Origin of the sequence: Phreatobacter sp. (genome assembly GCF_027532945.1) — a bacterium.
GTDB lineage: Bacteria > Pseudomonadota > Alphaproteobacteria > Rhizobiales > Phreatobacteraceae > Phreatobacter.
Window position 1 is genome coordinate 56,944 of the sequence record NZ_JAPZTZ010000003.1, and the last position, 111,205, is coordinate 168,148.

At 68.3% G+C, this 111,205-nt stretch carries 112 protein-coding genes, 1 tRNA gene and 1 other RNA gene (2 of these 114 running past the window's edge); 59 read left to right on the forward strand and 55 right to left on the reverse strand.

The window, feature by feature from the left end; genetic code table 11:
• From O9344_RS01345 to O9344_RS01380, 8 genes are all read left to right on the forward strand, one after another.
• Positions 1 to 628, forward strand: the 3' portion of a protein-coding gene (locus O9344_RS01345) for an ABC transporter ATP-binding protein (RefSeq protein ID WP_298471918.1). It extends 557 nt beyond the left edge of the window; the window shows 628 of its 1,185 coding nt (coding positions 558-1,185); its start codon lies off the left edge, out of view; it ends in the stop codon at positions 626 to 628.
• Positions 621 to 1,556, forward strand: a complete 936-nt coding sequence (locus O9344_RS01350; RefSeq protein ID WP_298471920.1) for a sugar ABC transporter permease — start codon at positions 621 to 623, stop codon at positions 1,554 to 1,556. The genes O9344_RS01345 and O9344_RS01350 overlap by 8 nt, the downstream gene beginning before the upstream one ends.
• 7 nt (positions 1,557 to 1,563) lie before the next feature.
• Positions 1,564 to 2,400 carry a carbohydrate ABC transporter permease gene (locus tag O9344_RS01355; RefSeq protein ID WP_298471922.1) on the forward strand — a complete coding sequence of 279 codons (837 nt, stop codon included), beginning with the start codon at positions 1,564 to 1,566 and terminating at the stop codon, positions 2,398 to 2,400.
• Positions 2,401 to 2,423: 23 nt separating this feature from the next.
• On the forward strand, positions 2,424 to 3,287 hold the full coding sequence (locus O9344_RS01360) for a phosphate/phosphite/phosphonate ABC transporter substrate-binding protein (RefSeq protein WP_298471924.1): 864 nt from the start codon (positions 2,424 to 2,426) through the stop codon (positions 3,285 to 3,287).
• Between the two features lie 2 nt (positions 3,288 to 3,289).
• Complete coding sequence (phnE, locus tag O9344_RS01365; protein ID WP_298471925.1) at positions 3,290 to 4,117, forward strand: phosphonate ABC transporter, permease protein PhnE; 828 nt, start codon at positions 3,290 to 3,292, stop codon at positions 4,115 to 4,117.
• Entirely contained in the window at positions 4,117 to 4,920 is an 804-nt protein-coding gene (phnC, locus tag O9344_RS01370) for a phosphonate ABC transporter ATP-binding protein (protein ID WP_298471927.1), read from the forward strand. Before phnE ends, phnC begins: the two co-directional genes overlap by 1 nt.
• Before the next feature lie 38 nt (positions 4,921 to 4,958).
• Positions 4,959 to 6,242, forward strand: coding sequence for an ABC transporter substrate-binding protein (locus O9344_RS01375; RefSeq protein WP_298471929.1), 1,284 nt, complete (start codon positions 4,959 to 4,961; stop codon positions 6,240 to 6,242).
• A 71-nt stretch (positions 6,243 to 6,313) separates the two neighbouring features.
• Complete coding sequence (locus O9344_RS01380; RefSeq protein ID WP_298471931.1) at positions 6,314 to 7,183, forward strand: metallophosphoesterase; 870 nt, start codon at positions 6,314 to 6,316, stop codon at positions 7,181 to 7,183.
• 123 nt (positions 7,184 to 7,306) lie between these two features.
• Here O9344_RS01380 and O9344_RS01385 read toward each other — a convergent pair whose 3' ends face one another.
• Positions 7,307 to 7,495, reverse strand: a complete 189-nt coding sequence (locus O9344_RS01385) for a hypothetical protein (protein WP_298472431.1) — start codon at positions 7,493 to 7,495, stop codon at positions 7,307 to 7,309.
• A gap of 87 nt (positions 7,496 to 7,582) precedes the next feature.
• Here O9344_RS01385 and O9344_RS01390 point away from each other — a divergent pair, with 87 nt between their 5' ends.
• Positions 7,583 to 7,948, forward strand: coding sequence for a hypothetical protein (locus O9344_RS01390; RefSeq protein WP_298471933.1), 366 nt, complete (start codon positions 7,583 to 7,585; stop codon positions 7,946 to 7,948).
• Between the two features lie 153 nt (positions 7,949 to 8,101).
• Here O9344_RS01390 and ugpE read toward each other — a convergent pair whose 3' ends face one another.
• The 4 genes from ugpE to O9344_RS01410 all read right to left on the reverse strand — a co-directional run bounded on the left by ugpE (position 8,102) and on the right by O9344_RS01410 (position 11,847).
• Positions 8,102 to 8,974, reverse strand: a complete 873-nt coding sequence (gene ugpE / locus O9344_RS01395) for a sn-glycerol-3-phosphate ABC transporter permease UgpE (RefSeq protein ID WP_298471935.1) — start codon at positions 8,972 to 8,974, stop codon at positions 8,102 to 8,104.
• Entirely contained in the window at positions 8,974 to 9,855 is an 882-nt protein-coding gene (gene ugpA, locus O9344_RS01400) for a sn-glycerol-3-phosphate ABC transporter permease UgpA (protein WP_298471937.1), read from the reverse strand. Before ugpA ends, ugpE begins: the two co-directional genes overlap by 1 nt.
• Before the next feature lie 103 nt (positions 9,856 to 9,958).
• Complete coding sequence (locus O9344_RS01405; protein ID WP_298471938.1) at positions 9,959 to 11,299, reverse strand: extracellular solute-binding protein; 1,341 nt, start codon at positions 11,297 to 11,299, stop codon at positions 9,959 to 9,961.
• A gap of 398 nt (positions 11,300 to 11,697) precedes the next feature.
• Positions 11,698 to 11,847 (reverse strand): hypothetical protein, encoded by a 150-nt coding sequence (locus tag O9344_RS01410; RefSeq protein WP_298471939.1) that lies wholly within the window; start codon positions 11,845 to 11,847, stop codon positions 11,698 to 11,700.
• Positions 11,848 to 11,990: 143 nt separating this feature from the next.
• On the opposite strand from O9344_RS01410, the gene O9344_RS01415 reads away from it, so the two are divergent.
• On the forward strand, positions 11,991 to 14,006 hold the full coding sequence (locus tag O9344_RS01415; RefSeq protein WP_298471940.1) for an EAL domain-containing protein: 2,016 nt from the start codon (positions 11,991 to 11,993) through the stop codon (positions 14,004 to 14,006).
• Positions 14,007 to 14,153: 147 nt separating this feature from the next.
• Positions 14,154 to 14,876: an MgtC/SapB family protein gene (locus tag O9344_RS01420; RefSeq protein ID WP_298471942.1), complete on the forward strand. Its 723-nt coding sequence runs from the start codon at positions 14,154 to 14,156 to the stop codon at positions 14,874 to 14,876.
• 7 nt (positions 14,877 to 14,883) lie between these two features.
• Here the strand turns inward: O9344_RS01420 and O9344_RS01425 are convergent, their stop codons facing one another.
• Both O9344_RS01425 and O9344_RS01430 read right to left on the reverse strand, forming a co-directional pair.
• Positions 14,884 to 15,225, reverse strand: a complete 342-nt coding sequence (locus tag O9344_RS01425; protein WP_298471943.1) for a hypothetical protein — start codon at positions 15,223 to 15,225, stop codon at positions 14,884 to 14,886.
• A 2-nt stretch (positions 15,226 to 15,227) separates the two neighbouring features.
• Positions 15,228 to 16,520: a sulfite oxidase gene (locus O9344_RS01430; RefSeq protein WP_298471945.1), complete on the reverse strand. Its 1,293-nt coding sequence runs from the start codon at positions 16,518 to 16,520 to the stop codon at positions 15,228 to 15,230.
• 215 nt (positions 16,521 to 16,735) lie between these two features.
• On the opposite strand from O9344_RS01430, the gene O9344_RS01435 reads away from it, so the two are divergent.
• From O9344_RS01435 to O9344_RS01455, 5 genes are all read left to right on the forward strand, one after another.
• Positions 16,736 to 17,134: a cupin domain-containing protein gene (locus tag O9344_RS01435; RefSeq protein ID WP_298471947.1), complete on the forward strand. Its 399-nt coding sequence runs from the start codon at positions 16,736 to 16,738 to the stop codon at positions 17,132 to 17,134.
• Between the two features lie 54 nt (positions 17,135 to 17,188).
• Positions 17,189 to 18,061 carry a glutathione-dependent disulfide-bond oxidoreductase gene (yghU, locus tag O9344_RS01440; protein ID WP_298471950.1) on the forward strand — a complete coding sequence of 291 codons (873 nt, stop codon included), beginning with the start codon at positions 17,189 to 17,191 and terminating at the stop codon, positions 18,059 to 18,061.
• 339 nt (positions 18,062 to 18,400) lie between these two features.
• The gene (locus O9344_RS01445; protein ID WP_298471951.1) at positions 18,401 to 19,750 is read left to right on the forward strand and encodes a globin-coupled sensor protein; all 1,350 of its coding nucleotides are present in this window, start codon (positions 18,401 to 18,403) and stop codon (positions 19,748 to 19,750) included.
• A 149-nt stretch (positions 19,751 to 19,899) separates the two neighbouring features.
• Positions 19,900 to 20,868, forward strand: coding sequence for a TAXI family TRAP transporter solute-binding subunit (locus O9344_RS01450; RefSeq protein ID WP_298471954.1), 969 nt, complete (start codon positions 19,900 to 19,902; stop codon positions 20,866 to 20,868).
• Positions 20,869 to 20,983: 115 nt separating this feature from the next.
• Complete coding sequence (locus O9344_RS01455) at positions 20,984 to 23,431, forward strand: TRAP transporter fused permease subunit (RefSeq protein ID WP_298471955.1); 2,448 nt, start codon at positions 20,984 to 20,986, stop codon at positions 23,429 to 23,431.
• Positions 23,432 to 23,434: 3 nt separating this feature from the next.
• Here O9344_RS01455 and O9344_RS20115 read toward each other — a convergent pair whose 3' ends face one another.
• A complete protein-coding gene (locus tag O9344_RS20115; protein ID WP_363321908.1) occupies positions 23,435 to 23,770 on the reverse strand; it encodes a YegP family protein in 336 nt (111 codons plus the stop codon).
• A 92-nt stretch (positions 23,771 to 23,862) separates the two neighbouring features.
• Positions 23,863 to 24,366: a peptide deformylase gene (locus O9344_RS01470; protein ID WP_298471957.1), complete on the reverse strand. Its 504-nt coding sequence runs from the start codon at positions 24,364 to 24,366 to the stop codon at positions 23,863 to 23,865.
• 241 nt (positions 24,367 to 24,607) lie between these two features.
• Here O9344_RS01470 and O9344_RS01475 point away from each other — a divergent pair, with 241 nt between their 5' ends.
• Positions 24,608 to 26,467, forward strand: coding sequence for an ABC transporter ATP-binding protein (locus O9344_RS01475; protein ID WP_298471958.1), 1,860 nt, complete (start codon positions 24,608 to 24,610; stop codon positions 26,465 to 26,467).
• A 141-nt stretch (positions 26,468 to 26,608) separates the two neighbouring features.
• On the opposite strand, the gene thiL is transcribed toward O9344_RS01475, so the two are convergent.
• The 15 genes from thiL to O9344_RS01550 form a co-directional block, all read right to left on the reverse strand.
• Positions 26,609 to 27,601: a thiamine-phosphate kinase gene (thiL, locus tag O9344_RS01480; RefSeq protein ID WP_298471959.1), complete on the reverse strand. Its 993-nt coding sequence runs from the start codon at positions 27,599 to 27,601 to the stop codon at positions 26,609 to 26,611.
• A gap of 39 nt (positions 27,602 to 27,640) precedes the next feature.
• The gene (gene nusB / locus O9344_RS01485; protein ID WP_298471960.1) at positions 27,641 to 28,126 is read right to left on the reverse strand and encodes a transcription antitermination factor NusB; all 486 of its coding nucleotides are present in this window, start codon (positions 28,124 to 28,126) and stop codon (positions 27,641 to 27,643) included.
• The gene (gene ribH / locus O9344_RS01490) at positions 28,126 to 28,611 is read right to left on the reverse strand and encodes a 6,7-dimethyl-8-ribityllumazine synthase (protein ID WP_298471962.1); all 486 of its coding nucleotides are present in this window, start codon (positions 28,609 to 28,611) and stop codon (positions 28,126 to 28,128) included. The genes nusB and ribH overlap by 1 nt, the downstream gene beginning before the upstream one ends.
• 26 nt (positions 28,612 to 28,637) lie before the next feature.
• Positions 28,638 to 29,252, reverse strand: coding sequence for a riboflavin synthase (locus O9344_RS01495; protein ID WP_298471964.1), 615 nt, complete (start codon positions 29,250 to 29,252; stop codon positions 28,638 to 28,640).
• A gap of 3 nt (positions 29,253 to 29,255) precedes the next feature.
• Positions 29,256 to 30,383: a bifunctional diaminohydroxyphosphoribosylaminopyrimidine deaminase/5-amino-6-(5-phosphoribosylamino)uracil reductase RibD gene (gene ribD / locus O9344_RS01500; RefSeq protein ID WP_298471966.1), complete on the reverse strand. Its 1,128-nt coding sequence runs from the start codon at positions 30,381 to 30,383 to the stop codon at positions 29,256 to 29,258.
• A gap of 4 nt (positions 30,384 to 30,387) precedes the next feature.
• Complete coding sequence (nrdR, locus tag O9344_RS01505; RefSeq protein ID WP_298471967.1) at positions 30,388 to 30,870, reverse strand: transcriptional regulator NrdR; 483 nt, start codon at positions 30,868 to 30,870, stop codon at positions 30,388 to 30,390.
• Between the two features lie 15 nt (positions 30,871 to 30,885).
• Entirely contained in the window at positions 30,886 to 32,190 is a 1,305-nt protein-coding gene (gene glyA / locus O9344_RS01510) for a serine hydroxymethyltransferase (protein WP_298471968.1), read from the reverse strand.
• 125 nt (positions 32,191 to 32,315) lie between these two features.
• Complete coding sequence (locus O9344_RS01515) at positions 32,316 to 32,516, reverse strand: serine hydroxymethyltransferase (protein WP_298471970.1); 201 nt, start codon at positions 32,514 to 32,516, stop codon at positions 32,316 to 32,318.
• Between the two features lie 114 nt (positions 32,517 to 32,630).
• Positions 32,631 to 33,896 (reverse strand): L,D-transpeptidase family protein, encoded by a 1,266-nt coding sequence (locus O9344_RS01520; RefSeq protein ID WP_298471972.1) that lies wholly within the window; start codon positions 33,894 to 33,896, stop codon positions 32,631 to 32,633.
• Between the two features lie 246 nt (positions 33,897 to 34,142).
• Positions 34,143 to 34,274, reverse strand: coding sequence for a hypothetical protein (locus O9344_RS01525; protein WP_298471973.1), 132 nt, complete (start codon positions 34,272 to 34,274; stop codon positions 34,143 to 34,145).
• A gap of 8 nt (positions 34,275 to 34,282) precedes the next feature.
• Entirely contained in the window at positions 34,283 to 34,807 is a 525-nt protein-coding gene (locus O9344_RS01530; RefSeq protein ID WP_298472411.1) for a winged helix DNA-binding protein, read from the reverse strand.
• Positions 34,808 to 35,269: 462 nt separating this feature from the next.
• Positions 35,270 to 36,157: a 3-hydroxyisobutyrate dehydrogenase gene (mmsB, locus tag O9344_RS01535; RefSeq protein ID WP_298471975.1), complete on the reverse strand. Its 888-nt coding sequence runs from the start codon at positions 36,155 to 36,157 to the stop codon at positions 35,270 to 35,272.
• A 52-nt stretch (positions 36,158 to 36,209) separates the two neighbouring features.
• Entirely contained in the window at positions 36,210 to 36,683 is a 474-nt protein-coding gene (locus tag O9344_RS01540; protein WP_298471977.1) for a DUF6163 family protein, read from the reverse strand.
• A gap of 5 nt (positions 36,684 to 36,688) precedes the next feature.
• A complete protein-coding gene (locus tag O9344_RS01545) occupies positions 36,689 to 37,777 on the reverse strand; it encodes an enoyl-CoA hydratase/isomerase family protein (protein WP_298471978.1) in 1,089 nt (362 codons plus the stop codon).
• 13 nt (positions 37,778 to 37,790) lie between these two features.
• Entirely contained in the window at positions 37,791 to 38,930 is a 1,140-nt protein-coding gene (locus tag O9344_RS01550; protein ID WP_298471980.1) for an acyl-CoA dehydrogenase family protein, read from the reverse strand.
• A 191-nt stretch (positions 38,931 to 39,121) separates the two neighbouring features.
• On the opposite strand from O9344_RS01550, the gene hemB reads away from it, so the two are divergent.
• The 5 genes from hemB (at position 39,122) to O9344_RS01575 (ending at position 43,752) form a co-directional block, all read left to right on the forward strand.
• Entirely contained in the window at positions 39,122 to 40,171 is a 1,050-nt protein-coding gene (gene hemB / locus O9344_RS01555) for a porphobilinogen synthase (RefSeq protein ID WP_298471983.1), read from the forward strand.
• Positions 40,168 to 40,599 (forward strand): hypothetical protein, encoded by a 432-nt coding sequence (locus O9344_RS01560; RefSeq protein WP_298471985.1) that lies wholly within the window; start codon positions 40,168 to 40,170, stop codon positions 40,597 to 40,599. Before hemB ends, O9344_RS01560 begins: the two co-directional genes overlap by 4 nt.
• 53 nt (positions 40,600 to 40,652) lie before the next feature.
• Positions 40,653 to 41,819 carry a threonine ammonia-lyase gene (locus O9344_RS01565; RefSeq protein ID WP_298472414.1) on the forward strand — a complete coding sequence of 389 codons (1,167 nt, stop codon included), beginning with the start codon at positions 40,653 to 40,655 and terminating at the stop codon, positions 41,817 to 41,819.
• A 127-nt stretch (positions 41,820 to 41,946) separates the two neighbouring features.
• Positions 41,947 to 42,696, forward strand: a complete 750-nt coding sequence (locus O9344_RS01570; RefSeq protein ID WP_298471988.1) for an arginyltransferase — start codon at positions 41,947 to 41,949, stop codon at positions 42,694 to 42,696.
• Positions 42,697 to 42,780: 84 nt separating this feature from the next.
• Entirely contained in the window at positions 42,781 to 43,752 is a 972-nt protein-coding gene (locus O9344_RS01575) for a tripartite tricarboxylate transporter substrate-binding protein (protein WP_298471990.1), read from the forward strand.
• A gap of 6 nt (positions 43,753 to 43,758) precedes the next feature.
• On the opposite strand, the gene parC is transcribed toward O9344_RS01575, so the two are convergent.
• The 4 genes from parC to O9344_RS01595 form a co-directional block, all read right to left on the reverse strand.
• The gene (gene parC, locus O9344_RS01580) at positions 43,759 to 46,008 is read right to left on the reverse strand and encodes a DNA topoisomerase IV subunit A (RefSeq protein ID WP_298471992.1); all 2,250 of its coding nucleotides are present in this window, start codon (positions 46,006 to 46,008) and stop codon (positions 43,759 to 43,761) included.
• Positions 46,009 to 46,109: 101 nt separating this feature from the next.
• Positions 46,110 to 46,379 carry a BrnA antitoxin family protein gene (locus O9344_RS01585; RefSeq protein ID WP_298471994.1) on the reverse strand — a complete coding sequence of 90 codons (270 nt, stop codon included), beginning with the start codon at positions 46,377 to 46,379 and terminating at the stop codon, positions 46,110 to 46,112.
• Positions 46,380 to 46,453: 74 nt separating this feature from the next.
• Positions 46,454 to 46,666 carry a BrnT family toxin gene (locus O9344_RS01590; protein WP_298471996.1) on the reverse strand — a complete coding sequence of 71 codons (213 nt, stop codon included), beginning with the start codon at positions 46,664 to 46,666 and terminating at the stop codon, positions 46,454 to 46,456.
• A gap of 67 nt (positions 46,667 to 46,733) precedes the next feature.
• Complete coding sequence (locus tag O9344_RS01595) at positions 46,734 to 47,162, reverse strand: VOC family protein (protein WP_298471998.1); 429 nt, start codon at positions 47,160 to 47,162, stop codon at positions 46,734 to 46,736.
• 138 nt (positions 47,163 to 47,300) lie between these two features.
• Here O9344_RS01595 and O9344_RS01600 point away from each other — a divergent pair, with 138 nt between their 5' ends.
• The 6 genes from O9344_RS01600 to cimA all read left to right on the forward strand — a co-directional run bounded on the left by O9344_RS01600 (position 47,301) and on the right by cimA (position 52,522).
• Positions 47,301 to 47,810 (forward strand): CreA family protein, encoded by a 510-nt coding sequence (locus tag O9344_RS01600; protein WP_298472000.1) that lies wholly within the window; start codon positions 47,301 to 47,303, stop codon positions 47,808 to 47,810.
• 107 nt (positions 47,811 to 47,917) lie between these two features.
• Entirely contained in the window at positions 47,918 to 48,370 is a 453-nt protein-coding gene (locus O9344_RS01605; protein WP_298472002.1) for a hypothetical protein, read from the forward strand.
• Between the two features lie 103 nt (positions 48,371 to 48,473).
• Positions 48,474 to 48,869, forward strand: coding sequence for a phospholipid-binding protein (locus O9344_RS01610; protein WP_298472003.1), 396 nt, complete (start codon positions 48,474 to 48,476; stop codon positions 48,867 to 48,869).
• 184 nt (positions 48,870 to 49,053) lie between these two features.
• Positions 49,054 to 50,439: a cysteine--tRNA ligase gene (gene cysS / locus O9344_RS01615; RefSeq protein WP_298472005.1), complete on the forward strand. Its 1,386-nt coding sequence runs from the start codon at positions 49,054 to 49,056 to the stop codon at positions 50,437 to 50,439.
• A complete protein-coding gene (locus tag O9344_RS01620; protein ID WP_298472008.1) occupies positions 50,436 to 50,912 on the forward strand; it encodes a GFA family protein in 477 nt (158 codons plus the stop codon). The genes cysS and O9344_RS01620 overlap by 4 nt, the downstream gene beginning before the upstream one ends.
• On the forward strand, positions 50,909 to 52,522 hold the full coding sequence (gene cimA / locus O9344_RS01625) for a citramalate synthase (protein WP_298472010.1): 1,614 nt from the start codon (positions 50,909 to 50,911) through the stop codon (positions 52,520 to 52,522). The genes O9344_RS01620 and cimA overlap by 4 nt, the downstream gene beginning before the upstream one ends.
• 4 nt (positions 52,523 to 52,526) lie before the next feature.
• On the opposite strand, the gene O9344_RS01630 is transcribed toward cimA, so the two are convergent.
• From O9344_RS01630 to O9344_RS01640, 3 genes are read right to left on the reverse strand one after another with little or no spacing between them, the layout of a single operon-like run.
• Positions 52,527 to 52,814 carry a type II toxin-antitoxin system RelE/ParE family toxin gene (locus tag O9344_RS01630; protein ID WP_298472012.1) on the reverse strand — a complete coding sequence of 96 codons (288 nt, stop codon included), beginning with the start codon at positions 52,812 to 52,814 and terminating at the stop codon, positions 52,527 to 52,529.
• On the reverse strand, positions 52,811 to 53,053 hold the full coding sequence (locus tag O9344_RS01635; protein ID WP_298472014.1) for a type II toxin-antitoxin system ParD family antitoxin: 243 nt from the start codon (positions 53,051 to 53,053) through the stop codon (positions 52,811 to 52,813). The genes O9344_RS01630 and O9344_RS01635 overlap by 4 nt, the downstream gene beginning before the upstream one ends.
• 39 nt (positions 53,054 to 53,092) lie before the next feature.
• Positions 53,093 to 53,704, reverse strand: a complete 612-nt coding sequence (locus tag O9344_RS01640) for a TIGR00730 family Rossman fold protein (protein WP_298472016.1) — start codon at positions 53,702 to 53,704, stop codon at positions 53,093 to 53,095.
• 266 nt (positions 53,705 to 53,970) lie between these two features.
• Between O9344_RS01640 and O9344_RS01645 the strand changes: the two genes are divergently transcribed.
• Both O9344_RS01645 and O9344_RS01650 read left to right on the forward strand, forming a co-directional pair.
• Complete coding sequence (locus O9344_RS01645) at positions 53,971 to 55,863, forward strand: ABC transporter ATP-binding protein/permease (protein WP_298472417.1); 1,893 nt, start codon at positions 53,971 to 53,973, stop codon at positions 55,861 to 55,863.
• Between the two features lie 8 nt (positions 55,864 to 55,871).
• Positions 55,872 to 56,606 carry a hypothetical protein gene (locus O9344_RS01650; protein ID WP_298472018.1) on the forward strand — a complete coding sequence of 245 codons (735 nt, stop codon included), beginning with the start codon at positions 55,872 to 55,874 and terminating at the stop codon, positions 56,604 to 56,606.
• Positions 56,607 to 56,620: 14 nt separating this feature from the next.
• Here O9344_RS01650 and O9344_RS01655 read toward each other — a convergent pair whose 3' ends face one another.
• The 4 genes from O9344_RS01655 to O9344_RS01670 form a co-directional block, all read right to left on the reverse strand.
• Complete coding sequence (locus O9344_RS01655) at positions 56,621 to 56,824, reverse strand: DUF2783 domain-containing protein (RefSeq protein WP_298472020.1); 204 nt, start codon at positions 56,822 to 56,824, stop codon at positions 56,621 to 56,623.
• A 147-nt stretch (positions 56,825 to 56,971) separates the two neighbouring features.
• On the reverse strand, positions 56,972 to 58,570 hold the full coding sequence (locus O9344_RS01660) for an FAD-dependent oxidoreductase (protein WP_298472420.1): 1,599 nt from the start codon (positions 58,568 to 58,570) through the stop codon (positions 56,972 to 56,974).
• Between the two features lie 79 nt (positions 58,571 to 58,649).
• On the reverse strand, positions 58,650 to 58,964 hold the full coding sequence (locus tag O9344_RS01665; RefSeq protein WP_298472023.1) for a hypothetical protein: 315 nt from the start codon (positions 58,962 to 58,964) through the stop codon (positions 58,650 to 58,652).
• Between the two features lie 23 nt (positions 58,965 to 58,987).
• A complete protein-coding gene (locus O9344_RS01670; RefSeq protein ID WP_298472025.1) occupies positions 58,988 to 60,340 on the reverse strand; it encodes a DUF2865 domain-containing protein in 1,353 nt (450 codons plus the stop codon).
• Positions 60,341 to 60,558: 218 nt separating this feature from the next.
• Here O9344_RS01670 and O9344_RS01675 point away from each other — a divergent pair, with 218 nt between their 5' ends.
• From O9344_RS01675 to O9344_RS01685, 3 genes are all read left to right on the forward strand, one after another.
• Positions 60,559 to 61,890, forward strand: a complete 1,332-nt coding sequence (locus tag O9344_RS01675; RefSeq protein WP_298472027.1) for an aspartate aminotransferase family protein — start codon at positions 60,559 to 60,561, stop codon at positions 61,888 to 61,890.
• Positions 61,891 to 62,115: 225 nt separating this feature from the next.
• Positions 62,116 to 62,190 (forward strand) — tRNA-Val (locus tag O9344_RS01680).
• Between the two features lie 277 nt (positions 62,191 to 62,467).
• Positions 62,468 to 63,220 (forward strand): GGDEF domain-containing protein, encoded by a 753-nt coding sequence (locus O9344_RS01685; RefSeq protein ID WP_298472029.1) that lies wholly within the window; start codon positions 62,468 to 62,470, stop codon positions 63,218 to 63,220.
• Positions 63,221 to 63,235: 15 nt separating this feature from the next.
• Here the strand turns inward: O9344_RS01685 and O9344_RS01690 are convergent, their stop codons facing one another.
• From O9344_RS01690 to O9344_RS01700, 3 genes are all read right to left on the reverse strand, one after another.
• The gene (locus O9344_RS01690; RefSeq protein WP_298472031.1) at positions 63,236 to 63,439 is read right to left on the reverse strand and encodes a ribbon-helix-helix domain-containing protein; all 204 of its coding nucleotides are present in this window, start codon (positions 63,437 to 63,439) and stop codon (positions 63,236 to 63,238) included.
• A 173-nt stretch (positions 63,440 to 63,612) separates the two neighbouring features.
• Positions 63,613 to 65,370 carry a methyl-accepting chemotaxis protein gene (locus O9344_RS01695; RefSeq protein WP_298472033.1) on the reverse strand — a complete coding sequence of 586 codons (1,758 nt, stop codon included), beginning with the start codon at positions 65,368 to 65,370 and terminating at the stop codon, positions 63,613 to 63,615.
• A gap of 112 nt (positions 65,371 to 65,482) precedes the next feature.
• Positions 65,483 to 66,154, reverse strand: coding sequence for an HAD-IA family hydrolase (locus O9344_RS01700; protein WP_298472035.1), 672 nt, complete (start codon positions 66,152 to 66,154; stop codon positions 65,483 to 65,485).
• A 148-nt stretch (positions 66,155 to 66,302) separates the two neighbouring features.
• On the opposite strand from O9344_RS01700, the gene O9344_RS01705 reads away from it, so the two are divergent.
• Complete coding sequence (locus O9344_RS01705) at positions 66,303 to 67,775, forward strand: NAD-dependent succinate-semialdehyde dehydrogenase (RefSeq protein ID WP_298472037.1); 1,473 nt, start codon at positions 66,303 to 66,305, stop codon at positions 67,773 to 67,775.
• Positions 67,776 to 67,849: 74 nt separating this feature from the next.
• On the opposite strand, the gene O9344_RS01710 is transcribed toward O9344_RS01705, so the two are convergent.
• Together O9344_RS01710 and O9344_RS01715 are read right to left on the reverse strand one after the other, a co-directional pair.
• A complete protein-coding gene (locus tag O9344_RS01710; protein WP_298472039.1) occupies positions 67,850 to 69,385 on the reverse strand; it encodes a glycosyltransferase family 39 protein in 1,536 nt (511 codons plus the stop codon).
• Between the two features lie 18 nt (positions 69,386 to 69,403).
• On the reverse strand, positions 69,404 to 70,036 hold the full coding sequence (locus O9344_RS01715) for a LysE family transporter (protein WP_298472041.1): 633 nt from the start codon (positions 70,034 to 70,036) through the stop codon (positions 69,404 to 69,406).
• 280 nt (positions 70,037 to 70,316) lie between these two features.
• On the opposite strand from O9344_RS01715, the gene O9344_RS01720 reads away from it, so the two are divergent.
• Positions 70,317 to 70,667, forward strand: coding sequence for an antibiotic biosynthesis monooxygenase (locus O9344_RS01720; RefSeq protein WP_298472043.1), 351 nt, complete (start codon positions 70,317 to 70,319; stop codon positions 70,665 to 70,667).
• A gap of 21 nt (positions 70,668 to 70,688) precedes the next feature.
• Here the strand turns inward: O9344_RS01720 and O9344_RS01725 are convergent, their stop codons facing one another.
• The 3 genes from O9344_RS01725 to O9344_RS01735 all read right to left on the reverse strand — a co-directional run bounded on the left by O9344_RS01725 (position 70,689) and on the right by O9344_RS01735 (position 73,171).
• Positions 70,689 to 71,681, reverse strand: coding sequence for a tripartite tricarboxylate transporter substrate binding protein (locus tag O9344_RS01725; protein ID WP_298472045.1), 993 nt, complete (start codon positions 71,679 to 71,681; stop codon positions 70,689 to 70,691).
• 130 nt (positions 71,682 to 71,811) lie between these two features.
• Positions 71,812 to 72,858 (reverse strand): hypothetical protein, encoded by a 1,047-nt coding sequence (locus O9344_RS01730; RefSeq protein WP_298472047.1) that lies wholly within the window; start codon positions 72,856 to 72,858, stop codon positions 71,812 to 71,814.
• Positions 72,767 to 73,171, reverse strand: coding sequence for a DUF971 domain-containing protein (locus tag O9344_RS01735; protein ID WP_298472048.1), 405 nt, complete (start codon positions 73,169 to 73,171; stop codon positions 72,767 to 72,769). Before O9344_RS01735 ends, O9344_RS01730 begins: the two co-directional genes overlap by 92 nt.
• 161 nt (positions 73,172 to 73,332) lie before the next feature.
• Between O9344_RS01735 and moaA the strand changes: the two genes are divergently transcribed.
• The 7 genes from moaA (at position 73,333) to O9344_RS01770 (ending at position 81,116) form a co-directional block, all read left to right on the forward strand.
• On the forward strand, positions 73,333 to 74,358 hold the full coding sequence (gene moaA / locus O9344_RS01740; RefSeq protein WP_298472050.1) for a GTP 3',8-cyclase MoaA: 1,026 nt from the start codon (positions 73,333 to 73,335) through the stop codon (positions 74,356 to 74,358).
• 226 nt (positions 74,359 to 74,584) lie between these two features.
• Positions 74,585 to 75,277, forward strand: a complete 693-nt coding sequence (locus tag O9344_RS01745) for a hypothetical protein (RefSeq protein ID WP_298472052.1) — start codon at positions 74,585 to 74,587, stop codon at positions 75,275 to 75,277.
• Positions 75,278 to 75,370: 93 nt separating this feature from the next.
• The gene (gene solA / locus O9344_RS01750) at positions 75,371 to 76,504 is read left to right on the forward strand and encodes an N-methyl-L-tryptophan oxidase (RefSeq protein WP_298472054.1); all 1,134 of its coding nucleotides are present in this window, start codon (positions 75,371 to 75,373) and stop codon (positions 76,502 to 76,504) included.
• 7 nt (positions 76,505 to 76,511) lie between these two features.
• Positions 76,512 to 77,441 carry a DMT family transporter gene (locus O9344_RS01755; protein WP_298472055.1) on the forward strand — a complete coding sequence of 310 codons (930 nt, stop codon included), beginning with the start codon at positions 76,512 to 76,514 and terminating at the stop codon, positions 77,439 to 77,441.
• A gap of 338 nt (positions 77,442 to 77,779) precedes the next feature.
• Positions 77,780 to 78,319 carry a TRAP transporter small permease subunit gene (locus O9344_RS01760; RefSeq protein ID WP_298472057.1) on the forward strand — a complete coding sequence of 180 codons (540 nt, stop codon included), beginning with the start codon at positions 77,780 to 77,782 and terminating at the stop codon, positions 78,317 to 78,319.
• 29 nt (positions 78,320 to 78,348) lie between these two features.
• The gene (locus O9344_RS01765) at positions 78,349 to 79,842 is read left to right on the forward strand and encodes a TRAP transporter large permease subunit (protein WP_298472059.1); all 1,494 of its coding nucleotides are present in this window, start codon (positions 78,349 to 78,351) and stop codon (positions 79,840 to 79,842) included.
• Positions 79,843 to 79,940: 98 nt separating this feature from the next.
• Complete coding sequence (locus O9344_RS01770) at positions 79,941 to 81,116, forward strand: patatin-like phospholipase family protein (protein ID WP_298472061.1); 1,176 nt, start codon at positions 79,941 to 79,943, stop codon at positions 81,114 to 81,116.
• A 6-nt stretch (positions 81,117 to 81,122) separates the two neighbouring features.
• On the opposite strand, the gene O9344_RS01775 is transcribed toward O9344_RS01770, so the two are convergent.
• A complete protein-coding gene (locus tag O9344_RS01775) occupies positions 81,123 to 81,965 on the reverse strand; it encodes a dienelactone hydrolase family protein (protein ID WP_298472063.1) in 843 nt (280 codons plus the stop codon).
• 124 nt (positions 81,966 to 82,089) lie between these two features.
• Complete coding sequence (locus O9344_RS01780) at positions 82,090 to 83,178, reverse strand: TRAP transporter substrate-binding protein (protein WP_298472065.1); 1,089 nt, start codon at positions 83,176 to 83,178, stop codon at positions 82,090 to 82,092.
• A 259-nt stretch (positions 83,179 to 83,437) separates the two neighbouring features.
• On the opposite strand from O9344_RS01780, the gene O9344_RS01785 reads away from it, so the two are divergent.
• Complete coding sequence (locus tag O9344_RS01785; protein ID WP_298472067.1) at positions 83,438 to 84,310, forward strand: NAD(P)-dependent oxidoreductase; 873 nt, start codon at positions 83,438 to 83,440, stop codon at positions 84,308 to 84,310.
• A 109-nt stretch (positions 84,311 to 84,419) separates the two neighbouring features.
• On the opposite strand, the gene O9344_RS01790 is transcribed toward O9344_RS01785, so the two are convergent.
• The 4 genes from O9344_RS01790 to O9344_RS01805 all read right to left on the reverse strand — a co-directional run bounded on the left by O9344_RS01790 (position 84,420) and on the right by O9344_RS01805 (position 89,702).
• A complete protein-coding gene (locus tag O9344_RS01790) occupies positions 84,420 to 86,624 on the reverse strand; it encodes a caspase family protein (protein WP_298472069.1) in 2,205 nt (734 codons plus the stop codon).
• Positions 86,625 to 86,734: 110 nt separating this feature from the next.
• Entirely contained in the window at positions 86,735 to 87,373 is a 639-nt protein-coding gene (locus tag O9344_RS01795; RefSeq protein ID WP_298472071.1) for a uracil-DNA glycosylase family protein, read from the reverse strand.
• A gap of 8 nt (positions 87,374 to 87,381) precedes the next feature.
• Positions 87,382 to 87,993 (reverse strand): glutathione S-transferase, encoded by a 612-nt coding sequence (locus O9344_RS01800; protein WP_298472073.1) that lies wholly within the window; start codon positions 87,991 to 87,993, stop codon positions 87,382 to 87,384.
• 98 nt (positions 87,994 to 88,091) lie between these two features.
• On the reverse strand, positions 88,092 to 89,702 hold the full coding sequence (locus O9344_RS01805) for an ATP-binding protein (protein ID WP_298472075.1): 1,611 nt from the start codon (positions 89,700 to 89,702) through the stop codon (positions 88,092 to 88,094).
• A gap of 175 nt (positions 89,703 to 89,877) precedes the next feature.
• Here O9344_RS01805 and O9344_RS01810 point away from each other — a divergent pair, with 175 nt between their 5' ends.
• The 3 genes from O9344_RS01810 to O9344_RS01820 all read left to right on the forward strand — a co-directional run bounded on the left by O9344_RS01810 (position 89,878) and on the right by O9344_RS01820 (position 94,319).
• Positions 89,878 to 90,435, forward strand: a complete 558-nt coding sequence (locus O9344_RS01810) for a thermonuclease family protein (RefSeq protein ID WP_298472077.1) — start codon at positions 89,878 to 89,880, stop codon at positions 90,433 to 90,435.
• A gap of 114 nt (positions 90,436 to 90,549) precedes the next feature.
• Positions 90,550 to 92,718 carry an ATP-binding protein gene (locus O9344_RS01815; RefSeq protein WP_298472079.1) on the forward strand — a complete coding sequence of 723 codons (2,169 nt, stop codon included), beginning with the start codon at positions 90,550 to 90,552 and terminating at the stop codon, positions 92,716 to 92,718.
• A gap of 83 nt (positions 92,719 to 92,801) precedes the next feature.
• The gene (locus O9344_RS01820; protein WP_298472425.1) at positions 92,802 to 94,319 is read left to right on the forward strand and encodes a malonyl-CoA synthase; all 1,518 of its coding nucleotides are present in this window, start codon (positions 92,802 to 92,804) and stop codon (positions 94,317 to 94,319) included.
• Between the two features lie 3 nt (positions 94,320 to 94,322).
• Here O9344_RS01820 and O9344_RS01825 read toward each other — a convergent pair whose 3' ends face one another.
• Positions 94,323 to 95,666 (reverse strand): 3-carboxy-cis,cis-muconate cycloisomerase, encoded by a 1,344-nt coding sequence (locus tag O9344_RS01825; RefSeq protein WP_298472081.1) that lies wholly within the window; start codon positions 95,664 to 95,666, stop codon positions 94,323 to 94,325.
• 112 nt (positions 95,667 to 95,778) lie between these two features.
• Between O9344_RS01825 and O9344_RS01830 the strand changes: the two genes are divergently transcribed.
• From O9344_RS01830 to O9344_RS01885, 12 genes are all read left to right on the forward strand, one after another.
• A complete protein-coding gene (locus tag O9344_RS01830) occupies positions 95,779 to 96,039 on the forward strand; it encodes a hypothetical protein (protein ID WP_298472083.1) in 261 nt (86 codons plus the stop codon).
• A gap of 53 nt (positions 96,040 to 96,092) precedes the next feature.
• Positions 96,093 to 96,477: RNase P RNA component class A (gene rnpB, locus O9344_RS01835), an RNA gene on the forward strand.
• Between the two features lie 155 nt (positions 96,478 to 96,632).
• Complete coding sequence (locus O9344_RS01840) at positions 96,633 to 97,022, forward strand: thioredoxin family protein (protein WP_298472085.1); 390 nt, start codon at positions 96,633 to 96,635, stop codon at positions 97,020 to 97,022.
• A 32-nt stretch (positions 97,023 to 97,054) separates the two neighbouring features.
• A complete protein-coding gene (locus O9344_RS01845; RefSeq protein WP_298472087.1) occupies positions 97,055 to 97,774 on the forward strand; it encodes a cytochrome c biogenesis protein CcdA in 720 nt (239 codons plus the stop codon).
• An 85-nt stretch (positions 97,775 to 97,859) separates the two neighbouring features.
• Complete coding sequence (locus O9344_RS01850) at positions 97,860 to 98,417, forward strand: LemA family protein (RefSeq protein ID WP_298472089.1); 558 nt, start codon at positions 97,860 to 97,862, stop codon at positions 98,415 to 98,417.
• 15 nt (positions 98,418 to 98,432) lie between these two features.
• Entirely contained in the window at positions 98,433 to 99,488 is a 1,056-nt protein-coding gene (locus O9344_RS01855; RefSeq protein WP_298472091.1) for a M48 family metallopeptidase, read from the forward strand.
• Between the two features lie 120 nt (positions 99,489 to 99,608).
• A complete protein-coding gene (locus O9344_RS01860; RefSeq protein ID WP_298472093.1) occupies positions 99,609 to 100,757 on the forward strand; it encodes a twin-arginine translocation pathway signal protein in 1,149 nt (382 codons plus the stop codon).
• Positions 100,754 to 101,212, forward strand: coding sequence for a MarR family transcriptional regulator (locus O9344_RS01865; protein WP_298472095.1), 459 nt, complete (start codon positions 100,754 to 100,756; stop codon positions 101,210 to 101,212). The genes O9344_RS01860 and O9344_RS01865 overlap by 4 nt, the downstream gene beginning before the upstream one ends.
• 329 nt (positions 101,213 to 101,541) lie before the next feature.
• Positions 101,542 to 102,408, forward strand: a complete 867-nt coding sequence (locus O9344_RS01870) for a transglycosylase SLT domain-containing protein (protein WP_298472097.1) — start codon at positions 101,542 to 101,544, stop codon at positions 102,406 to 102,408.
• Between the two features lie 55 nt (positions 102,409 to 102,463).
• On the forward strand, positions 102,464 to 103,594 hold the full coding sequence (locus O9344_RS01875; protein ID WP_298472099.1) for a M20/M25/M40 family metallo-hydrolase: 1,131 nt from the start codon (positions 102,464 to 102,466) through the stop codon (positions 103,592 to 103,594).
• 10 nt (positions 103,595 to 103,604) lie between these two features.
• Entirely contained in the window at positions 103,605 to 104,003 is a 399-nt protein-coding gene (locus O9344_RS01880; protein WP_298472101.1) for a carboxymuconolactone decarboxylase family protein, read from the forward strand.
• Positions 104,004 to 104,218: 215 nt separating this feature from the next.
• Entirely contained in the window at positions 104,219 to 105,757 is a 1,539-nt protein-coding gene (locus tag O9344_RS01885) for a Do family serine endopeptidase (protein WP_298472103.1), read from the forward strand.
• A 32-nt stretch (positions 105,758 to 105,789) separates the two neighbouring features.
• Here the strand turns inward: O9344_RS01885 and serB are convergent, their stop codons facing one another.
• Positions 105,790 to 106,686, reverse strand: coding sequence for a phosphoserine phosphatase SerB (gene serB, locus O9344_RS01890; protein WP_298472105.1), 897 nt, complete (start codon positions 106,684 to 106,686; stop codon positions 105,790 to 105,792).
• Here serB and miaA point away from each other — a divergent pair.
• Positions 106,678 to 107,619 (forward strand): tRNA (adenosine(37)-N6)-dimethylallyltransferase MiaA, encoded by a 942-nt coding sequence (miaA, locus tag O9344_RS01895; protein ID WP_298472107.1) that lies wholly within the window; start codon positions 106,678 to 106,680, stop codon positions 107,617 to 107,619. The two genes, serB and miaA, sit on opposite strands and share 9 nt — an antisense overlap.
• Here the strand turns inward: miaA and O9344_RS01900 are convergent.
• From O9344_RS01900 to O9344_RS01915, 4 genes are all read right to left on the reverse strand, one after another.
• Positions 107,602 to 109,176: a sensor domain-containing diguanylate cyclase gene (locus O9344_RS01900; RefSeq protein ID WP_298472108.1), complete on the reverse strand. Its 1,575-nt coding sequence runs from the start codon at positions 109,174 to 109,176 to the stop codon at positions 107,602 to 107,604. The two genes, miaA and O9344_RS01900, sit on opposite strands and share 18 nt — an antisense overlap.
• A gap of 44 nt (positions 109,177 to 109,220) precedes the next feature.
• Positions 109,221 to 109,769 carry a hypothetical protein gene (locus O9344_RS01905; protein WP_298472110.1) on the reverse strand — a complete coding sequence of 183 codons (549 nt, stop codon included), beginning with the start codon at positions 109,767 to 109,769 and terminating at the stop codon, positions 109,221 to 109,223.
• A 1-nt stretch (position 109,770) separates the two neighbouring features.
• Positions 109,771 to 110,568: an inositol monophosphatase family protein gene (locus O9344_RS01910; RefSeq protein WP_298472112.1), complete on the reverse strand. Its 798-nt coding sequence runs from the start codon at positions 110,566 to 110,568 to the stop codon at positions 109,771 to 109,773.
• 74 nt (positions 110,569 to 110,642) lie between these two features.
• A protein-coding gene (locus tag O9344_RS01915; RefSeq protein ID WP_298472114.1) for an SEL1-like repeat protein crosses the window boundary here: on the reverse strand, positions 110,643 to 111,205 show its 3' portion. Its footprint extends 391 nt past the window's final position; the window shows 563 of its 954 coding nt (coding positions 392-954); the start codon falls outside the window, past its right edge; it ends in the stop codon at positions 110,643 to 110,645.

Consider the following 111,205-nt stretch of genomic DNA (forward strand, 5'->3'; position numbering starts at 1 on the left):
GCGCGTCCAGGCCCGCACCGAGATTTCGGAGCTGCATCGCAGCCTCGGCACCACCTTCGTCTATGTCACCCATGACCAGGCCGAGGCCATGACCATGTCGGACCGCGTGGCGGTCATGATGGGCGGCCGACTGATGCAGGTGGCGCGCCCCCAGGCGATCTACGACGACCCGCAGGACCTCGCCGTGGCGAACTTCATCGGCACGCCCGAGATCAACACCATCCCCGGACGGGTCGAGCAGGACGGGCGCCTCGCAGTCCTTGGCGAGCCATGGCCGATCGACGTCGCCGCCCCCGCCGGCAGCCAGGTCACCGTCGCGATCCGTCCCGAAGCACTGGCGATAGCTGGCGATGCGGCCGGCTCCATCACGCTGAGCGGCACCGTCCGGCATGTTGAGATGCTGGGCGCCGAGACCCTCGTCCACCTGCGCCTGTCTGCCGTCGACAAGCCGGTTATCGCCCGGGTCGAGCCGACGGTCGGCGCCCGCTTCCGCCCCGGCGAGGAAGCCCATGTCTCGGTGGCACCGGGACGCGTGCTGGTCTTCGCCGCCGACGGCCGCCGGCTCGTCGCCGAGGCCGAGACGGCAGCGCCGCTGCAGCCACGCCCGGCGGTCGCGCTCCATGTCTGACGTTGCGCTCCCCCACGCCGCGAGTCTCGTGGCGCATCGGCGCAAAGCCGCCGGCGAGGCCGCCGAGCAACTTGCCGCCTGGGTGCTGGCTGGCCCCGCCTTCGTGCTGATCTGGGTGATGCTGCTCGGCCCCACCGTCGCCGTCGTGGTGCTCTCCTTCACCGACTGGACCTTCGGCATGCCGGAGATCGCCTGGGCGGGTCTCGACAATTACCGCGAGATGGCGGCCGACGCGGTGTTTTGGCAGACGCTGCGCAACACGCTGACCTACGTCGCCTTCGTGGTGCCGCTGTCGGTCTTCCTCGGTCTCGGCGCCGCCATCCTGATCGAGGCCGGCACCAGCCTGCGCGGCTTCTATCGAGCCGCTTTCTTCCTGCCCGTCGTTTCGACCCTGCTGGCCATGGCGCTGGTGTTCCAGTTCGCCTTCCATCCGACGGTCGGAGCCATCAACCTGGCACTTGCCTTCGTCGGACTGCCGACCACCGACTGGCTGAAGAACCCCAACACCGCTCTCTTTGCCCTTGGCGTCATCGGCGTCTGGCAGGCGATCGGCCTCTCCATGGTCCTGTTTGTCGCCGGCCTGAAGGCCATCCCGAAGGACCTCTACGAGGCCGCGGCGGTGGACGGGGCAGACGGCGCCTTCGAGCGGTTCCGGCGCGTGACCTGGCCGATGCTCGGCCCGGCGACGCTCTTCGTCGTCACCATCACCGCCATCAGGTCCTTCCAGGTCTTTGACACGGTTCAGGTGCTCACCGATGGCGGGCCGAACAAGGCCACCAACGTCCTGCTGTTCCAGATGTACCAGGAGGGCTTTTCCTTCCTGCGCTCTGCCTATGCCGCCGCCCTCACCGTCGTCTTCCTCGGCTTTGTCCTGCTGGTCACCGTCATCCAGGTGAAGCTGCAGGAGCGCCACACCCACTACGGCTGAGGCTCCCGTGCGAACCCGATCCTCCGGCCTCGGCTTCCAGCTCTTCCGCCACGGCGTCCTTGGCCTTGGCGCCATCCTCATGCTGGCGCCCTTCGTCATCATGGTCTCGGTGAGCCTGAAGCCCTCCGGCGAGATTTTTGCGCCGGAGTTCGCGCTGCTGCCGAAGCAGTGGCACGCCTGGCAGAACTATTCCGACGCCTTCACCCGCCAGCCACTCGCCCGCTACATTCTCAACGGCTTCATTGTCACCGGCGCCATCTTCACCTGCCAGCTGCTGACCGCCCTGCCCTGCGCCTATGCGCTGGCGAAGCTGCGCTGGCGCGGCCGCGAGACAATGTTCCTGCTGGTGCTGCTCGGGCTGCTGATCCCGCCGCAGGTGACCGCCATCCCCCTCTACATCCTGCTCTGGCAGCTCGGCCTGTTGAACACCTACGCAGCGATCATCCTGCCCTCGACCATCTCGGTCTTCGGCATCTTCCTGCTGAGGCAGTTCTTTCTCACCGTCCCGGACGACCTGATCAACGCCGCCCGGCTCGACGGGCTCGGCGAGTTCGCCATCGTCTGGTGCATCATGATGCCGACGGCCATGCCGGCAGTCGTCGCCTTCGGCGTGCTGTCGCTGGTGTGGAACTGGAACGAGTTCTTCTGGCCGCTGGTGGTCATCCAGTCCGAGCATCTCGCCACCCCGCCGCTGGGGGTCGTGTTCTTCGCCAGCGCCGAGGCGGGGACGAATTACGGGCCGCTCATGGCCGCCGCGACCGCCATCACCGCCCCCCTCGTCATCGCCTTCCTCGCTGCCCAGCGCTGGTTCATCGACGGCGTCACCATGACGGCCGTGAAGTGAGCATGTCCCACCGGAGACCGACCATGACCCCCATCAACCGCCGCCTTGTCCTCGCCGCCGCCGGAGCCGTGATCGCGGCTCCCGCGCTCGCCCAGACCCGTCCCACGCTGAAGATCGGCCTTGGGCCGCAGCAGCCGACCCAGGCCGACACCCGCCGCGTCTGGGAGCCGGTCTACAAGGCCGTTGCCGACAAGGTTGGCGCCAATCTGGAGCTGCAGGTCGCCAATGACTGGGCCGGCATCGCCACGGCGCTCGCCAATGAGCAGATCGACGTCGCCCAGATGGGTCCCTGGGGCTATATTCTCGCCAAGGTGCGGGGCGATGCCCGCATCATCAACACGATGCTGGTCAACGGCATCCCCACCTACAAGGCGATCATCGTCGCCCGTCCGGGCCTGACCATCACCGCCTTCCCCGAGGATGCCCGCGGCAAGTCCATGCAGATGCTCGACGTCGGCTCGACCTCGGGCTGGCTGGTGCCGACCCATTTCCTGCGCTCCAAGGGCATCGACCCCAAGACCTTCTTCGGCCGCTACGCCGAGGGCGCTTCCGCCGCTGCCGCGCAGATGGCGACCATCAACGGCCAGGTCGACCTTGCCACGGGCTGGGACACCCACCGCAACACCATGATCCGCAACGGCACGATCCAGCCGACCTCCAACACGGTCGTATGGGAATCCGACCCGCTGCCGAACGAGTGCGTCGTGGTGTCGAAGAGCTTCCCACAGGCCCGTGCCGAGGCCATCGGCGCGGCACTCGCCGGCCTGTCCGACGAGGAGAAGAAGCTGCTGCCCTGGCCCTATACCGGCTTCGTGCCGGCCACCCACCAGCCCTACGAGGGCCTGGAAAAGATGGGCCGGGACCTCGGCGCGATCCGGACCTCGTGACGATGGTCCGCGACGACGTCCCCGTGCGGCGGGCTGACGGCTCCTATGCGGAGCCGTCGGTCACCCTGCTGTCCCGCGCCACTCTGGCGCGGGTCGCGGTCATCGTGGCTGTCGTCGCCTTCATCCTCGCGTCGGTGCGCATCGCCGAGGTGGATCCTGCCAAGCTCGTGACCGGCCTGCCGCGGCTGTGGTCGTGGGCGTCCAAGGCCTGGCCGCCCTATGCCGGCGACTTCGACGCTTTCCTCTACCGGGCGCTCGAGACGGTGGCGATCGCCACGGTCGGCACGGCGGTCGCGACGCTGCTTGCCTTCCCGCTGTCGGTCTTCATTGCCCGCAATGTCACGCCCTCGCCGCTCCTGTCGGTGCCTGTCAGAGCGGTGGTCAACGCCTTCCGCGGCATCGACACGGTGGTCTTCGCCATCCTGTTCGTTGCAGCCGTTGGCCTCGGGCCCTTCGCCGGGGTGCTGGGCATGATCGTTCATTCGCTGGGCGTCATCGCCAAGCTCAATGCCGAGGCCATCGAGACCATCCCGCCCGCCCCTCTCGAGGCCGCGGCGCTGTCGGGGGCCAATCGCACCAAGGTCGTCACCTACGCCATGCTGCCGACCGTGCTGCCGAACCTTGCCTCGGTCTCGCTCTATGTCTGGGAGGCCAATGTCCGCACCTCGACCATCCTCGGCATCGTCGGGGCCGGGGGCATCGGCATCGAGATCAAGGCGGCCATCGACCTCCTCGACTTCCAGAAGCTCCTGACCCTCTCGGCCATCGTGCTGGTCATGGTCACCGCCATCGACCAGTTCTCGGCCTGGCTGCGGCGGAGGCTGGTCTGATGCCTGCCGTGCTCAGCCTCAGCGGCGTGTCCAAGACCTATGGATCGACCATCGCCCTCGCCGACGTATCCTTCACCGTCGCGCCCGGCGAGGTCGTAGCCCTGGTCGGCCCCTCCGGGGCGGGCAAATCGACGGTCTTCCGCTGCGTGACGCGGCTCGTTGCGCCCGATGCCGGCAGTGTATCCGTCCTCGGAAGCGACCTTGCAGGCCTGCGTGGCCGGCAGCTCAGGGACGCGCGCCGCGACATCGGTCTCATCTTCCAGCAGTTCAACCTGATCAGCCGCATGTCGGCCCTCGACAACGTCCTGGCGGGCCGCATGGGCCACGTGGCGACATGGCGCGTCGTCGCCCGCCGCTTCCCCGCCGCGGATCGGCAGCTGGCGCTCGCCTGCCTCGACCGGGTCGGGCTCCTCGACAAGGCCTACCAGCGCGCCGACTCCCTCTCGGGCGGCCAGCAGCAGAGGGTTGCCATCGCGCGGGTCCTCGCGCAGCGCTCGCGGGTGCTCCTCGCAGACGAGCCAGTCTCGAGCCTCGACCCAAAGGCCGCCGACAACGTGCTGACGGTGCTGCGCTCCGTCGCGCGGGAGAACGGCATCGCCGTCCTGTGTTCGCTGCACCAGGTCGATCTGGCGCGACGCTTCGCCGACCGTGTCGTCGCCTTGCGCAGCGGACGGCTGGTGCTCGACGCGCCAGCCGCGGCCCTCACTCCCGCCGCCTTCGCCGACATCTACGGCACGCCGGAACCGCCGGCTGGCGAGACCCTCCCATCCTGCGACGCGCCCCCGCGCATCGCAGCTGCATGACGCATGTCCCGATGCCACTCCCCACCCCGGAGACGACCATGACCACGACCCGCCGCACCTTCCTCGCCAGCACCGCCGCCACCCTGGCGCTGCCCTCCTACCTGCGTGCCCAGAGCAGCACGATCGAGCTCGAGGTGCAGTACTCCATCCCTGTCCTGTTCAAGGACCTGTTGGAGAAGCTCGCCGCGGATTTCCAGAAGGCCCATCCGGGCATCGCCATCAAGCTTCGTGCTCCGGAAGTTGGCTATGAGGAAATCCTCCAGCGCAACCTCCGCGACGTCGTCACCAATTCCCTCCCCGACGTCGCCTTCCACGGGCTCAACCGCCAGCGCACGCTGGAAGAGCGCCGCATCCCCGTCGACCTGAAGCCCTTCATGGACGGCGATGCGGAGACGGCATCGCTCGGCTTCTCGCCCTCGCTGCTCTCGCTCGGCCAGACCGGCACGAAGCAGACGGGCATCGGCTTCGCCATGTCGACGCCGATCATGTACTACAACGCCGACCTGCTGAAGGCGGCCGGCGGCGACCCGGACAAGCTGCCGACGACCTGGGACGAGGTGATCCGCCTCGCCGCTGCCATCTCCGCGCCGGCGCAGAACCGCACCGGCCTGTTCTACGACTGGACCATCACCGGCAACTGGGCCTGGCAGGCGCTCGTCATGTCGCATGGCGGCACCATGCTGAATGCCGAGGAGACCCGCGTCGCCTTCGCCGACGAGCCGGGCCAGAAGGCCATCCGCGTGCTGCGCAAGATGGTCGACGACGGCAAGATGCCGGACATCCGCCCGGAGACGGCCTTCCAGGACTTCTTCTCCGGCCGCCTCGGCATGTCCATGCAGTCGACCGCGCAGCTCGGCCGCTACAACCGCGAGATCGGCGGCCGGTTCAAGCTGGTCTGCGGCCGCTTCCCGCTCTCGGCGACCAATCCGCGCCTGCCGGCCGGCGGCAATGTGGCAATGATGTTCACCAAGGACCGCGCCCGCCAGGAGGCGGCCTGGAAGTTCATCAAATACGCCACCGGCCCGATCGGCGCGACGACCATGGTCAACGCCACGGGCTACATGCCCGGCACGACCATTCCGGCGGAGCGGGAGGACATGCTCGGCAAGTTCTATCGCGACAACCCGAACCACCTCGTCGCCATCCGCCAGCAGGACGTGATCGCCGGCTGGTACGCCTTCCCCGGCCAGAACGCTCTGCGCATCACCGACGTGATCAACGATCACCTGCAGTCGGTGGTGAACCGGTCGAAGGACGCCGACGAGGCGCTGAAGGCCATGGGCGCCGCTGTCCAGCCGCTGCTGCCGCGCCGCGCCAGCTGAGCCAGCCCCGGACCGATCCGGCCCGTCCCGCCCGATGCGGGGCGGGCCCTTCCGCACCTTAAGGACCTCCGATGACCCGCGCCGCCCGCCTCTGCATCGTCACCGACATTCACCATGGCAAGCCGTCCTTCTCAAAAGCCGGACCGGCGGCCCTGGGGCTGATGGCGGAGTTCCGCCGCTTCGTCGATGAGACCCGGCCGGACCTCGTCCTCGACCTCGGCGATCGCATCTCCGACGAGGCGCGCGACATTGACCTCGTGCTCGAACAAGAGGTGGCCGAGGCCTTCGCGCCCATCGCCGCGCCGCGCTTCCATCTCGATGGCAATCACGATCGCGACTACCTCGACGTGACGGACAATGATGCGATCCTCGGCCGCAAAGCCGGGCACGAGACGGTGGATGTCGGCGACTGGCGCCTCGTCGTCTGGCGCGCCGATGCAAAGCTGCACAGGCCTTCGGGCTTCGCCCTCCAGGACCCGGACCTTGCCTGGCTCGCTGCGACCGTCGCGGCTGCCGACCGGCCGCTCGCCATCGTCAGCCACGTGCCGGTCTCCGGCCATTCCCAGGTCGGCAATTTCTGGTTTCAAAACAACAGCCGCTTCTCCACCTACCCGACCGCGGACCATGTGCGCGCCGTGCTGCGGACCGCGACGGTCCCGGTGGTGTGGATCTCCGGCCACGTGCACTGGAACACGCTCACCATGGTCGATGGCATCGCCCACATCACGCTGCAATCGCTCACCGAGACCTTCACGACGGCGGGCGAGCCGGCGGGTGCCTTCGCGCTGCTGGAACTGTCGGACGAGGTGCTCTGGCGGGTCCATGGCCGCGATCCCTTCACCTGGAGCGCGCGGACGGAAGCCCTGGCAAGGCGCTGGCTGGCGCCGCTCCCCGATTTCCGCGAGGTCGTCGGCAGCAAGATGCACGCGGCCGCCGAATAGGCAGCGGCCACCTCGACAGAGATCGGTGAGGCGCCGTTGTCGCCGAAGGCAGGCCGAACGCCCGGCGGGAAGCCGGATCGCGGCACCGCTCCGACCCTTCGCCCCTGTGCCGCCGCGGCGGGCTCAGGCCTCCGACCGGATGGCGCCCACCACCCGGGCCCTGACGCGCAATGCGTTCCCCGGCAGATAGGCGATGGGCATGTCCTCGACGTCGATGGTCTCGATGGTCGCCCGGTCAGCGCCCTCGCGACCGCCCGGCCAAACGCCTGACCCGGCGGCCAGGCCCACTTGCGCCGCTGCGGCGGGACCCACCGTCCCGCCGCAGCGAGGGGCGGCTGCAGTCTCGCTTTCCGCGCGGGAGCGTGGAAGAAAGGGAGCCATCGGCAGGGGGGCATTCCCATGGTGAGCAGCAATCGCCTCGTCCTCATCGCCGTCGCCGCCATGGGGTTCTGCGGAACACCGGCAGACGCGGCGGGGCTTCCGCGGCAGTTCCACGGAACTTGGGCCGGAGACCTCGACCAATGTGCCCTCACAGGGGAACATGCCCGGCTGAAAATCGATCGCCGCTTCATCCTCGGCTATGAGCACGGCTGGACCATTCGCCGGTGGAGATCGCGCAACGGGGTCTGGACCGGCCGTGGAACCGCCGATGACGATCAGGGCTCCGAGCCGGCGACTGTCCGCCTGCGCATGGGCCGCGATGGACGATTGATCTTCAATGACGCCGCCTATCTGCGGTGCCCGGACAGGACAGGCGCCGACTGACAAGGCCATGCCGCCCTCGGCTGCGGCTCATCACGCCGGCGCGAGAGTCTTTGCCGATGATCCGGGTGACCGCAGCCCCCTCGGGCAAGGTCGCGATCCGCCCGGGAGACCGTTTCGCTAGCGATCACAGAGGTTATCGCAGGCGCCGTGCTGTCACTTCTCCGTCTCGACCAGGCCCTTCACGAACCAGCGCTGCATCAGCACGACGACGAGAACGGGGGGCAGCAGGGCGAGCATGGCGGTGGCCATGACCATGTTCCAGTCGGTCGGCCCGCCGGCGGAATCGATCATCTTGGACATGCCGATGACGATGGTCTGCATCCTGGCATCCGTGCCGATGAGCAACGGCCAGAGATACTGGTTCCAGCCATAGAGGAAGAGGATGACGAAGAGCGCCGCGATGTTGGTCACAGACAAGGGCAGCACCATGTCGCGGAAGAACTTCAACGGCCCGGCGCCGTCGATCTTGGCGGCCTCGACCAGTTCGTCGGGGATGGTCATGAAGAACTGGCGGAACAGCAGCGTGGCGGTGGCCGAGGCGATGAGCGGGATGGTGAGGCCCGCATAGGTGTTCATCAGGTTGAGGTTGGTGATGACCTGGATCGTCGGCACGATCCTCACCTCCACCGGCAGCATCAGGGTGATGAAGATCATCCAGAAGAAGGCCATGCGGAAGGGAAAGCGGAAGAACACCACGGCATAGGCGGACAGGATCGAGATGACGATCTTGCCGAGGGCGATGGTGAGGGCCATCACCGTCGAGTTCAGCATCATCTCCCAGACCGGAGGCGTCAGGATGCGGCCGGAGCGACCGCCCTGCATCAGCGCCTCGCCGTAATTGTCGATGGCCCGGTCGCCCGGCAGGAGCGGCATCGGCGCCTGGGCGATCTCGGGGTTGCTGAGCGTCGAGGCGACGAAGGCGACCCAAAGCGGGAAGGCCGTGATCGCAATGCCGATGGCAATGACGAGATGGGGGATGAGATCGCGGCGGCTGGACTTCAGCGCAGGCAAGACGGGGCTGGTCATCAGTAGTGCACCCGGCGCTCGACATAGCGGAACTGGATGACCGTCAGGCCGATGACGATGATCATCAGGATGACAGCCTGGGCCGAGGAGCGGCCGAGGTCCTGAGCGATGAGCCCGTCGTACCAGGCCTTGTAGATCAGCACCTCCGTAGACTTGCCCGGCCCGCCCTGGGTGACCGCGTGGATCACGCCGAACGTGTCGAAGAAGGCATAGGTGATGTTGATCACCAGCAGGAAGAAGGTGGTGGGCGACAGGAGCGGGAAGACGATGGTCCAGAAGCGGCGGACCTCGCTCGCCCCGTCAATGGCGGCGGCTTCGAGCAGCGATTTCGGGATCGACTGGAGGCCGGCGAGGAAGAACAGGAAATTGTAGCCGATCTGCTTCCAGGCCGAGGCGATGACGACGACGATCATCGCGTCGGTGCCGTCGATCCGCGGGTTCCAGTCGATGCCGAGGAGGCGCAGCGGATAGGCGATGGTGCCGATGGACGGCTGGAACAGGAAGAGCCACAGGGCACCGGCCACCGCTGGTGCGATGGCATAGGGCACGACGAGGACGGTGCGGTAGGCGGTGGCGCCGCGCACCACCCGATCGACCATGACGGCGAGCAGCAGCGCCGGGATCATCGCCAGGGCGGTGACGCCGAAGGAGAACAGGAAGGTCCGCTGCAGCGTGGCGACATAGGCGGTGTCCTTCAGCACCGCCTCGAAATTCTCAAGGCCGACGAACTGCACCGAGAAGCCGAGGGGGTCCTGCAGCAGCGTCGACATCCAGATGGCCTGGCCGGCCGGCCAGAAGAAGAAGACCAGCGTGATGGCGATCTGTGGCGCGAGCAGCAGATAGGGCAGCACCTTCTGCGGATAGACGACCTTGCGTTCCATGAGGACCCCGGGGCCGGCCGCGAGCGAAGCGGCCGTCACGCCAAAACGGAACCGCGGGGCGCCGGGCCTTGCGGCCGGACGCCCCGCGATGAATGCGGAGAGATCAGTTGGAGGCGCCGACCGAGCGCTCGAACTGGCGCAGGGCGTCGTTACCGCGGCGGACCGCGTTATCGAGGGCGGCCTGGGCGGTCTGCTGGCCCTGCAGAGCCCGCTCGACCTCCTCATGGTACATGTCGCGGATCTCGGTCCAGCGGCCGAAGCGATAGCCCGACGAATTGGCCGTCGGGGTGCCGCGGGTCAGCTGCAGGATCGGGACATCGCGGCCCGCATTCTGCTGGAAGAAGCCCTCGGCCTGCATCGCCTGGAAGGCGGCGTTGGTCGCGGGCAGGAAGCCCGTCGCCTTGGCGAAGCGGACATAGACCTCCGGACGGGCGAGGAAGGAGAGGAACTGGGCGACGCCACGGAGTTCCTCGGCCGAGCGGTTCGGCGCGTTGAACACCCAGAGCGAGGCACCGCCGACGATCGAGTTCTTCGGCTCGGCGATCACGTCCGGCCAGAATGGCATCGGCGCGACGGAGAAGGAGGCCTTCAGGTCGCGGGCGATGGCGGCATGGCCGCCTGAGGACTGGATGAGCATGCCGCAGGTGCCGGCGACGAACAGCGCGTTGGCGTCGTTGGAGCGGCCGCCATACTGGAAGGCCTTGTTGCGGGAGGCATCGACCAGGGTCTGCACCATCCGGGCGCGCGGGGCGTCGTTGAAGTTCAGCACCGCGTTGAGGCCGCCGCGGCCGTTGGCCTCGGTGGAGAGCGGCAGGTCGTGCAGGGCCGAGTACTGCTCCAGCATCGTCCAGGCGAGCCAGGTCGTGGTGAAGCCGCATTCGGCGGCGTTGCGCTCACGGATCTGGTTGGCGGCGGCGATCACCTCCGGCCAGGTGCGCGGCGGCTTGGACGGGTCGAGGCCGGCGCGGGTGAAGATGTCGTTGTTGATGAACATCACCGCCGTGGAGACGTTGAACGGCAGCGAGTTCATCGTGCCGTCGGGACGCGAGTAGTAGCCGCGGGCCGGGCCGATATAGGCGGCCGGGTCGAACTGCACGCCGGCGCGCTGCATGACCTCGGAGACCGGGATCGTCGCGCGCGGCAGGGCGAACATGTCGCCGGTGCCGGCGTCGAACATCTGCATGATGTGCGGCGGATTGCCGGCGCGGAAGGCGGCGAAGGCGGCGGCGCGCTGCTCGGGATACTGGCCGCGGAACTCGACCTTGGCCTCGAACTGGGTCTGGCTGGCATTGAACTCCTGCGCATAGCGCATGATTTCTTCCTGGGCCGGGCCGGTGACGCCGATCCACATGGTGATCGGGGTGCGCGCCTGCTGGGCGAGCGCCGGCGCGGTGGCAAGGCCGGCAATCGCCGCGGCGGCGAGGAGAAGACGGCGTGTGGGCATGGACAGTCTCCCGGTGGAAAAGGTGGGCACCAATCTGGCGACGGGCCCTTCTCAAGACCCACGGCGACAGACTGGCGACAGTTTCATGACGACAGGGTGACAGGCGCCGCACAAGTGCTGAAGTGAGCTCATGTGGGCCTGTCAATTGCGGCAAATGTCCGCTTTATGAAGACCTTAGCGGCATTTCACGGGTTAGACAGGACATCATGTCGCAATCCCTGGCGGGCGCCGGGCGACCGAGGGAGAGGCAAGCGACCTGCCCTGCCTGCTTCAGCCGAGATCGTCACGGAGGGAGAGGCCCTGCACCTTTGCCCACCCCGCATAGGAGGCCAGGAGCTGGGTCCGGTCGGCGGTGAGTTGCACCCTGACCGCGGCGACGTCGCCCCCCGTGAGGCCGGTCAGCTGGGTCGGAAGTCCTGGAAGTCCTGCTGACCCTTGGAGGCGCGCTCCAAGGCGGCGGAGCGGATGGACAGGCGCGATTGCACCGCGGTCACGGCATCGAGCGCCGAGACGAGGTCGACCCACATGGCTTCGAGGCGCTGGCACACTAGCGTCCATGAAAGGCTTTAACCCTACGGGAACCCATTTACGGCACGCTAAATCAAATAGTCGTCGGCGTCGGCTGGGATGACAGCCGCGCGGCGATGCGTGGCGTCCTCTCGAGGGACCATGCCGGCGGGGGCAAGGATCGATGAGCAGTCCGGGACAGGACACTGGCGGGACAGCATCGCGCACCCTGCGCGACACACTGCTCACGCCACTCGTCCGGCTCTGGGGACTGCCAGACGATCCCAACCTGCTGCGCGCGCAACACCGCGCCTTTTCCGGGCAGGTGCCGCTCATGTACGTCATCCTCATGACGAACACCTGGGCGCTGGCGATCACCCATGTGTCCCACGCACCCGCCTGGCTCACCATCGGTGTCCCGTGCCTCATGACGGCGATCACCGGCCTGCGCATCGTGATGTGGTGGCGCCGGCGCGGCGGCCATACGACGCCCGAACGGGCACGGGCCGAACTTGGCCGCACGCTCAAGCTCGGCGTGGTGATCTCGCTCGGCTTTGCTCTCTGGTCGCTGTCGCTCTACAGCTACGGCACCGCCTATACGCGCGCGCATGTGGCCTTCTACATGGCTATCACTGTCATCAGCTGCATCTTCTGCCTGATGCACCTGCGCCCGGCGGCCATGACGGTTGCGGTGATCGTCAACGGCCTTTTCGTCGGCTTTTTCATCAGCTCCGGCGAGCCGACCTTCGTTGCATCGGCAGTCAATGTCGTCCTCGTCTCGCTGGCGATGCTGATCATCCTCAATATCAACTACAACCACTTCACCCACATGGTGCAGGCGCAGGCGGAGGCCGTGGCGCTGGGCAACGAGAACTTTCGTCTGGCGAACCTCGACAGCCTGACCGATCTCCCGAACCGGCGGGCCTTCTTCGCCCGCCTCGCCGAAGCCTATGAGGGCGGAGCGAGGGAGCGGCTCCTCGCGGTCGGCATCCTTGATCTCGACGGGTTCAAGCCGGTGAACGACGCCTATGGCCACGGCGTGGGCGACCGCCTGTTGCAGGAGGTCAGCCGCCGATTGGAGGCCGCCTGCGCGCCCCATGGGATCTTCCTTGCCCGGCTCGGCGGCGACGAATTCGCCTTCCTTTTGACGAGCCAGGCCAGCGAGGACCAGTGCCTCGCCTGGGGCCAGGAGGTCTGCGAGGTCCTGTCGCGGCATTTCTCCCTGGCCGGCACCGTGGTCCAGATCTCGGGATCGCTGGGGATCGCCACCCAGCACGGCCAGCCCCAATCCCCCCAGGACCTGATGTACCGGGCCGACTATGCTCTCTACCAGGCCAAGCGCGGCCAACGCGGCTCGGTCGTCGTCTTTTCGGAAGCGCATAATGACGAGATCCGCCGCCATGCGGTGATCGAGCAGGCGCTGCGGTCGGCCGATCTTGAAAGCGAATTGAAGGTCGTTTTCCAGCCCATCGTCGATATCAGGACGGAGCAGGCCATCGGCTTCGAGGCGCTCGCCCGCTGGGTCAGTCCCGCCCTCGGTTCCGTGTCGCCGGGCGAGTTCATCCCGGTGGCCGAACGCGGCGGCTTCGTGTCGCGCCTTACCACGACGCTCCTGAAGAAGGCGCTGGATACCGCGACGGACTGGCCCGCCCCCATGCGGCTTTCGTTCAATCTTTCGGCCCAGGACCTCAGCTCCCCGGAGAACCTTCTCCGGATCACCGCCGTGATCGGCCAGTCCGCCTTTGACCCGCGACGGCTCGACCTCGAAATCACCGAGACCGCCTTCGCCTTCGACCCCGCCCAGGTCAAGCGATCGGTCCTGCAGCTCCGGGACCTCGGCTGCGGCATCTCCATTGACGACTTCGGCACCGGCTATTCGAGCCTGTCACGGCTTCACTCGCTGCCCCTGACGAAGCTGAAGATCGACCGCAGCTTCATTGCCCGCATCGAGCACGATGCCGCCAGCCACAACATCGTCCGATCGCTCATCGCGCTCAGCCGCGACATGAAGCTGGACTGCGTCATCGAAGGCGTGGAGACGGCTGGTGAACTAGAGGTCCTGCGCAACCTCGGCGGCGTGCTGATCCAGGGCTACTTCTACTCCCCGCCCGTCGAGGCGAGCGCCCTGGCAGGTTGCCTCAGCCGGTTCGACCGGACGCGCGCGGCGACGATGGGTGAAGCAGGCCTCAAGGCGTCCTGACCCCCGCACGTCATCCCGCCGTCACAGCGCATCGGCAAGGGCGTGTCTGTCCACGCCCTCTTTCGGCTTGACTTGGGCGTGCGGCTGCGGCCTCTCCGCCCCCGGGACCTCCCCTAGGCTGGCGCCCTGCCCGCGGACCTGACGCCCATGACCCTCGCCGCCGTCCAATCCTTCCAGTTGGTGCCATTCATCGACACGGTCATCAGCCTCGCCACGGCCTTCGTGCTGGGCACGCTGATCGGCGCCGAGCGGCAGTTTCGCCAGCGCACCGCGGGCCTTCGCACCAATGTGCTGGTGGCGGTGGGCGCCGCCGCCTTCGTCGACATCGGCATGCGGCTCAACGGCCATGCCAGCGCCGCCCATGTGCTGGCCTATGTGGTCTCCGGCGTCGGCTTTCTCGGCGCCGGCGTCATCATGCGCGAGGGGCTGAATATCCGCGGCCTCAACACAGCCGCGACTCTCTGGGGCTCAGCGGCTGTCGGCGCCACAGCAGGCGCCGATTTCGTCGCCGAGGCGATGCTCATCGCGCTCTTCGTCCTCGCAGCCAATACGGCACTGCGGCCGCTCGTCAACCTCATCAACCGACAGCCGCTCGACGAGACCAGCACCGAGGCAACCTACGAACTGCATGTCTCCGCCGGGCCGGAGGATGTCGGACGCATCCGCGAGGTGGTCGAGGGCCATCTCGAAGCGCACAATTATGCGGTGCGGGAGACCTCGACCGAGGACCCGTCGGACGAGACGACTGAACTCACTGTCGTGCTCGCGGCCTCCACCGCCAAGCCCGGCGAGCTCGAGGGCGTCATCGCCGCCGTCAGCCGCACGCCGGGTGTCCGGCACGCGACCTGGTCGATGCGCACCAGCGACTGACGCCGCCTCACCGCTGCGGGGCGAAAGGCACGACGAAGCCGCCGCCCTGGGCCGGGGCTGCTGCCGGATAGGCTTTCTCCAGATAGTCGAGCAGCAGCTTGCGCGTCTCCCCGTCCGGAGCCGGCATGTTGTGCTTCTCGCTCATCCAGCTGAGCGTCGTATCCCAACGCTCCCGGTCCATGCCCTGGCGGCCCACCACCTTCATCGAGTGGCAGCCGATGCAATAGCCGAAGGTCTCATCGCGGCCGGGGAAGTCCGGCATGTCGGTGGGGCTCTCTTCGGCGCGGACGCCGCCTGCCGCCGCCAACGCGACGGCGACGACGGCCGCCAGCATGATCGAGCGGCTCATGCTCAGCCCACCAGCACAGCGATGCGATGGAGGGGGTTGGCGCCATACCCTTGCGGGTTCCAGTTGGTGGCGACATGGGGCTGGGCGATGCCGCGGGAATCCGTGGCACGGACCCACAACTCGTAATAGCCGGCGGTCGGCAGGTCGACAGCGCCGGTCCAGCGCACCCAGTCGTAGCGGTTGCGAGGCGCGGTGAGGGTCATCGTTTGCCAGCGCTGGCCGGCATCGGCGGAGACCTCCACCTTCGCCACCTCATAGTCACCGGCCCAGGCCGCCCCGCGCAGCGGAATGCGGCGCGTCGCCTCCGGCAGGCGGGTGCCATTGGCCGGCGCGGTGATGATGGCGCGCAGCGGCATGGAGGTCATGTCGGCGAAGTTGGTCCTGCCGTCGACATTGGAGCCGGGGACGATCGGCTGGGTCGGCATCCGGTAGGAGGTGCCACCCATGCCCTGGCCGTCATGGGGCGTCTCGCGGACGAGAATGCGCTTCAGCCACTTGGACGAGAGCGAGGCCGGCCAGCCCGGAACGACGAGGCGCAGCGGCCCGCCATGGATATGCGGCAGCGGCTCGCCGTTCATCTGCCAGACGATGAGCGAGTGCGGCTCCAGCGCCTTGTCGATGGGCATGCCGCGGGAGAGGGCATCCTTGTCGGTGTCGCCGGAGAGATGCGGATCGGCGCCGAAATGGCCGGTATACTTCGCCGTGGGTTTAAGGCCCGCGGCCTTCAGCACGTCGGCGAGGCGCACACCCGTCCATTCGGCGCAGCCGGCGCCGCCATTGGTCCACTGGTTGCCGCGGGCGGCCGGCTGGAAGAAGGAGCGGCCGTTGCCGCCGCACTCCATCACCATCCGGAAGGTCTGGGCCTGGAACCGGGACTTGAGCTCGGCGACGGAAAGGGTGAGCGGCCGCTCGACCTCACCTTCGATGGTGAAACGCCAGCCGTCGCGGTCCGTGATCTCCGCGGGCACCTGGCCGTTGTTGCGGATGAAGAACTTGGCGATGGGGGTGGTGTCGTCATCGAGCAGCGCTTCCGGCGTCTCGGCGACGAGCGGCCGGTCGCCGAGCAGCTTGAGGCCGCGCTCCTTGCCAGGGAAGTCGAAGGGCTGGGGCCCTGCGGGACGGGCGGGCGCCGCGGCAGGAGCCGGCGCGCTCTGGGCCAGCGCCGTCCGGGGCATACCCGCGAGGCTGGCGCCACCCGTGACGGCAGCGATGGTGGCAAGGCTTGCGCCCATGGCGCCGCGACGCGACACGCCAGTGGATCGTTGGGACAGGGTCTCTTCGGCGTCCTTGCGCATCGTCTTCTCCCGTTCGCTTGTTATGGAGGATCGATGTCCTCCTTTTGCGCCTTGCAGCGATCAACGCATGCTAGGCCAAGTTGGGTCCATGGTCCAAGCCATCCACCGTACGAGGGGGGATGCGCCGCCGCCCTCTTGCCGGCCCCGGCGGACACCATAATGTCGCGGCCGGGCGCCACGATGAATGACGCCGAATGACGGGCGAGGAGAGCACCATGGAGATCAAGCGTTGCGGAGCGACGGAGTCGCGACGTCCCCCGGCGGCCTGGTTCACCGGCAGCGTCTGGCAGGACCCGATCGTCGAGACCGAGGCGCCGGCCCGCGTTCGCGCCGCGGTGGTGCGCTTTGATCCCGGCGCGCGGACCAACTGGCACACTCACCCGCTGGGGCAGACGCTCTTCGTCACAGCAGGCTCCGGCTTTGTGCAGAAGCTCGGCGGTCCGATCGAGGAGATCCGTGCCGGCGACACGGTCTGGATTCCGCCGGGCGAGAAGCACTGGCATGGCGCAAGCCCGAAGACCGCCATGACGCATATCGCCATTCACGAGGCTCTCGACGGCAACCATGTCGACTGGATGGAACCGGTCACCGACGAGCAGTATCGCGGCGCCTGACCGCCCTTCCCTCTTCCGGGAGCCGCTCCGGCGGCTCCCCCGCTGGAGCCCCCGATGACCGCATCCGACTACACGCCGCCGAAGGTCTGGACCTGGAACAAGGCGAGCGGCGGCCGCTTCGCCAATATCAACCGGCCGATCGCCGGCCCGACCCACGAGAAGGACCTGCCGGTCGGACGTCACCCGCTGCAGCTCTATTCGCTCGGCACGCCGAACGGCGTGAAGGTGACGGTGATGCTGGAGGAGCTTCTGGCGCTCGGCCATGCCGGCGCGGAATATGACGCCTGGCTCATCCGCATCAATGAGGGCGCGCAGTTCTCATCGGGCTTCGTGGATGCCAATCCGAATTCGAAGATCCCGGCCCTCGTCGACCACAGCGGCGGCAAGCCGGTCCGGGTGTTCGAGTCCGGCGCCATTCTCGTCTATCTCGCCGAGAAGTTCGGCGCCTTCCTGCCGACGGAGCCGGCCGCTCGGGCCGAGACGCTCTCCTGGCTGTTCTGGCAGATGGGCTCGGCGCCCTTCCTCGGCGGCGGCTTTGGCCATTTCTACGCCTATGCGCCGACCAAGATCGAATATGCCATCGACCGCTACGCCATGGAGGTGAAGCGGCAGATGGACGTGCTCGACCGCCGCCTTGCCGAGACACCCTTCGTCGCGGGCGAGGAGTACACGATCGCCGACATTGCGATCTGGCCCTGGTATGGCCAGCTCGCCAAGGGGCTGCTCTACGAGGCCGGCGAGTTCCTTGAGGTCCACACCTACACCAACGTGGTGCGCTGGTCCGAGCAGCTCTTCGAGCGGCCGGCGGTGAAGCGCGGCCGGATGGTCAACCGCGTCACCGGCGATCCGGCGAGCCAGCTGCGCGAGCGGCATGAGGCCAGCGACTTCGACACGAAGACCGAGGACAAGCTGGCGAAGCCGGCCTGACCGTTCCTGGCGAGGGCCGAGCCGCTTCGGCCGGCCCTGCCGGAGGCCCAGAGGCATGCGCAGGAGCGCGCCACCTGACGTGGCACGTAAACCGAGTGCGACCACTTTCCCTTGTATTTGACGCTTTGACGTCGCTCAAAAGCGAGGTCCGGCGCCGGAAAATTACGCTTTTCCGTTGCGGTAATTCAGGAAGATTTTACCGGTTCGGCGCACCGTCGCATGTGACGGGCTTGGTTGTCGAACCGCCCGCCGGCAGTGCAGACCGCCGCTACCCCCCGAAGTGACGGTAAAACCCGATCTGCTCCGCAGACGTGCTTTGGGAACGCCACAATGAAAACCATGTCCCCCGGGGCCTCGGACGAGGCCGCCGAACGCTCGACTCGTATGCGCTTCATGCGCATCAGCCCGGAAACATCGATCCTCTTGCGCGAATTCTGGAAGGTTGTGGAGCCGAAGCTTCCGCAGATCCTTGAGGGCTTCTATCGCCACGTTTCCGCCGAGCCCAAACTCGCCGCCATGCTGGGGAACGATATTCCCCGCCTGAAGAAGGTCCAGGGCAGCCACTGGGCGCGGCTCTTCGACGGCGCGTTCGATGAGGACTACATGCGCGGTGTGCGCACCATCGGCCACATCCACAACAAGATCGGGTTGGAGCCGCGCTGGTATATCGGTGGCTACAACATGGTGATGAGCGAGCTCGCGACGCTCGCGGTGGCGACCTACAAGTGGCGCCCGTCCAAGCTTGCGAAGATGCTGACGGCGGTCAATTCGGCCGTGATGATCGACATGGACCTCGCCATCTCCGTCTACCAGGAGGCCATGCTGACCGAGCGCCAGCAGCGGCAGGACAAGATGAACGCCGCGATCGCCGCGTTCAACACGGAGATGAGCCAGTCGTTGAACACCATGGGCCATGCTGCCCATCAGCTCACCAGCAATGCCAACAGCCTCGCCGCCAATGCCGAGGAAACGACGCGGCAGTCGACCGCTGTCGCAGCTGCCTCGGAACAGTCCGCCTCCAACGTCCAGACGGTGGCTGCGGCCTCGGAGGAACTATCCACGGCTGTCGTGGAGATCGGGCGCCAGGTGAGCCACTCGAACGAGATCGCCACGCAGGCCGTCACGCAGGCGCGTCAGTCCAAGGCGGTCATGGACGGTCTCGCGGAGGCGGCCCAGCGGATCGGCGACGTGGTCAACCTCATCGCCAATATCGCGGGCCAGACGAACCTCCTCGCGCTCAACGCCACGATCGAGGCGGCCCGCGCGGGCGAGGCCGGCAAGGGCTTTGCGGTGGTCGCCTCAGAGGTGAAGAGCCTCGCCAGCCAGACCGCCAAGGCGACCGACGAAATCGGCGTGCAGATCGCACAGATCCAGTCGGCGACCGCCCAGTCGGTCAACTCGATCACCCAGATCGGCGCGACTATCGAGACCATCAGCGCCATCGCGGGGGCCATCTCGTCCTCGGTGGGCGAGCAGCAATCGGCCATCGGCGAGATCACGCGCAACATCCAGGAGGCCGCCCACGGCACCCAGGAGGTTTCGGCCAACATTGCCGGCGTCAGTCAGGCGGCCAGCGAGACGGGCAGCACCTCGACCTTCGTGCTCACCGCAGCGACCGAGCTCGACGGCCAGACCCAGGCCATTCGCCGACAGGTGGATGAATTCTTCAACGTCATCAAGGCGGCCTGAGCTGCGGTATTGCGCCACTGCGTCAGCCGGTCACCCGGCCGGCTGACGCCTCCGGGGCTTCCCTTCACCGCCCCGTCATGCTTCTGTCCTCGTGAAATTTTTGCCTGAAGGCCGGATCAACCGGCCCGCCCGTTCCCGAGGAAACGTCGATGACCCTGCTTCTGAACCGCCGCGCGGCTCTCGCCGCCAGCGCCGCCCTGCTTGGCCTCGGGGCTCCCGCCCTCGCCCAGGCCCGCCGCCGCCTCACCGTCGCCACCGGCGGCACCGGCGGCGTCTATTTCGTCTATGGCGGCGGCCTTGCCCGCGTCCTCACCGAGAAGGTCCCGAACGTCCAGGCGACCTCGCAGGTGACCGGCGGCTCGGTCGACAACATCAACCTGCTGTCGGCCGGCGATGCCGATATCGGCTTCTCGACGCTGGACTCGGTCGTCGACGCGCTGAACGGCGTCGGCGCCTATGCCCGCGGCGGCAAGCGCGAGGTGCGCATCATCGCAGTGCTTTACGACAACGTGCTGCATGCCGTCGCCACGCCCGCCATCAACTCGGTCGCCGAGATGAAGGGCAAGCGCATCGGCGTCGGCTCTGCTGGCTCCTCGACCGAAGGCTGGGCCGACCGCACGCTCGAGGCTGCCGGCCTCAACCCGAAGACCGATATCATCCGCGACAATCTCGGCGTCGCCGAGAGCGCCAATGCCCTCGCCGACGGCAAGATCGCCGGCTTCTTCTGGGGTGGCGGCGTCCCGACGGCGGCGATCCGCGACCTCGCCCAGTCCGGCCGCACGGCCTTCAAGCTCCTCGACACCTCGAAGGAGCTTGTCGAGATGAACAAGAAATATCCCGGCCTCTACCGGGAATCGATCATGCCGCCGAACTCCTACCAGGGGCAGACCCAGGCCGTGTCCGGCATCGGTGTCGCCAATGTCATGCTGGTCGATGCCAAGGCGCCGAACGACCTCGTGACGCTGATCCTCGAGGGCATCTTCAACAACCTCACGGACATGCAGGCCGTCCACCCGGAGGCCCGCAAGCTCACGCTGCAGACCGCAGCGGTGAAGTTGGCTGCCCCGTTCCATCCGGCGGCGGAGGCCTTCTACAAGGCGCGCGGCGTCTCGATCTGATCGCGACGAACGAACAGCGGGAGCCGGGGCGGGAGACCGTTCCGGCTTTTTCCGTGCCGCTGGCGGAAGACCAGCGACGCCTCGTCGGGGGACGAGAAGCGACAGGGGAACGGCCATGACCACCGACGCGCTGAAGCCGGCGTCAGGCGACGCGGAACGGGTCCTGACGGCCGAGGAGCTGGAAAAGCTGTCCTCGGACTCCGAAGGCGGACCGGCGCGGCGGGTTGGCGGCTGGCTCGGCTGGCTGACCGGCTCGGTCGCCTTCCTCATCGCCGCCACGGCGATGTACTGGACGCAGTTCTCCATCACCACGACGGTCTATCGCGCCAGCTTCCTGACGCTCTGCCTCGCCCTCATCTTCATCCTCTATCCGCTCGCCAAGACGGGCCGCGACGGCGCCCCGCAGACGCGGCGTGCCAGCGTCGAGGAAATCGTGGTGGCGCTCATCGCCATCGCCATGCTCGCCTATATCCTGCATCACCCGAACCCCCGGATCGCGGTGGTGGGGCGCTCGCCCTTCGGCTACGGTCTCGGCTGGGTGCTGATCGCCTGTTTCGCCGCCTATCCGCTGCTTGTCTCCAACCGCTGGCTGGCGCGGCTCCAGCCGACGGACTGGTTCTTCGCGGCGCTCGGCCTCTATTGCGCCTGGTACCTGTCGACCAATATCGACGAGTTCAAGACCCGCGCCATGCAGCCCTCGGCCGAGGAGCTGGTGCTCGGCCTCGCCCTCATGCTCCTCGTGCTGGAGGCGACGCGCCGCACGGTCGGATGGGTGCTACCGGCCATCGCCGCCGTCTTCCTCATCTACTGCTATGCCGGCACGGGCTGGCTCATCCCCGATGTCTTCGAGCATCGCGGCTTCAGCCTCAACCGCATCATCGGGCAGAACTTCCTCACTCTCGAGGGCCTGTTCACGACGCCGCTCGACGTCGCCGCCACCTTCATCATCCTGTTCACGATCTATGGCGCGGTGCTCGACCGCGGCGGCGCGGGGCGCTTCTTCATCGAATGGGCCTTCGCCCTCTTCGGCAAGAACCCCTCACCCTCCGCTCCCGGCCGGGCCGTGGTCGCGTCCGGTTTCCTGCTCGGGACCGTCTCGGGCTCGGGCGTTGCCACCACGGTGACCGTCTCGACCCTCGCCTGGCCCATGCTGAAGCGCTCGGGCTACGACCCACAGGTCGCCGGCGGCATGCTCTCCGCGGCCGGCATCGGCGCAACGCTGTCGCCGCCGACGCTCGGCGCGGCGGCCTTCATCATCGCCGAATTCCTCGACGTCGATTACCTGCAGATCCTCATCTACGCGACGATCCCGACCGTCCTCTACTACGTCTCCTGCTGGCTGATGACGGAGGCCGATTCCCGTCGCCTCGGCGTCGTGCCGGTGCGCACCTCGGACGCCTCGGTCTGGGAACTGACCAAGCGCGGCGGCTACCACTTCATCTCGCTTGGGGCAATCGCCGTCTTCCTGGTGATGGGCTTCACCAGTTTCATGGCGGTCTACTGGTCGATCGTCGTCGCCTTCGTGCTGTCCATGGTGCGCGAGGACAGCCGGCTGGTGACGCTGGAGGCCTTCGCCGTCGGCTGCGCCGCGGCGCTCGCCGCCTGGCTCTTCGGCATGAGCGGCTGGCCACAGGGGCTTGGGCTGCAGGAGCTGTTCAACGACCGCATCTCGGTCGCGACCTTCTGGGGCATTGCGGCGGCGATCGCCGTCTCGGGCGCGCAGAGCCTTGTGGCCATGCGCAGCGGACGACCGGTGCCGGCCGGCGGCACGGGCATGATCGACGCCCTGCTCGACGGCACACGCTCGACGCTCGGCATCGTCGCGGTCTGCGCCTGCGCCGGCATCATCGTCTCGGTGGTGAACCTCACCGGCCTCGGTCTCACCATTTCCGGCATCATCATCTCGGCCGGCGGCTCGAACGTGTTCCTGATCCTGCTCATGGCGGCGCTCGCCATGTGGGTGCTCGGCCTCTCCGTGCCGGTGACGGCGAGCTACATCATCGCTGCGGTCATGCTGGTGCCGGCGCTGATCAAGGTCGGCGTACCGCCGGCCGCCGCCCACATGTTCATGTTCTACTATGCGGTGCTGGCGGACGTGTCGCCGCCCACCGCTCTCGCCCCCTTCGCGGCCTCTGCCATCACCGGCGGCGAGCCCTTCCGCACGACGATGCAGGCGTGGAAATACACCCTGCCGGCCTTCATCGTGCCCTTCATGTTCTGCCTGACGCCGGATGGCGCGCAGCTGCTCATGCTGGTGCCGACGGGGACCAACGCGGCGGGCGCGGTGGTCTACGGCATGCCAGGCACGCTGGCGGCCTGGCTCTCGGTGCTGTGGGTGACGGTGACGGCCTGCCTCGCGCTCGTCGGCTTCTGTGTCGCCTTCGCGGGCTATGCGCTCGGCCGGGCGAACCATGTCGAGCGGGTGGTGTGCCTCGCCGCCGGCGTTCTGCTGCTGGTGCCGCGGCCCTGGGCAACGGCTTCCGGCCTCGTCCTCCTCGTCGGCGGCCTGACACTGCACTGGCGGCGCATCGGCAGGGCGGAACCCGCCCTGCCCGCCGGGTGATCCTCAGGCGGCCGTCGTGTCGTCGAGCTTGGCCTCGGGCGCGTTCTTCTTGACGCTCTCGATGCCGGCATCGCGCGAGGCTTCCGAGGAATAGACCTCGCTCGTGCCGATCACCTGGCCGTTGGTGGCCTTGAGGTTGAACATCGGGCCGGTCTTGGCCTGCTTGCGCTCATAGCGGCCATCTTCCTTGGCGTTCTTCCTGACGCTCTCGATGCCGGCCAGCGCGGCTGCCTTGGTGGTGTACATCTCGCTGGACAGGATGACCTGACCGTTCGAGGCCTTCAGCGAGAAATGGAACTGACCGCTCTTGCCCTTGGTCAGCACGAATTTGCCTGCCATGCCATCCTCCCTCGGAAACGCGCTCGGGGCGCGAGGCGAGCATAGCGGCACGCTGGGGAAAGCGAGGTGCGGAAGGTCACGGACCCGGCGCGTCACGGCGCCGCGCGGCGCTGCTTTTCGTAGCGCTTGATGGCGCGCTCCCGCTTCAGCCGCGACAGGCGGTCCAGCCAGAAGATCCCCTCAAGCTGGTCGATCTCGTGCTGGAGCACGACGGCGAGGAAACCGTCGGCCTCGCCCTGCTCCTCCGCGCCGGTGAGCGTCGACCAGGCAAGGCCGATGCGGGCGGGGCGTTCGACCTCTTCGGAGATGCCGGGCATGGAGACCGAGCCTTCGCGCTCGACCTTCACCTCCGGCGAGGTCCAGAGGATGCGCGGATTGACATAGAGCCGCATCAGCGCGTCGTCCGCGAGACGGATGGCGACCAGCCGCTGGAAGACGCCGATATGGCAAGCGGCAAGGCCGATGGCCGGTGCGGCGACGACCGTGTCCATCAGGTCCTGCGCGAGGTCCTTCAGCGCCTCGTCGAAGACCTCGACAGGGTCGGCGCGGCGGCGCAGGCGCGGATCGGGGAACATGACGAGCGGGCGTGCGGGCACAGCGGACCTCCTGCGTTTCGCTCTAGCGAAGCTGACGGCGCGGGAAAAGCCCGTCGGCGGGGCGGCTGCCGCTCTTGCGGGCGGCTGTTGCCTTCGCCACAGGCAGCCTCAGGAATGATCATCCACAGCATCCGGGCCATGCCCTCAACGGGTTGCAATGGAATGGTCGTTGCATAAGGATGCTCGACCGTCGGCCCCCCGCGGGCCGTTCTTCCGATCTCCAGCACGAGTGACATTCCACGTGACCGCTTTGTCCCAGACTGCCACCGACGGCCTGGCCCCCGCCGCCTCCACCGGTCCTGTTCTGTCCGTCAACAACCTCGTCACGTCGTTCCTGCGCGAGGGCGAGTGGAACGCGGTGGTGAAGGGCATCTCGTTCGAGGTCGGCGCGAAGGAAACCGTCGCCATCGTCGGCGAGTCGGGCTCGGGCAAGTCGGTCACCGCCCTGTCGATCATGCGCCTCATCCCGCCGCAGAGCGGCAAGGTGGAAGGCAGCATCAAGCTGGTCGGCCGCGAGCTCACCACGATCAACGACAAGGCGATGAACCATGTCCGCGGCAACGAGATCGCGATGATCTTCCAGGAGCCGATGACCAGCCTCAATCCGGTGCTGACCATCGGTTTCCAGATCGCCGAGGCGCTGATCTACCACCGCGGCCTGTCGCGGCAAGAGGCCGAGGCCGAGACCGTGCGCCTCCTGGAAAAGGTGCGCATCCCCGCCGCCAAGTCGCGCTTCCATGAATATCCGCACCGCTTCTCCGGCGGCATGCGCCAGCGCGTGATGATCGCCATGGCGCTCGCCTGCCGGCCGAAGCTGCTGATTGCCGACGAGCCGACCACCGCGCTCGACGTGACGATCCAGGCGCAGATCCTCGAGCTCATCAAGGAGCTTCAGGAGGAAGAGGGCATGTCCGTCCTCTTCATCACCCACGACATGGGCGTCGTCGCCGAGATCGCCGACCGCACCGTCGTCATGTACCAGGGCAAGGCGGTGGAGACCGGCAAGACCGAGCAGATCTTCGCTGCCCCGGCCCATCCCTACACCAAGGCGCTGCTGTCGGCCGTGCCGCAGCTCGGCTCGATGAAAGGCATCGCCCGGCCGATGCGTTTCCCCGTCGTCGACAAGACGACCGGCGAGAGCGACGTTCCGGTGGAGACGCCGGACACGGTGAAGGCCGCTGATCGGCCCGTGCTTGAGGTCGCGAATCTCACCACCCGCTTCGACATTCATTCCGGCCTGTTCGGCAAGGTCTCCGGCCGCGTCCATGCGGTGGAGAACGTTTCCTTCTCGCTCCATGCCGGCGAGACGCTGGCCCTCGTCGGCGAGTCCGGCTGCGGCAAGTCCACGACGGGCCGGTCCATCCTGCGTCTGATTCAGCCGAATTCCGGCTCGGTGGTCGTCGACGGCGAGGACGTGCTGACCCTCGAAAGCGCCAAGCTCCGCGACATGCGCAAGCGGATGCAGATCATCTTCCAGGACCCCTTCGCCAGCCTCAATCCGCGCATGTCGATCGGCTCCGCCATTGCCGAGCCCTTCTATGCCCATGGCCTCGCCTCAGGTTCGGAGGCGCGCGACCGGGTGGCGGACCTGTTGACCCGCGTCGGCCTGTCGCCCGACATGGCCTCGCGCTATCCCCACGAGTTCTCCGGCGGCCAGCGCCAGCGCATCTGCATCGCCCGCGCCCTGGCGCTGGGCCCGAAGCTGATCGTCGCGGACGAGGCGGTCTCCGCGCTCGACGTGTCAGTGAAGGCGCAGGTCGTGAACCTCATGCTCGACCTGCAGGCCAGCATGGGCCTCGCCTATCTCTTCATCTCCCATGACATCGCGGTGGTGGAGCGCATGTGCCACCGCGTGGCGGTGATGTATCTCGGCGAGATCGTCGAGATCGGCCCGCGCGCCGAGGTCTTCGGCAATCCGCAGCACCCCTACACCAAGAAGCTCATGGCGGCAGTGCCGATCCCGGATCCGGCCCGCCGCCTGCAGAAGCGCGGTGTCTCGAACGACGAGATCAAGAGCCCGGTCCGCGCGCCGGATTACGTGCCGCCGGTGCGCCAGTATCGCGAGATCTCGCCCGGCCACGTGGTCATGGCCTGGGACTGAGGCCTGATGGTCTGATGGTTTCGGAAGGCCCCGGTTCGCCGGGGCCTTTTGTTTTGCGGTGACTGCTGGTCGCGGACATGACATCGCGCTCTAGGCCGCGTGGCCGATCCGAAGTGCAGGGCACGTCTCGACGCTAAGCGCTCAAAAGTGCTCGAAGCGTTCCGATCCGAAGGTCAGCGGCTGGCCGTTGAGCGACCAGGTAACGCCGGTGCTGCCCGTGACCTCGCCGATCACGGCGAGGGGCACCGCCACCGCCGCCGCATCCGCCTGCAGCGAGGAAAGCCGGGCCGGCGGGCAGGCCAGCAGGATCTCGTAATCGTCACCGCCGGTCAGCGCCCGTGTCCAGAGGGCCTGGTCCGTCGCAAGGGCGGCAGCGGCGGCCGGCGACAGCGGCACGGCGCCGGCGTCCACCATCGCGCCCGTGCCCGACGCCGCCATCATCTTGGCAAGGTCGCCCACGAGGCCATCCGATACATCCATGGCAGCCGAAGCATGGCGCGCTATGGCCTTCGCCAGGGCTACCCGCGGCTGGGGCTTAAGATAGCGATCGATGAGGTGGCGGCGATGATCCTCGCCGAGGGCGGCGAGCCAACCCGGCGCGGTTGCGGGATCGCGTTCCGCCTGCCGCGCCAGGAGCCCCAGCGCGCCGTCACCGATCGTGCCAGTGACGCAGAGGAGGTCGCCTGGCCGCGCCCCACGGCGACGCACGGTGCGGCTGGCGCGCCCGAAGGCAGTGACGGAGAGAGTCAGCGGCCCCGGCACCTTCACCGTGTCGCCGCCGAGCAGCGGACAGCCATAGGCTTTCAAATCGGCAGCGAGGCCGCCAGCAAAACCCTCCAGCCACTCGACCGACCAGTCCGCGGGAAGTCCCAGCCCCAGCAGCATGCCGACAGGCACCGCGCCCTTGGCGGCGAGGTCGGAGAGGTTCACCCGCAGCGCCTTGGCAGCGACGAGGCCCGGCGGATCGTCGGGGAAGAAATGGACGCCGGCGATCGCCATGTCCTTGGTGACGACGAGGTCCCCTTCCCCCGGCAGGATGGTTGCCGCATCATCGGTGAGCCCATCCGCACCGGCGCTGGTGGCGAGCGGCGCGAAAAAGCGGGCGATGAGGGCGTCTTCGGAGGGGCGTGTCACGGGGGGATCATGGCCCGGCGGAGCCGCGCCGGGAAGCGCTCAGTGCTTCGGCGCCTCGCCCATTTCAGCGGCGCGCACGCGCTTGGCGATCTTGTCGAGCACGGCATTGGCCATGCCGACCTCCTCGCGATCGACGAAGGCATCGGCCACGTCGACATATTCCGCGATGATGACCTTGGCCGGCACGTCCGGGCGCTCGAAGAGCTCGTAGGTGCCGGCGCGCAGCACGGCGCGCAGCACGGCCTCGATGCGACGCAGCGGCCAGTCGTCGGCGAGGATGCGGTCCACCGCCACGTCGATGCGCTGCTGCTCGCGCATCACGCCCTGGATGATGTCGCGGAAGAACTGGTGATCGGCCGGCAGGTAGGTGTCGCCCTCGACCTCCCGGCCCATCCAGAAGGTCTGGAACGAGCCGATCACGTCGTTGATGTCGGTGCCGGCGACATCCATCTGGTAGAGCGCCTGGACGGCGGCGAGACGCGCCGTGCCGCGCTTGTTGGCCTGTTTCGGAGCGGTCTCGGACATCAGGGCTGCTCCGCCCCACGCTTCAGGCGGATCATGGCGAGGCAGGCCTTCGCCGCCCCGCCGCCCTTGTCGAGTTCGCTGCGACGGGCGCGCGCCCAGGCCTGGGCATCGTTCTCGACTGTGAGGATGCCGTTGCCGAGGGGCAGCTTGCGCTGGACCGAGAGGTCCATGAGCGCCCGCGAACTCTCCTCCGAGACGATCTCGTAATGGGTGGTCTCGCCGCGGATGACCGTACCGAGGGCCACTGCCCCGTCGAAGGGCTGGCCGCGGGCGGCCGCGCCGTCCATCAGGATGGCGATCGCGGCCGGGATCTCCAGCGCACCGGGCACGGTGTGGACCTCACAGGTCGCGCCAACCTCGGCAAGCGCCGCCTTGGCGCCATCGAGCAGGGCGTCGGCGAGGTCATCATAGAAACGCGCCTCGACGATCAGCACGCGGGCATGAGTCGGGATCACGTGCTCGGCTGCGGAACGCGGAGCGGCCATGGCGGGTCCTTCGAAATGGGAGCGCTCTAGTAGCCCCCCGCCTTCGCATCCGCAAGGCGGGCGGCATAGCGCGCCATCATGTCGGCCTCGATGTTGACGCGGTCGCCGGCCTTGGCGTCACCCCAGGTGGTCACCGCGAGGGTGTGCGGGATCATGGTGACGGTGAAGGTATCGCCGTCGACGCCGTTGACGGTGAGCGAGGTGCCGTCGAGGGCGACGGAGCCCTTCTCGGCGATGAACTTGGCAAGGTCCTTCGGGGCGCGGAAGACGAAGCGGGCGGTGCCGTCGGTGTCGTCGCGCGAGACGATCTCGGCAACGCCATCGACATGGCCGGTGACGATATGGCCGCCGAGTTCATCGCCGATGCGCAGCGCCCGCTCGAGGTTGACCTTCTTGCCGGCCTGCCAGGCACCGAGCGTGGTGCGGGCGAGGGTCTCGGCCGATGCGTCGATGGTGAAGACGGTGCGGTTGCCCTGTTCGGCAAGCGAGGTGACGGTCAGGCAGATGCCCATGTGGCAGACCGAGGCGCCGAGCGGCAGGCTGTCGGCCGGATAGGAGCAGGCCACCGCCAGATGGCGCGCGGAGCCGCGGGCCTCCACGGCGACGATCTCGCCGACGTCGGTGATGATGCCGGTGAACATGGTTCAGGCTCCTTGAGCGGCGGGATCGGGGCGGAAGGTTTCGATGAGGTCGCAGCCGGCGGTGCGGCTCTCGGCGAGGCGGTAGCGCTCGGGCATGGGGATGACGAAACCGGGCACGCCGTCGCCAAGTGCGGCCGGCGAGCGCGCGACGATGATTTCGTCAGCCAGCGCCTGCTGCATCAGCGTCGCGCCAAGGATCGGGCCGCCCTCGCTCATGACGCGGGTGATGCCGCGCGCGGACAAGAGCCGGAGCGCGGCACCCATGTCGACGGAGCCGTCGGCGAGGCGGCTCACCAGCATGACCTCGCAGCCGGCCTGGCGCAGCGCCCGCTCGGCCTCGGGCGGTGCGCCGACGGTGGAGACGACCCAGGTCGGCGCGTCGCGCGCGGTGGCGACGAGGCGGGAGGTGAGCGGCAGGCGCAGCTTCGAGTCGATGATGACGCGGATCGGCGAGCGGTCCTCCATGCCGGGAAGGCGGCAGGTGAGCAGCGGGTCGTCGGCCAGCACCGTGCCGATGCCGATCATGATGGCATCGGCCATGGCGCGGACGAGATGTAGCTGGACGGTGGCCTCGGGGCAGCTGATCTGGGTACGCGCGCCGCCCGCGGCCGCCACGAAGCCGTCGGCGGAGAGCGCCATCTTCAGCTGCACGAAGGGGCGGCCCTGGCGCACGCGGGTGAAATGACCGCGGTGATCAAGGGCGGCCTCGGCGGCGCCAACGCCGACATCGACGGCGATGCCATAGGCGCGGAGCATGTGGAAGCCGCGGCCATGGACGCGCGGATCGGGGTCGCCGATGGCACAGACGACGCGCGCGATACCGGCACGGGCGAGAGCATCCGAACAGGGCGCCGTGCGGCCGTAATGCGAACAGGGCTCCAGCGTCACATAGGCGGTGGCGCCATGGGTGGCGCGCAGGCCGGAAGCGGCGAGCGCATGGGCGATGGCCGTCGTCTCGCCATGCGGGCGGCCGCCGGCCTGGGTCACGCCGCGGCCGACAATCACGCCGCTTTTGACGACAACGCAACCGACGGAGGGATTGGGCCAGGCGAGACCGAGATGCCGCCGGCCGAGGCGCAGCGCGTGGTCCATATGGGCGGCATCGACCGCGGTGAAGGCGCCAGCGGCCATGACGCTAGCTGCGCCCGGGCTCGGTCGTGCCGTCGCCGTCCTCTGACATCTCGCCGATCAGCTGCTGGAACTCGCGGGGATCGCGGAAATTGCGGTAGACCGAGGCGAAACGCACATAGGCGACGTCGTCGAGGGCCTTGAGCGCCTCCATGACGATGCGGCCGATATTCTCGGCGGGAATGTCCGACTCGCCGGAGGCCTCGAGCTGGCGGACGATGCCGGAGACGAGGCGCTCGACGCGCTCGGGGTCCACCGGCCGCTTGCGCAGCGCGATCTGGATGGATCGCATGAGCTTGTCGCGGTCGAAGGGCACGCGCTTGCCGGAGCGCTTGACCACGATGAGCTCACGCAACTGCACGCGCTCGAAGGTGGTGAAGCGCCCGCCGCATTCCGTGCAGACGCGGCGGCGACGGATGGCGGAGCCGTCCTCGGTGGGACGGCTGTCCTTCACCTGCGTATCCGCGAACCCACAGAAGGGGCAGCGCACGGCGCGCGCGTCCCGTCAGGAATAGATGGGGAAGCGGGCGGTGAGGTCTTTGACCTTCTCCCGCACGACCGCCTCGACCTGGGCGTTGCCCTCGTCGGAATTGGCGCGGGACAGTCCGTCCAGCGTCTCGGCGATGAGCTCACCGACGCGCTTGAACTCGGCAATGCCGAAGCCGCGGGTCGTGCCGGCCGGGGTGCCGAGGCGGACGCCCGAGGTGACGAAGGGCTTCTGCGGGTCGAAGGGAATGCCGTTCTTGTTGCAGGTGATGTAGGCGCGGCCGAGGGCGGCCTCGGAGGCCTTGCCGGTGAGGTTTTTCGGGCGCAGGTCGACCAGCATCAGGTGGTTATCGGTGCCGCCGGTGACGAGGTCGAAACCGGCGCTCTTCAGCGTCTCGGCCAGCGCCTTGGCATTGGCAACGACGGCGTGGGAATAGGTCTTGAACTCGGGGCGCAGCGCCTCGCCGAAGGCCACGGCCTTGGCGGCGATGACATGCATGAGCGGGCCGCCCTGCATACCGGGGAAGACCGCCGAGTTGAACTTCTTGGCGAGTTCCTCGTCATCGGTGAGGATCATGCCGCCACGCGGACCGCGCAGGGTCTTGTGGGTGGTGGTGGTAGCCACATGGGCATGCGGGAACGGAGAGGGATGGGCGCCGCCCGCGACCAGGCCGGCGAAATGGGCCATGTCGACAAAGAGATAGGCGCCAACCTCATCGGCAATGGCGCGGAAACGGGCGAAGTCCCAGAAGCGGGCATAGGCCGAGCCACCGGCGATGATGATCTCCGGCTTCGCCTCGCGCGCGATGCGGGCGACCTCGTCCATGTCGATGAGCTGGTCCTCGCGGCGCACCGTATAGGGCGCCACCTTGAACCACTTGCCGGAGACGTTGACCGGCGAGCCATGGGTGAGGTGGCCACCGGCGGCGAGGTCCAGGCCCATGAAGGTGTCGCCCGGCTGCATGAGGGCGAGGAACACGGCCTGGTTCGCCTGGCTGCCCGAATTCGGCTGGACATTGGCGAAGCGGCAACCGAACAGCTTGGTGGCGCGCTCGATGGCGACCGTCTCGGCGATATCGACGAACTGGCAGCCGCCATAGTAGCGCTTGCCCGGATAGCCCTCGGCATACTTGTTGGTCATCACCGAGCCCTGCGCTTCCATGACGGCGCGCGAGACGATGTTCTCCGAGGCGATCAGTTCGATCTCATGCTGCTGCCGGCCAAGCTCCTTCTGGATCGCGTCGAAGATCACCGGATCGGTGTCGGCGAGGGACGCGGAGAAGAAGCCATCGAAGGGCTTCGCGGCGGCGGAGGACGAGGACATCCGGATGGCTCCGTGAGGCGGCGGGCACCCGCCGTGGCGGTCGATGATATGGGCTAGCGGGTAGCACAGCGCCGGTGGCAAGTCCAAGGCCGAAGGCGCGCGCGGCACCAGACCTTGTGCCGATGTCAGGACCCCTCCCCCGTATCCTGCATCAGCCGACGCTCCAGCTTACGACGGGCAAGCCGTTCGAGATCAGGGAGGGCGGTGTGCGCCGGCCCCATCACCACCACTTCGGTGCCGGTCTCCGCGCAGATGGCGGCGCAGCGCAGATAGGCGCCGATCACGGTGTGCTCGAAATAGACGGTGCGGCCGGAGGATTCGGGCATGGCCCATCGTGCCACAGCCTCGTTCGCCCGCACCATGACCGAACGCCGCGTCCCAGGTGAAACGAAAAAGCCCGGCGCGAGGCCGGGCTTTTGGAAAAGGCTGCGGGTGTCCGATCAGCGCAGGGCGACCGGCTGGCCCATGCCCGTCGCGGCCTGGGGGCCGATGCCGTCACGCTGGTAGATGTCGTCACGGAACTGCACGAGGCCGTCCGGATTGGCCCAGGCGGTGATATAGACCCAGTAGACCGGGACCGGCTGCAGCGGCTTGGCGTCGACGCGGTCGGTGGTACGGAAGATCCGGTCGATCTCCGAACGGCTCCACTGCGTGCCCTGCAGGATCCAGGCGATGAGCTCGCGGACATTCTGGACGCGGGCGCAACCCGAGGAGTGGAAGCGCTGGTCCTCGCCGAACAGGCCCTTGGAGGGCGTGTCGTGCATGTAGACCGCATGCTGGTTGGGAATGTTGATGCGGACATTGCCCATCGAGTTGCCCTCGAAGGGGTCCTGGCGGAAGCGATAGTTCATCGCCTCCATGGTGTTCCAGTTGATCGATTCCGGCGCCACTTCCTGGCCCTGGCCGTTGAACACGCGGATGCGGTTCTTGGCGAGGTAGTCCGGCTCGGCCTGCATCTTCGGGATCAGGTCCTTGCGGATGATCGAGGCCGGCACGGTCCAGTAGGGGTTGAAGTTGATGTCCTGGACGCGGGTCGAGATCACCGGCGACTGGCGATCGATCTTGCCTACGACAGTGACATGGCGGGAGACGACCGTGCCGTTCTCGACCGCCTCGAGCTGGGCGGCGGGGATGTTCATGACGATGAAGCGATTGCCGAGGAAGCCCGAATAGGCGCGGACGCGGACGAGATTCGTCTCGAGCTGGCGCAGACGCATCTCAGCCGGGACATTGAGGGCGGCGAAGGTGGCATCACGGACCTGGCCATCCGGCGAGATGCCGTGGCGGGTCTGGAACCGCTTCACGGCGGTGTCGACGAAGCTGTCGAAAATGTCGGAGCGGCCGGCGGAGGCGTCAAGATCGCCGGAAGCGATGAGGCGGTCACGCAGGGCGACCACGGCCGGGCGGCGGGCGCCGATGCGCAGGCGCTCACGGTCCGGGACCGGCTGCCAGCCGCCGCGGGAGACGATCTGCTGATACTGGCCGATGGCCATTTCGAGGCCCTGCACCGTGTGCGGACCGAGAACCGGAAAGGGGTTGCGCGCCGAGCGGGTGCGAGAGCCGGCATCGAAGCTGTCGGACCATTCGGCGACAGCGGAGCGGCCCTGCTGGGCGAGGGCGGGAGAGGCGAGCGCGAGGGCCGGCAGGGAGGCCAGGCCGCCGAGCAGCGCGCGCCGGTCGAGCCTGGTGGTGAAGCGATCGGTCAAAGGTCGGCTCCGGATCATCGGCGGGGTGCGCTCCCGCCCGCGGGGAGCAAACACCATTATCCTTAAGGAATGCCAAGCGGCGTTGGCTTCACCTATGGCAATCAATGTGACCAACTCAAGGCGTTTGTGGCAGCTTCCCTCCGCACAGATGCGTGAAAAGGGCGCATGGCAGTCGTGACGTGTCCCAAAACGGCGACGGCCGGCCTCCCGTCGGAAGGCCGGCCATCGCGGTTCGTGTCCCACGTCTCAGTGGCGACGGTTCGCCTCATCGCGGACGAAGAGCGTGGTGCCGGTGACGCCGAGCATGGTCTCGGCGAGGACCAGGACCATGGCGATGCCGGAGAGCAGCAGCGCCATATCGGTGGACAGGAGCGTCATGGATCGCCTCAGAGCCGGTAGAGGATCTGGTCGGTCCAGAAGCGCTCGAGCCGCAGCAGCGACTTGTTGAGCGACTTGAAGTCGTCGAGGTTGACGCCGCCGACCTGCTCGACCGTGCGGACGTGCTTGGCATAGAGCGCCTGCACGATGGCGGCGATCTCGTGGCCCTTGTCCGTCAGCGAGATGCGGACCGACCGGCGGTCGATGCGCGAGCGCTGGTGGGACAGGTAGCCCATCTCGACGAGCTTCTTGAGATTGTAGGAGACGTTCGAGCCGAGATAGTAGCCCTTGGTGCGCAGTTCACCGGCGGTCAGTTCGCGGTCGCCGATGTTGAAGAGCAGCAGCGCCTGGACGGCGTTGATGTCCGAGCGGCTGCGGCGGTCGAACTCGTCCTTGATCACGTCCAGCAGGCGGCGGTGCAGGCGCTCGATGAGCGTCAGGGCCTCCATATAGACGGGGGTGATGGCCTCGAAACGCTCGAGACGCTCGGGGGAGATCGGCGGCGAGGCAACCTCGCGCGTCTTCGTCATCATGCTCATGGGACGCCTCTTGTCCGGGTTGGCGCCGGGGCTGTTTTTTGACCCTCGGCCGAGCGGCCCTGTTCACCGCTCGTGTGATGCCAACCTAGCCCCGTGAATTTTAAGAGCGCCCGAACAAACACGATGAAGGCGGCTTAACCACTATTAGATCAACAAGTTATTGCGTTGATCTCTCGGCAATATCTCATTGTCTTTTCATCAACCGACCGCGTTTTCGGCAAGCTTCCGTCAACGATGGGAAGGGCGGATTTCCAAGGGCACGGGCTGTGATGTTCACAGACTGTTCAGACCCGGGAAAGGCATCGTCAACCAAGGGGCTGTGGCGCGATCCATCGACTGTCTGCGACCGCCGAAACCTCGCGTTCATCATAGCGCCATGACGGCGCGGAAGCCCACGGTGAGGAACTTCCCCGCCGGCAGGGCTTCACCTCTGAAATTCCCTGAGGGAAGGGATGGTCACTTGCCCCGCAGGAAGTTGACGATGCCCGAAAAATCGGTGCCAGCCTCGCCCTGGGCGGCATAGAGCCCGTAGAGGGCGGTCGCCTCGGCGCCGAGCGGCGTGACGGCGCCGGCAGAGCGGGCGGCGTCCTGGGCGAGCTTCAGGTCCTTCAGCATCATCGCGGCGGTGAAGCCCGCCTGATAGCCGCGGTTGGCCGGCGAGGTCGGCACCGGGCCCGGTACGGGGCAGTAGGTCGTGAGCGACCAGGACTGGCCGGACGATTTGGAGGCGATGTCGAAGAGCTTCTGCGCGTCGAGGCCGAGCTTCTCGGCGAGCACGAAGGCTTCGGACGTGGCGATCATGGTGATCCCGAGGATCATGTTGTTGCAGATCTTGGCGGCCTGGCCGTTCCCGGGACCGCCAGCATGGACGATCGTCTTGCCCATGGCCTCGAGATAGGGCTTCGCCCTGGCGAAGGCGGCATCGTCGCCGCCGCACATGAAGGTGAGTGTGCCAGCCGTGGCGCCGCCAACGCCACCGGAGACCGGCGCATCGATCATCGAGAGGCCGCGGGCGGCAGCATCCGATGCAACGGCTCGGGCGCTGTCGACGTCGATGGTCGAGGAATCGATCAGCAGTGCGCCGGCCTTGGCGGAGGCGATGATGCCCTGCGGGCCGCCATAGAGCGCCTTCACCTCGCGGCCCGAGGGCAGCATGGTGACGACCACGTCGCCCTCTGCCACCGCCGCGGCGATCGAGGCGCCGGCAACGCCGCCGGCCGCCACATGGCGCTCGACGGCAGCCGGCGCGAGATCGGTGCCGATGACGCGGTGGCCGGCCTTGACGAGGTTGGCGGCCATCGGCCCGCCCATGTTGCCGAGGCCGATGAAGGCGATGGTGCTCATTAAGTCCTCCCCTGTGGTCGCCCCGGCATGGCCGGGGTGGCGGCTTCGCCGCTCATTCGGTGATGGTGTCGTCGGCCTGGCGCGCGGCGAGAACCGCGACGATGGCGTAGAAGAGCAGCAGCGCCGCATCGGCGGCGGTGGCCGGCCAGGTGCGGGCAGCGAGCTGCACCAAGCCCAGGATGCCACCGGTCATGGCAAGGTCGATGGCGATTGCCACGGCCGTGGCGATGATCCAGACGACGCCGCCCCAGGCCGAGGTCAGCCAGAGGCCGACGCCCGCCACCAGTTCGATGACGGCGAAGAAGACGGTGGAGGCCTGGAGGCCGGGGGGCAGCTCCTCGAAGCCGAGGCCATCGGCATTGGGGCCGCCGCAGATGACCAGCCATCGCGACAGACCGCGGGCGATGGTCATGACCGCGAGCGCCCGCATGAAGATGCGATAAATGCGCGTCCAGTCGATGCCGCGGGCCTCGCCATCGGCGGGGATCGGCGCGTCGCTTGGCGTGCGGAGGCGGGCGGCGGTCATCGGCGTCAGGACCGCGGCAGGGGTGGGGCGACGAGTTCGCCCTCACCGAGGGGCGCGAAATGCGCGGCGACCATCTCCGGCGTCACCGCCTCAACCGCTGCGGGCTGCCAGCGCGGGGCATTGTCCTTGTCGATGATGACGGCGCGCACCCCTTCGTAGAAGTCGTGTCCATGGCAGATGCGGGAGACGATGCGGAACTCGGTCTTCATCGCATCCTCGAAATCCATCGACCGGCCCGCGCGCACCTGCGCGAGCGCGAGCTTCATGGAGGTTGGCGACTTTGCACGCATGGTGGCAAGCGTCTCGCCGCACCAGGCATCGCCTGCAGCCGAAGCCGCGGCGAGAGCCTGCATCACCTTTTCCACCGTGTCGAAGCGGAAGCAGGCATCGATGGCGGCTCTTCGGGCGGTGACGGTCGCCGGCACGGTGGAGGCGTGAGCGAAGCCCTCCAGCACGAGGTCGACGGTCTCGCGGCCGCAGAGCGCCTCGCGCAGTTCCTCGAAGCGCGCGGAGGCGGTGGCGTGGGTGGCAAGACCGGTGGAGAGGGCGTCGCCCTGCTTCATACGCTCGCCGGTCAGCGCGAAAAAGGCGCCGATCTCGCCGGGGATGCGCGGCAGGAAATAGGTGCCGCCGACATCGGGGAAGAAACCGATGCCGACCTCCGGCATGGCGAAGACGAATTTCTCGCCCGCGACCACATGGCTGCCGTTGATCGACACGCCGACGCCGCCGCCCATGACGATGCCGTCGATGAGCGACACATAGGGCTTCGGGTAGCGCTTGATGAGGATGTTGAGCTCGTATTCCTCGCGCCAGAACTGCAAGGCCTCGGCATGACGGCCAGCCTTGCCGAGGTCGTGGAGCACGCGGATGTCGCCGCCGGCACAGAAGGCGCGCCCGCCCGCCCCGGTCACCACGACGCGGGTGACGCCGGGATCGACGGCCCAGGCGTCGAGCGCCTGGCGCATGGCGCGGACCATGGTGAGGGTCAGCGCGTTCAGCGCCTTGGGGCGGTTGAGAATGATGAGGCCGGCGGATCCTCGGCGCTCGAGGAGAACTTCCGGTTCGGCGGGGGCGTGAATCGGCTCGCTCATGCCCTGCCCTCTATCACGCGCCGAGCAGGTCGCGCGAGACGATCACCCGCATGATCTCGTTGGTGCCTTCGAGGATCTGGTGGACGCGGACGTCGCGCAGCACGCGCTCGATCGGGTGGTCGTTGAGATAGCCATAGCCGCCGTGCAGCTGGAGGCAGCCATTGACCACCTCGAAACCGACATCGGTGGCGAAACGCTTGGCCATGGCGGCGAGCGTCGTGGCGCGGGGATCCTTCTCGCCGACGGCGACCGCGGCGCGGCGGACCATGAGGCGGGCGGCCTCCAGCTCCGTCGCATAATCGGCGACGCGGAAGCGCAGCGCCTGGAAATCCTTCAGCTGCTGACCGAACTGCTTGCGATCGGTCATGTAGCCGATGGTGCGGTCGAGGCAGAACTGCGCACCACCAAGCGAGCAGGCGGCGATGTTGAGACGCCCTCCGTCGAGGCCGGCCATGGCGATGCGGAAGCCCTGCCCCTCCTCCCCCACCATGTTCTCGGCCGGCACGCGGACATTGTCGAAATCGACGACGGCGGTGGGCTGGCTTTTCCAGCCGAGCTTCTTCTCCTGTGCGCCGAAGGTGAGACCCGGCGTGCCGTTCTCGACGACGAAGCAGGAGATACCACGCGCCCCCTCACCGCCGGTGCGGGCCATGACAACATAGATGTCGGAGCGCCCGCCGCCCGAGATGAAGGCCTTGGCGCCGTTGATGACCCAGGAATTGCCGTCGCGCACCGCGCGGGTGCGCAGAGAGGCGGCGTCCGATCCCGCGCCTGCCTCGGTGAGGCAGTAGCTGGCGAAGGTGGTCATGGCGCAGAGGTCCGGCACGTAGCGGCGCCTCAGGTCCTCGTGGCCATACGCGTCGATCATCCAGGCGGCCATGTTGTGGATCGAGATATAGGCGGTGGTGGAGACGCAGCCCTGGGCAAGTTCCTCGAAGATTACCGCCGCATCGAGCCGCGACAGGCCGGAGCCGCCGACATCCTCGCGCACATAGATGCCGCCGAAGCCGAGGCTCGCGGCCTTGCGCAGGGTCTCCTCGGGAAAGACGGACCCGGCATCCCAGTCGCGGGCATGCGGCGCCATCTCCGCGCTGGCAAAATCGCGCGCGACCTGGCGGAAGGCTTCCTGGTCCTCGGTCAGGGCGAAATCCATCGGCCACAGCCCCTTGATGCAAGCCTGCCGGTTATGGAGTGATCCGCGCCCGGGTCAATTCGGTCGGGCGGGGGAGACCATTCGGCAGTGCCTTTTCGGAAGGGAGGTCCGTTGTCTGCGGGACTGTTCCGAATAATTCCAGAGTGATATTCAACCATGACCGGCGGCTCCGGCCGCTGCGGAGACCGGTCATGACCCTTCGCGCCCTGCACAAGCCCGCCGCCGACGCGTCCAGCGCCGAAACTCCCCGGCTCGACCTCCAGACCCGCATGCGGCGCAACCGCAAGACCGAATGGTCGCGCCGGCTGGTGCGCGAGAACGTTCTGACCACGAATGACCTGATCTGGCCGATCTTCCTCATCGACGGCAACGAAGCGCGCACCCCCGTGGCGACCATGCCCGGCGTCGACCGTGTGTCCATCGACGAGGCGGTGCGCGAGGCCGAGAAGGCGGCGCGGCTCGGCATCCCGGCGCTCGCCCCCTTCCCCTATGTCGACCCCGCCCTGCGCGATCCCGTCGGCTCGGAGGCCGAGAACAACCGGAACCTGATGTGCCGCGCGGTACGCGCCATCAAGGCGGCGGTGCCCGAGGTCGGCCTCATCTGCGACGCGGCCCTCGACCCCTATACCTCGCACGGCCATGACGGCGTGCTGACCGAGTGCGGCCGCATCCTCAACGACGAGACCGTGGCCATCCTCTGCCGCCAGGCCCAGGCGCTCGCCGAAGCCGGCGCTGACTGCATCGCCCCCTCCGACATGATGGACGGGCGCATCGGCGCCATCCGCGCCACGCTCGACGCCGCGGGCCTCAGCGAAGTGCAGATCATGAGCTATGCGGCGAAATATGCCTCGGCCTTCTACGGCCCGTTCCGCGACGCCATCGGCACCAAGAAGACACTGATTGGCGACAAGCGCACCTATCAGATGGACCCCGCCAATTCCGACGAGGCGATCCGCGAGGTCGAGCTCGATCTCGCCGAGGGCGCCGACATGGTGATGGTGAAGCCCGGCCTGCCCTATCTCGACATCTGCCGCCGGGTGAAGGACACGTTTGGGGTGCCGACCTTCGCCTACCAGGTGTCCGGCGAATACGCGATGATCGAGATGGCGGCGCGAGCCGGCGCCATCGACGGCGAGCGCGCCATGATCGAGAGCCTCGTCGCCTTCAAGCGGGCGGGCTGCGACGGCATCCTCACCTATTTCGCGCCGCGCGTCGCGGGGCTCCTCAGCGCCGCCGCGTGATCCGTCGGGTCCTCGCCGCGACCGTGCTCATCGCTGCCGGCGGCTGCACGCCGGTGGTCGATCCTGCCCGCCTCGCGCTGTGCCGCGAGGTGCTGCCGGCTCTCCATGAGGTCGGAACGGTCATTTCCGGCAATCGCGACGAACCCGGCGACGGCGGCGTGAAGATCACCTATCTCGCCGAGCGCCCGGGCCGTCCGCGCACGGTCCATTCCGCCACCTGCCGCTTCAACGGCGAGGATGCCCATGGCCGGCCGGACCTCGTCGGCCTCGTCACCGAACGGGGGCCGATCTCGGCGGTGCGGCTCCTGATCCTGAAGCGCTGGTGGCTTGGCCAGGTGCCGGCACCGGCCCGCGCCACGACGGTGGACTTCCGCGACGCCTTCCCCGACCTTGCGGGCCTTGCCCCCCGGGCCGGAGACCTGCCTTGAGCCTCACCCTCGCCGATATCCTCGCCGCACGCGAGACCATCGCCGGCCAGGTGATGCGCACGCCGATGCTCCCCGCCCCGCCGCTCTCGGCCATCACCGGCGCCGAGGTCTTCGTGAAATACGAGAACCTGCAGGTCACCAACTCCTTCAAGGAGCGCGGCGCGCTGGTGAAACTCGCCTCGCTGAACGAGGAGGAGCGTCGGCGCGGCGTCATCGCCATGTCGGCTGGCAACCACGCCCAGGCCGTGGCGTTGCATGCGAGCCGCCTCGGCATTCCCGCCACCATCGTCATGCCGGAGACGACGCCCTTTGTGAAGGTCGCCGCCACCCGCAGCCACGGCGCGACCGTGGTGCTCGACGGCGAGACCCTGTCGGAGGCGCAGGCGCGGGCGGAGGCCATCCAGGCCGCCGAGAACCGCGTCTGGGTCCACCCCTATGACGACCTCCACGTCATGGCCGGACAGGGCACGATCGCCTGCGAGATGCTGGAGGACGTGCCCGACCTCGACGTCCTCGTCGTGCCGATCGGAGGCGGCGGGCTGATCGGCGGCAATGCGGTGGCGGCGAAGGCGCTGAGGCCCGGCATCGAGGTCGTGGGTGTCGAGGCGGCGCTCTACCCCTCGATGTGGAACGCCCTCCACAACGAGGCGCGCCCCGTCGGCGGGCCGACGCTCGCCGAGGGCATCGCGGTGAAGATCGTCGGCAAGGCGACGCTCCCCGTCGTGCGCGAGCATGTCTCCGCAGTGGTGCTTGCCAGCGAAAGCGAGCTTGAGCGCGCCGTGAACCTCTATCTCACGCGCCAGAAGACCATGGCCGAGGGCGCCGGCGCGGCGGGCCTTGCCGCCATGCTCGCCGAGCCCGAGCGGTTCCGCGGCCGCAAGGTCGGGCTGATCCTGTGCGGCGGCAATATCGACCCGCGGATCCTCGCCTCGATCATGGTGCGGGAGCTGGAGCGCGAAAGCCGCATCGCCTCGATCCGCGTCACCATCCATGACCGGCCGGGCGTGCTCGGCCATGTCGCGGCGCTGATCGGGCGGCTCGGCGCCAACATCCTCGCCGTCGAGCATCGGCGCTATTTCCTCGACACGCCGGCCAAGGGCACCAAGCTCGACGTCACCGTGGAGGTGCGCGACGGCGCCCATCTCCACGAGATCCTGGCGGCGCTGGAGGCCGAGGGCCTGCCGGCGGTCAGGATCGAGACGGCGGGGCAGCTCGGCTGAGACGCTGAATCACGGGCTCGTGCGTCCGCGAGCGACGGATCAACCTTTGACCCGGGCGACCCGCCGACTATCTTCGGTGATCCGTCGCGGGGTCGCCCGGTCCCGCGATTCGTCTCCGGAACACGCCTTGACGCAGCAACCCCGCGACACCCCCCAGTTCTACCTGACGGCCCCGACGCCATGCCCCTATCTCCCGGGGCAGTCGGAGCGGAAAGTGTTCACGCATCTGGTGGGGCCGCAGGCACCGCATCTCAACGACATCCTCACCCAGGGCGGCTTCCGCCGCAGCCAGTCGATCGCCTACCGGCCGGCCTGCGAGACCTGCCGGGCCTGCGTCTCGGTGCGTGTGCCGGTGGCTGATTTCCGGCCCGGCCGCTCGTTCCGGAAGGTGATGCTGCGGAACTCCGACCTCGTCGGCGAGATGCGCCCGGCCATCCCGACCTCCGAGCAGTACTCGACCTTCCGCGCTTATCTGGACGCCCGGCATCGCTCCGGCGGCATGGCCGACATGACCGTGCTGGACTATGCGATGATGGTCGAGGACAGCCACGTGAAGACGCGGCTGGTCGAATATCGCCGTCGCGATGCGGACACCGCCATCAACGGCCGCAGCAAGGGCGAGCTCGTGGCCTGCGTGCTCACCGACATCCTCGGCGATGGGCTGTCGCTGGTCTATTCCTTCTTCGAGCCCGACCAGCAGAGCCGCTCGCTCGGCACGCTCATCATCCTCGACCATATCGCCCGGGCGAAGGCCATGGGCCTGCCTTACGTCTATCTCGGCTACTGGGTCGATGGTTCGGCCAAGATGGACTACAAGGCCCGCTTCCTGCCGCAGGAGCGGCTGATGCCTGAGGGATGGGCGCGGGTAGAGGCCTGAGGGCCCGCCAGCCGAGACGGTGACCGTCACAGGCACTTCATCGCGATGGTCTAGCGCCAACCCGTCGATCATCGCGGGTGGATCATGCTGTCTCGCCGTCTCCTTCTTGCCGCCGGCGCAAGCCTTGCCGCCGCGCCCTTCGCCAGCGCCTTCCCCGAACGACCCCTGCGCTTCATCGTGCCCTTCGCACCCGGCGGCTCGACCGACGTCGCAGCCCGCCTGCTCGCCGAGGCGCTCGGCCCGGTGATCGGACAGAGCGTCGTGGTTGAAAACCGCGCCGGCGCCAATGGCGCAGTCGCCTCGGAGGCGGTGATCCGTGCCGAGCCCGATGGCCATGTCCTGCTCGTCGCCTCGGCCTCCACCCACGGCGTCAATCCTGCCGTCGCCCGGCGTCTCGGCTTCGACCCCATCGGCGATTTCGCCGCGGTGACCATGATCGGCACCACGCCGCTCGTTCTCGTCTGCCCGCCGGGCTTCGGCGAGACGACGCTCGCCGGCTTCATCGACCGGCTGCGGCGCGAGCCCGGCCGGCACAGCTATGCCTCGGCGGGAGCGGGCTCCATCACCCATCTCGCCGGTGAACTGTTCAAGCTGAAGGCCGGACTGCCGGACCTCGTCCACGTGCCCTACCGCGGCGGCGGTCCCGCCATGCAGGCGGTGCTGACGGGTGAGGTCGCCTTCACCATCGAGAGCGTCGCCTCAGCCGCCTCGCTGATCGAGGGCGGCCGCGTCAAGCCCCTCGCCATCGGCTCAAAGGCCCGCCATCCCGGGCTGCCGGATGTCCCGACCTTCGCCGAGGCGGGCCTTCCGGGCGTCGAACTCGCAACCTGGAACATGCTGCTGGCGCCGCGCGCCACGCCCTCCGCCCGCATCGAGCAGATCGGCACGGCCGTTCGACAGGCTCTGGCAAGCGAGGCGCTGAAGACGCGGCTTGCAGCCGTCGGGACCACCGCGATCGCCGATGCCTCGTCGGAGGCAACCGCGCGGTTCCTCGGCGCGGAGATCGCGGCGTTCAAGGCGGTAGCCGAGGCCGCAAAGATCAGCCTCGCTGACTGACCCGCATCACCCGAACCGGTTCGTCTTCGGGAAGCCCTTCGGCGGCAGGCGGCCGGAATCGGCGCGGTTGCCGATCCATTCAGCGAGGTCGGCCTGCGACACCGTCCAGGTCCGGTCGGAGGAATCCTTCCAGGTGAGGCCATCGGCGAGGGTGAAGGTCTTGAGGTCGACCATGCCGCCCTCCTTGTACTTCTGCAGGCGCACGCCCTTGCCGCGCGCCATCTCCGGCACCTGGTTGAGGGGGAAGACCAGAAGCTTGCGGTTGAGGCCAACGATGGCGACGTGGTCGCCCTCGATGAAGCGCACCGCCGCCAGTTCGTCCGGGGTATCGACGCCCATGACGCCCTTGCCCTTGCGGGTGTTGGCGACGAGATCGTCCTCGGCCACGACGAAGCCGCGGCCCTCGCGCGAGGCGAGGAGCACCTTGCGGCCGCCGCGATAGGGCGTGACCTCGATGATGTCGTGCTCCTGCTCGAGGTCGATCATCAGGCGCACCGGCTCGCCGGCGCCGCGCCCACCGGGAAGCTTCGAGCCTTCCAGGGTGAAGACCTTGCCGTTGGTGGAGAAGACCAGCAGCTTCGATGTCGTCTCGGCGAAGAACGACAGCTTGAGGCGGTCATCGGTCTTGAAGGCGAGGCCGGAGAGGTCCTGCACATGGCCCTTGAGGGCGCGGATCCAGCCCTTCTCGGAGACCACGACGGTGATCGGCTCGCGCTCCACCAGCGCCTCGGCGATGGCGTCGACATCGACCTCGGCGGCCTCGCCGAAGGTGGTGCGGCGCTTGCCGAGCGGCGTCTCCTTGGAGAACTGCTTGCGGACATTGCCGATCTCCCAGGAGACCGTCTTCCACTGCATGGCCTCGGAGGCGAGCAGCTTCTCGATGCCCTCCTTCTCCTTGGTCAGCTCCGCATGTTCCTTGCGCAGCTCGATCTCCTCGAGCTTGGCGAGGGACCGCAGGCGCATGTTGAGGATGGCCTCGACCTGCACCTCGGTGAGGTCGAACCGCGCGACGAGGGCCTTCTTCGGCTCGTCGGCGGTGCGGATGATGTGGATGACCTCGTCGATGTTGAGATAGGCGACGAGCAGGCCGGCGAGCACCTCCAGGCGCTTGTCGATGGCGGCAAGGCGATGCTGCGAGCGGCGGATGAGCACCTCGCGGCGGTGGTCGAGCCACTCGCGAAGCACCTCCTTGAGGCCGACGACCTTTGGCACCTTGCCCTTCATGAGGACGTTCATGTTGAGCGGGATGCGGCTCTCGAGCTCGGTGAGCTTGAACAGGCTCTCCATGAGCAGGGTCGCGTCGACATTGCGCGACTTCGGCTCGAAGACGAGGCGGATATCCTCGGCGCTCTCGTCGCGCATGTCGGCGACGAGCGGCAGCTTCTTCTCGTTGATCAGCTCGGCGATCTTCTCGATCAGCCGGCCCTTGGTGACGCCATAGGGGATCTCGGTGACGACGACGAGATAGGTGCCGCGACCGGTATCCTCCTGGTGCCAGCGGGAGCGGGTGCGGAAGGCGCCGCGGCCGGTCTCGTAGGCCTCCTCGATGGCGGCCCGCCCCTCGATGATGATGCCGCCGGTGGGGAAGTCCGGGCCGGGCACGTGGGCGAGGAGGTCGCGCGTGGTGCAGTCGGGATGGGCGATGATATGCAGCGCCGCGTCGCAGACCTCGGCCGCGTTGTGCGGCGGGATCGAGGTGGCCATGCCGACGGCGATGCCCTGGGAGCCATTGGCGAGGAGATTGGGGAAGGCGCCGGGCAGGACGACCGGTTCCTCGTCCTCCTCGTTGTAGGTCTTGCGGAAGTCGACCGCGTCCTCGTCGATGCCGTCGAGGAGGAGGCGCGCCACCTCCGTCATGCGGGCTTCGGTGTAGCGGTAGGCGGCGGCGTTATCGCCGTCGATATTGCCGAAATTGCCCTGGCCGTCGACCAGCGGATAGCGCTGCGAGAAGTCCTGGGCGAGGCGCACCAGCGCGTCATAGACGGACTGGTCGCCATGCGGGTGGAACTTACCGATGACGTCGCCGACGATGCGGGCGCATTTCTTGAAGGCGGTGCCGGGGTCGAGCTTCAGCAGCCGCATGGCGTGGAGGATGCGGCGATGGACCGGCTTCAACCCGTCGCGGGCGTCGGGCAACGCGCGGCCCATGATGGTGGAGAGGGCATAGGCGAGATAGCGCTCTTCCAGCGCGTCGCGCAGGTTGATGGTCTCGATGCCGTCGTCACCGCCCGGCGGCGGGGTCACGCGCTCGCCCATGGTCTCAGGCCTCGCGAATCGGGGAAAGGGTCATGCCTTCTCGATAGGCGCGGTGGTCCAACAGAACAAGCGGGGAACGGGGAAGGGCTGTGGGCGGCGGCTCAGCCCGCGTCCCGCTTGAGCGGGGCGGGACGCGCAGCAATGGCGCGTTCCAGCGTCAGCCTGATGTAGCGCTGATACGGGATGCCCTCCTGGCGCGCGGCAGTCCGCACCGCATCAAGAAGCGCCTCCGGCATCCGCATGCTCACGGTCTTCTCCTTCGGCGCGAATTCGAAGGAGGTTGGCTTGAGCCGTTCGGCGACGATGAACTCGGAGAGGTCGCCCCGCTCCAGAAACGCTTCGGCCTCTTCGTCAGTCGGGAAGGCGGGCAACTTGCTGCTCATAGCGCCTCAATTCCTTGGCGTGCATGTAGCGGGCGCTAATCGGCCTCAGAAGAGTCCGGCCGTCACGCTCGCGGATCGTGAAGGCGACGAAGGCATAGCGCCGTCGCATTGCGTCCGATGGCGATGCTGCGGGTCTCGGTCCCGGAATGCCGTTCGTCCGGCAGGATGAGGGTGACCGGTCCCGACAGAATCTCTTCGATTTCCTGGGGCGAAAGACCATGCTTGCGGCATTTCGCAAGATTGCCCTCGTCCCAGTCGAAGCCGTCGATCTGCATGGACGATCATGGCATTTGTCATGACATTCGGCAAGACAACGCTCAAGCTGTCACGGGCGGAGCCGCCTCAGAACGTCACCAGCACCGATGGCGCGCTGCGCACGTGCGCGCCGTGGAACACCGCCTCGATGTTGTTGCCGTCGGGATCGAGCAGGAAGGCCGCATAGTAGCCGGGATGATAGGGACGCGGGCCCGGCGGGCCGTTATCGCGCCCGCCGGCCGCCAGGCCCGCCGCATGGAAGCCCTCGACCATGGCGGCGTCCTTCGCCTGGAAGGCGAGATGGTGACGGCCGGTGAGCTCGCCGAGCGCGGCGGGGCTGCTGGCTGAGGAAATGAACAGCTCGTCGGCCCAGAAATAGGTCTCCTCCTCGCCGCCGATGGGAATGCCGAGCACCGCGAACAGGGCGCCGTAGAAGCGGCGGGAGGCCGCAAGGTCGCGGACCACGAGTTGCACGTGATCGATCAGGCGGCCGCGATGGATCTCGTTCACGTCCATGGGAGGTCTCCGGTCAGTGCTGCCGCGCAGGGAACCAACGGGCGGGGCCGGCGTTCCCGACGGTCCTGCACTCTGCGTCATCGCCTTGCCAAACCATGGCGGCAGCGTTGCTATGGCCGCCATCCAGGAGCCTGTCCCATGCGCCGTATCCTCGCCGCCGCCCTCGCCGCCCTCCTTGCCGTGCCGGCGATCCCTGCCTTCGCGCAGTCGCCGGAGCTGATCTTCCGGCGCTCGACGGTGTTCCGGCTGCTCTCGCCCAATGACAAGCTCGCGACCTATGGCATCGACGATCCCGAGGTGGAGGGCGTGGCCTGCCATTTCACCGTGCCGGAAAAGGGCGGCTGGGCCGGCGCCTTCGGCTTTGCCGAGCAGCTCTCCGAGGTCTCTCTCGCCTGCCGGCAGATCGGCCCCATCCGCATCACCGGCCGCTCGAGCCAGGGCGACGTGGTGTTCCGCGAGGGCCGCTCCTTCTTCTTCAAGCGTGTTCAGATCGTCCGCGGCTGCGACGCGCGGCGCAACGTGCTGGTCTACATGATCTACTCGGACAAGCTGATCGACGGCTCGCCGCAGAACTCCACCTCCACCGTGCCGATCATGCCCTGGGGCCAGCAGACCGAGGTGGTGCGCTGCGGGGATTTCATTTCCTGACCGACAGCCGAGCGTTTCCTGCGTTTCCGTAAGGGCATTCCCCGCGACGTCACGCTGAAAGACGGCCTTGGCATCTCTCCGGCCCACACACCGCCCCGGAGATCACCATGTTCCGCCGCCTTTCTGCCCTGACAGCCCTCGCCTTCCTGTCGCTCGCCCCCGCCCATGCCACCGGTGGCATCTCCTGCGAGGCAGAGGACCGCTCGGCCAAGTTCACCATCGGCAGCCCGATCAGCCGCTCGGCCGGCGGCGCGTTCCACCAGTTCGAGGGCGAACTCGAACTCAAGGTCCGAGGCATCGCGGAGGACTTTCGCAAGCTGACGTTCGCGAAGGAGCATCTCACCCAGAGCTGGTTCGATGCCCGGGATCTGCGGATGCGCGTCTACCACGAGCGGTCCGGCGAACCTCATGGCACGGTCGAGCTCACCATCGAGGCGCGTGGCAACCCGGACGCCGAAACCTGGCGCGGCCGTTACACGATCAGCATCGGCGAGACGGTGAACGGCGAATTCCGCACGCGGCAGGTCAATGGCCGGGTTTCCTGTTCTGTCGAAGGCTGAGGCGGCAACCCTCCAGAACCCCTGCCGCGCAAGGCGAATGACTTTATTTTGTTACCTAGGGTTGCTAGCGTCATTGAATTGAACACGCGCTGATGAGCTTCCCATGAGCATTCGCCGCTTGCTTGCCATCGCACTCTTCGCGCCCCTCGCATCGCTGGCGACGGTCGCCCCAGCGGCGGCCTTCTCGATCAACGTCAGTTGGTCCGGCACCGCGAAATGCTTCGACAGCCAGAGCCCCGCCATATCGCTCTCGTCCGTGCCCCAGGGCACGGCACGGATCCGGTTCGTCATGAACGATCTCGACGCTCCGAACTTCAATCATGGCGGTGGCACTGTGACCTTCTCGGGCCAGCGGCAACTGGCCAAGGGTGCCTCCTCCTATCGCGGCCCGTGTCCCCCAAACGGACAAACCCATCGTTACCGCTGGACTGCCGAGGCGCTCGGTGCGGATGGGAACACGCTTGCTCGGGCCCAGCAGGTCGTGCCGTTCCGGCAGTGACCCGCCCTTGACGGCTGCCGCTCCTTCTGCGCTATCTCTGCGCTCATGAACGGTTTCGCGACCATTTGCGGGATTATTTGCGGCTGAGCGTCTTCGCTGGCCGGTCGCCGTTCTTTGCCATCATCCTCAAGCGCAAAAGATCACCGACACGGCCCGCGGCGGATGCCCCTGCGCGGAGGCGGCTATGGCGATCAGGCTCTACAACACGCTGACGCGGTCGAAGGACGAGTTCCGTCCGATCGATCCGAAGAACGTCCGCATGTATGTCTGCGGGCCGACGGTCTATGACGACGCCCATATCGGCAATGCCCGGCCGGTGATCGTCTTCGACCTGTTGTTCCGGCTGCTGCGCCACGCCTATGGCGAGGCCCATGTCACCTATGCCCGGAACATCACGGACCTCGATGACAAGATCAACAAGCGCGCCTTCGAGCGCGGCGTCACCATCCGCGAGCTGACGGAGGGCACGGCCGCGCGCTTCCACGCGGCGATTGATGCCGTCGGCGCGCTGCGGCCGACGGTCGAGCCGCGTGCCACCGAGCATATCGAGGAGATGAAGGCGCTCTGCGAGAAGCTGGTCGCAGCCGGCCACGCCTATGTGGCGGAGGACCATGTGCTGTTCTCGGTGCCCTCCATGCCGGGCTATGGCGGCCTGTCGAAACGGCCGCTGGACGACATGATCGCCGGCGCGCGGGTGGATGTCGCCCCCTACAAGCGCTCCGAGATGGATTTCGTGCTGTGGAAGCCATCGCGCGAGGCGCATGAGCCGGGCTGGCCAAGCCCCTGCGGCATCGCTCAAGCCGGGCGGCCGGGCTGGCACATCGAGTGCTCGGCCATGAGCTGGCGCCATCTCGGCGAGACCTTCGACATTCATGGCGGCGGCATCGACCTCGTCTTCCCCCACCACGAGAACGAGGTGGCGCAGACGACCTGCGCCTTCGGCCATCAGGTCATGGCCAATGTCTGGATGCACAACGGCTTCCTGCAGGTCGAGGGCGAGAAGATGTCCAAGAGCCTGGGGAATTTCGTGACGATCCAGGAGTTGCTCGACGGCTGGCAGGGCAAGGCCTGGCCGGGCGAGGTGCTGCGCCTGACGATGCTGAAGACCCACTATCGCCAGCCGATCGACTGGACCGTGCGGGCCATGGAGGAGAGCTGGAAGACGCTGGAGGGCTGGTATCGCGCTGTTCAGAGCGTCACCGCTGCGGCGGTTCCGGAGGGCGTGCTCGAGGCGCTTGGCGACGATCTCAACACCGCCAAGGCTATCGCCGAGCTGCATGCCCTCGACAAGCGCGGCGACTATGCCGGGCTCAAGGCGGCGCTTCTCCTGATGGGCTTCGACGACAGCCGTCTTGGCGAGCTGAAGGCCGAAACCGACGCCGAGGCGGATATGAAGGACACGGCGCGGATCGACGACCTCATCGCCGCCCGCCTCGCCGCCCGCAAGGCGAAGAACTTCGCCGAGAGCGACCGCATCCGCGACGAACTCGCCGGCATGGGCATCCAGCTCAAGGACGGCAAGGATCCGGCGACCGGCGAGCTGGTGACGACCTGGGAGGTGATGCGATGACCGCGCGCTTCACCGGCGGCTGCCAGTGCGGTGCCGTGCGCTTTGCCTGCGAGAGCGTGGGCCGCGCCTCGCTCTGCCATTGCCGCATGTGCCAGAAGGCGTTTGGCAGCTATTTCGCCCCGCTGGCCGGGGCGGAGGGCCTCACCTGGACCCGCGGCACGCCAAAGCATTTCCAGAGTTCCAGCGTCGTGCGTCGCGGCTTTTGCGGCGATTGCGGCACGCCGCTGACCTATGAACACGCCCACGGCGTCGAGCTGGCGCTCGGCGCCTTCGATGATCCGGCCGCCCTCCCCCCGGTCATCCAGATGGGGCTGGAGGCGCGCATGCCCTTCTTCGCCGACCTGTTCGGTCTGCGCACCCGCTCGCCGCAGGAAGACGCGCAGGTCGCCGGATTCTATGCCTCCGTCGTCTCCTTCCAGCATCCGGACCACGACACGGACGGCTGGCCGATGCAGGACCGCAGCACCCGATGAGCGCCCCCCTCCCCGACAGCCGCGAGCGGCTGCATCTCTTCGACACGACGCTGCGCGACGGCGCGCAGACGACGGGCGTCGATTTCAGCCTCGAGGACAAGCTGAAGATCGCGGCGCTGCTGGACGATCTCGGCATCGACTATGTCGAGGGCGGCTATCCCGGCGCAAATCCGACCGACACTGCGCTTTTCGCCAAGCGGCGCCCGCTCAAGGCGCGGTTCACCGCCTTCGGCATGACCAAGCGCGCCGGCCGCTCGGCGGCGAACGATCCCGGCGTCGCCGCCCTGCTGGACGCCGAAGCCGATGCCATCTGCTTCGTCGCCAAGGCCTGGGACTACCATGTCCATGTGGCGCTCGGCTGTACGCTGGATGAGAACATCGAGGGCATCTCGGACTCGGTCCAGGCGGCGCGGGCCCGCGGCCGCGAGGTGCTGGTCGATTGCGAGCATTTCTTCGATGGCTACAAGGCCAATCCGGACTATGCGCTCGCCTGCGCCCGCACGGCCTTCAAGAGCGGCGCGCGCTGGGTGGTGCTCTGCGACACCAATGGCGGCACGCTGCCTGAGGAGATCGAGGCCATCGTCACGGCGGTGACCGCGGTGGTGCCGGGCGTCAATCTCGGCATCCACGCCCATAACGACACCGAACAGGCCGTGGCCAACACGCTCGCCGCGGTCAGGGCCGGCTGCCGGCAGATCCAGGGCACGCTGAACGGTCTTGGCGAGCGCTGCGGCAACGCCAACCTCACCTCGCTCATCCCGACCCTGCTGCTGAAGCAGCCTTACGCCGAGCGCTTTGCCATCGGCGTCACCGCAGAGAAGCTCCGCAACCTCACCAAGATCTCGCGCCAGCTCGACGAACTGATCAACCGGCCGCCGAACCGCCATGCGCCTTACGTCGGCGCGGCGGCCTTCGCCACCAAGGCGGGCATCCATGCCTCGGCCGTGCTGAAGGAGCCGGAGACCTACGAGCATGTGCCGCCGGAGACGGTCGGCAATCGTCGCCACGTCCTCGTCTCGGAACAGGCCGGCAAGTCCAACGTGCTGGCGGAGCTGGAGCGCGTCGGCCTGACGGTGGCCAAGGACGATCCGCGCATCGCCCGCATCCTCGACGAGGTGAAGGAGCGCGAGAGCCTCGGCTATGCCTATGAGGGGGCGGATGCCTCCTTCTTCCTCCTCGCCAAGCGGGTCATGGGAGAGGTGCCGGCCTTCTTCGCTGTGGAGCGGTTCAAGGTAAATGTCGAGCGCCGCTACAACGCTGCCGGCGACCTCGTGACCTTCTCGGAGGCCACGGTGAAGGTGAAGGTCGGGGACGAGTTGCTGATCTCGGCGGCCGAAGGCAACGGCCCGGTCAACGCGCTCGACGCCGCCCTGCGCAAGGATCTCGGCAAGTACCAGCGCTTCATCGAGGACCTGGAACTGGTCGACTTCCGCGTCCGCATCCTCAACGGCGGCACCGGGGCGGTGACGCGCGTGCTCATCGAGAGCCGCGACCGCGCCGGCGAGACCTGGACGACGGTGGGCGTCTCCGCGAACATCATCGACGCGAGCTTCCAGGCGCTGACGGATTCCATCACCTACAAGCTGGTGAAGGAGGGCGCGGGGGTGTGAGGTGCTACAGGTTGCCCTCGACGTCCATGCGCTGATGGAGAATGCGGATCACGACCAACGTTTCGGGCTTCAGCCGGTAGACCACGATATGGGACCCTGCCGACAGGATGCGTAGGCCCGGTCCAACGGCCTCGGCGGATCGCCCCAGTTCGGGAAAGCGCAGCAGGCGCTCGATGGCCGCCTGCAGCATGCGCAGATAGGCCACCGCTCGGTCGGTGCCCCAGCTGTCGGCGGAGTAATCGAAGATGTCGGAGAGGTCCTGCTCGGCCGCGGGGGTAAGCGCCAGCCTCATCCGCGTCCTGCCAGCTTTCGACCGAGAAACGCGTCGAAATCGAAGGCGCGCGGCTCTCCACTGGCCTCGCCTTCGGCGACTGCCGCCCGCAACGCGGCAAGCCTCGCCTCGTGATCCTCGAGCAGTCGTAACCCCGCCCTGACGACCTCGCTGGCAGAGCCATAGCGCCCCTCTGCCACCCGCTGGTCGATGAAGCTGGTGAAATGCTCGCCGAGGCTAAAGGAGGTGTTCTTGGCCATGGAGGAACGATACCAAAAACTGGTATCGGCCTCAACGCTTCACATCTTCTCGATGACCACCGGGTCGTGCTCGGCGCCGAGCGCCTCCTGCGGCAGGCTCGCCACCTGGCTCTGGATCGTCGGGATGATGTCGCGGACCTCGTCGACGATGGAATACTTCACCTGCAGCCCCGGGCGGATGAAGCCCTCCTCCTTCATGTGGTCGAGGAGGACACGTAAGGGGTCCCAGAAGCCGCCGATATTGGCGACCACCACGGGCTTGGCGTGGCGGCCGAGCTGCGCCCAGGTCAGCTGCTCCACCAGTTCCTCCAGCGTGCCGATGCCGCCAGGCAGCGCCACGAAGGCGTCGGCCTCGGTGAACATGCGCATCTTGCGGGTGTGCATGTCAGGCACCGTAACCACGTCGATGACGGCGTCGAGCGGCATTTCCTTGCGCTTCAGGAAGTCCGGGATGATGCCCAGCACCTTGCCGCCATGGTCGACCACCGACTTCGCCAGCGTACCCATGAGGCCGATGCCGCCGCCGCCATAGACGAGGCGGATATTCGCCTTGGCCATGGCGGCGCCGAGTTCGACCGCGGCCTTGCCATAGGCCTCGGCATGGCCGGAGCCGGAGCCGCAATAGACGCAGAGGGAACGGATGGTCGCCATGCAAGGCCTCCGGAGGCAGGCAGCCGCGGGTTTCGCGGCGCGATTCAGGTCTTCCCCGACCATAGACGCAGGCGAGGCCGAGGTCAGCCATGCATCATGGGCTGCGATGAAGGGGTTCTCGGGGACGATTTCCTGATTATATCGCTTCCAGGAAACATGCCTTCTCCAGAAGGCGCCGCCCCAAGGACCCTGCCATCGTGTCTCCGCCCCATGCACCGGCCGCCTCCGGCGCCGGCAAGCCCGTCTCGGCCGAGAGCGGCGCCTTGATGCGCACGATCGTCAACCTGTGGCCCTTCATCTGGCCGCATGACCGCGCTGACCTGCAGCGCCGCGTCGGCTGGGCCATGGTTCTGCTGGTGGTGGCGAAGGTCGTCACCATGGTGGTGCCCTTCACCTTCAAATGGGCCACCGACGCGCTGGCGGCGCCACAGACCGCCTCGACGGCATGGTGGGCGGGTGTCCTTGCCGCCCCGCTCGCCCTTACCCTCGCCTATGGCCTGTCGCGCATTCTCATGGCGGTCGTCACGCAGATGCGCGACGGCCTCTTCGCCAAGGTGTCGATGCACGCGGTGCGGCGCCTCGCGCTGCTCACCTTCGAGCACATGCACAAGCTGTCGCTGCGCTTCCACCTGGAGCGCAAGACTGGCGGCCTGACGCGTGTGCTGGAGCGCGGGCGCAACGCCATCGAGACCATCGTCAGGATGATCATCCTGCAGCTCATGCCGACGATCCTCGAACTGGCGATGATCGTCGGCGTCCTGTTGTGGATGTTCGACTGGCGCTATGTCGTGGTGATCCTCGTCACCGTCGCGGCCTATCTCGCCTTCACCTACTACGCCACGGAATGGCGCATCGCCATCCGCCGCGACATGAATGACAGCGACACCAATGCCAACGTCAAGGCGATCGACTCGCTCCTGAATTTCGAGACGGTGAAGTATTTCTCCGCCGAGGAACGCGAGAAGGCCCGCTACGACGTCTCGATGGCGAAATACGAGAAGGCCTCGACCAAGGCGCTCACCTCGCTCGCCGTGCTGAATGCCGGCCAGGCCGCGATCTTCACCGCCGGCATGACGGTCGCCATGGTGCTCTGCGCCATCGACATCGCCAAGGGCCGCAACACGGTCGGCGACTTCGTCATGATCAATGCCATGATGATCCAGCTCTACCAGCCGCTGAACTTCATGGGCATGGTCTATCGCGAGATCAAACAGGCGGTGACCGATATCGAGTCGATGTTCGCCATCCTCGGCCGCCCGCCGGAGATCGTCGACCGGCCCGCGGCACCGGACCTTGCCGTCGCCGGCGGCACGATCCGCTTCGAGGACGTGGTCTTCGCCTATGATCCGGCACGGCCGATCCTCAAGGGCGTCTCCTTCGAGGTGCCGGCCGGCAAGACGGTGGCGATCGTCGGCCCGTCGGGCGCCGGCAAATCGACGATCTCGCGGCTTCTGTTCCGTTTCTACGACGTCGGGGCGGGGCGCATCACCATCGACGGGCAGGACATCCGCGCGGTCACGCAGACCTCGGTGCGCCGGGCCATCGGCATGGTCCCGCAGGACACGGTCCTGTTCAACGACACGATCCGCTACAACATCCGCTACGGCCGCTGGGATGCCCCCGACGCAGAGGTGGAAGAGGCCGCGCGGCTTGCGCAGATCCACGACTTCATCCTGCGCAACCCGCAGGGCTATGAGACCGAAGTCGGCGAGCGCGGCCTCAAGCTCTCCGGCGGCGAGAAGCAGCGCGTCGCCATCGCCCGCGCCATGCTGAAATCCCCGCCGATCCTCGTGCTGGACGAGGCGACCTCCGCCCTCGACAGCCATACCGAGCGCGAGATCCAGGAGGCGCTCGACCGCATCGCCCGCGACCGCACGGCCATCGTCATCGCCCATCGGCTCTCGACCATCGTCAATGCCGACGAGATCATCGTGCTTGAGGACGGCAGGGTGGCCGAGCGCGGCACGCATGGGGAATTGCTTGCCAAGGGCGGCCTCTATGCCGGATTGTGGAACCGTCAGCGCGAGGCGGCCGAGGCTGAGGAGAAGATCGCCGGTCTTGAGCGCGGTGTTCCGGCCCGTTCGCAGGAAGCCGCCGCCGTTTCGCCCGATGCGCATGTTGCCCTGATCCCGAAGCCGCCAAGCCAGGCGGCGGAGTAGCCGACCCGATGGTCGAGACCCGAGAGCGCCCGCTGTCCCTGTCCTATCGCCGGCCCTCGGACCGCAGCGAGCGGCGGGTGCTGCAGGAGGTCCTGGATGACCTGCATCTCGACCCGCAATCGGACCTCGCGGAGGTCGGCTCGGGCTTCGGGCTTGGCCTCATCTCGCTGCTCTTCATCGGCCCGGTGGCGCTGCTTGTCGCCTGGCTGCTGCAGTTCGCCACCGGCGTCACCTTCGGGTCCGATCAGGCCTGGCTTGCCGCCGCCGCCCTCTGGCTCGCCGGCTGGAGCGGCATGAGCGCGGTGAAGGTGATGGCCCGGCGCGGGCGGGCTTCGGCGCTCCGGCGGGCGATCACGGCCGACATTGCCGAGGGCGATGTTCAGGAGGAAAGCTGGCGCTTCGTCGAGGCCATCGGCTTCCAGGAAGCGGAGAAGATGCCCCTTCTTTATATCGTCCAGGCCGACAACGGCCGGATCGTCGCCTTCGAGGAGACCCGCCTCACCGGCCGCGAGCGCCAGCCGGGCGAGGGCTTCACCTCCGCGGCCCCGGCGGACGCGGTGCTGGTGCGGGGCATCCGCTCGGGCGTCCTCATCAGCGAGAACTATTCGGGCCCGACCCTGCCGCTGGTGGACGTCCAGCCGCTCGCCCTTCCCCGCGAGGAGCGGCCGCTGCACGGCTCCGTGGTGGATCGCCCCTGGGCCTCGATGGGGCCCTGGCTATCGGGCCGCTCGACGGTGGCCTGAGGCCTGCCGGCTCACTACCCCTCCGCCATCGTCCGTCGCGCCAGGGCCACCGCCTCTGCCAGAACGGACGCATCGCCAAGGTGGTTCGCGAGGATCAGCACCAGGCGCGCGTTGAGGTCGGCGCTCTCGATCTCGTTCAGGGGGCGATGGGCCTCGGTGAGGATGCGCAGCGCGGCGTCGGGATCGGCGAAGCGATTGTCGGTGACGAGGCCGCTCATCGGCTGCTCCTCATGTGACGCGTGAGGCCGCTCTTCACACCCTGATTCAACGGGCAGCTCACAGGCCGATTCAAGGCGCCACTGAGAGGATGATTCAAGGTCTTCACACGATGATTCCGATTCAATCGGGTGGGCCAAGTCATTGACCTAGAGTCCTTTTGCACGTCGGATCGCATCTGCGATCTTGGCCTTGTCAGCCCGCCGCCAGCGGGCGGTCAGATGCCCGTCAGGGCGCAGCAGCAACCCGTTTCCCTCCCCGGCATCGAAGCGCGCGGCGAAGAGCCCCGCCTCGTCGAGGGCGTCCCGGCCGATGACAATGTGCTCGCAACCGGCCGGCGCGACGCCCGCCTCGCCCATGGTCAGCAGGGTGAAGCGGCCGGAGGCGAGTGCGGTCAGATAGGTCGGTCCATGGCCCGGCCGGTGGAGCGGCAGGTCCGGCACCGGGGCGCCGAGCCGGGCACTGCCGGCCCAGCCATCCTCGTCCGGCGTGGTCAGCGGCGTGTCATAGGTGGTGGGCACCGACAGACGCCCGGAATTGACGAGGCGGCGGGCGAAGGGCGCCTCCACCGCAAGGGCGAGGACCGCGTCGCGCAGGCGCCGCTCCCCGGCCGAGGGCGGCGCGATGAAGTCCGTGGCGCGGGTGGAGTTGAGGATGTTCTCGTCCGCCGCCGCACCGCGCTCAAGGTCGTAGGTTGCGATGAGCCCGGGACCGGCCTCGTCGGCGAGAGCCAGCGCCAGCTTCCAGGCGAGGTTCTCCGCATCCTGGATTCCGGAATTGGCGCCGCGCGCACCGAAGGGCGAGACCTGGTGGGCGGCATCGCCCGCGAAGATGACTCGCTCATGGACGAAGCGGGCGAGCCGCCGACACTGGAACGTGTAGACCGACACCCATTCGAGGCTGAAGGCGTCGTGGCCCAGCATCCGGCGGATGCGCGGCACAACATTCTCCGGCCGCTTCTCGACCTCGGCATCGGCGTCGCGCCCGAGTTGCAGGTCGATGCGCCAGACGTCGTCGGGCTGCTTGTGCAGCAGGGCCGATTGCCCACCATGGAAAGGCGGCTGGAACCAGAACCAGCGCTCGGTCGGAAAGTCCGCCGTCATCTTCACGTCGGCGATGAGGAAGCGGTCGTCGAAGACCTCGCCGGCGAAGTCGAGGCCGAGCATGGACCGCGTCGGCGAGCGCGAGCCGTCGCAGGCGACGAGCCAGTCAGCCTCCAGCCGATAGGGACCGTCCGGCGTTTCCACGGTCAGCCGCACATGGCCGGCACCAGGCTCCACCGCAGCGAGGCGGTTCGACCAGCGCAGGTCGATCAGGTCTGGGAAGTCGGCGGCGCGGGTGGCGAGCGCCGCCTCCACGTAGAATTGCTGGATGTTGATGAAGGCCGGCCGGCGGTGCCCTGCCTCGGGCAGAAGGTCGAAGTCGTAGAGCTCGCGTTCGCCGCGGAAGACGCGTCCGCGCTGCCAGGTAATGCCCTTGTCGACCAGCGGCTGACCGACGCCGAGGCGATCGAAGATTTCCAGCGTGCGCTTGGCGAAGCAGATGGCCCGGCTGCCCTCGCCGATCCGGTCGGAATCATCCAGCACGACCGAGGCCACACCGCGCGTCGCAAGGTCGATGGCAAGCGACAGACCGACCGGGCCTGCGCCGACAATCACCACGGCATGGCGAACGGGCGTCGCCGCGTCCTGGTCGGGATGGCGCCGGTAGGCAAAGCGCAGCGGCAGGTCTTCGAGCCTCGCCGACATCATGCCCCTCCCGATGGTTTCTTCTGCAACCGTTTCCCGGCAGTGTGGCGCAGGCGGGTGCGGCCCGTCCACTCCGCCGTCACGCGGCGGCGCGGACCACAGCGCCGGCGGTCTTGAAGAAGGCGCTCGCGGCGCGGAGGGCCGAGACGAGAACGATAACGGCGATGGCACATTCGAGGATGCGGCCCCGGCGCCACAGATGGGCATAGAAGGCGAGCGAGATGAACGGCCAGCGGGCGAGGTAGGGGGCAAGGCCCGGTCGCCAGGGCTGGGTCAGGACCAGGCGCTGCGGCATGGCGAGATCATCTGCGACCCAGCGCGGCCAGAAGGACAGGACCCAGCCGAAGGCGGCGACGAGCGCGAGCCAGACGAGGCCGTGGAGGAGGATATCCATGGGGGCGGGCTCCGGGGGGCGGGTCAGCCGCCGTTGGGCGCGGGGGCGGCGTCGGCGCGCGGCGCATAGACCGGCCCGATGACGCGAACGGGGCGGCGTTCCTCCGGCGCAGGCTCGGGCGCGGGAGCGGCGGCCGGTAAGGCCGGGTCGGAAATGACCGGACCCGGGGTCGTGGCGCCCCGGATGACGGGCGGCTCGGAATCCACCGGCTGGCGGATGGTGCCGTCGAGGCCGATGGTCGGGCGCGGCGCGCCGTCACGGCCGCGGCTACGGTCGATGCGGGCCTGGCGCTCGGCCTCGCGACGGGCGCGCTCGCTGGCGGCAGCCTCCTCGCGCGCGGCGGAGCGCTGCTCGGCCGGCATGGAGAGGATGCGGGCCTGTTCCGGCGAGACGACCTGATCGCCGGTGCGGAGCGTCGGATCGGGGCGGTTGGTGAAGGCCTCGGCCCAGGAGCCGTTGCGCGGGCGGCAGGTGCAGGCGGCGTCGAAGCGCTGGCGGAAGCGCAGGGCGTTGGGCAGCGCCGTATAGGGCTCGCCGTCCACCGAAACCGCGTTCTCGATCTGGTCGTCGCGCATCCGGTACAGCGCCGTCTCGGCGCCGGGGCACTGCATCTGGCACATCTCCTCCTGGCCGAGGCTCATGCCGGGGCGGGGCGAGGAGGTCATGGGGAAGAAGGCGCCGTCGCAGAGGCGCACGCAGACGGCGCGGTGGCCGACATTGCGCGGGCGGTCGTCGCCGTCGCCGGGGCGGAGTTGGTCTTCGGGAATGGCGGCGACATCGCCATAGGACGGGGGCGGGCGCGGATCGCTGCGGCCAAACAGATGCTCGATGAAGTTACCGAAGCCCGGCCGCTGGGGCTCGGCGCCCTCGCGATAGGCGGCCTGAGGGCGCCCCTCGGTGCGGTAGTCGCGATAGACCTCGCGGCCCGGCGCAGCGCCCAAACCGAAGAGCCCGGGACGCTGGGGCGCTGCCGCCTCGCGGGTACCGCCGCCGCGACAGCCATTGGCGTCAAAGGCGGCGAGGAGCTGCGCGCGTTGCTGGGCGCGCTGCGCCGTTTCCATGCCCCCTCCCCCCGCCTGCGCCTCCAACTGGGCGAGGTTCGCCTGCATCTGCCGGCGCCGGGCATCGAGCGCGGAGCACTGGGCGCTTGCAAAGAAGCCGCCGCAGCCGGCCGCCTGGTAGGTGCGGGTGGCGTTGGCGAGCTCGGCGCGCTGGCGCTGGGCCGCAACGGCATAGCGGCGGGCCGTGGCCCCGCCCGATGGCGAGGCGTCGAGTTGGGCGATGCGCGAGCGGATCTGGAGGCAGACCGACGATTGCGCCTCGGCCGGCTTCGACGGGACGAGCACCACCGCGGCCGCAATCGCGGCGAGCAGCATGGCCGCCGTGGCCTTCCGCGTCGTCCTCGCCTGCACGCATCCCCCTTGCAGTCTGGCGCCGCCCTTCGAGGGGCGGTCGCGATGAAGCGCACAAAACTATTGCGAATTCGTGGTCGAGACCAGAACGACGCAGCAGCAGGCCAGTTCCCCCGGCAAGCGCAATTGCCTGCGGCCCTGCCTTGCCGCCAAATGGGCCGGCTCGATCAGGGACCGGCGCCATGACCCACGTCTTCCACCGCAGCCTCGCCCATGATTATCCGGTGGCGGTATCGGGTCGCGGCGTCACGATCCGCGACAGCGCAGGCCGCGACTATATCGATGCCTCGGGCGGCGCCGCGGTCTCCTGCCTCGGCCATTCACACCCTGACGTGCTGGCGGCCATGCATGCCCAGCTCGACAGCCTCGCCTATGCCCATACCAGCTTCTTCACCACGGCCGTGGCGGAGGAACTGGCGCAGAGGCTGGTCGCGGACGCGCCGGCCGGCATCAGCCACGTCTATTTCCTCTCCGGCGGCTCCGAGGCCATCGAGACGGCGTTGAAGATGGCGCGGCAATATTTCGTCGAGATCGGCCAGCCGCAGCGCCGGCACATCATCGGCCGGCGGCAGAGCTACCACGGCAACACGCTCGGCGCGCTCGCGGTCGGCCACAATGCCGCAAGACGGATCCAGTATGCGCCGCTGCTGATCGAGGCCGCACATGTCTCGCCGGCCTATGACTATCGTGGCCGGGCGCCCGGCGAGACGCCTGAGGCCTATGGTCTCCGGCTCGCCGCCGAACTCGAGGACACGATCCAGCGGCTCGGGCCGGACAGCGTCATCGCCTTCATCGCCGAGACCGTCGGCGGTGCCACCTGCGGCGCCATCACCGCCCCGCCCGGCTATTTCCGCGCCGTCCGCGAGGTCTGCGACCGGCACGGCGTGCTCCTCATCCTCGATGAGGTCATGTGCGGCATGGGGCGGACCGGAACGCTGCATGCCTGCGAGCAGGAAGGCGTCGCGCCCGACCTGATGACCATCGCCAAGGGGCTGGGCGGCGGCTTTGCCCCGATCGGCGCCGTGATGGTGGCAGACAGGGTGTTCCAGGCCTTCGACCGCGGCTCGAAGCTGTTCCAGCACGGCCATACCTATCTTGGCCATCCGCTGGCCTGCGCGGCGGGTCTCGCGGTGCAGACGGTCATCAAGCGCGATGATCTCCTCGCCAATGTCCGTGCCCAGGGCGCCCATCTCGCCCGCCGCCTCGGCGAAGCCTTCGGCAATCACCACCATGTCGGTGACATCCGCGGGCGCGGCCTGTTCCAGGCCATCGAGATCGTCGCGGACCGCGGAACGAAGGAGCCTTTCGATCCGGCCCTGAAGTTGCATGCGCGGATCAAGGCGGAAGCCATGGCCCGCGGGCTCATGGTCTATCCGTCTGGTGGCACGGCGGACGGAACGCGGGGGGACCACGTGCTGATCGCGCCACCCTTCATCGTCGATGCCGGCACCATCGACGCCATCGTCGAACGGCTCGCAGAGGCCGTCGATGCGAGCCTGACGCGGCCGGGCTGACGTCCAGGAGAGACGGACAAGAAGATCACCACGCTCGCAGCCCTCGGGGGGCCCGCGTTCCTCGGCCTTGCCCGCGGCACCAACGCCCTGTGGAGCAAGGGCGGGCTGCGATATCCTTATCCCATCCGCTGATGCGGCGGGGCGCCGCGTGACGGCGTCGCCGACATTCTTGACACCGGTCGGGGGGAGCCGCTAGGAACGCGGCTCTTCGCCACTCGATGGCGCGGGCGCGTAGCTCAGCGGGAGAGCACTCCCTTCACACGGGAGGGGTCACAGGTTCAATCCCTGTCGCGCCCACCATTCCTCACCACCCCTTCTTGGCTTGTTTTGCGACCTTGCTATCGGTCGCAGTGGGCGATTCAGGCTCCACCGTGCCTCTCGCGTATCGCGAGTGCGGCGCCAAACTGTTGCGCGTGACCCGATCCATGGCGAGGTCGGTCGACGCACCTTACCTTAGGACATGCGCGACCGGTCCTGAGCCAGATGCTTCGCACGGTCTCCCGCCTGCTCCGATATCCCCCGGATCGCGGACAGGCAGGCCAGCCCGCGTCGCGCTTTTGGCCGGAGGGGGATAAGGGTGCCGCGCGCCGTCGTCTTGACCATTGCCGTCGCGAGTCTCGCATCGCTCGGCTCGGTCGCCATGACCTATGCGGTCTATCTGGTGATCGGCCTTAAGGAGCCTCGGGTCGCCTTCACCCTTGCCAGCCTCTGTCCCCTCATCATCGCGCCGCCGCTGGTCTACTGGGCCTTCCGCAAGAATGACCGGATTGCCGCGCTCAACCAGGCTCTCGCAGCCAGCAATGCTGAACTCGCGGTGGCGAAGCGGTCGCTCGAGGAGATGATGCGGCGGGACGGACTGACCGGGCTGCTCAACCGTACGGCCTTCTTCGCGGCCATGGACGAGGCTCTGAGTGCAGCCGGCGGATGCCTGCTGATGATCGACATCGACCATTTCAAGGCCATCAACGACGAGCATGGCCACGCGACCGGTGACGACGTCCTCGTGGTGGTTGGCCACGCCTTGGCCGCCGCCCTCCCCTCCGGCAGCGTCGCAGGACGGCTCGGCGGGGAGGAGTTCGGCGTCTTCCTGCCCGATATCGAGATTGGCGAGGCGCTGATCTACGCCGAGGCCCTGCGGCAAAGGCTCGGCGCCGATATCGGGAGCCGGGCCGGGCTCGGCCGCCCGGTCACGGTGAGCGTCGGGGCGGCTGCGGTGGCACGGCACGGAGACATCGCCATGCTCTACCGGACGTCGGATGCGGCGCTCTATCGCGCGAAGCGGGAGGGACGGAACCGGGTTGCCGGTGGGGGACAGATTCCGCCGTGTTGAGGATGGGCCGGGCCCTTACCCGTCATTCGCTGCGGCGGGCCAGCTGGCCGGCGGCTCCTGCGGGCCGCGCCAGGAGAGCATGAGGCCATTGCCGACGGCCCAGGCGCGCAGGGCCGCGACCATCGCATCGGTGCGGCTGGCGGCGGGCACCTCCTCCTCGATGAAGCGGTCGACCGCGGCGAGGAGGTCGGGGGGGATCTGCAGCTTGATCGTGGTCATGCGCGAATCCTCAGGGCGTCTCGGCAATCAGGCTTGGGACATTCGTCGGCTGCAGGATGCGCGCTCTCTCGTACAGGAAGAGTTAAGGCGCAAGATGGGTTCCTTTGGAAAAGCCGACGGACAGGCCGACGGGATCCGCGTGAACGAGCGCCTCGTCCCCCACCGCCAGCCGATCAGAGCTTGTAGGTCATCCTCAGCCCGCCCCAGTGCCGGCCGAAAACACGGATCGGCGCGTCGATCTCCTTCATGAAGACGGTGACGCCGTTGCCCATGTCGCGAGCATAGGACTGGACGAGATAGGGCCGGGCGTTACGCGCGGCTGAGAGCCCGGCGCGATCATCGAAGATGCGCTTGTTGCGGCAGTTGGCGGCGTTCCAGGCGGGGTCGTCGGGCCGCTGCGGGTGCGAATAGATGCGGTTGTGAACCGGCAGGTAGGCGTTGCGGTCGACGGCGGCGCAGAAGGCCATCTGCTTGTCGACGGCCAGCCATTTCTCCTGGATGGCGGGGAGGATGCCCTCCAGCACCTTCAGGTAGCGGGTGGAGAACTGCACGGGATTGGTGCCGGCGATCTGCACATAATCGTTGTCGAAGAGGTCATCGCGGCTCAGCCGTCGCGCCTCGATCGCCGCCTCGAAGGCGCGCGAGATCTCGGCGGCGGCCTCGACGACATGGTCGATGCGGGTGCGGTCCGCCTCGCGCAGCGCCGCGAGGCGGGCACTGACGGCGGCGGTGAACTCGGGCGCCGGGCGGACGAATTCGCAATGGCTGCCGAGGGCGGAGCGGCCGGCGATGCGGATGGCGGTTTCGCCGATGCCGGGGAGCCGCGCCGTGGCGGAGGCGCCGACGCCAAGGGCATCGATCTCTCCGGCGGCGAGCAGCATGCCGCCCTCCGAGAGGTCGCGCGTCTTGGTGCGGCAGGTCTTGCCGCCGGCCGAGACGGTGACGTCGGTGTCGATGGGCAGGCGGTCGTGACGGCTGCGGTCGCCGACCTCCGACTGGCGCAGGAAGATGGTGAAGCGCGAGCGCAGCTTCTCGGTGAGGAGCTTGGCCTGTTTGCCGGCGGCGTCGGCCTCGTTCGAGGTAAGTTCGGCTTCCGCCGCGGCCGTGTCGATGGCTCTCGCACCGGAGGCCACATGGCCGATGAAGGCGGCGCTGTCGCCGGCCGAGCGGGACAGTTCGCCGATGGTCTCGATCTGCCCGTCCACGGCGTCGACGACGCTGGCGAAGACCGGGCGGATCGCATCGACAGCGCCTGCGATCTGCTGCACAGCGGCGATGGAGGCCTGGGCGTCGGACTGGAGATGGGCAATGCGCCGGGCGATTTCGTCGGTGGCGCGCTGGGTCTCCATCGACAGGCTCTTCACCTCCGAAGCGACGACCGCGAAGCCCTTGCCGGCATCGCCCGCGCGAGCGGCCTCGATCGTGGCGTTGAGCGCGAGGAGATTGGTCTGGCGGGCGATCTTGGCGATCAGCGCCACGACCTGATCGATCTCGGCGGAGGAGGCGCGCAGGCCGTCGATGCTGAGCGAGGCGTGCCCGACGGCCTCGACGGCCTCGTCGGTGAAGCGGGTTGCCTCGCGCACGCGGCCGCCGATATCGCGCGCGCTCTGGCCAAACTCTTCCGTTGCAGCGGCGAGCTGGCGGGAATTGTCGGAGGCGCGGGCGGCAAGCCCGTCAAGGGCGCTGGAGCGCTCGCGAATGGCGGCCAGCGCACGGGTCGCGGCCTCGGTGCCGTCATGGACATGATCGGCGGAGGTGGCGACCTCGGCGATGAGCTTCACGAGATCGGATTCGACGAGGCCGATCGTGTCGCGGATCTGCGCGATCTCGCCCTTGAGACGGGCGATCTCCGCGTCACGCGGATCGGGTCCGGCCACATCAACGGTAGCCGCAAGGGTGTCGCGACGGCTGGCGGAGATCCCAAAAACCATGGGCGTGCTCATCCCCCCGGTGCCCGGGTGAATTCCCAGGTTCGATCTGGAGATCATGCGCTCAGATTGTAAACGGTCGCTTAAGCCTGTCGCATGCCGATACGGCAGCCAGCTAACGCGTCAGGAGATTCGCCACAGCCTCCGGCAGGCCGTCATAGTGATCGAGGATCACGCTGGGATTGAGCTCGGACAGCGGAATGGCCGTGTAGCCGCCGGAAAAGGCGACGACAGGAACGCCAGCCCCCTGGGCGGCGCGGATGTCGGTCTCGGAATCGCCGACCATGACGGCCCGCGCCGGGTCACCCCCGGCGGCGGCGATGGTGCGCAGGAGATGGGCGGGATCGGGCTTGCGAACGCCATATGTGTCGGCGCCGGCGATGACGGCGAAGCGGCGGCTCATGTCGAGCTCATCGAGGAGCTGGCGGGCCAGGCGCTCGACCTTGTTGGTGCAGACCGCCAGCACCATGCCCTCGGCGGCGAAGCGGTCGAGCGCGGTGATCAGGCCGGGATAGGGCCGGGTCTCCTGCGTCAGGCGCGTCTCATAGACAGCGATGTAGCGCTCGTAGACCGCCTCGATCTCCTCGCGGCTCTCGCCCCTGCCCTTCAGCCTCAGGGCCTTCTCGACCATCGGCTTGATGCCATGGCCGATGAGGGCGCGCGCCTCATCGAAGACGATCGGGTCGAGGCCCTCGCTCTCCAGCAGCCAGGACAGGGTGCCGATGAGGTCGGGGCAGCTGTCGACGAGGGTGCCGTCGAGGTCGAAGACGATGGTGGGGGCGGACATGCGCGGCTCCGTGGTGTCGCGGCAGGTCATGCCGAAAGGTGACGCGGATGTCATCCTCCGTGTGGCTGGCCTGCCCTTGGACGGGATGCGACACCGCTGCCCCGGTGCTAGAAAGCCACTCCCATACGAAAACCAACGGAGGCCGCCCATGAACGCCCCCCTGAAGACGACGCCCCTGCCGCTGAAGGACCCCTCGCTCCTCAAATCGCAGTGCTACGTCAACGGCGAATGGGTCGGCACCCCCGTCGATCCGGTCGTCAATCCTGCGACCGGCCAGACCATCGGCCATGTGCCGCGCTTCGGCGCCAAGGAGGCGGCCGAGGCCGTCGAGCATGCCGACAAGGCCTTCCGCCTCTGGTCGAAGAAGACCGCCAAGGAGCGCTCGAACCTCCTGCGCAAGTGGTTCGACCTGATGATCGCCAACACCGACGATCTCGGCCTCATCATGACCGCCGAGCAGGGCAAGCCACTGGCCGAGGCCAAGGGCGAGGTCGCCTATGCCGCCTCCTTCGTCGAGTTCTTCGCGGAAGAGGCCCGGCGGGTCTATGGCGACATCATCCCGCAGCACCGCCCGGACCACCGCATCCTCGTGCACAAGCAGCCGATCGGCGTCTGCGCCGCCATCACCCCGTGGAACTTCCCGGCGGCGATGATCACCCGCAAGTGCTCGCCGGCCATCGCGGTCGGCTGCACCATGGTGGTGAAGCCCGCCCCGGAGACGCCGCTCACCGCCCTGGCGCTGGCCGAGCTCGCGCACCGCGCCGGCATTCCTGCCGGTGTCATCAACATCATCACCGGTGACGCAGCGCCCATCGGCAAGACCTGGTGCGAGCATCCGACCGTGCGCTTCGTCGGCTTCACCGGCTCGACCCCGGTCGGCAAGCTCCTGATGGCGCAGGCCGCTTCCACGGTGAAGCGTGTCGGCCTCGAGCTCGGCGGCAACGCGCCCTTCATCGTCTTCGACGATGCCGATATCGACGCGGCGGTCGAGGGCGCCATGGTCTCGAAGTACCGGAACATGGGCCAGACCTGCGTCTGCGCCAACCGCATCTTCGTGCAGGAGGCCGTCCACGACGCCTTCGTCGCGAAATTCACCGCGCGGGTGAAAGCGCTGAAGGTCGGCAATGGCCTCGAGCCCGGCATCGACCAGGGCCCGCTGATCAAGCCGGCCGCCGTCGACAAGGTCGAAGCCCATGTGAAGGACGCGCTCTCCAAGGGCGCGAAGGTGGAGACCGGCGGCAAGCGCTCGGATCTCGGCCATACCTTCTTCGAGCCGACCGTCCTCTCGGGCGTCACGACGGACATGCTGGTGACGCGCGAGGAGACCTTCGGGCCGCTGGCGCCGATCTACCGGTTCAAGACCGAGGACGAGGCTGTCGCCCTCGCCAACGCCACCCAGTTCGGCCTCGCCAGCTATTTCTACGGCCGTGACATCGGCCGCATCTTCCGCGTCGCCGAGGCGCTGGAATACGGGATGGTCGGCATCAATACCGGCCTCGTCGGGACCGATGTCGCGCCCTTCGGCGGGGTGAAGGAATCCGGCCTCGGCCGCGAGGGCTCGCATTACGGCCTCGACGAGTTCATCGAGATCAAGCTGATGATGCTCGGCGGCATCCAGTGAGCTGAGGGCTCAGGGCTTCTCGAAGGGCGGCGTCGCAAGGCGCCGCCCTTGTCATTTGAGCCGGGGGGCCAGGTTCAGCGTGCCGCCACGCTCACCGGCGCGAGCGACCTCAGGCCCCGCGCCGGGACGATGACGAGATCGATCTCCCCGCGCCCGCCCCGGCCGATCGCCAGCCGCTCGGGCTCGCCGAGCACGGCGAACTGGCGCTCCAGCGTGGCGCGCTGGCGGGCGAAGGTCGCCGCCTGCGCGACGATGAGGACATCCGCGCCCTGGTAGGCGCGCGCGACCTGCCGGAACATGAACCCGCGGGGATCGGGACCGATGACCATGACGTCCGCGGCATCGCCCACGGCAAGGTCAACCTTGCCGCCCTCGTTCCAGGTGAGCGCCACCACCACCGGTCCCGAGCGGGGTCCGACCCCCTTGGCCGCCAGGACAGGCCGCAGTGCCTTCCAGTCGAAGGCATCGAGCGTCGGATCGGCCTGGGGCGGCACGCCGAGCCGGGTCAGAAGGCCCGTCGCGCCCATCGCACCGATGCCGAGCGAAAGCACCACGGCGAGGCCGGCACACCATTTCGCCCAGGCGCGCGGCGAGGGACTGGCATCGGGGTTCGCCACCATCCAGGCGCCGAGCAGCGGGAAGATGAAGAACCAGCCGGGCATGGGCCAGTGCGGCAGGGCCCAGCCCGACCACAGCGACTGGACCGTGAAATAGAGGATGGTGGGCGCGGCCAGCGCGAGCAGGAACAGCCGGCGGGGATCGAACCAGCGCCTCGCCTCCTGCACCGCGATGGTGGCGAGCGGCACGGCGATCCAGGGGGCAAGCCAGACGAACTGACCGGCCAGCATCTGCGCGAAGGCGGCGAGCGTCAGCCCCTTGCCGCCGCCGCGGCCCGCCTGGAAGCGCAGCGACGCCCAGTCATTCGCCATGTTCCAGACGATGATCGGCGAGACGACGACCGCCGCGACAAGCGCGCCGGCATAGGGCGCGGGATGCAGAAGCCAGCGCCGGTGCGGCGTCGCCAGCATGAAGGCCGCGAGGCCCAGCACGACGAAGAGCGCCGAGTATTTCGACAATCCTGCGAGCCCGAAACAGAGGCCGGCCAGAGTCCAAGCCCGCCAGGCTGAGGGCGTCTCGCTGCGCTTGGGAAAGAAAAGCTGCGCCAGAGAGAGCATGCCCGCGGCAAGGAACAGAAGAAGCGGCCCATCGGGGACGATCCAGGTGCCGGGGGATGCCAGGAAGAACAGCGAGCAGTTCAGCGCCAGCACCGCCCAGACGCCCGGCCATCCCCCGAAGAGCCGCTCGGTAAGGCGGAACATCAGCCAGGACGTGCCGGCGAACATGAGGATGAAGGGCAGGCGCACCGCCCATGTCGTGCCGAAGACCAGCATCGAAGCATGGGCGAGCCAGAGATGCAGCGGCGGATGGTCGAAATAGGAGAGCGCCAGCCGTCGCGCCTGCCCCAGCGTGTAGCTCTCGTCGACGCCGAAGCCGAGCAGCATGGCGAAGAGGATGCGCATGGCTGTGAAGGCGAGGATGAGCATCGCCGCCGCGCGGGCGGGATCATCGGGGAGGAAGGCGAAGGGCTTTGAGGTCGGCGCGGCCGTCATGGCCGCCGGATTAGCCGATCAGGCGCGGGCGCGATAGCTCTGCACGGCATCGGCGATGGACTTGGCGCCGAACAGCACGAAGGTCAGGCCGACGAGGCGGGTGACGATCAGCCCGTGGGTGAGGAAGAAGCGGCGCACGGGCGACAGCCCTGCGACCGCGACGAGGATCATGTCGGCGAGGACGAAGCCGAGGAAGGCGACGCCCATGACGAGCGGCGCCATGTCCCAGGTCAGCAGCCCCGCATAATGGCCGACCAGCACGGTGAACATGGCGACCGAGACCGGATAGGCCTTGGGGTTGGTGACGCCGAACAGGAGGCCGGCAACCAGCGGATGGCGGCCGCCGATGACGGCGGTGCCGGAGGCCTCCTTGGCAAGGAGCGCCTTGACGCCGAGAAGAATGAGATAGCCACCGCAGACGAGGCCCAGAGCCTCGAAGAGCAGCGGGCCGAGCTGGTTGACGCCGACGATGGCCGCGAGTGCCAGAGTGCCCCAGAGCACGTCGCCAACGAGGTGGCCGGCGACGAACCAGGTGCCGGAGACCCGGCCGTCCTTTGCCGCCAGCGCGAAGAGGGCGAGAAAGGCCGGCCCGGGCGTGAGGACGTAGATCATCGCGGCGGCAAGGGTCGCGAAGAACAGGCCGATGGTCATGGCGGTGCGACTCGCGCTGACGATGCTGACGTCACCGGAGCACGGGCGGCGACAAGGCTCAAGCAGTGCAGCGCATACCGGGCGCGGTTTTGGCGCCATCCAGGCCGATGCGTTGCTTCTGCCAACGCGTCCCGCTCATCGTCGAAGGTCCGTCTGCCAGCGCGCGGACAGTGTGGCCAGATCCGAAGCGACGAGGCAGCTTCGTCGCTCAGAACGCAGCGCGATGTGGTGACAGGCCTAGCATCATGTCTTATGAAAAATACAAAATAGGAGAAGCGAGATGATCGCGGTGATCTTCGAGGTGATGCCGGCGGAGGGGCGGATGCCGGGCTATCTCGACCATGCGGCGCGGATGTGGCCGCATCTCGAGACCATCGACGGGTTCATCTCGGTCGAGCGGTTCCAGAGCCTCACGACCCCCGGCAAGCTCTTGTCCCTGTCGTTCTGGCGCGACGAGGACGCCGTCAAGGCCTGGCGCACGCACGGGATGCACAGGGCCACGCAGGCCGCCGGGCGAGACGGCATGTTCGCGGGCTACAGGCTGCGCGTCGCGCATGTGCTGCGCGACTACGACATGGACGGCCATCGCGACGAGGCACCGGCCGACAGCCGGGGGCACCACCGCGCCTGAGCGCGGTGGCGCCGGCATGCGTCAGTTCTGCAGCTTGATGTCGCCCTTCTCGATGATCGTCTTGAACTGGGCGATCTCCGAGACGGCCTTCTGGCGCATCTGCGCGCCCGTGGAGGGAATGGCGGCAGCGCCCATCTCCTCGAAACGCTTGACGACGGCGGGATCCCTCAGGAGCTCCATCTGCGTCTTTTCGAGGCGATCGACGATCTCCTTCGGCGTGCCCTTCGGCGCGATGAACCCGTTCCAGGACGTAATGTCGAAGCCAGGCAGCGTGTCGTTCAGCGGCGGGATCTCCGGCGCGATGGCCGCACGGGTTGCGGAGGTGACACCGATGCCGCGGATGGACCCGGCCTTGTAGTGCGGGAAAGGCGAGGTGAAATTGTCGAAGGAGAGCTTCACCTCGCCGGTGATCAGCGCCTGGACGAGCGCCGCCGAGGAACGGAAGGGCACGTGGCCCATGCGCGTGCCGGTGAGCTGCATGAAGAGTTCGGCCGACAGGTGGATCGAGGTGCCGATACCAGAAGAGCCGAAATTCTCCTTGCCCGGATTGGCCCGCAGGTAGGCGATGAGCTCCTGGAGGTTGGTCGCAGGGATCGAGGGGTGGATGCAGAGGAAGTTCGGCTGAGACGACGACAGGCCGATGAACTCGAAATCGTCCATTGGCTTGAAAGGCAGGCGGTCGCCAAAGAGGTTCGGATTGATCCCGTGGGTCGAGATCGTCGTCATGCCGATCGTGTAGCCATCGGCGGGAGCGCGGGCGAGTGCAGCGACACCGACATTGCCGCCGGCACCGGCGCGGTTCTCGATGACGAAGCTCTGACCGAGGCGCTGGCTCAGCTGCTCGCAGACGATGCGGCCGATGACGTCCGTCGAACCGCCCGCGCCGAAGGGCACGATGCAGGTGACGGGGCGGGCTGGATAAGCCTGGGCGAAGCCGGACGTGGCGACGAAGGGCGCGCTCAGGGCGCCGGCGGTGAGGCCGAGCGCAGTGCGCCGGTCGATGGCCTTGGACATGGTTCCTCCTGATGGCGTGCGGGGGCGGTTGCGATCGCCCTTCTTGCCGGGGAGGCTAGCATGACCTGACCCACGTGCAACCGCCGGAATGCGCGGCACGTTGACCGCGCGTTTGAGCGGTTACCAGCCCTCAGGGCAGCGGCTTGAGCTGCCGCGGCAGCGAGGCGAGATCGGCCTCCAGTTCGCCGATCCGCGCCCGCAGCGCCGATTCCGCCTCGGTACGGTTGGCAAATTCCTGAGTGTCGACGACGAACTTCTCGCCGCGCAGGAAGCCCGACTTCTTCACCTTGGCGCCGTTGGTCCTCAGATCGTCCAGCAGCGCCTGGGCCGCGGTGATCTTGGCGTTGACGGCGTTGTTGTGCTCGATCGCAGCGGCGCGGTCGACCTCGCGGCGTGCATCGGTGATGCGGGCGTTACGCGCATCGATACGGGCGCGGTAGTCGGCGGCCTCAAGCCATTCGGTGCGCTGGCAGACGACGAGCAGCGACGAGGTGGTTCCGGCCGCCCAGCCAAGACCGAAGGCGCCGAGCACCGCCTCGGCCTCGCGGCGATTGCCCTGGCGCACCACCTTCTGGTGCTCGTGGTAGGTGAGGCTCTTGTCGAGCGGCACCACCATCTTGATCTCCCACTGGTCCTCGTTGAGCGAGGCGATCAGCTTGTCGAGGCGCGCGGTGATGTCCGAGACATCGACCGTAACGGCGCCGAGGCTCCACTCCTTGTCGCCCTCCGTCTTCGTCCAGTTGGGGAAGAGGTCGACGGTGAACTGTTTGGTTTCGATCCAGGGGACCATGGCGGTGGAGCTCGTCGGCAGGGAAGAAGCGGGAGCGGGTGCGGGGGCACGCGGCGGGGGCGGGGAAAGCGGCTCGGCGGCAACCGGCGGAGGCTCGGCGAGGGGCGGCAGCACCGTGGGCGCGGCCATCGCCGCAGGTGCCGGCGGGACGAAAGGCTCGGCCGGCGCGGCGATGGAGACCGGCGGAGCGACCGAAGGCGCGTCGGCCGTCAGCGCCGGCTCGGGACGCTCGAGGCTGAAGCCGTCCAGGGCGGCCGCGAGTTCGTCGAGCCGCTCACGATCGGCAGGCGCCAGCTCAACGGCCGGGGCGCTGCCGGGTGCCGCCGGCGGCCGCGAGGCCGTCGAGATAGCGTCTCCAGATCGCGTCGTGGTCTCGTCCGAGCTCATACAGGTAGTCCCATGAGTAGATGCCGGAGGAATGCATGTCGTAGAAGGTGAGGCGGACCGCGTAGTGACCGACCCGGTCGATGCCGATGAGCTGGACGTCCTGCTTGCCGCCGACGAACTTGCGTTCGGAAGGTGAATGCCCCTGCACCTCGGCGGAGGGGCTCTCGACACGCAGATATTCGGCGTCGAGGGCGAAAATGTGCCCGTCATCGTAAGAAATGGTCAGACGGCGGCGATCGGCCGACAGCCGGAGCTCGGTCGGCCAGGCATGGCCGCGGCCGGTGGCGCTTTCGACGGCGCTGATCTCGGCCATTGGGCGACTCTCCCCCTCGCGAACATTGGTCCCGGCAGGAGCCGACAGGTAGACTGTTCCGTGCGGTTCTTCAACGCGCCCCCGTGACTTAGCGCGCCACTGGCCCTAAATAAGCCGACCAAGGGCCGCGTAATTCCGCGACGTGCCTCGGGAGAGACGGGATGTTCGACGCCGCAGCGTCCGTGAAGCCGGTGCCGATGATCGACCCGTTTGGGCGATCGATCGACTACCTGCGCGTCTCGGTGACGGACCGCTGCGACTTCCGCTGCGTCTATTGCATGGCCGAAAACATGTCCTTCCTGCCCAAGAAGGACCTGCTCACGCTGGAGGAGCTCGATCGCCTCTGCTCGGCCTTTGTCGCCAAGGGGGTGCGCAAGCTGCGCCTGACCGGCGGCGAGCCGCTGGTGCGCAAGGACGTGATGACCCTTGTGCGCTCGCTGTCGCGCCATCTGGACAGCGGTGCGCTCGACGAACTCACGCTGACCACCAACGGCTCGCAGCTCGTGCGTCACGCGGCCGACCTCGCGGCCTGCGGCGTGAAGCGAATCAACGTCTCGCTCGACACGCTGGACGCCGACCGCTTCCGCGCCATCACCCGCTGGGGCGATCTCGATGCGGTGCTGAAGGGCATTGACGCGGCGCTCGCGGCCGGCATCGCCGTGAAGATCAACGCCGTGGCGCTGAAAGGCGTCAACGAGGCGGAGATCGAGGGCCTCGTCGCCTGGGCCCATGGCAAGGGCATGGACATCTCCTTCATCGAGGTCATGCCGCTCGGCGACATCGAGCCGTCGCGGCTCGACCAATACCTGCCGCTTTCGCTCGTCCGGGCGAGGCTCGCGGAGCGCTGGACGCTCGCCGAGAGCCAACATCGCACCGGCGGCCCCGCCCGCTATGTCGAGGTGGCGGAGACCGGCGGCCGTATCGGCTTCATCACGCCGATGACCCACAATTTCTGCGAAAGCTGCAACCGTGTGCGCATCACCTGCACGGGCACCCTCTACATGTGCCTCGGCCAGGACGATGCGGCCGACCTGCGGGCGCCGTTGCGCGCTTCCGAGGCCAACGACCTGCTCCATTCTGCGATCGATTCGGCGATCGCCCGTAAGCCGAAAGGCCACGACTTCGTCATCGACCGGCGCACACGGCGGCCTTCGGTCTCGCGCCATATGAGCATGACCGGCGGTTGAACGATCCTTTCGTGCCGGAGTTCCGTTGGGGAACTTTGTGGCGAATGCAGGTTGCATGGCTGAATCGCGGTTCCCGTGACGGCAGAAGCCACCTTTTCGCCACAATTCAGCGACCATAAGCCGCGCCTTCATGAAGGTCGTATCGCGTGGCGGAACGCAGGCGGCCGGAGCATCCAACCGGACTTGTCGACCAGCCCTCGGGCGTCGACCCATGAGGCGACCTGCGATGACCAGTTCATCACTGCCGCCGGCCGATCCCGTTATCGTGCGGGACGCGCTGCGGCAGATCACCCGTTCCTCCTTCGTGCCCGAAGGATCGTTGCTGGCGACCATGCTGACCTATGTCGTGGAGACGACGCTGGACGGCAATGCGCGCACCATCAAGGCCTATACCATCGCCGTCGAGGCGCTCGGCCGCGGGGCCGATTTCGACCCCGACCGTGACTCGACCGTGCGGGTCGCGGCCATGCGGCTCCGCCAGGCGCTCGACCTCTACTATGCCGGGCCCGGGGCGATGGACACTCTGCGCATCCGCCTGACCCCCGGGAGCTATCGCCCGCAGTTCGAGACGGTCGACCACGCCGTCGCCGAGGCGATGCCCTTGGCAGAGGCCCCCTCCCCGGTCGCAGGCGCTATGCCGGCTGACGTCGTACAGACGCCCCCCGCGCCGAAGCGGCGCTTCCGCATTCCCGCCCAGGCCACCTGGCTTGCGGCAGTGACGCTGGTCCTCGCGGTCGATGTCGCGATGACTGTCTCGCTGATGGCGGTGCAGAACCGCGGCGATACCGCCCTGATCGAGACCGAGGCCCGCCTCAATGCGGAGGACATCCGCGCCGCGGAGAAGCGGACGGTCGACCAGATCGTCTACGACATCATCCGCGAGGACATCCAGCGCAGTTTCCAGCAGCGGGTGGAGTGACCGCGCGGGTCTGCTGCGACGCCCGGGCGCTCGACGGCGAGGCGCCGCGGCGCTAGCTGATGGGCCAGGGAAGAAACACCGGAGCGCGACAGCGTGGCCCACTACGACGTGATCGTCGCCGGCATCGGCGCGATGGGCTCTGCCGCGGCCCTTGAACTGGCGCGGCGCGGTCAGCGCGTCCTCGGGCTTGAGCGCTTCGACATCCCCCATGCCATGGGCTCGTCCCACGGCATCAACCGCATCATCCGCCTCGCCTACTTCGAGCATCCGCTCTACGTGCCGCTGCTGCGCCGCGCTTACGAGCTGTGGCGCGAGACGGAAACCGCCTTCGGCGAACAGCTCCTCCACATCACCGGCGGCCTTGATGCCGGCGCGCCCGACGGGCGGGTGGTGACCGGTTCGCTCGCCGCCTGCCGCGAGCACGACCTGCCGCATGAGCTCATGGACGCAGCCGAGACGCGCCGGCGCTTCCCCGGCTATCGCCTCGCCGAGGGGCAGGTCGCGAACTACCAGGCCGATGCGGGCTTCGTGATGAGCGAACGGGCGATCATCGCCCATGTGACCATGGCGATGGCGAGGGGCGCGGAGATTCGCGCGCGCGAGCCGATCCTCGGCTGGGAGCCAACGGCGGGCGGCGGCGTGCGCGTGACCACGGCGCGCGGCACCTATGAGGCCGACCGGCTGATCCTGTCCACCGGTGCCTGGATCGGCGACCACGTGCCGGCGCTGGCCCGCCTCGCCGTGCCGGAGCGGCAGGTGCTCGGCTGGTTCCAGCCCAAGGCGCCGGAGGCCTTCGCGCTCGGGGCCTTCCCCGTCTCCATCGTCGAAACGCGCCACGGGTCCTGCTACCAGTTCCCGGTCTTCGGCGTGCCCGGCTTCAAGATCGGCCTCTACAACCACATGCGCCAGCACGGCCATGCCGACAGCCTGTCGCGCGAGCCCACCGAGGCCGACGAGCAGGCGCTGCGGCGCGTCCTCGCCGAGGTCTTCCCCGACGCCGATGGTCCGACGCTGGCGCTGCGCTGCTGCCTCTTCACCAACACGCCGGACGAACATTTCGTGGTGGACACCCTGCCCGGCCTGCCGCAGGTGACGATTGCCTCCCCCTGCTCGGGCCACGGTTTCAAGTTCGCCAGCGTCATGGGCGAGATCCTCGCCGACCTTGCCACGCGCGGAGCCAGCCGCCACGACCTCTCCCTGTTCCGCCTCGACCGCCTCGCGGCCTGATATCGCCATGCTCACCGCCCCTCCCGTCGAAGCCAATGCCAATCGTCGCGGCATCATCGCGATGTGCACGGCCATGGCCTGCTTCCTCACCAACGACACGCTGGTGAAGATCGTCGCGCGCGACTTGCCCTCCGGGGAGATCATCGCCATCCGCGGCGCCTTCGCCGCGGTCATGGTCTTCGGCTGGCTGATCGCAGCCGGGCATCTGCGGGACATCGGCCGCGTCGCCTCGCCCCTGGTGGCCACGCGCGCCAGCCTCGAGGCGCTCGTCGCCTTCCTGTTCATCTCCGCCATCGGCGCCATGCCGATCGCCGACATCACCGCCATCTTCCTCATCACGCCGCTGCTCATCACCGCCCTGTCGGGGCCGCTCCTCGGAGAGGTCGTCGGCTGGCGCCGCTGGTCGGCGGTAGCGGCGGGCTTCATCGGCATGCTTCTGGTGGTGAAGCCGGGCGGCGCCGGGTTTCTGGCGGGGTCGGCGACGGCGATGGCGCTGCTGAGCGTCGCCTTCTGCGCCATCCGAGACATGGTCACGCGCTTCATCGATCCGCGCATTCCCACCATCGTCATCACGCTCACGACCTGCGTTGCCGTGGGCCTCTTCGGCGCGGCGATGATCCCGTTCCAGGGTTGGGTCACGCCGAGCCTCACTCATGTCGGCCTGCTCTTCGCCGCGGCGACCGTCGTCGTCGCCGGCAACCACGCCATGATCCTCGCCTTCCGCGGTGTCGAGGTGTCGCTGGTCTCGCCGTTCCGCTACACGGTGATGGTCTGGGCCATCGTTTCGGGGATCACCGTGTTCGGCGAATGGCCCGATGCCGCAAGCTGGGTCGGCATCGGCCTCATCGTCGGGGCGGGACTCTACACGCTGCATCGCGAGAGGGTCCGGCTGAAGATCCGCCGCGCCGAGGTGGAGGCTGCGGCGACGCCTCCGTAACGATACGAATGTACGCGTTTCCCCCATGAAATGCGCAAATTCTTGCGCGGTGCATCGCCCTTTCGGCCAATTCCTTACCGAATCCCTATTGTGCGTGACAGAGCCGTGTCATAGAGAGGCCACGGCGCTTCTGGCGCCGGACCGGTCATCGCACAAGAACCGCGGGACCGGGAGCGGGACAGGGTCAGGCTGTTGATCATCCGCCCCCTTCGCAACGCGAAGGCGAGGGCAGTGTTGTACACAGGCGTCCTGGGGCGACTTCTGGTCGCCTGCGTCGGTGCGGGGCCCTGCCCCTCCCTGCGGCCTGCTGAGCGTTGGCCTCCAGGGAGTTGCCCGGCATGCAGGGTCTGCTTTCCATCAGCCGCGTCATTGACGCGATCAACGGTGTCTTCGGTCGCGTCGCCGATTGGTGCGTTCTGCTCGCCTGCCTGATCAGCGCCGGCAATGCCTTCTCGCGCTACCTCCTGAACCTGTCGTCAAACTCCATGCTGGAGATCCAGTGGTATCTGTTCGGCGTCATGGTCCTGCTCGGGGCCTCCTACACGCTGAAGGCCAACGAGCATGTTCGCGTTGACCTCGTCTACGGCTCGGTCAGCGACCGCGCGCGTCTTTGGATCGATGCCGTCGGCATCACCATCTTCCTGCTGCCCGTCACCATCTACATGACCTATCTGAGCTGGCCGTTCTTCACGACGTCGCTTCGCCAGTGGGAGCAGTCGCAGAATGCCGGCGGCCTGCTGGTCTGGCCGATCAAGTTGGTCCTGCCTCTTGGCTTCGCTCTGCTGACGATCCAGGGCATTTCCGAACTGATCAAGCGCATCGCCGCGCTTCGCGGCGAACTTCAGTTCGACTCGAAATACGAAAAGCCGCTGCAGTAATGCCATCGAGCGTCTGAGGGAGTTTAGCGATGTTCTCGCATGGCATCATGCCGCCGCTTATGTTCTTCGGGATGATCTGCTTCATGCTGATCGGCTTCCCGGTTGCGTTCTCGCTGGCTGCGGTCGGCCTCATGTTCGGCGCCCTCGGCGTCATGACCGGCCATTTCGACTGGGTCTTCCTGCAAGCCTTGCCGCTGCGTTTCCACGGCATCATTTCGAACGACCTGCTGCTGGCGATCCCCTTCTTCACCTTCATGGGCGCGATCCTCGAGCGCTGCGGCCTCGCAGAGGACCTGCTGGAGGGCACCGGCAAGCTGTTCGGCGGCATTCCCGGCGGCCTCGCCTATGCCGTCATCGTGGTCGGCGCCATTCTCGGCGCCATCACGGGCACGGTGGCCGCGTCGGTTATCGCCATGGGTGTCATCTCGCTGCCGATCATGCAGCGGTACGGCTACGACATGAGGCTGGCCACCGGTGTCATCGCCGCCTCCGGCACCATTACGCAGCTCATCCCGCCCTCTCTGGTCCTCGTCGTGCTCGCCGACCAGCTCGGCCGGTCGGTCGGCGACATGTATCTCGGCGCCATCGGCCCGTCGCTGATGCAGGTGGGCATCTTCATCCTTTACATCGTGTTCCTGTCGATCATGAAGCCGCAGGCGATGCCCCCGCTTCCGCCCGAGGCGCGCGGCGAGATCGGCTGGCCGCTGATCCGTCAGGTCCTGTGGGGCATGGTGCCTTCCATCGTCCTCATCTTCCTGGTGCTCGGCACGATCTTCATGGGTCTCGCCACGCCGACGGAAGCCGGCGCCATGGGCGCGGTGGGTGCGCTGGTGCTCGCCGCCCTGCATCGCCGCCTCACCTGGCCGCTGGTCGACCAGGGCATGCGCTCGACCATGCGCATCACCTCGATGGTGGTCTTCATCCTCATCGGCTCGACCGTCTTCAGCCTGGTCTTCCAGGGCATGGACGGCTCGCGCTGGATCGAGCACATGCTGATCGGCCTGCCCGGCGGCCAGACAGGCTTCCTGATCTTCGTCAACATCTTCGTCTTCTTCCTGGCGTTCTTCCTGGACTTCTTCGAAATCGCCTTCATCGTCGTGCCGCTCTTGGCGCCCGTGGCGACGAAGCTGGACATCGACCTGATCTGGTTCGGCGTGCTGCTCTGCGTGAACATGCAAACGAGCTTCATGCATCCGCCCTTCGGCTTCGCCCTCTTCTACCTGCGTGGCATCGCACCCCCGTCGGTGAAGTCGAGCGACATCTACATAGGCGCGATCCCGTGGGTGTTCATGCAGCTCATCCTCGTGGCCATCGTCATCTTCTGGCCGGCATCCGTGACCTACTGGCTCGACAAGGGGCCCAAGATGGATCCGTCCAAGGTCGAGATCCGCATCGAGATGCCTGGTCTCGGCGGCGGATTGCCTGGGCTCGACGGCCCAGGCGGACTGCCGGGCCTCAGCCCGCCGCCCGGCCTCGGCGGCCCCCCGCCCGGCCTCGAGCCGCCGGCCGCGCCGCGCAACTAGGGATCGTTAACCGGGCCGCGGCTCCCCCCGCGGCCCGAACCTTGTGCGGCCTAGACGCCGCCACACCAGGGGGTTAACGGTGTGCCTCGGAGTGGCTCATGCGCTTGACGATCCCCCGCGTCCTGACGGCCGCACTTCTTGCCGCGACTCTCGCCCTCACCGGCTGCGCCTACCAGCCGCGCCTTGAGGCTGTGCCGCGCGACGTCGCGCGGGAGGCGCTCTTCCTCGGCATTTCCGACGCCCGCTTCGCCCTCAACGGCGACCCCACGCCACTGGCGGCCATGTTCGTCGCGGCGGAACGGCGGCGGCTGATGGCCGGTGGCGGCAATGTCGAGCACATGCTGGCGATTTCCGGTGGCGGCGAGAATGGCGCCTTTGGCGCGGGCCTGCTCTATGGCTGGACAGAGCGCGGCACCCGCCCCTCGTTCCGCCTCGTGACGGGTGTCTCGACCGGCGCGCTGACCGCGCCCTTCGCCTTCCTTGGCAGCCGCTACGACGAGCAGTTGAAGGCCGTCTACACCACGATCCAGCGCGACAACATCGCCCAGATCCTGCCGATCCTGACCATTATCGGCTCGGATTCGGTCGCCGACAGCCGGCCGCTCGCCACCCTCATCGCCACCTATGTGACGCCTGAGATGGTGGAGGAGATCGCCGGCGAGTACCGCAAGGGGCGGATCCTGCTGATCGGCACCACCAATCTCGACCAGGGTCAGCCGATCGCCTGGAACATCGGCGCCATCGCCTCGAGCGGCCATCCCTCCCGGGTGCAGGCCATCCGCGACATCCTGCTGGCCTCCGCCTCCATCCCGGGGGCCTTCCCACCAGTGATGATGGACGTCACCGTTGACGGTAGGCTGCGGCAGGAAATGCATGTCGATGGCGGCGCGACGACCCAGGTCTTCCTCTATCCGAGCAACGCGCCGCTGCGCGAGGCGCCGGCCTTCGCGCGTCGCGTCCAGCGCACCGCATGGATTATCCGCAACGGCCGCACCCAGGAGCTCTCCGAGGACGTGAAGCGCGGTCTCCTGCCCATCGCAGCGCGATCGATCTCGACGATGATCACCTCCAATGCCATCGGCGACATCTACCGGATGTACCTGATGACGCGGCGCGACAATGTCGACTTCAACCTCGCCTATATCTCCAGCCGCTTCACGGTGCCCTATGAGAAACCGTTCGATCCGGTCTACATGAACGCGCTGTTCGAGTTCGGCCGCAGCGAGATCAAGCAGCAGCCCTGGCTGAAGCAGCCGCCTGGCTACCGCCCCTGAGGCCCCTCACCGCGCGAGAAGCGCCGCCACGCGGCTGATGGCGTCGGCGCGCGCCGCCGGGTCGGTTCCGACCATGGCGCGGCCCGACCCATCGGCCGTGAAGGCGAGCCCGCGGCGTTCGCGGATCGGCGAGGATGGCGCGTCGAAGCCGTGATAGGCGCCGGGATAGGTGACGATATCGGCGATGGCGCCGGAAGCGCGCGCCATGGCGACGTAGTCGCGGCACGGGCCGGGCGGCGTCCAGTTATCGGCATCGCCGATGAGGATGGTCAGCGGCAGGCGCGGGGTGATGTCGCGCGCGAGCACGTTGCGGCAGCCGGGATAGAAGGCGATGGCGCCACGGAAGTCGGGGCGGCCATCAGCCGGCCGCTTGCGGGCACTGATGGCGTAGAGCGCTGTGCCGGCACCGTTCGACCAGCCGACCAGAGTCAGGGCATCGCCCCGGATGTCGGAGCGCGCCTGCAGGAAAGCACGTGCGGCCATGGTGTCGTCGACCCGCTCGACGCTCTGGCGAACTGTCCGGTCCGCTACGCTGCACTGGGGCCCAAGGCCGCGCGAGCCGAAGCTGTCCGGCAGGAGCACGGCATGGCCAGCCGCAACCCAGCGTTCGGCCCAGTCCCGGTCGCGCGCGACGAGCGCGCCGCTCCTGTCGTTGCTGCCGCCGCAGCCATGGAGAGCAATTACCGCCGGAAAGGGCCCGGTACCCGCCGGCAGCAGCAGGCGCGCGGTGATGACGACGCCTGAAGCGTTGGGAAAGGTGACCCGGTTCTCCGACCCGCTTGCCTCGACCACCGCTCCTCCAACCACCGTGATCATCGCTAGCCCCGCCGCCATTGCGCGCAGTCGCATCCCTCACCCTCCGGAATGGCGAATGGTGTGCAGGCACCGGATGAACGACCGATGAAGGGCGAGCGCGCATGAAAAAGCCCCGGCGGATCACTCCGCCGGGGCTCGTTCAGGCCGTTGCTCCGCGTCAGCCGCGGGCGCGCGAGCGGATCATGAAGGTGTCGTAGGTGTACTCGGCCACCTGCCACCACAGATACTGCTCACCGCGGAAGGCATTGGCGTGGTCCATGACCCTCTTGAAGTCCGCATTGGCAGCAGCGGTCTCGGCGTTCACCTCGTTGGTCGCCTTGAGGCAGGCCTCGAGGACCTCGAGCGAGAAGGGCCGCAGCTGCGTGCCGGCGGCGACGAGCTGGCGGAGGGCCGCCGGGTTCTGCGCGTCGTAGCGAGCCTGCATCCAGGTATGGGCGTGGTGCGAGGCGTTGAGCAGAATCGCCTTGTAGTTCGCCGGCAGCGCGTTGTACTTCGCCACGTTGAACATGTTGTGGAGCATGGCCCCACCTTCCCACCAGCCGGGATAGTAGTAGAATGGCGCGACCTTGTTGAAGCCGAGCTTCTGGTCGTCATAGGGGCCGACCCACTCCGCCGCGTCGATGGTGCCCTTCTCGAGCGCCGGATAGATGTCGCCGCCGGCAACCTGCTGCGGCACGACGCCAAGCTTCTGGAGGATACGGCCGGCGAAGCCGCCGATGCGCATCTTCAGGCCGTTGAGGTCGGCAGGCGTGCGGATCTCCTTGCGGAACCAGCCGCCCATCTGGCAGCCGGTGTTGCCAGCAGGAATGGCGTAGATGTTGTGCTTCGCATAGAAGGCGTTCATCAGCTCCATGCCGCCGTTCTGGAACTGCCAGGCATTCTGCATGCGCGAGTTCAGGCCGAACGGGATAGCGGTGCCGTAGGCGAAGGTCGGGTCGATGCCGACATAGTAGTACGAGGCGGTGTGGCAGGCCTCGACCGTGCCGTCACGCACCGCCTGCATGGCCTGCAGGCCGGGGACGATTTCACCGGCGGCGAAGACCTGGATCTGGAAGCGGTTGTCGGTCATGTCGGCGACCGCCTTGGAGAAGATCTCCGCGGCGCCGTAGATCGTGTCGAGCGACTTCGGGAACGAAGAGGTCAGGCGCCATTTCACCTCGGGGGCGGTCTGGGCGATGGCCGGGGCGGCGACGGCGGACGCGGCGGCAGCCACCGAGGCGGTCTTGATGAAAGTGCGGCGCTCCATGAGCTCAGGTCTCCCTCTTTAATCCCGCAACTGGTCGAACAGCGGTCCGTTGGCCGGACTCGTGGGCGGCGACAAAATCATAATTCACAGATGCTTGCCAGCATTGCTGATTGCGCGGGGCAGGAATTTCGCAATGATATGTATTTGTACATATCAGTGGTACCGCCGCACTCCCCCGCGTCGGGGAGGCTTGACCTAGCGTCCGCCGCGGGGATGGTAGGCGTCCCTCAAATTGGCGGCATCAGCGGAGTTTCACGCCATGGCGAAAGTCGCGTTCCTCGGTCTCGGCGTCATGGGCTACCCCATGGCCGGCCATCTCAAGGCCAAGGGCGGCCACGAGGTGACCGTCTACAACCGCACCTTCGGCAAGGCCGAGGCCTGGGTGGCCCAGCACGGTGGAACCGCCGCCCGCACGCCAAAGGAGGCCGCGGCGGGGCAGGACTTCGTCTTCGCCTGCGTCGGCAATGACGACGACCTGCGGGCCGTCACTATCGGTCCAGACGGGGCCTTCCAGGCCATGACCAAGGGCGCGATCTTCGTCGACAACACCACCGCGTCGGCCGATGTGGCGCGCGAGCTTCAGGCGAAGGCCAAGGCGCTCGGCCTCGGCTTCGTCGACGCGCCGGTCTCCGGCGGCCAGGCTGGCGCCGAGAACGGCGTGCTCACGGTCATGTGCGGCGGCGAGGAGGGTGATTTCGCCCGCGCCGAGCCGGTGATCATGGCCTTTGCGCGTGCCTGCCGCCGTCTCGGCGGTCCCGGCGCCGGCCAACTCGCCAAGATGGTCAACCAGATCTGCATCGCCGGTCTCGTGCAGGGCCTGTCCGAGGGCCTTCACTTCGCCCGCAAGGCCGGCCTCGACATCGAGCAACTGGTGGACGTCATCTCCAAGGGTGCTGCCGGCTCCTGGCAGATGGAGAACCGCTACAAGACCATCAACCAGGACAAGTTCGACTTCGGCTTCGCCGTCGACTGGATGCGCAAGGACCTGTCGATCTGCCTCGCCGAAGCCCGTCGCAATGGTGCCAAGCTGCCGGTCACTGCGCTCGTCGACCAGTTCTACGCCGAGGTCCAGACCATGGGCGGCGGCCGCTGGGACACCTCCAGCCTCTTCGCCCGCCTCGAGCGCAAGTGAGAGCGGCGGAAGCGGCGGCACCGTCAGCGCGCCCGCTCCAGCGACCCCCCTCAATGCGAAGGGCCGGTGCGATGCACCGGCCCTTGTCGTTCTGGATGACGAAATCCCGTCAGCGCCGGTCACCCGGCCGGCGCGGCGCCGGACGGGCACCACCGCCTGCATTGGGACGGGCACCACCGCCGCCGCCCATGTTCGGACGCGGACCGCCGCCACCGCCCATGTTCGGACGCGGGCCGCCGCCACCACCGACGTTCGGGCGCGGAACACCGCCGCCGCCACCGAAGTTCGGGCGCGGACCACCGCCACCGCCACCGAAGTTCGGGCGCGGACCACCGCCGCCACCACCGAAATTCGGACGCGGGCCACCGCCGCCACCTCCGACGTTCGGACGGGGACGACCGGCACCGCCGCCAAAGTCAGGACGCGGACGACCGCCGCCACCACCGAAATCGGGGCGGGGACGACCGACGCCGCCACCAAAGTCAGGACGCGGACGACCGCCGGGACCGACCCCCGGACGGCCACCTGGGCGACCGACGACCGGGCGACCGCCGGGCCCGCCCGTACCAAGGCCGGGACCCTGATTGCCGGGGCGGTTCGGGAAGGGCCGCACGCCGGGACCAGGCCCCCCGACACCAGGCCCGCCGACACCAGGCCGCCCTATGCCAGGCCGGCCGATGCCGGGGCCACCCTGACCAGGCCCGAAGCCGGGACGCTGACCAGGTCCTCCCAGGCCGGGATTGATGCCGGGCCGCACGTTCGGCGGCAGGCCTACACCGCCCTGCGAGCCCGGGAGCGGCCGCCCACCCGGCACGACGCCGGGACGCAGACCAGAACCGGGACCGGTGAAGCCGGGACCGGGGCCGGGGCGACCGCCGGGAAGGCCGACAGGGCGTCCGACGAAATTCGGCGGCGGCAGCACGACGGGCGGGCGCGGCGGCCGGACGAAGCGGTGGATGATGATGGGCGCGGCGACGAGGGCGGCGACGCCGACCACCGGCAGCACGCCCCAGATCGGCGGCGGCGGTGGCGGCAGCACGTAGACGGGCGCCACGGGCGGACCGAGCCAGACCTCGCGGCCGATCACCACCTCGTCATAGAAGGCGGGCGGCGCCGGCTCCCAGTAGTCGTCGACATAGATGACCTCGACCTCCGGCAGCGGAGGCGGGATGTCGTCATAGACCACGGCGTCGAAGGCAGGCGGCGGCGCCGGCGGCGCGGAGAGCCGGGACAGGCGCAGGCGCGCTTCCTCGGCGTGCGGACCGCGCGGATAGCTCCGCAGATAGGTCCAGTAGGCCTGGGGCGAGTTGGTCCTGATCGTGCGGCGCCAGACCAGCGCCTCGCGCTTGGCGGCGAGCAGGCGCTGGACGCGGCGAGCGAGCGGATCGGTCGGATAGGCGCGCAGGAAGGCCTGATAGCCCTCAATCGAGTCGCGCTCGACCGCCAGCGCATAGGCCTCCTGGGCCGAGAGTCCGTCCATCGGCCGATCCGCAGCCGGGGGCGGCGGGGGCGGCGTCGAGCCGGTGGCCTCCGCGCCGGCATTGAGCACCGGGGTCGGCGGCGTCAGCGTCGACAGCTCCCAGGGCGTGTCGCGACCATTGGTGAGCTGGTGAACGCGCAGGCGGGCCCGCGCGACGGCCTGGTCGACCGGCAGGCCGGGCGAGGCCAGCTGTTCCACGAGGGCAGAGGCGAAATGGCCGTAGGCCGCCTCGTTGGGGGCGGAGACGGCGCCGGCGGCGGCGGCCGACGCGATGACCATGGACGGTCCGGCATCGAGGATGCCAAGGCCCGCACGCACCGGCGGGCCGACATCGGCGAAGGGATGCTGGCGGGACACATCGAGCAGGATGACCTTGGCGCGCGAGGGGATGGCGCCGAGAGCCCGCGTCAGGTCGTTGAGGCGGATGCCGGCGAGAGGCACGTCGCTCTCGCGCTGGATCACCGCGTCGGTCGGCAGGAGATAGCTGTCGCTGTCGTGCTGGAGGCCGACGCCGGCGACATAGACCACCGCGACTGCATCCGGCCCGGCGTCGCGCACCTGCTGGACAAACGATGCGATGGCCTGGCGGAGTTCGGCCTGCGGCAGGTCGGCGCCCTCGGTCGTGGAGAAGCCGAGGTCGCGCAGGGTGCGGGCGACGAGACCGGCATCGTTGAGCGCCGCCGGAACGGGATTGGTCTGGTAGGCACCAATGCCGAGCACCAGGGCAAGGCGTGTCTCGCTGGCAGCCGGTGCCTGAGCACGCACAACCTCACCACCGGTCGTGACGGTCAAGGCGAGGACCAGAAGGCCCATCCATCGCTTGAACATGCTCATCTGTGCTTCCCGTGTGATGCGTCGCCCGACCCGAGGCTATCAGTCTGCCCGCGAAACAAGACGAAATACAGGCCCTGACCGGAGGGCAGTCACGTTGCTGCGGTATGGCTTCAGCGAAGCCGTTCGATTTCCTCCCGCAGCACGGGGAGGAGCTCAGCGGTGAACCAGGGATTGCGATTGAGCCAGCCGGAATTGCGCCAGGACGGATGCGGCAGGACGAGGATGCGCGGCGCCGCGGAGGCCTCGAAAATCGTCCGCCAGCTGCGCACCGTCTCGCCGAGTGTCGGCCGGAGATGCGCCCGGAGACCGAGGCGTTCGAGGTGATAGGCCTGAGCCGTCGCGCCGATGGCGAGGACGAGATCGATCACCGGCATGGCGGCCATCAGCCGGTCGTGCCAGGCGTGCCGGCATTCGCGCCGCGGCGGCAGGTCGCCGCCCTTGGCGTCATGGCCGGGAAAGCAGAAGCCCATCGGCACGATGGCGACGCGCGCGCGATCATAGAAGACCTCCTCGTCGAGCCCCATCCAGGCCCGCAACCGGTCGCCCGACGGGTCTGTGAAAGGCTTGCCTGAGGCATGGACGCGGATGCCGGGCGCCTGGCCCGCGACGAGAATGCGCGCCGTCGCCGTGGGCCAGGCGACGGGCCGCGGCTCGTGGGGGAGCGGCGCGCCGCGCGGCGTGTCGCGGCAGATGCGGCAGGCAGCGATGGCGGAGCTGAGGTCCGCCAGCGTCTCGCCCTGCCCCGTCATCGTCGGCCTCAGGCCTTGGCGCTCGGCCGGGCCGCCATGGCCGCGTGCCAGCGCTTCAGCTCCACCATCTCATCGGGCACCGCCACCTTGGCGGGCTTGAGAAAATCGATGCCGATCATGGCGGTGATGTCCGCATTGGTGAAACGATCGCAGCAGAGATAGTCGCGGCCTTTGAGATGGCCGTCGAGGAAAGCGAGTTCACCGATGATGCGGGACTTGTTCAGCTCGCCCCATTCCCTGACCTGCGGCATTTCCATGATGGCCATGGCCGGATGGAGGTGGCGGAAGGCCGACGCGATGGTGGCGAGGAGGTTCAGCTCCATGCGGCGCGACCACATCTCGATCTCGCCGATTTCCCTCGGGGTGCGGCCGAACAGGTTGGGCTCGGGGTGCAGCGCCTCGATGTAGCGGCAGATGGCGATGGATTCGCAGAGGATCGAGCCGTCGTCGAGTTCGAGAGCGGGGGTCTTCTGGCGCGGGTTGATGGCCGCATAGGTCTCGCTCTTCTGCTCCAGCTTGGCGAGGTCAATCGTCACCTTGGGGATGTCGATCCCCTTCTCGGCGAGGAAGACGCGGACGCGGCGCGGATTGGGCGCGAGCGGCGTGTCGTAGAGCTTCATGGCGTTGTCCTCCTGCGCGCCGGCTGTCGGGCGCCGGCTTCGGCCGGGAGGATGGCCATGGCGGGGCGGCCGGGGTCAACCGACCAGACGGGGGAGGATCAGCGCCTCGGGCCGAACAACGCGCGGCGCAGGGCCGTGACGGTGGGCGCGTCGGGAACCGCCGCCGGCTCCATGACGATCGGCAGAGGCATGCCGGAGGGGCTTGTCGCCGGACTGGCGATGGCCGGCAGGGCCTCCATGACGCGCTCCGACGGGAAGGTCACGGTGACCTCCGTGCCGATCCGCACCGTCGATTTCAGCGTGAAGGTGCCGCCATGCATGGTGACCAGGCCCTGCACGATGGGCAGGCCGAGGCCGGTGCCCTGCTCGGCATTCTTGATGGCGTTGGAGCCCTGGCCGAAATTCGACAGGACGATGGGGATTTCGTCCTCGGGAATGCCGGCGCCGGTGTCCTTCACCGAGAGATATTGCCCGCCGGACGCGGTCCAGCCGACCTTCAGCGTGATCTCACCGCCACCCGGCGTGAATTTGATGGCGTTGGACATGAGATTGAGGACGATCTGGCGGACGGCGCGCTCGTCGGCCCAGATCTTCGGCAGGTCCGGCTCGAACCGCTCGACGATGGCGACGCCCTTGTTCTTGGCGCGCACCTTGAGGAGGTGATGGCAGTCCTCGACCACGTAGGACAGCGTGATCGCCTCCTCGTTGAGGTCGTAACGGCCTGCCTCGATGCGCGACAGGTCCAGGATCTCGTTGATCAGCGACAGGAGATGCTGGCCCGAGGAATGGATGTCGTTGGCATATTCGGCATATTGCGGCGCCGAATGGGGGCCGAACATCTCGCCCTTCATCACCTCGGAAAAGCCGAGAATGGCGTTGAGCGGCGTGCGCAATTCGTGGCTCATCTGGGCGAGGAACTGCGACTTGGCGATGTTGGCCATCTCGGCATTGCGCCGCGCCTCGTCGGAGTTGGTCTTGGCGGTCTCGAGCTCGCCGATCAGCGCATCCTTCTCGGCGCGGGCCTCGATGGTGGCGAGGTTGGTCTGGTAGAGCCGCGCAGAGATGATGGCGAAGAACATCAGTGTGCCAAGCGCGATGGCCCCAAGCACCACACCCTGCATGCCGTGCAGCAGCAGGAAATAGGCAACGACGAGGCTCGCGACCGGCAGCGAAGAGGCGAAGGTCGCCACGGGGACGGTCGAGCCGATCATCGCGGACACGGCGACGACGATGAGCATGCCGACCAGCAGGAAGGTGCTGGCCTCCGGCACCTCGGTGCGCATCACCACGAGGAAAGCCAGGACCCAGGAAAGGCCCAGCATCGTCTCGGCGATGACGAAACGCAGACGCCAGGAGCGCAGGTCCGCCCGGTCAGCCGGCACCTTGAGGAAGGAGCGGGAGACGAGGACGCAGAAACCGTGGGCGATGAGGACGATGAGGCCGGCGCCGGCTCCCATGACGGGATTGGTCACCCAGCCGGCGACCCAGCCGGTGGCGGCGGCGATGAGGGCAATGGCGAGGGCGGCGGAGAGCTTGTTCTGCGCGAAGGCGCGCATCAGCTCGTAATCGAAGGAGCGCTTGTTGCCGGTCGTGGAGGTGAGGCGGTCACGGGCGTCGCGCACATGGCGAAGCGTCCGCTTGCGGTTCTGCGCGTGCTGGCGGGCGCGCTCGGCCTGCCGCTCGTCCGGCTGCCCCTCTGCCCCCTCCATGCCCATCCGCGGGCCCTCTCCACGCAACGCAACGCCAACCGAGGTTGAAATGTGGCAGAGCTTGATTAACGGCGGGTCGACATCCATGGTAAACGAAACATGAACAGACCGTACCGCCGATTCCGTCCGCTTCGCCGGACCGCCCGATCGGCCCGCCCCGCCCATCGACAGCGCCATGACCGTGCCCGCCCTCCTGCGCTTCTCGCGCTTTCGCAGCCTGCGGCCCCAGACCGGCTTTCTCTGGTTGCTGGCGTTGGTTGCCGGCATCACCGCGCTCGCCGTGCAGCATGCCTGGCGCAAGGCGGGCTCGCCGCGGACCGTTTCCGGCCATGCGCGGATCATTGATGGCGACAGCCTCGTCGTCGCCGGGGTCGAGGTCAGGCTGTGGGGCATCGATGCGCCAGAACTGTCGCAGCGCTGCCAGCGCGAGGGCCGGGAGGTGCGCTGCGGGCGGGAGGCCTATCGCTCCCTGATCGCGCTTGCGGCCGGTCAGCCTGTGACCTGCGAGAGCCGGGACATCGACCGCTACGGCCGCACCGTCGCGATCTGCCGCGTCGACGTGGTGGATCTCGGGCGGGCTCAGGTCATGGCGGGCCAGGCCGTGGCCTTCGGGGCCTATTACCAGGACGAGGCCGCGGCGCGGGATGCGCGGCGCGGCCTGTGGGCGGGCGAATTTGTCCGCCCCCGCGACTGGCGCGCCCAGCATCGCACCATCGTGCCCACGGAGCACTGACGCCGCCAATTAAGCGGTTCTGATCGCGATGTTTTCGCCCGATGGTAACCTTGCGTTAACCACACCACCCCAGAGTGAAACCGCGGGCGCCGTGCCTCGCTCCCGGTCTCGTTTATGGCAGCTTCGCCGCCCGATCTCCTCCTGCCGCTTCTCGTCATTGCCTGCGTGAGCCTCGTCGTCGCGGGCCATGTGACGCTGGAGAGCGGCCTCGTGCGCGCCAAGCACAGCGTCAACGCTGCCGCCAAGGCGTTGGTCCAGATCGCCATCGCGGTGCTGGCGACCTGGGCGGTGGGCTTCGGCATCATGAATGCGGGCGGTGCCTTCGCCGGCGGCGGTCCCTTCCTGCCGGGCGACGGGGGCATGGACCTCGTCCTCGCCACGACGCTCGTTGCCGCTGCGGCGACCGTCCTGTCGGGGCCCCTCGCCGAACGGGCGACGCTGCGAGGCTATGCAGCCCTCCTCGCGGTCTTCGCCATCGCGGTCGTGCCCTTCACCGTCCACTGGGCCTTCGCGCAGGGCCCGGCACCCGGATGGCTCAAGGCCGCCGGCTATGTCGATCTCGCGGGGGCCGGCGCCATCCACGCCGCCGCGGGCGCCGCCGCCCTCGCCGCGGCCTGGGTGGTCGGTCCGCGCACCGGCCGGTTCTCGGGTTCGCGCCGCACCCTCATCGTCCAGAGCCAGAGCTTTCCCTTCGCCGCGCTCGGCGTGATGCTGCTGTGGCTCGGCTGGTTCGGGGTGGCGGTGACCCAGGCCATTGCCGGTGGCCACGCCGTCGCGCCCACCGTCATGAACCTCGCCCTGGCCGGCGCCTCCGCCATCATGGCCGCCTTCATCGCCAACCAGATCCGCCCCGCCCGGGTCACGGTGGTGCATATCATCCAGGCGGCGCTCGCCGGCGTCGTGGCGGCCTCCGCCGCCGCCCATCTCATGCACCCGGCCGGAGCTGTCCTCGCCGGCGTCGTGGGCGCGGCGGCAGCGCTCGGCGGCAGCCGCCTCCTGGAGAGCGTCCGGATCGACGACGCTCTTGGCATGGCCTCCGCCCATCTGTTCGGCGGCGCGGTGGGCGTCTGCGCCGTGGCCTTCTGCATGCCCGACGACCTGCCGATGATGCTGGCGATCCAGCTCGCAGGCCTCCTCGCCATCACCGGCTGGGCGGTGGCCGTCATGGCGGGTGGCGGCTTCGCGCTGCGGCTGGTCCTCGCCCTTCGGGTCACGCCCGAGGAGGAGCGTATCGGCCTCAACGTCACCGAGCACGCCATGACCACGGATGTGGCGATGCTGGTCAGTCAACTTGGCGCGCTGCAGCTCAACAGCAGTTCCTTCCTCTATCTCGAGGCGGATTCAGACGGCGAGCTCGGCCAGATCGCCCGCGAATACAACCGGGCCATCGACATCTTCCACGCCCAGATCCGCGGCGTGAAGGAGAAGCTGAGCCTCGCCGAGGCCGCCGCCGACCAGGCGAACGACCTCAATGCCCGCCTCTCCTCAGAGATGCAGGAGAAGGACGAGAAGCTTGAAGCGGTGAACCGCGAGGTCGCCTTCCTCACCGACCAGGTCGCGCGCGCCCTCGTCGCGGTGGAAAACCTCAAGGGCGTGCGCGCGGGCATCCTGCGGCTCCTCGGCCGCACCTTCCGCCAGCCCATCGAGCGGCTGCACCTGATGGCGCGACGCGCCGCCTCCAGCCGCGACCAGAACGACATCGACGCCCTGATCGAGGCGGCCCGAGAGGAATCGGCCCGTCTCGCCCGTCGTCTCGCCGATGTCCTCGACTATGCCCAGGCCTCCGCCATCGAGGGGCCGCCCTCCGGTGACCTCGCGCCGATGGAGAAACTCATCGGCGAGATGAACCTGCTGCATCGGCCGCGGGCGGAATCGAAGGCCATCCGCTTCCGCGTGGTCTGGACACCCGAGGTCGCGGGGATGGGGGCGAACGCCGTTGCCATGCGCAAGATCATGGGGGAACTCGTTGCCCATGCCATCGACGCCACGCCGCGGGGCGGCATGGTCAATTTCTCGGCCAAGCAAGGCCCCGGCGGTGAACTGGTGATCGATGTCGTGGATTCCGGCGGCGGCGTCTCGCCCGGCCAGCTCGCCGAAGCCCTCGACCCGCTGGCGGAGCGCGAGACCGATGGCAGCGAGACCGGGCTCGGCCTTGCCCTTGTGAAAAAGCTCGTCGACCTCCACGGCGGCGCGCTGACCATCCGATCCAAGCCCGGCGCAGGCACGCAGGTGCGCGTCACCCTGCCGGCCCAGCACCTCACCCGGGCGCTCACCGCCAGCTGACGGCCCCCTCGACCTGAGGAGCGGGATGCGGCATGGTCCGCCCTCCCCTGACCGTGCCCGACAGCCGAGACTTGCGTTCCATCATGGCCAACCATCTCTACGACCTCGTCCGCCTCTACGCGACCGACCCTGGCAAGACCTTCATCGAGACGGACAACGGCACGGTCTTCACCTATGACGACCTCTTCGCGGCGACGGGACGCTTCGCCAACGCCCTGGTGGCGAGCGGCGTGAAGCCGGGGGACCGGGTTGCGGTGCAGGTCGAGAAGTCGCCTGGCGCGATCTTCCTCTATCTCGCCTGCGTGCGGGCCGGCGCCGTCTTCCTGCCGCTCAACACCGGCTACACCCTGGCGGAGATCGAGTATTTCCTCTCCGACGCCGAACCGGCCCTCGTGGTCTGCGACCCGGCCAAGCGGGACGGTATCGCCGACGTTGCGGCGAAGACCGGCGTGCCAGCGGTCGAGACGCTCGGGCGCGCCAAGGACGGCTCGCTCTGGCAGAAGGCATCCGGTCTGCCGGCCGTCTTCGACACGGTGTCCCGGGGCGCCGACGACCTCGCGGCCATCCTCTACACCTCCGGCACGACGGGGCGCTCGAAGGGCGCCATGCTGACGCATGACAACCTCGCATCGAACGCTCTGACCCTGAAGGACTACTGGCGCTTCACCCGGGACGACGTGCTGCTGCACGCGCTGCCGATCTTCCACACCCACGGCCTCTTCGTCGCCACCAACACGGTCCTGATGGCCGGCGCCTCCATGCTGTTCCTGCCGAAGTTCGACGCCGACACGGTGTTCGAGCTGCTGCCGCGGGCCACCACGATGATGGGAGTGCCGACCTTCTATGTCCGCCTCGTCCAGGACGCCCGGCTGACGCCCGGCGCGACGCGCCATATGCGCCTGTTCATCTCAGGGTCCGCCCCGCTGCTCGCCGAGACGCACCGCGCCTTCCGCGAGAAGACCGGCCAGTCGATCCTCGAGCGCTACGGCATGACCGAGACCAATATGAACACCTCGAACCCCTATGACGGCGAGCGCATCGCCGGCACGGTGGGCTTCCCGCTGCCGGGCGTGTCGCTGCGCGTCACCGAGCCCGAGACCGGCGCCGAGCTGCCGCAGGGCGAGATCGGCATGATCGAGGTGAAGGGTCCCAATGTCTTCGAGGGCTATTGGCGCATGCCGGAGAAGACCGCGGCGGAGTTCCGCGCCGACGGCTTCTTCATCACCGGCGACCTCGGCAAGATCGACGCCCAGGGCTACGTCCACATTGTCGGGCGCGGCAAGGACCTCGTGATCTCCGGCGGCTACAACGTCTATCCGAAAGAGGTCGAGACCGAGATCGACGGCATGACCGGCGTCTTCGAGAGCGCCGTCATCGGCGTGCCGCATCCCGATTTCGGCGAGGGCGTCACGGCGGTGGTCGTGGCGGTGCCGGGGGCAAAGCTCGATGCAGGTGCCATCCTCCAGGCGCTGGAGGCGCGGCTCGCCAAGTTCAAGCTGCCGAAGAAGGTCATCATCGTCGATGACCTGCCTCGCAACACCATGGGCAAGGTGCAGAAGAACGTCCTGCGCGACACCTACAAGGGGATCTACGGGGGCTGAGTTTCAGCCGCCCTCGTACCGCGCCAGAACCTGATCGACGAAGGTCCCGGCCGCGCCTAGATAGCGGGCGGGGTCGAGCAGGGCGGCGATGCGGGCAGCATCGGCGTGGCGGGTGATCTCCGGATCTTCCCCCAGGACCTCGGCGAGTTCGCGGCCCTCCGCCACGGCCGTGCGGCAGGCGGCCTCGATGCGGTCATGGGCGACGAGCCGGCCAAGCTCGGGGGCGAGCGCCATCTGCACCGCCTCGGCCATGAGCAGGCCGCGGGTGGCGTCGAGATTGGCGGCCATGCGCCCGGGCTTCACCTCCAGCCCCGCCAAAAGCTCCGCGAGCCTTGAGAGGACGCCGCCGGTCAGGCGCGCGAGTTCAGGCAGCGCCAGCCATTCGGATTGCCAGCCGCCGGCGAAGCGCTCGTGCTCGCCCGACCCGCCCGCGGCGATCGTGGCGAGGAGCTGCGGCGCCAGGCCCGCCGCGCCGAGGATGGTCGCGGAGAGGGCCGGGTTGCGCTTGTGCGGCATGGTTGAGGAGCCGCCCCGGCCGGGTGCGGCCGGTTCCAGCACCTCGCCGACCTCCGTCTGCATCATCAGCGCCACGTCGCGGGCGACTTTGGCACCCGTAGCGACAAGACCCGCCATGAGGCTCGCGGCTTCGAGGATGCGGTCGCGCTGGCCGTGCCACGGCGTGTCGGGCAGCGTGAGGTTGAGGCGGGCGGCCAGCAGGCGGGCGACCTCCGGCCCCTTGTCACGGAGGGAGGCGAGCGTGCCGGCGGCGCCGCCGAACTGAAGGGTGAGGATGCGCGGCCGCGCCTCCGCAAGCCGGTCGCGATGGCGCATCAGCGCGTCGAGCGTGCCGGCCATCTTGAGGCCGAAGGTGATGGGCAGCGCCTGCTGCAGCCAGGTGCGGCCGGCCATGGGCGTGTCGCGATGGGCCTTTGCGAGCGCCGCGGCGGCGGCCATGGCGCGGGCGAGATCCGCCTCGATGATCTTGAAGGCCTCGCGCAGTTGCAGCACCAGGCCGGTGTCCATCACGTCCTGGCTGGTGGCGCCGTAATGCACCCACTTGGCGGCTTGCGGGTCAGCCGCAGCGACATCGGCGGTTAGCATCTTCGCCAAGGGAATCGCGGTATTGCCGGCGATGCCCGCGGCGCGGGCAAGCGCCGCTCCGTCGATGCGGACGGCATCAAGCTTGGCGATCGCGGCCGCAGCGGAGAGCGGCACGATTCCGGTCTCGGCCTCGGCCGCAGCAAGCGCCACCTCGAAGGCGATCATGGCCGCCAAAGTCGCATCATCCGACCAGACCGCCTCCATGGCAGGCGAACCGAAAAGGGGCGCGAGAAGCTGCGAGGGCATCGGGACCTCATGGATGGGCCCCGAGGCTTAGCAGAGCCGTGGCGGCACTCAAAGGTCGCGGAACCTGCGCCGTGCCCAAGGGTTCCTCTCGCTGACGACAGAGGAGGGATGAATGCCCGACCAATCCGACATCGACACCACCCACCCGGCCACCGATGCGGCGGCGCTGCAGCGCGAGGGCACGCGCCAGTTCGACGAGGCCATTGCCGGCAAGGGTCCGGCCATGCCGAAGATGAGCGATGCCGCCACCCATCGCGCCGATGAGGCCCTCCTCGACAAGGCGCTGAAGGATTCCTTCCCTGCGAGCGACCCGCCGGCTCCGGCCTCGCCGAACGCGAGCCCTGGCGCGCCGAAGGGCCGCGAGTCAGCCTGACGCCAACCGGCGCGGCTTGACACGACCGGCGGCCAAGCCCCATGGACGGCCCGTCAGCCGGCTGGACGGCCGCCGCCGCAATGCTCGAAAGGGCGCGGGGGAGGAAAGTCCGGGCTCCACGGAAACACGGTGCCGGATAACGTCCGGCGGGGGCGACCCCAGGGACAGTGCCACAGAGACGAAACCGCCGGGGCTTGCCCCGGCAAGGGTGAAAAGGTGGGGTAAGAGCCCACCGCGCGACCGGCAACGGAAGCGGCTTGGTAAACCCCACCGGGAGCAAAACCGAATAGGGACGACAGGGGGCGACCCCGGGCGTGGATCCGCGCCGTCGTCCGGGTAGGTTGCCAGAGCGTCCGAGCAATCGGCCGCCTAGAGGAATGGCCGTCGCGCGGGAGCGATCCCGCCCCACAGAACCCGGCTTACAGGCCGACTGACATGTTGAGAGGCCCCGGCGCGACAGCGTCCGGGGCCTCGCCATGTGGGGCCAGCCACCGCGCCGATCACGAAGACGTCAGGAGGTAACGAACGCCGATACTCCAGCGAAATGGCGGTACGGCGTCGAAGGATGAAGGCGCCACACCCTGGAGGACACTGTGATCGACCGCCGTTCCCTGATGCTCGCCGCCGGCGCCGCCGCCATCGTTGCCGCCCGGCCCGCCTCTGCCACGGGCCAGCGCTTCACCCAGGCCGCCTTTGACGCGGCCCAGGCCGCGGGCAAGCCGATCCTCGTCGAGGTCACGGCGCCGTGGTGCCCGACCTGCCGGGCCCAGCAGCCGATCCTGCAGAAGCTGACGGCCGAGCCGCGTTTCCGCGATCTCATCTTCCTCTCCGTCGATTTCGACAGCCAGAAGGACGTCGTCCGCGCCCTGAACGTGCGCAGCCAGTCCACCCTGGTGGTTTTCAAGGGGCGCGCTGAGGTCGGCCGGTCCGCCGGTGACACCAACGCCGAGAGCATCGCCGCCCTCGTGGCGAAGAGCATCTGACGGCAGCGCAGCGCGCGACGGGAGACGACACCGTGCTGGCCACCATCGGCTTTGCCTTCGCAGCCGGGATCGTCTCGATCCTGTCGCCCTGCGTCCTGCCCATCCTGCCCATTGTGCTCGGGGGCGCCGCCTCCGAGCATCGGCGCGGTCCGCTGGCGCTTGCCGCCGGTCTCGCGCTGTCCTTTACGGTGATCGGCCTCTTCGTCGCCACCATCGGCTTTTCTATCGGCCTCGATCTCACAGCCTTCCGAACAGTCGCCGGGCTGATCCTGCTGGCGCTCGGCCTCGCCATGATCGTGCCTGCGGCGGGCGCCCGCCTGGCGACAGCCGCGGGGCCTCTGTCGGACTGGACTCAAAGCCGCTTCGGCGGCTTCGACCGCGGCGGCCTCTCCGGCCAGTTCGGGGTCGGCCTGCTTCTCGGCGCGGTCTGGAGCCCCTGCGTCGGTCCGACGCTGGGGGCTGCCTCGCTCATGGCGGCACGGGGCGAGAATCTCGGCGAGGTCGGGCTCACCATGCTCGCCTTCGGGCTGGGCGCCGGACTGCCGCTCGCGGCCCTCGGCGCCCTGTCGCGCGAAAGGCTCCTCGGCCTGCGCGAGCGGATGATGGCGACGGGCCAGGGAGCCAAGACGGCCCTGGGCCTTGTCGTGGTGGCGGTGGCGCTGCTGGTCCTCACCGGCCTCGACAAGACCATCGAGGCGGCCTTGGTCAGCCTCTCGCCGGAATGGCTGACCGCGCTGACGACGCGGTTCTGACCGAAGGGGCGCTGATGTCGACATTGACCTGAAACACCGGACTGCGAGACCCTGCCCCCGAACCGTCGCTCCACAGGAGACATCCATGGGCTGGGCCATCCTCGGCATCGTCGTCGTCGCGGCGATCTACGTGATCTTCGTCTACAATGGGCTCGTCGGCCTCCGGCAGCGGGTCAACCAGGCCTTCGCCGACATCGACGTGCAGCTGAAGCAGCGCCACGACCTCATCCCGAACCTCGTCGAGACGGTGAAGGGCTATGCGGCCCACGAGAAATCGACCCTCGACGCGGTGATCGCCGCCCGCAACGCCGCGCAGGGCGCCCACGGTCCTACCGCCCAGGCCGCCGCCGAGCAGCAGCTCTCCGGCGCCGTCGGCCGGCTGCTCGCCCTCGGCGAGGCCTATCCGGACCTGAAAGCCAGCGCCAATTTCCAGCAGCTGCAGGTCGATCTCGGCAATGTCGAGGACAAGCTCGCTGCCGCCCGCCGCTTCTTCAACAATGCGGTGAGCGAGTTCAACGCCTCCATCCAGGCCTTCCCCGCCGTGCTCTTCGCCCCCGCCATGGGCTTCACCTCGCGCGAGTTCTTCGATGTGGGCCCGGAGGCGCGGGCGCAGATCGAACAGGCGCCGACGGTCAAGTTCTGAGCCAAGGCGAGCGCCATGCTCGGCGAGGCCTACGGGCTCTACGGCCATATCCGCAACAACCGCATCCGGTCGGTCTTCCTGCTGGCCGGACTGTTCCTGCTCGCCTATCTCCTCACCTTCGGCGTCATCCTGATCGGCTACGGGATGTCGTCGCACCACCTCACCGCCGAGGTCTGGCGCGAGACCTTCCGGGTCTTCCTCATCGCCCTGCCCTTCGTCACGGCTGTCACTGCGGTGTGGGTGTTCATCGGCTACCGGTTCAATGTCGGGCTCATCGGCTCGATGACCGGCGCGGCGCCTGCAACGGCCGCCGACCAGCCGAAGCTGCACCGGATGCTGGAAAACCTCTGCATCTCCCGTGGCATGGCGACGCCCAGGCTGATGGTGCTGGAGAGCGACGCGCTCAACGCCTTCGCCTCCGGCGTCAACGAGAAGCAGTTCACCATCACCGTCACCACCGGCCTCATCAAGACGCTGGATGACCGGGAGATCGAGGCGGTCCTCGCCCATGAACTGACCCATATCCGCAATGGCGACGTGAAGCTGATGATCATCGCCGTGGTCATTTCCGGCGTCATCTCGCTGGTCGGCGAACTCGTCTTCCGGATGTTCCTGCGCGGTGGCATCCGCTCATCGTCGGATGACCGCAAGGGCGGCGGCGCCATCGTCGTCATCCTCATCGGCGTGGCGCTGGTGGTCGTTTCCTGGGTGCTCGCCGTGGTCGTCAGGCTGTCGTTGTCGCGCTCGCGCGAATACCTGGCCGATGCGGGGGCGGTGGAGCTCACCAAGAACCCCGACGCCATGATCTCCGCCCTCCTCAAGATTTCGGGCCGCGCCGACATCGAGGGCGTGCCCTCCGGCGTCATGGACATGTGCTTCGAGAACGATCCGGACGATTTCGCCGACCTGTTCTCGACCCATCCCTCCATCACCAAGCGGGTGCAGGCCCTCGTCGAGAAGGCGGGCGGCCGGATGCCGGAACTGCCGCCGCACGCACCCGCCATGGCGCAGCGACCGGACCTTCCGAGCATGGTCCAGGCGAGCGCGTCATGGGGCCGGTCGCGGGATTGATCCGGTCCGTTGCCAAGGCGGGTCAGTGACGTCGATCGATTAGATATCAAATCACCTTGACGACCGCCTCCTGGTTCGATATCAAACCAATAGTTAGACATCGAACCAATGAGGCTTCTCATGAACCGCCGTCACTTCCTCGTCTCCGTCGGTGCAGGCGGCCTCGTCGCCGCAACCGGCGTCACGGCCTTCGCGCTGACCCGCACGCCAACAGCAGCGCTCGCCCCCTGGGCGGAGGCGGCGAGCGGTCATCCGGATCCTCGCCGTTTCGTCCTGAACCACGCGGTGCTCGCCCCCAATCCGCATAATCGCCAGCCCTGGATCGTCGAGCTGACCGGCCCCCTGACCATGACGCTCTGGTGCAACCTCGACCGCCGCCTGCCCCAGACCGACCCGTTCGACCGGCAGATCCTGATCGGTCTCGCCTGCTTCGCCGAGCTCGCCGCCATCGCCGCCACCGCGATCGGCTACCGGCTGGAGGTCGAGACCTTTCCCGCCGGCGAACCCTGGCCGCGCCTCGACCAGAGGCCGATCGCCCATCTGCGCCTCGTCCGCGACGGGGGCCTTTCCGCCGATCCGCTGTTCGCGCAGATCCCGCACCGACGGTCGACCAAGCGGCCCTTCGACATGGCGCGCCCGGTGCCGGCGGCGGGCATCGCGGCGCTGGAGAGGCTCTCAACCGATGCCGCGCGCATCACGGCGGTGACGGATCCCGCCATTCTCGGCACGCTGCGCGACCTCACCTGGGATGCCTGGCAGATCGAGGCCGCCACCAAGCGCACGCACATGGAGAGCGTCGATCTCATGCGGATCGGCCGGCGGGAGATCGAGGCCAATCCCGACGGGATATCGCTCGGCGGGCCCTTCCTCGAAGGCTTGTCCCTCATCGGCCAGCTGTCGCGCGAACAGCTCGCTGACCCTGCGTCCTCAGCGTCCCGGCAGGGCGCGGACATGTACCGCACCATGCTGGCGGCGGCGCCGGCCTACCTGACGGTGGTGGCGCCGGACCCGAGCCGCGCTGCGACCTTCGCGGCGGGGCGCGCCTATCTGCGGGCGAACCTCACCGTCGCAGCGCTGGGCCTCTCCCTGCATCCGGTCAGCCAGGCGCTGCAGGAATTTGCGGAAATGGACGGGCCGCGCGCCCGCCTCGATAGGCTGCTCGATACAGGCGCGCCGCGGCGGCTGCACATGCTGGCTCGGTTGGGCTACGGTCCGGCAGTGCCGCAGACGCCCCGCTGGGCAGCCTCCACCCGAATCCGGACCGCATGACAGCCGATTCCACCACAGCGCCGACCGAGCTCGTGTTCCGCGTCTTCAACGAGATCGGCATCATCGCCCAGCTCTCCGGCAACGCCTTCGAGCGGGTCATGCCTGACGGCATGACCCTCGCGCAGTTCACCGTGCTCAATCATTTCGTCCGGCTCGGTGGTTCCAAGCGGCCCTCGGACCTTGCCCGCGCCTTCCAGGTCACCAAGGCGACCATGACCTCGACGCTCCAGCGCATGGAGCCGAAGGGCCTGGTCGCCATCGTCCCGGACGACACGGACGGCCGCGGCCGCAAGGTGACGATCACCGATGCCGGACGTGCCATGCGTGCCGATTGCATCGCCCGCCTCGCGCCTGTCCTGGCGGCTGTGCTTTCGGCTACGGGCGAGGCCGCTTTCGCCGAATCGCTGGCGCCGCTGGCCCGCATCCGGGAGACGCTCGACCGGATGCGCGACTGACCGTCAGCGAAGGCGGGTGGCATGGAGGCGCCGCCTTGTTCTAGACTGCGCCCATGCACCGTGGACTTCGGCCGATCCCCTTGTCCGTCCTTTTGGTCGCGCTGGCGGCACCCATCGCCACGGCCCAGCTCGACCTGACGCCGCCCGGCGTCCAGCAGCCGCCGGCGGCGCGGCCGGCTCGCCCCGCAGCGCCAGTGGTCCGCGCGCCGCGAGTCGCGCCGGTGCCGGAGCCCCGTCCGGACGAGGCGGAAGCCGGGGACACGCCGGCGCCTGAACTCGCCACCACGCCACCGACTCCGGTTCCGGCCCCTTCTGTCGCAAGCCCTCCCATGGCGACTCCTCCGGCCGTACCGTCGGCTGCGGCGCCGGCCACTGCGTCCCGCTTCGACGACGTCTTCCGCGAGACCGAGGCTGCGCGGAGCCGCGCGCCTGCCCTGCCCGAGAGCCACCCGGCCATCATCAACGCGCCGCTGCCGCCCAGCCGTGCGACGGCTCCGGCCGCGCCCGCCGCCGCGCCGCCCGCTGCTGTAGAGGCGGAGGCCTCCATCGCCGCCGCCAACCCGCCGCAGCTCGAAGCGCCCTTCGCCGAGGCGCCGCACCGGCGCTTCGAGGGCCGCGCCTATTCCGACAAGCGCTATCCGGTCGGCCGCGCCGCCCATTTCGACCTGGTGCGGCGCCTCGCCACGGAATTGCGCGTGCCGATCGACCTCGCCGACGCCGTCGTGACGGTGGAGAGCGCCTACGACCCGCATGCGGTCGGGCTCGTCGACGAGATCGGCCTGATGCAGGTGCGTCCCACCGTCGCCCGCCAATTCGGCTTCACCGGGACGATGCAGGACCTGTTCGAGCCGGAGACCAATGTCCGCCTCGGCATGACCTATCTCGCGGGCGCCTGGGAACGGTCCGGCGGCCAGCTCTGCCAGGCGCTGATGAAATACCGTGCCGGATGGGACGAAACGCAGACGAGCCCGTTGTCGCAGGAATATTGCCGCCGCGCCGTCGTCCATCTCACCGCCATCGGTTCGCCGCTGGCGCGCGGCGTGACGGTCGCGCCGGGCCCCGCCGCGCCGCCGCCGGGGCAGCGCTCCACCAGCCAGTTCAACTGGCGCGATCATGAGGAGCGCATCAAGCAGATCGAGCAGCGCTTCGGCGGCCAGAACTTCGGCATCATAGCTCGTGAGCCGCAACGGCCGTAGACGAGACGCACCTGCCTGTTAGCCTGCCGGGTATCCGATCCCGTAGGAGCCAGGCATGCCCGTCACACCCGACGTCGACCAGGTCGTATCCGACATCATCCGCTGGGCCTCGATCGAAAGCCCGACCTATGACGCAGCGGCCGTCAACCTGATGATGGACGAGGGCGCGCGCGACCTCGGCATCCTCGGTTTCGACATCGAGCGCATTCCCGGCAAGCAGGGCTTCGGCGACGTCGTCATCGGCCGGCTGGCCGGCGCCGAACCGGGACCGGGCCTGCTCATCCTCGCCCATGTCGACACGGTCCATGCGGTCGGCACTCTGGCAGGTCCCCTGCCCATCCGCCGCGAGGGGGACCGGCTCTACGGGCCGGGCGTCACCGACATGAAGGGCGGGACGGTGCTCGCCCTCCACATGCTGGGCAAGCTGATCCGCCAGAACGGCGGCCGCCTGCGGCGCACCGTGACCGTCGTGCTCATTCCCGACGAGGAGGTCGGCTCGCCCTCCTCGCGTCCGGTCATCGAGGCGGAGGCGGCCAAGCACGCCCATGTGCTGGTGCCCGAGCCCGGGCGAGACCATTTCGTCACCTCGGGCCGCCATGCGGTGGTGCGCTACATGATCCATGTCCATGGCAAGCCCTCCCATGCGGGCGCCGCCATCAGCCGCGGTGTCAGTTCCATCCGCGCCATGGCGCGGATCATCGAGACGGTGGAGGACTGGTCGGATTACGAGCGGGGGCAGACCTTCGCCGTCGGCCGGGTCAATGCGGGGACCTGGGTCAATGTCGTGCCGGTGCTCTGCTCGGCGGAGGTGCTCTGCGTCGCTGCAACCCCGGAGGACGTCGCCGACATCGACGTGCGGCTGCGGACGCTGCGGCCGCCCTTCCCCAACACGAAGATCACCATCGAGGCGGGCCCGGTCCGCCCGCTCTTCACGGCAGGGCCGGGCACGATGGCGCTCTATGCCAAGGCCAAGGCCATCGCCGACCGGCACGGCTATCCGATCGATCACATGCAGTCGGGCGGTGGCTCGGACGGCAATTTCACCGGGGCCATGGGCGTGCCGACCCTCGACGGCCTGGGCGTGTGGGGAGGTGGCATCCACACCAAGGAGGAATTCTGCGATGTCCGCTCGATCCTGCCGCGGGGCACGATTCTCGGCGGTCTGATCGAAGAGATCGCGGCGTGAGGAGGCCCTGATGTCGACCGTCCCACTGCTGACCGATGCCGAGCTGTCACCGGAGGCGGCGGCGGTCTTTGCCGAGATCCGGGCGGTGAGCAAGACCGAGTTCATCAACAATTTCTGGCGGGCGCTGGCGAACGATCCGCCGGCGCTCAAGCGCACCTGGGACAGCCTTAAGCAGGTGATGGGGCCGGGCACGCTCGATCCGCTCACCAAGGAGCTGATCTATGTGGCCGTCTCCATGGCCAATTCCTGCGAATACTGCATCCGCTCGCACAGCGCAGCGGCTAGGTCCAAGGGCATGAGCGAGGCGCAGTTCATGGAACTCGTGTCGGTGGTTGCCATGGCCAGCGAGACCAACCGCATGGCTATCGCCCTGCAGGTACCGGTGGATGAGGCCTTCAAACCGATGTGATGAGGGCCACGCGGCGCGCCATGCGGACTTTCCGCGGTCGCCATGTCGCCCCATTTCATGGTTCACTGGTGTCGACGCAACGCCGCCGAAACAGGCTTGCCCCAGACGAGGGGCTCGCCCCACGGCCTGACAGGGAGCCCGCCATGCCCGACGAACGCCCTGATCGCCCGGCGGCACCGCCCTCCCCTTCCCTTTCCCGTCGCAGGACCTCCCCGATGATCTCCCGCCTCGGCAGCGGCCTCGCCGCCGCCAGCCTCGCCCTGTCCCTCGGCGCCGGATTCGCGCTGTCGCCGCCCGCCACCTCGCCCGCCGCCGCACGCCAGGCCGTCGACCTCTCGGACCTCGCCGAACGGGTGATGGACGCGGTGGTGAACATCTCCACCTCCTCGCGGGTGGACACCGCCCCCGGGCAGCGCCCCGGCCAGCCGCCGCAGGGCCGCCGTCCCGGCCAGCCGCAGCCGCCCGGCCCCGGCGCGCCCTTCGACGAGCTCTTCGAGGAATTCTTCCGCCGCCGCGGCGAGAACCCGCCGGGCGGCCCGAACGGCCAGCAGCAGCAACCGCAGCGCCGCCAGTCCTCGCTCGGTTCGGGGTTCGTGGTCGATGCCTCGGGCATCGTCATCACCAACAACCACGTCATCGACAATGCCGACGAGATCACCGTCATCTTCAACGACGGCACACGGTTGAAGGCGGAGCTGGTCGGCCGTGATCGCGAGACCGACATCGCCGTGCTGCGCGTCCAGCCGACCCGTCCGCTCAAGGCGGTGAACTTCGCCGATTCGGACCGCATTCGTGTCGGTGAGCCGGTCATGGCCATCGGCAACCCGCTCGGCCTCGGCGGCACGGTGACGGCCGGTATCGTTTCGGCCAAGAACCGCGACATCCAGTCCGGTCCCTTCGACAACTACATCCAGACCGACGCTGCCATCAATCGCGGCAATTCCGGCGGCCCGCTGTTCAACATGGCCGGTGACGTCATCGGCATCAACACGGCGATCTTCTCGCAGTCCGGCGGCAATATCGGCATCGCCTTCGCCGTGCCGGCCAACACCGCCCGCCCGGTGGTGGCGCAGCTGCGCGAGTTCGGCGAGACCCGCCGCGGCTGGCTCGGTGTGCGCATCCAGGAGGTCACCGACGAGATCGCCGAGAGCCTGAGCCTCGGCGGGCGCCGCGGGGCGCTCATCGCCGGTGTCGAGCCGACCGGCCCCGCCGGTCCGGCCGGCATCAAGACCGGCGACGTCATCGTCCGCTTCGACGGCCGCGAGGTGCGCAACTCGCGCGAACTGCCGCGCATCGTCTCGGAAACCGCCGTCGGCAAGGCCGTGCCGGTCACCGTGGTGCGCGCCGGCAAGGAGGAGCAGCTCACCGTCACGCTCGGCCGCCGCGAGGGCAATATCCAGCAGGCCTCGACCGGCGAGCAGCCCCGCGGCCAGCCGCCCCGCCCGCAGAATCCGACCGTCTCGGCTCTCGGCCTTCAGCTCTCGGGCCTGACGCAGGAGCTGCGCCAGCGCTTCAGCCTGCGCGAGGACGTGCGCGGCGTGGTGGTGACGCAGGTCGATCCGAACTCGCGCGCCGCCGAGCGGTCGATCGAGGCGGGCAATGTCATCCTCGAGGTGCAGAACGAGCCGGTCGTGTCGCCGGCCGACGTGACCCGCCGGATCGAGGACCTGCGCCGTGAGGGCCGCAGCTCCGCTTTGTTCCTGGTGGCGAACGCCCAGGGCGACCGGCGCTTTGTGGCTCTGACGCTGCGCTGAGGCGACGGCGGGCCTTCGGGCCCGCCTTTCGCTCAGACGGCGAAGTCGGCGCGACGATAGCCCTGCATGTAGAGCAGCGCGGTGAGGTCGCCGTGGTCGACGCGGAAAGCGGCCGCCTCGGCCACCTTGGGCTTGGCATGGAAGGCGACGCCGGCACCAGCTTCGCCAAGCATGGCAAGGTCATTGGCGCCATCGCCGACCGCCATCGTGTCTTCGGCCGAGAGCCCGAAGCGCGAGCGCAGTTCCATCAGGGTCTCGCGCTTGGCCTCGCGGCCAAGGATCGGTTCGCGCACCGTTCCGGCGAAACGGCCCTCCTCCACCTCAAGGATATTGGCGCGATTCTCGTCGAAGCCGATCATCGCACCGATCCGGGCCGTGAACAGCGTGAAGCCGCCGGAGACGAGGGCAGCATAGCCCCCTGCCGCCTTCATCGTCGCGACGAGTTCGCGGCCGCCGGAGGTCAGGGTGATGCGGTCTCGGATGACGGCGTCCACCACGTCGGCGCCAAGGCCCTTCAGCAGGGCGACGCGCTCGCGCAGCGCCGGCTCGAAGGCGATCTCGCCGCGCATGGCCCGCTCGGTGATGGCCGAGACATGCTCCTTGAGGCCGACGAGGTCGGCGAGTTCGTCGATGCATTCCTGGCCGATCATGGTGGAATCCATGTCGGCGAGGAACAGCTTCTTGCGGCGCCCCGCCACCGGCTGGACGGCGACGTCGAGGGCCATGCCAGCGAGCGCGGTGCGCAGGTCGTCGGCGATCGCCCGGTTGTCGGCGCCCGCGGCGGGTGCGAAAGGAATGTCGGCGGCGATGCTGGCATCGAGCGTCACCGGCGCTCCCGCCCCCGGCAGGCGGGCTGATGCGGCGGCAATGGCCTCCCGGGTCAGGGAGGGCCGCTGCGGATGGGCGATGAGGGTCGCGACGTGGGTCAAGTCAGGAGTTCCGCTGGACTGGCAAGGCCGAGGGCCGTCCTCATCGCAGGTCCGACGGCGAGCGGCAAGTCGGCCCTGGCGCTGGATCTGGCAAGGCGCTTCGGCGGCGTGGTGATCAACGCCGATTCCATGCAGGTCTATCGCGACCTCTCGATCATCACGGCGCGGCCAAGCCCCGAGGAGATGGCGCTCGCCCCGCACCGGCTCTACGGCACTGTGGATGCGGCGGAGAACTTCTCGGTCGGGCGCTGGGTGGCGGCGGCGACGGCGGAGATCGCGTCGGCCGAGGCGGCCGGGGCGCTGCCGATCCTGGTCGGTGGCACGGGCCTCTATTTCAAGGCCCTGCGCGAGGGGCTTTCCGCCATTCCAGCCGTGGCGACGGAGGTCCGCGAGCGAGTGCGCGCCGAGGCCGAGGGCGTATCCCCCGCCGACCTCCATGCCCGCCTTGCCGCCATCGACCCGCGCACCGCCGCGAAGCTGCGCCCGTCGGATCCGCAGCGGATCATCCGGGCGCTGGAGGTCATGGCCGCCACCGGTCGGCCGCTCGCGGCCTGGCAGGAGGATGGCCGTGAGGCCGGTTTCCTCGCCGGGATGGAGGTGGCGGCGGTGTTCCTGAGCGTCGAGCGCAGCGCCCTCCGCCAGCGCATCGACGCGCGCTTTCTGGCGATGATGGAGCATGGTGCACTGGACGAGGTGAAGCGTCTCGCGGCGCGCGGCCTCGATCCCGCCCTCCCGGCGATGCGCGCCCATGGCGTGCCCGGGCTCATCGCCCACCTGAAGGGCGAGGCGAGCCTCGACGAGGCCATCGCCCGCGGCCAAAAGGACACGCGCGCCTATGCCAAGCGCCAGGAGACCTGGTTCCGCCACCAGATGCCGGATTTCGCAGCCATGGAGCCGCCGGAGGCGGCGAAGGCGCTAGCTGCCCGCCTTTGACCGTCGGCTGCGCGGGGCCGTGCCCTGGCGTGTCGAGGGCATGAAAGGCTCGGACAAGGGTTGCAGCGGCGCCTCCGGCGGGGCCACGGCCACGGCAATCTCGCCGGCTCCCTCATCGACGGCGACGGCGTTGCGGCCGGCGGCCTTGGCCCGGTAGAGCGCGGTATCGGCTCGGCTGAGGAGGCGGTCCATCGTCTCGCGCCCGTCCCAGGAGGCGACGCCGAAGGAGCCGCTGAAGACGATCGGCTGGCCGTCGTGCAGGATGCCGGTGTCGGCCATCACCGCGCGCATCCGCGAGGCGACGGCGACCGCGTCCATGAGCCCGACATGCGGGAGCACGATGACGAATTCCTCGCCGCCCAGGCGGCCGACGAGATCGACGTCTTCACGAAGGCCATGGGTGAGCAGATCGGTGACATGACGGAGCACGGCATCGCCGCCGGCATGGCCGTGTTCGTCGTTGATCCGCTTGAAATGGTCGAGGTCCATCGCCACCACCGAGATGGGGTGGCCGTAGCGTTCGGCCGTGGCCATGGCGCGTTGCAGCCCCTCGGTCACGGCGCGCCGGTTCAGGGCACCGGTGAGGCTGTCGCGGGTGGCGAGACGGCTGAGCTCCCGCTCGAGATCCTGGCGGCGGTGGATCTCGTCCTTCAGCGCCTCGTTGGCGCGGGCAAGTTCCCCCTGCGCCTCGCGCTCGCGGTCCAGCGCCTTCTGCTTCTCGGTCACGTCGGTGACGGTCAGGGTGAAGCCGTCGCCGAAGGGCACGCAGGCGACCTCCATCCAGCATTGGCGGCCAAGGATGGTCCAGGGCGTCAGCAATTGCAGCGGCGCGCGCATCTCCGCCGCCTGGACATAAGCATCCCAGAGGCCGGCCTGCTTGAGGTCCGGGCGCAGCTTGAGGATCGTCGTCTGCAGCATGGCCTCGACGCTGAGGCCCGACCATTCGGCGGCCAGGCGGTTTGCCGTCAGGAACTCGCCGTCGGTGACGCGGCCCTGATCGTCGCGGATCAGCCGGACCGCCACGATGGCATCAAGGGAGGCGTCTAGAAGGGAGGCGAGAAGGTCCTCACGGAACAGCCGCGGCTTGGCAACGACGACGAGGAGCGTCTCCCCGGTCTCGTCCTGGCAGGGCAGGACCAGGCGCTCCCAGAGATGGACGGGGCCGGCGCTCTTGCCGCGGTGGAGGGTGAAAAGCGGCCGGCCGGTCGCCGCCGCCTGCGCATTGCAGTCGCGGAAGAAGGCGCCGATCGGCTCCTTGAGGTGCGAATGCGGCAGGCCGGTCATGTCGACGCCGTTTCGCTCGATGAGCGCACGGCCGTAATGGGCGAAGACCATGTCGCCATCGGGCAGAGGGCGGAAGACGATCATGTCGTCGGCTGCGGGGCCCATCGTCTGCGGCGCGAAATAGGAGAAGGGCACCGCCGGGCCCTCGGCCCGCAGCGCCTGCCATCTGGCATAGAGGCGGCGGATGACGGGGGCTTGCGCCCTCTCGTCGATCCCGGTGTCGAAGATCTCGCAGTACATGAAGCCCCGTCCGGTAGCGTCAGACTGCCGCATGGTCATTTAAGGCGGGGTAAAGGACAGCGCACAACCTGTGGTATTTATCCCGCAGGTGACGCTTTCGCCTCGCGGTAGCTCGGCACGTCGAGCGGCCGGCCGTCCCGGTCGGCGATCGCCACCATGTCGCGCGCGAGCACCTCGCCCAGCGTTCCGACGTCGCGGATCACCATTTCCCGGCCGCGATCGGTGACGAACAGCGCGAAGCCGGCCCCGACCTGCATCTTGAGGAAGTCGACCAGCAGCACCGACGTCTTCCAGTAGAGCGGCCGGGCCGGATCGACGAAGAGGAAGATCACCTTCTCGACGGGGTCGCGGTGGAAATAGGCGCCGCAATCCAGCGGGTGGGGGATGCGGTTGCGCTCGGGCGCCTCGGTCATCCGTGCGGTGAGATAGGCGCAGGCATAGGCGAGGCAGGCGGCGGGGCGCTCCGGCTGGCCGAAGATGGCGCAACCGCCGCCGGCGATATGGGTGCAGGGCCGGTAGGCCGGCTTGTCGAGGGCATCGATGCGCGGCAGCGAGCAGCAATAGGTGCAGGTCCGGCAGTGGGAGATCCGGTCGCCGGCTTCCCTGCGCCGCTTGGCCTGCCCCATCTCAGCCCCGCTGGCCTTCCTTCACCGCTGCGAGCAGCGCCTGGTGGATCGGTTCGTTGCCGCAGCACACCGTGCCGGTGAGCAGCATGTTGTCGTGGCCGTCGCAGTCGCTGACGAAGCCACCGGCCTCGCGGATCAGCACGATGCCCGCCGCCATGTCCCAGGCGCTGACTCCGCGCTCCCAGAAGCCGTCGAAGCGGCCGGCGGCGACATAGGCGAGGTCGAGGGCGCAGGCGCCCATACGGCGCACGCCGCCGAAGCGCGACTGCACGACCTTCAGCTCGTTGCGGAACTGGACATGGTCGCCGCGGGCGATGTGCGGAATGCCACAGCCCACGACGCTGTCCTCCGGCTTGCGGCGCGCCGAGACGCGCAGGCGGCGGTCGTTGAGGAAGGCACCGGTGCCGCGCTCGGCGACGTAGAGCTCATCGTTGGCCGGGTTGTAGATGACGCCGGCGACCGGAACGTCGTTGCGGACGAGGCCTATCGACACGGCGAAATGCGGGATGCCGTGCAGGAAATTGGTGGTGCCGTCGAGCGGGTCGACGATCCAGGTATGGGTGCTGTCGGAGCCCTTCTCCTCGCCCCCCTCCTCGCCGATGAAACCATAGCCCGGACGGGCCTTCATCAGTTCGGTCTTGACGATCTGCTCGGCCTTGCGGTCGGCGGCGGAAACGAAATCGGCCGGCCCCTTGAGCGAGACCTGGAGGTTCTCGACCTCGCCAAAATCGCGCTTGAGGCTGCGTCCCGCCTTGAGGGCGGCGCCGACCATGACGTTGAGGAGTGCGGAGCGGAGCATATCGGTCTTTCGGATGGTTCGCGGCGGTCATGCCCGCGAAAGGGACCGGGGGTCAAGTCCGGCAGGGTCCGGCGTCAGCGCAGCCAGTCGCGGGCGCCCTGCTCGGCCGCCTCGCGCAGGACTGGGTCCATGTTGCGGACAAAGTCCTGCAGCCAGGCGTCGGGAGCACCGAGCATATGGGCGGTCATGTGCCACTGGGCGGCCATCTTCGGGTCCGGGCGGGTGCCACGGCCGGCGGCGAGCAAGCGGGCGTAGCGGTTCATGGCGAGCGGATTGCCACGCAGCGCCGCCTTGCGGAATAAGCTTGCGGCGCGGGCCTCGTCCTTCGGCAGGCCCTGGCCGTTGAAAAGCATGACGGCGAAGTCGATCTGCGCCTCCAGCAGGTCCTGCAGGGCGGCGCGCTGCATGTAGCTGGCAGCGCGCGGCAGGTCGGCGGGCATGCCATTGCCGTCCTTCAGCATGACGGCAAAGGCATACTGCGCATCGGCATTGCCAAGGTCGGCCGCCCGCTGGAACCATCGCGCCGCGGCGGCGGGATTGACCTCGCCGCCCTGGCCGGCGAGCGCCAGCAGGCCGAGATTATAGGCGGCGGCGACATGGCCGAGGGCCGCTGCGCGTTCGAAAAAGGGCCGGGCGA

Excerpts from the sequence above, each read along its gene's own strand:
- O9344_RS01515 (WP_298471970.1), bottom strand. The coding sequence starts at position 32,516 with ATGCCCGAATCCTCCGGCCGCACCGTCTATTTCGAGCACACCGTGATC.
- O9344_RS01455 (WP_298471955.1), top strand. The coding sequence starts at position 20,984 with ATGACCACCGACGCGCTGAAGCCGGCGTCAGGCGACGCGGAACGGGTC.
- hemB (WP_298471983.1), top strand. The coding sequence starts at position 39,122 with ATGACCCTTCGCGCCCTGCACAAGCCCGCCGCCGACGCGTCCAGCGCC.
- O9344_RS01870 (WP_298472097.1), top strand. The coding sequence starts at position 101,542 with ATGGCGACTCCTCCGGCCGTACCGTCGGCTGCGGCGCCGGCCACTGCG.
- O9344_RS01725 (WP_298472045.1), bottom strand. The coding sequence starts at position 71,681 with ATGTCCAAGGCCATCGACCGGCGCACTGCGCTCGGCCTCACCGCCGGC.
- O9344_RS01880 (WP_298472101.1), top strand. The coding sequence starts at position 103,605 with ATGTCGACCGTCCCACTGCTGACCGATGCCGAGCTGTCACCGGAGGCG.
- O9344_RS01665 (WP_298472023.1), bottom strand. The coding sequence starts at position 58,964 with ATGGATATCCTCCTCCACGGCCTCGTCTGGCTCGCGCTCGTCGCCGCC.
- O9344_RS01540 (WP_298471977.1), bottom strand. The coding sequence starts at position 36,683 with ATGACCGCCGCCCGCCTCCGCACGCCAAGCGACGCGCCGATCCCCGCC.
- O9344_RS01910 (WP_298472112.1), bottom strand. The coding sequence starts at position 110,568 with ATGCTCCGCTCCGCACTCCTCAACGTCATGGTCGGCGCCGCCCTCAAG.
- cysS (WP_298472005.1), top strand. The coding sequence starts at position 49,054 with ATGGCGATCAGGCTCTACAACACGCTGACGCGGTCGAAGGACGAGTTC.
- O9344_RS01430 (WP_298471945.1), bottom strand. The coding sequence starts at position 16,520 with ATGCGCAAGGACGCCGAAGAGACCCTGTCCCAACGATCCACTGGCGTG.
- mmsB (WP_298471975.1), bottom strand. The coding sequence starts at position 36,157 with ATGAGCACCATCGCCTTCATCGGCCTCGGCAACATGGGCGGGCCGATG.
- O9344_RS01875 (WP_298472099.1), top strand. The coding sequence starts at position 102,464 with ATGCCCGTCACACCCGACGTCGACCAGGTCGTATCCGACATCATCCGC.
- O9344_RS01425 (WP_298471943.1), bottom strand. The coding sequence starts at position 15,225 with ATGAGCCGCTCGATCATGCTGGCGGCCGTCGTCGCCGTCGCGTTGGCG.
- O9344_RS01800 (WP_298472073.1), bottom strand. The coding sequence starts at position 87,993 with ATGAAGCTCTACGACACGCCGCTCGCGCCCAATCCGCGCCGCGTCCGC.
- O9344_RS01715 (WP_298472041.1), bottom strand. The coding sequence starts at position 70,036 with ATGACCATCGGCCTGTTCTTCGCGACCCTTGCCGCCGCGATGATCTAC.
- O9344_RS01565 (WP_298472414.1), top strand. The coding sequence starts at position 40,653 with ATGCGCACGCCGATGCTCCCCGCCCCGCCGCTCTCGGCCATCACCGGC.
- O9344_RS01575 (WP_298471990.1), top strand. The coding sequence starts at position 42,781 with ATGCTGTCTCGCCGTCTCCTTCTTGCCGCCGGCGCAAGCCTTGCCGCC.
- O9344_RS01610 (WP_298472003.1), top strand. The coding sequence starts at position 48,474 with ATGAGCATTCGCCGCTTGCTTGCCATCGCACTCTTCGCGCCCCTCGCA.
- O9344_RS01785 (WP_298472067.1), top strand. The coding sequence starts at position 83,438 with ATGGCGAAAGTCGCGTTCCTCGGTCTCGGCGTCATGGGCTACCCCATG.
- O9344_RS01600 (WP_298472000.1), top strand. The coding sequence starts at position 47,301 with ATGCGCCGTATCCTCGCCGCCGCCCTCGCCGCCCTCCTTGCCGTGCCG.
- ugpA (WP_298471937.1), bottom strand. The coding sequence starts at position 9,855 with ATGGAACGCAAGGTCGTCTATCCGCAGAAGGTGCTGCCCTATCTGCTG.
- O9344_RS01905 (WP_298472110.1), bottom strand. The coding sequence starts at position 109,769 with ATGGGGCAGGCCAAGCGGCGCAGGGAAGCCGGCGACCGGATCTCCCAC.
- O9344_RS01705 (WP_298472037.1), top strand. The coding sequence starts at position 66,303 with ATGAACGCCCCCCTGAAGACGACGCCCCTGCCGCTGAAGGACCCCTCG.
- O9344_RS01405 (WP_298471938.1), bottom strand. The coding sequence starts at position 11,299 with ATGCCCACACGCCGTCTTCTCCTCGCCGCCGCGGCGATTGCCGGCCTT.
- O9344_RS01755 (WP_298472055.1), top strand. The coding sequence starts at position 76,512 with ATGCTCACCGCCCCTCCCGTCGAAGCCAATGCCAATCGTCGCGGCATC.
- O9344_RS01720 (WP_298472043.1), top strand. The coding sequence starts at position 70,317 with ATGATCGCGGTGATCTTCGAGGTGATGCCGGCGGAGGGGCGGATGCCG.
- ribH (WP_298471962.1), bottom strand. The coding sequence starts at position 28,611 with ATGGCCGCTCCGCGTTCCGCAGCCGAGCACGTGATCCCGACTCATGCC.
- parC (WP_298471992.1), bottom strand. The coding sequence starts at position 46,008 with ATGGGCGAGCGCGTGACCCCGCCGCCGGGCGGTGACGACGGCATCGAG.
- O9344_RS01640 (WP_298472016.1), bottom strand. The coding sequence starts at position 53,704 with ATGGCGACCATCCGTTCCCTCTGCGTCTATTGCGGCTCCGGCTCCGGC.
- O9344_RS01550 (WP_298471980.1), bottom strand. The coding sequence starts at position 38,930 with ATGGATTTCGCCCTGACCGAGGACCAGGAAGCCTTCCGCCAGGTCGCG.
- O9344_RS01780 (WP_298472065.1), bottom strand. The coding sequence starts at position 83,178 with ATGGAGCGCCGCACTTTCATCAAGACCGCCTCGGTGGCTGCCGCCGCG.
- O9344_RS20115 (WP_363321908.1), bottom strand. The coding sequence starts at position 23,770 with ATGGCAGGCAAATTCGTGCTGACCAAGGGCAAGAGCGGTCAGTTCCAT.
- O9344_RS01690 (WP_298472031.1), bottom strand. The coding sequence starts at position 63,439 with ATGACCACGATCAAGCTGCAGATCCCCCCCGACCTCCTCGCCGCGGTC.
- O9344_RS01815 (WP_298472079.1), top strand. The coding sequence starts at position 90,550 with ATGGCAGCTTCGCCGCCCGATCTCCTCCTGCCGCTTCTCGTCATTGCC.
- glyA (WP_298471968.1), bottom strand. The coding sequence starts at position 32,190 with ATGTCCTCGTCCTCCGCCGCCGCGAAGCCCTTCGATGGCTTCTTCTCC.
- ribD (WP_298471966.1), bottom strand. The coding sequence starts at position 30,383 with ATGGCCGCTGGCGCCTTCACCGCGGTCGATGCCGCCCATATGGACCAC.
- O9344_RS01635 (WP_298472014.1), bottom strand. The coding sequence starts at position 53,053 with ATGGCCAAGAACACCTCCTTTAGCCTCGGCGAGCATTTCACCAGCTTC.
- O9344_RS01435 (WP_298471947.1), top strand. The coding sequence starts at position 16,736 with ATGGAGATCAAGCGTTGCGGAGCGACGGAGTCGCGACGTCCCCCGGCG.
- O9344_RS01375 (WP_298471929.1), top strand. The coding sequence starts at position 4,959 with ATGACCACGACCCGCCGCACCTTCCTCGCCAGCACCGCCGCCACCCTG.
- O9344_RS01710 (WP_298472039.1), bottom strand. The coding sequence starts at position 69,385 with ATGACGGCCGCGCCGACCTCAAAGCCCTTCGCCTTCCTCCCCGATGAT.
- O9344_RS01865 (WP_298472095.1), top strand. The coding sequence starts at position 100,754 with ATGACAGCCGATTCCACCACAGCGCCGACCGAGCTCGTGTTCCGCGTC.
- O9344_RS01450 (WP_298471954.1), top strand. The coding sequence starts at position 19,900 with ATGACCCTGCTTCTGAACCGCCGCGCGGCTCTCGCCGCCAGCGCCGCC.
- O9344_RS01360 (WP_298471924.1), top strand. The coding sequence starts at position 2,424 with ATGACCCCCATCAACCGCCGCCTTGTCCTCGCCGCCGCCGGAGCCGTG.
- O9344_RS01765 (WP_298472059.1), top strand. The coding sequence starts at position 78,349 with ATGTTCTCGCATGGCATCATGCCGCCGCTTATGTTCTTCGGGATGATC.
- O9344_RS01790 (WP_298472069.1), bottom strand. The coding sequence starts at position 86,624 with ATGAGCATGTTCAAGCGATGGATGGGCCTTCTGGTCCTCGCCTTGACC.
- O9344_RS01730 (WP_298472047.1), bottom strand. The coding sequence starts at position 72,858 with ATGAGCTCGGACGAGACCACGACGCGATCTGGAGACGCTATCTCGACG.
- O9344_RS01420 (WP_298471942.1), top strand. The coding sequence starts at position 14,154 with ATGACCCTCGCCGCCGTCCAATCCTTCCAGTTGGTGCCATTCATCGAC.
- O9344_RS01620 (WP_298472008.1), top strand. The coding sequence starts at position 50,436 with ATGACCGCGCGCTTCACCGGCGGCTGCCAGTGCGGTGCCGTGCGCTTT.
- O9344_RS01525 (WP_298471973.1), bottom strand. The coding sequence starts at position 34,274 with ATGACGCTCCTGTCCACCGATATGGCGCTGCTGCTCTCCGGCATCGCC.
- O9344_RS01655 (WP_298472020.1), bottom strand. The coding sequence starts at position 56,824 with ATGAGCGGCCTCGTCACCGACAATCGCTTCGCCGATCCCGACGCCGCG.
- O9344_RS01630 (WP_298472012.1), bottom strand. The coding sequence starts at position 52,814 with ATGAGGCTGGCGCTTACCCCCGCGGCCGAGCAGGACCTCTCCGACATC.
- O9344_RS01805 (WP_298472075.1), bottom strand. The coding sequence starts at position 89,702 with ATGGAGGGGGCAGAGGGGCAGCCGGACGAGCGGCAGGCCGAGCGCGCC.
- O9344_RS01380 (WP_298471931.1), top strand. The coding sequence starts at position 6,314 with ATGACCCGCGCCGCCCGCCTCTGCATCGTCACCGACATTCACCATGGC.
- O9344_RS01650 (WP_298472018.1), top strand. The coding sequence starts at position 55,872 with ATGGTCGAGACCCGAGAGCGCCCGCTGTCCCTGTCCTATCGCCGGCCC.
- O9344_RS01595 (WP_298471998.1), bottom strand. The coding sequence starts at position 47,162 with ATGGACGTGAACGAGATCCATCGCGGCCGCCTGATCGATCACGTGCAA.
- O9344_RS01545 (WP_298471978.1), bottom strand. The coding sequence starts at position 37,777 with ATGAGCGAGCCGATTCACGCCCCCGCCGAACCGGAAGTTCTCCTCGAG.
- O9344_RS01735 (WP_298472048.1), bottom strand. The coding sequence starts at position 73,171 with ATGGCCGAGATCAGCGCCGTCGAAAGCGCCACCGGCCGCGGCCATGCC.
- O9344_RS01675 (WP_298472027.1), top strand. The coding sequence starts at position 60,559 with ATGACCCACGTCTTCCACCGCAGCCTCGCCCATGATTATCCGGTGGCG.
- cimA (WP_298472010.1), top strand. The coding sequence starts at position 50,909 with ATGAGCGCCCCCCTCCCCGACAGCCGCGAGCGGCTGCATCTCTTCGAC.
- O9344_RS01445 (WP_298471951.1), top strand. The coding sequence starts at position 18,401 with ATGTCCCCCGGGGCCTCGGACGAGGCCGCCGAACGCTCGACTCGTATG.
- yghU (WP_298471950.1), top strand. The coding sequence starts at position 17,189 with ATGACCGCATCCGACTACACGCCGCCGAAGGTCTGGACCTGGAACAAG.
- O9344_RS01495 (WP_298471964.1), bottom strand. The coding sequence starts at position 29,252 with ATGTTCACCGGCATCATCACCGACGTCGGCGAGATCGTCGCCGTGGAG.
- O9344_RS01645 (WP_298472417.1), top strand. The coding sequence starts at position 53,971 with ATGCGCACGATCGTCAACCTGTGGCCCTTCATCTGGCCGCATGACCGC.
- O9344_RS01825 (WP_298472081.1), bottom strand. The coding sequence starts at position 95,666 with ATGCCCTCGCAGCTTCTCGCGCCCCTTTTCGGTTCGCCTGCCATGGAG.
- O9344_RS01770 (WP_298472061.1), top strand. The coding sequence starts at position 79,941 with ATGCGCTTGACGATCCCCCGCGTCCTGACGGCCGCACTTCTTGCCGCG.
- moaA (WP_298472050.1), top strand. The coding sequence starts at position 73,333 with ATGTTCGACGCCGCAGCGTCCGTGAAGCCGGTGCCGATGATCGACCCG.
- O9344_RS01660 (WP_298472420.1), bottom strand. The coding sequence starts at position 58,570 with ATGTCGGCGAGGCTCGAAGACCTGCCGCTGCGCTTTGCCTACCGGCGC.
- O9344_RS01900 (WP_298472108.1), bottom strand. The coding sequence starts at position 109,176 with ATGCGGCAGTCTGACGCTACCGGACGGGGCTTCATGTACTGCGAGATC.
- O9344_RS01350 (WP_298471920.1), top strand. The coding sequence starts at position 621 with ATGTCTGACGTTGCGCTCCCCCACGCCGCGAGTCTCGTGGCGCATCGG.
- O9344_RS01415 (WP_298471940.1), top strand. The coding sequence starts at position 11,991 with ATGAGCAGTCCGGGACAGGACACTGGCGGGACAGCATCGCGCACCCTG.
- O9344_RS01860 (WP_298472093.1), top strand. The coding sequence starts at position 99,609 with ATGAACCGCCGTCACTTCCTCGTCTCCGTCGGTGCAGGCGGCCTCGTC.
- O9344_RS01855 (WP_298472091.1), top strand. The coding sequence starts at position 98,433 with ATGCTCGGCGAGGCCTACGGGCTCTACGGCCATATCCGCAACAACCGC.
- O9344_RS01530 (WP_298472411.1), bottom strand. The coding sequence starts at position 34,807 with ATGATGACGAAGACGCGCGAGGTTGCCTCGCCGCCGATCTCCCCCGAG.
- O9344_RS01390 (WP_298471933.1), top strand. The coding sequence starts at position 7,583 with ATGGTGAGCAGCAATCGCCTCGTCCTCATCGCCGTCGCCGCCATGGGG.
- O9344_RS01775 (WP_298472063.1), bottom strand. The coding sequence starts at position 81,965 with ATGCGACTGCGCGCAATGGCGGCGGGGCTAGCGATGATCACGGTGGTT.
- O9344_RS01795 (WP_298472071.1), bottom strand. The coding sequence starts at position 87,373 with ATGACGGGGCAGGGCGAGACGCTGGCGGACCTCAGCTCCGCCATCGCT.
- O9344_RS01810 (WP_298472077.1), top strand. The coding sequence starts at position 89,878 with ATGACCGTGCCCGCCCTCCTGCGCTTCTCGCGCTTTCGCAGCCTGCGG.
- O9344_RS01695 (WP_298472033.1), bottom strand. The coding sequence starts at position 65,370 with ATGGTTTTTGGGATCTCCGCCAGCCGTCGCGACACCCTTGCGGCTACC.
- O9344_RS01590 (WP_298471996.1), bottom strand. The coding sequence starts at position 46,666 with ATGCAGATCGACGGCTTCGACTGGGACGAGGGCAATCTTGCGAAATGC.
- O9344_RS01850 (WP_298472089.1), top strand. The coding sequence starts at position 97,860 with ATGGGCTGGGCCATCCTCGGCATCGTCGTCGTCGCGGCGATCTACGTG.
- O9344_RS01605 (WP_298472002.1), top strand. The coding sequence starts at position 47,918 with ATGTTCCGCCGCCTTTCTGCCCTGACAGCCCTCGCCTTCCTGTCGCTC.
- O9344_RS01745 (WP_298472052.1), top strand. The coding sequence starts at position 74,585 with ATGACCAGTTCATCACTGCCGCCGGCCGATCCCGTTATCGTGCGGGAC.
- O9344_RS01670 (WP_298472025.1), bottom strand. The coding sequence starts at position 60,340 with ATGCTGCTCGCCGCGATTGCGGCCGCGGTGGTGCTCGTCCCGTCGAAG.
- phnC (WP_298471927.1), top strand. The coding sequence starts at position 4,117 with ATGCCTGCCGTGCTCAGCCTCAGCGGCGTGTCCAAGACCTATGGATCG.
- O9344_RS01885 (WP_298472103.1), top strand. The coding sequence starts at position 104,219 with ATGATCTCCCGCCTCGGCAGCGGCCTCGCCGCCGCCAGCCTCGCCCTG.
- O9344_RS01700 (WP_298472035.1), bottom strand. The coding sequence starts at position 66,154 with ATGTCCGCCCCCACCATCGTCTTCGACCTCGACGGCACCCTCGTCGAC.
- O9344_RS01820 (WP_298472425.1), top strand. The coding sequence starts at position 92,802 with ATGGCCAACCATCTCTACGACCTCGTCCGCCTCTACGCGACCGACCCT.
- nusB (WP_298471960.1), bottom strand. The coding sequence starts at position 28,126 with ATGTCCGAGACCGCTCCGAAACAGGCCAACAAGCGCGGCACGGCGCGT.
- O9344_RS01760 (WP_298472057.1), top strand. The coding sequence starts at position 77,780 with ATGCAGGGTCTGCTTTCCATCAGCCGCGTCATTGACGCGATCAACGGT.
- O9344_RS01830 (WP_298472083.1), top strand. The coding sequence starts at position 95,779 with ATGCCCGACCAATCCGACATCGACACCACCCACCCGGCCACCGATGCG.
- phnE (WP_298471925.1), top strand. The coding sequence starts at position 3,290 with ATGGTCCGCGACGACGTCCCCGTGCGGCGGGCTGACGGCTCCTATGCG.
- ugpE (WP_298471935.1), bottom strand. The coding sequence starts at position 8,974 with ATGACCAGCCCCGTCTTGCCTGCGCTGAAGTCCAGCCGCCGCGATCTC.